Source organism: Actinomadura terrae (assembly GCF_022751215.1).
Taxonomy (GTDB): Bacteria; Actinomycetota; Actinomycetes; order Streptosporangiales; family Streptosporangiaceae; genus Spirillospora; species Spirillospora terrae.
Genome location: NZ_JAICDG010000001.1, coordinates 114,167 through 227,415 on the forward strand (window position 1 = coordinate 114,167; position 113,249 = coordinate 227,415).

A 113,249-nucleotide genomic window follows, 5' to 3' on the forward strand; every position below is an offset into this window, starting at 1 on the left:
CCTTGGTGACGCCCCAGTCGCTGATCGTCCGCAGCGGTTCGCGGGGTTCGCGGTGGTAGCGGCCGAAGAACTGGTACTGGAGCCGCGAGTGCGTGCCGGAGTTCACCGCCGCCGCGCCGCACAGGAAGTCGACGTCCAGCACCAGCTCGGCGACGACGAGCGGCGCGGGCGTGGTCAGCACCGAGTGCTGGTCGGTGGTCAGCTCGGCGCAGCGGGGGTCGGCGACGAGCTTGTCGATGCGGGCGCGGATGTCGTCGTACAGCCCGTCCGGTACCCGCCAGGGCCCGAAAGAGTACAGGTCCAGGACGGGCTCATCGGTGACGAGCAGTTCCAGATTCTCCGGCAGCCGCACCGCTTTCCCCTCTAAAACACACAACCCGGTGCGAACAGACTAGAGCGTCCACCGGGCTCGGGTGCGCCGCTTACGGAGGAGGGCATCGGCGGTGACCGTGCGCGAACGCCGCCGTGACGCGGCCGGGAGGCGGAAACCTTCGCGTGTTTTTCCTCTGGCCGTCATCTGTCACTTTGTTCACGGCTCCGGGGCTCTCGGGCGACCGCTCCCGGCCGTTCCACTGGGTGGGCAACCGTTTGGGTAGGTAACCGATGACCCGGCCGCCCGCACCCTGGGAGACCCACGTGATCACTAAGCTGCTCGTCGCCAACCGGGGCGAGATCGCCGTGCGGGCGTTCCGCGCCGCATATGAGCTCGGCATCGCCAGCGTCGCCGTCTACGCCCACGAGGACCGGCTGTCCCTGCACCGCCAGAAGGCGGACGAGGCGTACGAGATCGGGGAGCACGGCCATCCCGTCCGCGCCTACCTGGACGTGGACGGCATCGTCGCGACGGCGCTGCGGGTCGGCGCCGACGCCGTCTACCCCGGCTACGGGTTCCTGTCGGAGAGCCCGCAGCTGGCGGAGGCGTGCGAGCGGGCCGGGCTGACGTTCGTGGGCCCGCCGTCGGCCGCGCTGAGCCTGGCGGGCAACAAGATCGAGGCGGTCGCGGCGGCGCGGCGCGCGGGCCTGCCGGTGCTGCGCTCGGCGACGCCCGAGCCGGGACGCGAGCTCGCGGCGGCCGACGAGGTCGGGTTCCCGCTGTTCGTGAAGGCGGCGGCGGGCGGCGGCGGGCGCGGGCTGCGCCGCGTCGACCACCGCGACGAGCTGACCGACGCCGTCGACACCGCGCGCCGCGAGGCGCTCAGCGCGTTCGGCGACGCGACCGTGTTCCTGGAGCAGGCCGTCGACCGGCCCCGCCACATTGAGGTGCAGGTGCTCGCGGACGCCGCCGGGCACACCGTCCACCTGCGCGAACGCGACTGCTCGGTGCAGCGCCGCCACCAGAAGGTCGTGGAGATCGCCCCGGCGCCGCGGCTGGACCCGCTGGTCGCCGAGCGGCTGTGCGCGGACGCGGTGCGGTTCGCCGAGGAGATCGGCTACGTCAACGCGGGCACGGTCGAGTTCCTCGTGGACGCCCGGGGAGAGCACGTCTTCATCGAGATGAACCCGCGCATCCAGGTCGAGCACACCGTGACCGAGGAGGTCACCGGCGTCGACCTGGTGCAGAGCCAGCTCCGCATCGCGGGCGGCGAGACGCTCGCCGACCTCGGCATCGCGCAGGACGAGGTCACCGTCTCGGGCTACGCCGTGCAGTGCCGCATCACCACCGAGGACCCCGCGAACGGGTTCCGTCCCGACACCGGCAAGATCTCCGCGTACCGGTCGCCGGGCGGCGCCGGGGTCCGGCTCGACACCGGGACGACGCACGCGGGCGCCGTCGTCACGCCGCACTTCGACTCGCTGCTGGTCAAGCTGACCTGCCGGGGCCGGACGTTCGAGGACGCCGTCCGGCGCGCGCGCAGGGCGGTCGCGGAGTTCCGCATCCGGGGCGTGGCGAGCAACATCCCGTTCCTCCAGGCGCTCCTGGAGGAGGAGGACTTCCGCGCGGGCGGCGTCACCACGTCCTACATCGCCGACCACCCGGAGCTGCTCACGGCCCGGTCGAGCGGCGACCGCGCGACGCGGCTCGTCCGGTACCTGGCGGACGTGACGGTCAACAAGCCCCACGGCGAGGCGCCCACCACCCTGGACCCCGCGGAGAAGCTCCCACCGCTCGACGGGCCTTTGTCCAGCGGGACGAACTCCCACGCCCCCCGGAACGACGCCTTCCCCGAGGGCTCCCGTGACAGGCTCCTCGCGCTCGGCGCGCAGGCGTTCGCGCAGCAGCTCCGCGCGCAGGAGGCCCTGGCCGTTACAGACACCACGTTCCGGGACGCGCACCAGTCGCTTCTGGCCACCCGCGTACGGACCTACGACCTGCTCTCCGCCGCGCCCTACCTCGCGCGGATGACGCCCCAGCTCCTTTCGCTGGAGGCGTGGGGCGGCGCCACCTACGACGTCGCTCTGCGCTTCCTGGGCGAATCGCCCTGGGACCGCCTGGCCGCGATCCGCGAGGCGGCACCGAACCTGTGCATCCAAATGCTCCTGCGCGGCCGCAACACCGTCGGATACACGCCCTACCCCGATTCGGTCGCGCGGGCCTTCGTCAAGGAGGCGGCCAACACGGGCGTGGACATCTTCCGGGTGTTCGACGCCCTGAACGACATGGAGCGCATGCGCCCGGCCATCGACGCCGCGCTCCAGACCCATGCGCTCGTCGAAGGGACGCTCTGCTACACCGGCGACCTGTCGTCCCCGAACGAGCGCCTCTACACGCTCGACTACTACCTGCGCCTCGCGGAACAGCTCGTGGAGTCGGGCGTCCACATCCTGTGCATCAAGGACATGGCCGGCCTGCTCCGCGCGCCCGCCGCCCGCACGCTGGTGACCGCCCTGCGCGCACGCTTCGACCTGCCCGTCCACCTGCACACGCACGACACGGCCGGCGGGCAGCTCGGCACCTACGTCGCCGCGATCGAGGCCGGGGTGGACGCCGTGGACGGCGCCGCCGCGCCGCTGTCGGGCACCACCAGCCAGCCCCCGCTCCAGGCGATCGTCGCCGCCACCGACTTCACCGGCCGCGCCACCGGCATCGACCTGGACGCGCTCACGGCGATGGAGCCGTACTGGGAGGCCGTCCGCAGGCTGTACGCGCCGTTCGAGATGGGCCTGCCCTCGCCCACCGGACGCGTCTACCAGCACGAGATCCCCGGCGGGCAGCTCTCGAACCTGCGGCAGCAGGCCGTCGCGCTCGGTCTCGGCGACCGGTTCGAGGAGATCGAGCGGTGCTACGCGGCGGCCGACGCGATCCTCGGGCGGCTCGTGAAGGTCACCCCGTCCAGCAAGGTCGTCGGCGACCTCGCCCTGCACCTGGTCGCCGCGGGCGCCGACCCCGACGACTTCGCCGAGAACCCCGAGCGCTACGACATCCCCGACAGCGTCATCGGGTTCCTGAACGGCGAGCTGGGCGACCCGCCCGGCGGCTGGCCCGAGCCGTTCCGCACCAAGGCCCTGGCCGGACGCCAGTACACGCCCGCGCGGGCGGAGCTGGACGAGGCGGAGGAGAAGGCCCTGGCCGGGCCCGAGGTCCGCGACACGCTCGACCGGCTGCTGTTCCCCGGCCCCGCCAAGGACTACCGCGAGGCCCGCGCCGCCTACGGCGACCTGTCCGTCCTGCCGACGAGCGCGTTCCTGTACGGCCTGCGCACCGGGCACGAGGTCGCGTTCGACCTCGAACCCGGCGTGCGCGTGCTGGCCGGGCTGGAGGCCGTCGGCGGCGTCGACGAGGCGGGCTTCCGGCAGGTCATCTGCACGGTGAACGGCCAGTTGCGGACGCTGTCGGTCCGCGACAAGGCGGTGGCCTCGGACGCGCCGCCCGTCGAGCGCGCCGACCCCGCCGAGCCCGGCCACGTCGCCGCGCCGTTCGACGGGTCGGTGACGCTGCGGGTGGCCGCGGGCGCGCAGGTCGCGGCCGGGGACGTGGTCGCCACCATCGAGGCGATGAAGATGGAGGCCGCGATCACCGCGCCGATCGCGGGCCGGGTCGCGCGGCTCGCCGTCCCGGTCGCGACCCCCGTTCAGGCGGGCGACCTGCTGCTCGTCATCACCTGACCCGGGACAAGGAAGCGGGCGGCGGGTTACGCCGCGCGGACGGCGTAGCCCGCCAGGCCCGGTTCGAGCAGGTCGAAGGCGGCGCGGCCGATCTCGGTCAGCGCCGCCGCGATCTCCTCGTGGCTCCGCCCCTCGATCGTGCGCCGCAGCGTCTCCTGGAACAGGACGCGGTGGACGCCGCCGAACTGCGCCGCGGCCAGCCGGGGGAGCGGGTCGCCCGGCGCGGCGCCGGTCTCGCGGGCGAGGACGGCGGCCAGCGCGTCCTCGCGCTCCTCGTGGAACTCGCGGAGCCGCGCGACCAGCGCCGGGCTCTCGGTGATCATCCGGGCGAAGTCGGGGCCGGAGAAGCCGATGACGGCGTCGTGCCGGGCCGCCGCCGCGAGGAAGCCGCGCCGCAGCGCGGCCAGCGCCGACTCGCCCGGCGCCCGCTCAGCGACCGTCCGCGCGAGCAGCCCGACGAACACCTCGTGCAGGTCGAGGGCGAGGTCCTCCTTGCGCGGGAAGTAGTTGGTGACGGTCATCTTGGCCACCTGCGCCGCCGCCGCGACGTCCGCGATCGTCACCTGGTCGAAACCGTGCCGCAGGAACAGGCGGGTCGCCTGGTGCGAGATGTTCTGCCGTGTCTGCTGCTTCTTCAGCTCCCGGAGTCCCATCCCGCCATCATTGCATACTTCGACCTAAGTTTGTTCTTGACATATTTATAGGTCGCATCTAAGTTTAGGTCCCAAGGGTCCCGGGTACCCGAACGAGGGTGACCCGTTCCCTCCCGGCCGGACGAGCAAAGGACACCATCCTGAACGCCAGCCACGCCCCCAGCGCGTCCCCCCGCGTGCCGTCCCCCCGTGGCGCGGCCGTGACCCGCGATCTCATCGACCCGATGAAGGACTACCTGTCCCGCATCGGCCGTACCGCGCTGCTGACCGCCGAGCAGGAGGTCGACCTGGCCAAGCGCATCGAGGCGGGGCTGTTCGCGCGCGAGCGGCTGGAGACCCGCGGCCACCTGCTCGACGAGCAGGACCGCGACGACCTCGCCTGGATCGCCGCCGACGGCCGCCGCGCCAAGGAGCACATGGTCGAGGCCAACCTGCGCCTGGTCGTCTCGCTCGCCAAGCGCTACATGGGCCACGGCCTGCCGCTGAACGACCTCGTCCAGGAGGGCAACCTCGGGCTGATCCGCGCGGTCGAGAAGTTCGAGTACCGGCGCGGCCTGAAGTTCTCCACCTACGCCGTCTGGTGGATCAAGCAGGCGATCAGCCGGGCGCTCGCCGACCAGAGCCGCACGATCCGCATCCCCGTGCACGTCGTCGAGGTGCTCAACCGGATGACCCGGCTGCGCCGCACGATGGCGCAGGACCTCGGCCGCGAGCCGACCTCGGCCGAACTGGCCGTCGAGCTGGACGTCACCACCGAGAAGGTGGAGTGGCTGCGGCGCCAGTCCCGCGAGCCGCTGTCCCTGCACACTCCCCTCGGCGAGGACGGCGACGGCGAGCTCGGCGACGTCATCGAGGACCCCGACGGCGGCGACCCCGCCGACGTCGTCGCGACCTCGATGCTGCGCGGCCGCCTCGACGCCGTCCTGGAGACGCTGACCGAGCGCGAGGCCGGCGTCATCTCCATGCGGTTCGGGCTGGCCGGCGGCGAGCCGAAGACGCTGGAGGAGGTCGGCAAGGTCTACGGGGTGACGCGCGAGCGCATCCGGCAGATCGAGTCCAAGGGCATGCACAAGCTGCGCCACCCGTCCCGCCGCGAAACCCTGGCCGACCTGCTGGGCTGAGCCGCCCGGGTCCCGGCCCGCCCGGCCGGGACCGATCCAGTGCACGCGCGGCCCGGATCGCCGGCTTGGTCGCCGGCTTGATCGTCGGAATGTCACGACGACTTCAGCGGTAGGTCAATCTCCTCCCGCGGTGGGATGACAGTCTGGGTGATGTCCGACAAGACTGCTATGGGCGTTCGGCGCGAACTGGAGAGACGAGCATGACGGCGAGGCGGTCGACGGGACGGCGTGGGCGGCTCACGGCCGTCGGCTCCAAGCGCGGGATCGCGGTGGGGGTCACCGCCGCACTCGCGCTCGGCCTGCTCCAGGGGCCCGCAGCGGCGATGCTGCCCGCCCCCTCACCCGGGCCCGCCGGGATGCCGGGAGGCCCGCTGGCGGCCGCACCGCCCGCCGCCCCGCCCGTGGCCGCCCCTCCGGCCGGGCCGACCGGCGTCGATCCCGCGAACCTGCGCGCCACGCTGGACGCCGTCCACGAGGCGGGCATGTACGGGATCTTCTCCTCCGTGCGGGACGGCAACACGCGGTGGGACGGCGCGTCCGGCGTCGCCGATACCGCGACCGGGCGTCCCGCCACCGCCGACATGCGGACGCGCGCCGGGAGCATCACCAAGACGTTCGTCGCCACGGCGATCCTCCAGCAGGTGGAGAAGGGCCGCGTCGCCCTGGACGCGCCCATCGGCACCTACCTGCCCGACCTGTTCCCCGGCCAGCGCGGGCGGCAGGTCACCGTGCGGATGCTGCTCAACCACACCAGCGGCATCGGCGACTACGTCTTCTACGCGTTCCCGTCCCTGACCGACCTCTCGCCCGCCGACCTGGACAAGGAGCGCTTCAGGACGGTCCGTCCCGAACAGCTCGTCGCCTGGGGGCTGGCCGCGCCGCCCACCGGTGAGCCGGGCGAGCGCTGGTCGTACTCCAACACCAACTACGTCATCGCCGGGCTGCTCCTGGAGGAGGTCACCGGGACGAAGGCGGAGGAGTACATCACCCGCAACGTCATCAAGAAGGCGGGTCTCAAGCACACGTACTTCCCGTCGGGGCCCACCATCCACGGGCCGCACCCGCGGATGTACGAGTCGCTGTACCAGCACGTGAACCCGCCGCGCGACTACAGCGTGTTCAACATGAGCTGGGCCTGGACGGCGGGCGCGCTGGTGTCCACCATGGACGACCTCAACCGCTTCTACCGGACGCTGCTCACCGGCGGCCTCGTCAACCGGCTGTCGCTGGCGCAGATGCAGCAGACCGTCCCCGTCAAGGACCCGGACGGCAACGTGCTGATGAAGTACGGCCTCGGCATCTACTCCCTGAACCTGCCCTGCGGGACGTTCTGGGGCCACGACGGCGCGGTCTTCGGCGCCGGGACGCAGGCGCTGTCCAGCGCGGACGGCAGGCGGCAGGTCGCGTTCGGCTTCAACCTCATGAAGTACCAGCGGCTCGACGCCGACGGCGTCCCGCTGCCCGACCCGATCGACAGCGCGCTCGGCGCGCACGCGATCCAGGCGCTGTGCGGGACGCAGTCGCCGACGGGCCCCGCCGAGCCGGGCCCGCCGCTGCGTCCGCTGCCGCTGCGGTTCGCCCGCACCGGCCCCTGAGCACCTAGCCGGTCAGGTCCGACGGGTCGGTGTTGGCGCCGCACAGCACGACCACCACGCGCTCGCCCGGCGCCGGACGGTAGGCCCCGGTGCGGAGCGCGGCCACCGCCGCGGCGGTGCCGTGCTCGACGGCCAGCCGGTACTCGCGCCACAGGAGGCGGCGGGCCTCGACGATGGCGTCGTCGCTGACGAGTACCGAGCGGACGCCGGTCCGCGCGGCCACGTCGTGCGCGATGCCGCCGAGCCGGGTGGCGCCGAGGGAGTCGGCGGCGACGCCGGAGACCGCCACGTCCACGGGTTCTCCGGCGGCCAGCGCGCGGTGGAGCGTCGGGCAGTTCTCGGGTTCGACGCCGACGACGCGGGCGTGCCCGTCCAGGGCCGCCGCGACGCCCGCCATCAGCCCGCCGCCGCCCACTGCCAGCAGGACGGTGTCGACCTCGCCCCCGGCCTGCTTCAGGACCTCCAGGCCGAGCGTGCCCTGACCGGCGCAGACGTCCGGCTGGTCGTAGGCGTGGCAGGCCAGCGCCCCGGTGTCGGCGGCGCGTTTGGCGGCGGCCTCCTGCGCCTCGGCGTAGCGGGTGCCGACCTGCACGACGCTCGCGCCGAGCGCCCGCAGCCCCGCGACCTTCACCGCCGGCGCCGTCTCCGGGACGAACACCTCGGCGGGCACGCCCGCCCGCGCCGCCGCGTACGCGAACGCGAGGCCCGCGTTGCCGCCCGAGGCCGCGACGACACCGGCGGCGGGCAGCCGTCCCGCCTCCCGTGCGGCGAGGATGTGGTTGAACGCGCCCCGCGCCTTGAACGAGCCGGTGTGCTGGGTGAGCTCCAGCTTCAGCCACGCCCGACCGCCCTCCCGGTCGCTCTCCCTGCCCGCGTCCTCTCCGGGAAGGAGCGCGGCGGCCGCGACCGGCATCAGCGGCGTCCTGCGGATGCGTCCCGTGACGCGCTCCGCGGCGGCCTCGACGTCCGAACGAAAGATCACTTCGCGTCCCCTTCTCCACGTGTGCCCGGGCTCGGATTCCATCCCTACCAGCCGGGGAGGCGCGGACGGTGGGCGTGGCGCGTTCCGTGGGGCGGCCGTCACGCGTGGGAGTGCTCAGCGGCGTCCACGCCCCCCTGAGGGTCCGTCTCGGGTCCCTCCGGCCCGTTCTCGAACGGCACCTGCCGGACGAACCACGCCAGCGCGAACGCGAGCACGCCCACGCCCGTCGCGACCAGGAACCCCTGGTGGACGCCGCCCGCCACCGCGTGCTGGTAGGCGTCGCGGACCCCGGCGGGCAGCGTCCGCAGGCCCGCCGCGTCCAGCTGCGCGGAGCCCTCGGTGGCGGCGCCGTAGCCGCGCTCGGCCATGATGTCGCGGACGCGCCCGGCGAACAGCGCGCCGACGATCGAGACGCCGACCGAGCCGCCGATCGTCCGGGCGAGGGTGGCGGTGGACGAGCCGACCCCGAGGTCCGCGCGCTCGACGCTGTACAGCGAGACCATCAGCGTCGTCTGCATGAGGCAGCCGATCCCGGCGCCGACCAGCGCCATGAACGCGCCGGTGGTGAGCCGCGAGGTTTCGGTGTCCATGCTCGCGAGCAGCGCGAGCCCGGCGGTCAGCAGCGCGCCGCCCGCGACGATGAACGCCTTGTAGTGACCCGTCCGGGAGATGAAGGGCCCGGCGAACATGTTGATGACGACCATCGTGAGGAACAGCGGCATGCCGAGCAGCCCCGCGTTGGTCGCCGACGAGCCCTGCACGGCCTGCTGGAACAGCGGCAGGTACGTCATCGCGCCGAACATCGCGAAACCGAGCAGGAACCCGATGACGGTGACGATGGCGAAGTTGGCGTTGCGGAACAGCTTCAGCGGCAGGACGGGCTCGGCGGCGCGGCGCTCGACGACCACGAACGCGATCCCCGCCGCGACCGCGAGCGCGCCGAGGCCGATGATCACGCCGGACGTCCACGCGTACTCGGCGCCGCCCCAGGTGGTGACGAGGACGACCGAGGAGATCGCGGTGGCCAGCAGCGCGACGCCGAGGTAGTCGATCCGCGCCTGCGAGCGGTGCTTCGGCAGGTGCAGCACGGTCGAGATCATGAACAGCGCGAGCAGCCCGAGCGGCAGGTTGACGTAGAAGCACCAGCGCCAGCCGAGATGGTCGGTGATCGCGCCGCCGGCCAGCGGGCCCGCGATCATCGCCAGCCCCATCACGCCGGAGATCATGCCCTGGTAGCGGCCCTGCTCGCGGGGCGGGACGAGGCTGCTGATGATCGCGATCGCGCCGACCATCAGCCCGCCCGCGCCGAGCCCCTGGATCGCCCGGAAGCCGATGAGCTGCGTCATGTCCTGCGACATCCCGGCCAGCGCCGACCCGGACAGGAAGATCACGATCGCGGTGAGGAAGGCGCCCTTGCGCCCGTACATGTCGCCGAGCTTGCCCCAGACGGGCGTGGAGACCGCGGTGGCGAGCGTGTACGCGGTCACGACCCAGGACAGGTGGCCGAGCCCGCCGAGGTCGCTGACGATGCCGGGCATCGCGGTTCCGAGGATCAGGTTGTCGAGCGAGGCCAGCAGCATCGCGATCAGCACGGCGCCGATGACGACGTACAGGCTGCGGCCCTGTCCCGCCTCCTCCTGAGGGGGTGCCTGGGGGTTCATGGTCGTTCGCTCCTCGCTCTGGATACTTACTTGCCGACCGGCTAGTTAACGGTTCGAGTGTGCGCCGTTAACTAGCCGGGCGTCAAGTAAGTTGGGGCGGTATCTTGGTCCTAGGACGAGCGGAGGAGACGACCGTGACCCGGCCCCGGACGCGCCGCAAGGACACCCGCGAGCGGATCCAGCACGTCGCGCTGGAGCTGTTCCTCGAACGCGGCTACGACCAGACCTCGCTCCGCGAGATCGCCGAGCGGCTGGAGGTCACCAAGGCGGCGCTCTACTACCACTTCCGCACCAAGGAGGACATCGTCACCAGCCTCGTCGAGGACATCGGCCGCCCGGTGGACGAGCTGATCGCCTGGGGGCAGAGCCGGCCCAGGACCCGCGAGACCCGACGCGAGGTGCTGCGCCGCCTGAACGAGGCCCTCGACACCGGCGCGCCGGTGTTCCGGTTCCTCCAGGAGAACCAGGCCGCGCTGCGGTCCCGGCGGAACGCCGACGGGTTCCGCGACCGCATGCGGGCGCTCGGCGAGCTCCTCGCCGTCCCCGACGCGGACCTGGTCGAGCAGGTCCGCGCCCTCAGCGCCCTCTTCACCGTCTACTTCGGGACGTTCGCCCTCAACCACATGGACGGCGACCCCGGCGAGAAGCGCGCCGCCCTCCTCCAGGTCGCCTGGGAGCAGCTGGACGCGGCGCACGGGCACCCCGTCCAGGACGGGAAGTAGCCGCACCTCTGACGTCTGCGGTCAGCGGCGGTGCGTGGACGGTGCGCCGCCGGTCAGCGCCCTCGCCCAAGCTCCGGTTGTGCGAGCGGGAAACCGATCCCGCCCGAGACAAAACGGAGCAGACGATGCAGAACGCCGACGCCAAGACGAACAAGTCCGTGCTGATCTCCGGCGCCAGCGTCGGCGGTCCCGCGCTCGCCTACTGGCTGGACCGGTACGGGTTCGACGTCACGGTCGTCGAGCTGGCCCAGGGGCTGCGCGCGGGCGGCCAGGCGGTCGACGTGCGGGGCCCGGCGCTGGAGGTCGCCGGGCGGATGGGCGTGCTGGACGAGATCCGCGCGCGGCGCGTCCAGATGCGCGGCATGTCGATGGTGGACGCGAACGGCGACGAGCTCTTCCGCAGCGAGGAGTACACGATCACCGGCGGCGACCTCGACGGCCCCGACATCGAGATCCTCCGCGACGACCTCTCACAGATCCTCGCCGCCGCGGCGGGCGACGGGATCGAGTACCTGTTCGGCGACTCGATCGCCGCGCTCGACCAGGACGAGGACGCCGTCCGCGTGACCTTCCGCAGCGGCATCACCCGGACGTTCGACCTGGTCGTCGGCGCGGACGGCATGCACTCCAACACCAGGTCGCTGGTCTTCGGGCCCGAGTGCGACTACATCACCCACCTCGGCAAGTACCTGTCGGTGTGGACGGCCCCGAACTTCCTCGGCCTGGACCGCTGGCAGGTCTTCCACCAGATGCCGGGCAGCGCCTGGGGCGGCGGCGTCATGAGCGTGCGCGGCAACGAGGAGATCCGCGTCTACATGGGCTTCGAGCGCGACGAGCCGGTCGCCTACGACCACCGCGACACGGCGGCGCAGAAGAAGCTGATGGAGGACGCGATGGCGGGCGGCGGCTGGGTCGTCCCGCAGCTCCTCGACAGCATGTGGGATGCGCCGGACTTCCACTTCGACTCGATGGCGCAGATCCACCTGGACTCCTGGTCGCGCGGCCGGGTCGTCCTGCTGGGGGACGCCGGGTACTGCGGGTCGCCGCTGTCGGGGCAGGGCACGAGCATGGCGATGGTCGGCGCGTACGTCCTGGCGGGGGAGCTGCGGGCGGCGGGCGGCGACCACCGCGCGGCGTTCGCCGCCTACGAGTCCGCGCTGCGCGGATACGTCGCCGCCAACCAGGAGCTGGCGCTCACGAACATGGCGCGGGTGGACGCGCAGCGGAACGCGGCCATGGGCGAGGGCACCGCCGAGGACGCGGCCACGGCTCCCATCGACTTCCAGGACTTCGGCGAGATCGTAAACTCCTTCACCGTTCGCGACTACTGAGACGGGTCTCGGGAGAGGGATGCGGCGCGGTCCAGCAGCACCTTCCGTTCGGGCGCGTTGCGGGTCAGCTCCGCGGCGCGCTCGAACTCGGCTCGGGCCTCCTCCGGCCGTCCGAGCTTGGCGAGCAGGTCGCCGCGGACGCTCGGCAGCAGGTGGTAGCCGCGCAGGGACGGCTCGGCGGCGACCGCGTCCACGAGCGCGAGGCCCCGCTCCGGACCGTCGGCCATCCCGACCGCGACGGCGCGGTTCAGCTCCACGACCGGGGACGGCGCGACCCGCGCGAGCACCTCGTACAGCGCGGCGATCTGCGCCCAGTCGGTGTCCTCGGCCGTGGGGGCCTGCGCGTGGCACGCGGCGATCGCGGCCTGCACCACATACGGCCCCGGCGGCTCGCCGATCTCCTTCGCGCGCAGCAGCGCGGCGAACCCGCGGCGGATGAGCAGCCGGTCCCAGAGCGCGCGGTCCTGGTCGCGCAGCGGGACGGGTTCGCCGGACGGCCCGGTCCGCGCCCGCGTCCGGGACGCCTGGATCTCCATCAGCGCCGCGAGCCCGTGCACCTCCGGCTCGCCGGGGGCCAGCCCGGCGAGGACGCGGCCGAGGCGCAGCGCCTCCTGGCACAGGTCCGTCCGGACCCAGGCGTCGCCCGCGGTCGCCGCGTACCCCTCGTTGAAGATCAGGTAGACGACCTCCAGCACCGACGACAGCCGCGCCGCGCGCTCGGGGCCCTCCGGCACCTCGAACGGGACGCCCGCCTCCGCCAGCGTCCGCTTCGCCCGGACGATCCGCTGCGCCACCGTCGGCTCCGGGACGAGGAACGCCCGCGCGATCTCCTCCGTGGTCAGCCCGCCCAGCATCCGCAGCGTCAGCGCGACCCTGGCCTGCGTGGACAGCACCGGATGGCAGGCGGTGAACACGAGCCGGAGCACGTCGTCCTCGATGGGCTCGGCGTCCTCGACGCGGTCGAACTCGGCCGGCGCCGCGTGCGCCGCGGGCTCCAGCCCGTGCCCGATCTCGGTGAGCTTGGCCTCCAGCCGCTGGTCGCGGCGGATCCGGTCGATGGCGCGGCGCTTGCCGACGGCCATGAGCCAGGCGCCCGGGTTGTTCGGGACGCCCGACGCCGGCCACTGTTCGAGCGCGGCGACCAGCGCGTCCTGCGCGAGTTCCTCGGCGAGCCCGACATCGCGCAGCATCCGCGCGAGCCCGGCGATGATCCGCGCGGACTCCATCCGCCACACCGCGTCGACGCTCGCGTGCACGTCAGAGGCCGTCACGCCGCCGATGACAGCACCCGCGGGGCCCCGCGCGCAAGTCCGGCGGGTGGGCGGCGGGGCCGCCGCCCACCCCGTGGGTCACGCGCCGGGGCCGGTGTCCTCCGGGCCGAAGACCTGCTTGATGACGCCCTCGCCGTCCCCGACGATCCGGTAGAAGCGCCGGGACAGTTCGATCGCCTCCTCGCGGGTCCGCACCTCGATCAGCGCGAAGCCGACGACGCCCTCCTTGGACTCGGCGAACGGCCCGTCCGTCACCGTGACCTTCCCGCCCGACGAGGCGATCCGGGTGCCGTGCGGCTCCAGGCCCCCGGTCGCGAGCAGCACCCCCGACCTGGACATCTCGGCGATGAACGCGCCCATCTCGGCCTGGAGCTTCTCGTCCTGCGAGAATTCCTCGTCGCCGCCGCCGTCCGTCGTCATCAACATGAACCGCATCTGATGCCTCCTGGTTCTCGTGTCCGGTACTCCCCGGTCTTCACGGACGCGTCGAAGGGAGGGCGGCCGGATCGACATCGCGGGCGATATTTCCCGGATTTTTTCTCTGGGACGCATCGTGCCAGGTCACACCCGAAATGCTCCACCGAGCGGTGTTCTGGGCCTTGGTCGCCGCACGCGGCGGCGAGTAACTTTGCCCTGAAGGCAGGAATTTCTCGCGCCCCTGAGGAGGCGTCCCCCGTGGGAGACCCGCCATCTGGAACCGGCGTGCCCGCCGTGCCCGCCATCCCTGACGTGCCCGTCGCACAGGGACGCGAGCTGGCCGGGCCCACCGTCCTGCGCATGCTCGTCGGCGCGCAGCTGCGCCGGCTGCGCGAGCGGGCCGGCATCTCCACCGAGGCGGCCGGCTACGAGATCCGCGGCTCCCACTCCAAGATCAGTCGGATGGAGCTGGGCCGGGTCGGCTTCAAGGAGCGCGACGTCGCCGACCTGCTCACCCTCTACGGCGTGACCGACGCCGCCCGCCGCGACCCGCTGCTCCAGCTGGCCGAGCAGGCCAACGCCCCCGGCTGGTGGCAGCCCTACAGCGACGTCGTGTCGAGCTGGTTCGAGCCGTGCCTCGGGCTGGAGCAGGGCGCCGAGGTCATCCGCGCCTACGAGATCCAGGCCGTCCCCGAACTGCTCCAGACCGAGGACTACGCCCGCGCGCTGCTGCGCGCCCGCCACGTCGACGCCTCCGATAAGGAGATCGAGCGGCGCGTCGAGCTGTGCATGCTCCGCCAGCGCATCCTGACCCGCCCGTCCCCGGTGAAGTTCTGGGCGGTGCTCGACGAGGCCGTCGTCCGCCGCCTGGTCGGCGGCGCCCTGACGATGCGGCTCCAGCTCCAGCACCTGATCAAGATGTCCGCCGAGCCGAACATCACCGTCCAGGTGCTGCCGTTCTCCTCCGGCGGCCACGCCGCCGAGGGCGGCCCGGTGACGATACTGCGCTTCGCCGAACCGGAGCTGCCCGACGTCGTCTACCTGGAGCAGCTCGCCGGGGCCCTCTACCCCGACCGCAACGCCGAGGTCGTCCGCTACCGCGACGTCATGAACCGGCTGGGCGTGCAGGCCGAGCCCCCGTCCCGCACCCCCGACATCCTCCGGACGCTCCTCGACCAGTACATCTGACCGGCGGGCGGCCCGCGGGCCGCCCGCGCCGGACTACTTCTTCGCCGGGACGTAGGTCGCGACGAGCACGCCGCTCTTGAACGAGACGGTGCCCGCCAGCTCGAACGTGGCGGCGAAGTCCTTCTGGGTGAGCAGCTCGGACGGGTCGCCCGTGCCCACGATGACCGGGTGGATCCACAGCCGCAGCTCGTCGAGCAGCCCGCCCTCGATGAGCGTCCGCGTGACCGGCCCGAATCCGTATTGCAGGATGTCTTGCCCCTCGCGCTCCTTGAGCGCCCCGATCTCCGCGACCGCGTCGTCCCGCTTGACGACGGTGGTGTTGTTCCAGGTCGGCTTGTCGAGCGTGTCCGACACGACGACGTGCTCGATCGTGTTCATCCGCACGCCGAAGTCCCCGGTCGCCTCCTCCATCGCGGGCCACACCTCCGCGAAGCCGTCGTAGGTGGCCCGCCCCATCACCATGGCGTCGCAGGAGAACAGCAGCTCGCTCGCATACGCGGCGGCCTCGTCCTGGAAGTAGGCCGACGTCCAGTTCTGCGGGTTCGCGATGACCCCGTCCAGCGAGACGTACGTCGAGTTGATGATCTTGCGCATGGTCTGCTCCAGATGCCTTGTGGGGAGGGGGCCCGGTCGCCCGGCCCCGCCGTCCTGCCGATGACCCCCACAGTGCCCTGACCCTTTTACGGCTTTCTTACGGTCGGTTTTCGGGGGGAGCGGAGGTCGGGAGGGGAGACGGCCGTCTCTGGGAGGTCCGGGGAGCCAATCGGGGAGCCACATGCCTACGCGGACTTCGCGGTGCCGCTGAAGATGTCGTTCATGTGCTCGGCTCCGTCGCGGATCACGGGCCGTAGCTGGTGGCGGTAGACCGTCTCGGTGATCGTGGTGTTGGCGTGCCCCACCAGGTCGCTGATCTTCTCGATCGGTACCCCGTGGTCACTCATGATGGACACGAACGTGTGCCGCAACTCGCGCGGTGTCCACTCGCTGGCGTCCAGCCCCGCAGCGCGCAGGACCCGGCGGAACTGACGGCGGACGCGCGGCGCGTCGTACGGCGCCCCGTTCTCGTGGCAGAACACGAGATCGTGATCCTCGTACGCCTCACCGGCTTGGAGCCGCTCGGCCGCCTGCCGCTTCTTGTGCCTCTTGAGTGCGTCCACGGCGGTGTCTGCGATGCCGAGTCCCCGCCTGCTGAGCGGCGTCTTGGTGTCGCCCTTGTGACGGTCAGCGCGCCGGACATAGACCGTCGCCGTCTCCAGATCCACGTCACTCCACTTGAGGGTGCGGAGTTCCTCCGTGCGCAGTCCCGAGACGATGGCGAGGATGACGTAGGCGCCTAGCCGGTGCTTTGGCTTGGCCGCTTCCTCAAGGACGGCTTCGGCCTGCTGGAGAGTAAGCGAGCGCGACTGACGACCGGCCTTGCCCTCTGGCGTGTCCACCAGCAGGGCGACGTTCCGGCCGATCCGGTCATGGCGTGCCGCCCTGCGAATGGACCTCTTGAGCAGGCTGTGAACCATGCCCAGCGACGACGTGGTGAGGTGCGGCGCCCTGCCGTCGAGCCACTTCTCTACGTCGTCCGCTGTGAGGTCCTTGAGACGTGCATGCCCGATGAACGGGATGAGCTGGTTCTTGGCGAGCGACCGGTACACCGTGTTGGACGAGGGTGACTTGCCCGACTTGGCGTACGCCTTCAGGTAGTCGTTCACCGCGTCGCGGACGTAGTAGTTGTGCTCGGTCTTCACCCCGCGTTCCAGGTCTTTGACGGCCTCCTTGAGCTTGTCCTTGACCTCTGCCTTGGTCTTCCCCTTCCTCTTGAGCCGGTTGCGCTTGCCGTCCGGGCCCATCCCGAGTGAGAGAGCGCCGGTGAACCCGCCGTTCTCCTCGTAGATCGACCCCTCGTACTTCCCGACCAGGATCTTCGTCAACGGATCCCTCCTCGTGTTCGTTCGAGGTCGCCTCCGACGATAACCCAAGACGTCCCAAGACGTCCCCTGGTTGGAGAGGGTCAGCGGACCTCTTCCAAGGCGGCGAGGAACTCGGCGAGGTGCCGGTCGGTGATGCGGCGCGATTTGCCGATCTTGATGCTGCGGAGCTGGCCGGAGCGGATCAGGAAGTAGACCTTGTCGCGTCCGATGCTGAGGATCTCGGCCACTTGCTCGACGGTGTACGCCTGCACGGTCACCACCTCCTCTTTCCTCGGGACTCGTCCCCGAGATCGTTCGTGGTGTGGGGTTGGCGATCATCTCCTTGGCTACGGTGAGTGCTCGTCTCCGTCTCGTCTCACGGACGTCTCCACGCTCCTTACGTGCAGGCGCGCGCGAGACGAGACGTTGAGACGACTACCGGTCGTGATCGGACGCCTTGTAGCGTCCGCGCTTGACCTGAACGGCTTGGCCTGCCTTCACGAGTTCGGCGAGTCGCCGGTACAGGGTGGGGCGGCTCATGTCCGTGAGCATCAGAAGGTGAGCGATCGGGAGTCCTTCGTCCGGCGCCTCGTCCAGCACCCGCCGTAGAACGTCGTCGGTGTGGTCGTCAGGGATGGGCGTGGCGGCGACGGGGGTCGTGTGCGTCGCGTCCAATGCCCGCCACGAGACCTCATCCAGCGCAGGACGGACGTTCGCGTGCCTCTCGGCAGTCTGGGTCACGGTCGCGTCGTCGAGCAGGTAGGCGCGGGCCCGACGCGGCGTGTCGTGCTCGGGGGCGGAGAGCAGGAACTTGCCGGGCGCGTTGAGGGTGTGGGCGTGCCATCCGGCGTTGAGCATCCCTTGCCCGAGGATGAGATCGACGTCCTTCCGTTCCCGAACACGGAAGCTCACGCGAACGTCCATCTGAGACCGGACGGCACCCTTTCCCATGGCCTTCTGCGTAGGCCGTTGCGTAGCGGCGATGAGGGTCACGGCGACGGCACGTCCCCGCCGCGCGATGGAGTCCGTATCGGTGGCCGCGTCGGGGGCATCGTCGGCGAGTTCGGCGTACTCGTCCACGACGATGACGAGCGCGGGAAGGTCAGGCGTCGGATCCCACACGCGCCGCCCGTGCGCGACGAGCCAGTCGGCACGTGCCTCAAGAACCGTGACCGCGTCGCGCAGCATCGCGCGGGCCTGCTCGGGCGTGGTGGCCAGCCGATCGATGCACGACGCCCACGGCTGGAGTTCCATCCCGCGCTTGAGATCGATGGCCCAGATCACCACATCCCGGCACGCGGACAGATTGCCCATCAGGACATTGATTCCGCCGCTCTTCCCCGAACCAGCCACGCCACCAATCAGCCCATGACGGCGCAGCAGCAGAACACGCGCGCTGGTGGCGTCCTCGAACGGTCCGAGGTCGATCGGCTCGGTAATAGACGAGACGGACGGTCCGGGCCAGGGGATGGCGTCCGCGTGCGGGTCGGTGTCGAGTACTCGCAGCTCGAACCGGTTGGCCTTGTCGTCTCGTGTCGGAGAGACACGCACAGCTCCCCGGAAGGTTCCGAGCGCTGACTCGATCGCTGGCACCTTGCCGAGGACGTCTTGAAGCGTCTGGCCACGCGCCAGCGCGAACCGGGCACGCCATCCCCACACGTCCACTACTGCGGATTGAGGACGAGAGCCATTCAGCCCGACCGACCGCGCGATTTCTGGCCACGCGGCGAGCCTCCGATCGACGCGCACCTTGGCGCGTCGCCTCCGATGGGCCCACCAGGGCACCGCGAGCAACGCGCCGCCCAAGACGAGCACCAGAGGAAGCGGCGAGAACGCGATACCGAGCGCGCTCACGGCGGCAAGCCATCCACCAGCACCTATGACGACCACAGCGACGTACACCCGCTCCATTCGCTGGGCGAGCCCAACCCGCTCGCCGAACATGGCGAGTGCCCAAGCCGCCACCGTCGCGACGCCCAACACCCAAGGCCACCACCCCGGACGGGCGAAGTGCAGAACCACACCCCCGGCGAACAGAACACACACCAGGTAGACCGGCGCGAGTTCCGACCGGTAGCGCCACAACGCCCGCGCCACCAGCACCCCGGCGACGTCCGGAAAAGGCCCGTCACTGTCCACGATGACCATGGGCTGGAGCCCGTTGCGGCGCATCTTCTGCGCATGCCGCCGCATCTGACGCGTCCTGCTCATGAGCGTCCCCAAGCATCAGGGGGAAGCTGCCCTTGTGCGCGAAGCTCGTCCCGCAGGTAGTACAGCGGATCCGGCTCGGCATCGCGTTCAGCACTCAGACAGGCGCGTCCGGCCGCCACCAGGTTTGCGCGGTCATGCCGAACCCGGACGAGGACAGCCGAGAGCCGGTTGATTTCGGAGACGAGCGCGGGGACGTCGGCGAGTGCCGCATTGAGGCGGAGCCACACAGCCTCAAGGGACGGCATCGCATCGGACAGACCAGAGACGATCTCCCGCGCGACGAGGTTACGAGAACGGACCTCCAGAACATTGATTTCGACGGGACGCGGTGTGTCAGGCACTAGGGCATCCCTCCCTTCGGTAAGGAACGTCAGGGCTGAGAAGAGGACTGGACGAGAACCGCCACCAGGCGGCGAATCTCCGGCGCGACACTCGTCGCGGCGAGGAAGAATCCGAACAACAGGCACACCACGATGTGCCAGCCGCGAAGCCCCATGTACCGCCAAGCGACCCACACCGCAGCACCCAGAAGCGCCACCAGGGGAACCGACACGTTCACGCGCTCACCCCCTCACAGCCAGAGATCCGGGTGCCGCGATCCGTGCCCGCGCCGGATCCACCGAGCGCGGGCACGGCACTTGCGGCACCGCCGGTTGCCGGGTTCGACTCGCGCGCCGCACGGGCACGAGTGGCCGGTGATGATGCGCGGCATCCGCATGCTCACCGCCCCGCCGAAGACCGCTCGGGAAGGTCGTCGCACGTCTGCGTTCGCAGGACCCGCCGCGAGACAGCTCCCACCCGAGACGGCGCGGCCCCGCCCCGCACGTACCGGCGCTCCTCGGCATGGATGCCGATGACGAGCATGGCGAAGATTCCGCAGGTGGACCCAGCGAGGAAGACGGCGACGATTGATCCAAGGACGAGGATCATGGGGGATCCCTCCTCTCGTACGGGCCCGGTTCCGGCGGCGGCCGGTCCGGGCGACCGGTGGCTTACGAGAAGAGAGTGCGCGTGACTTGGGGGACGAGATCACTACATGACTGGACGTGTTCATGACGTCCTCATAGGGTTGACCGCGTCCTGGGACGTCCCGGAAGCCGGACGGGTGCATGCCGAACGAACGCCTACGCGCCACCCTGCTAGAGCAGGGCCTCACAGTCGCCACGCTCGCCGAGTCGATCGGGGTAGATCACAAGACGGTCGAACGCTGGATCACCAAAGACCGCACCCCGTACCGGCGGCACCGCTACGCAGTGGCTTCGCGCTTGGGCGTTGACGAAACCTTCCTCTGGCCCGACGCCCTCTCCAACGAACAGGTCACCGCAGCGTCCAGCAGCGAACTGGTGACGATCTACCCTCACCGCTCCACCGTCCCCAGGGACGCATGGGGACGTCTGTTCGCGACGGCCGAGGAAGAGATCGGCATCCTCGTCTACGCCGGACTCTTCCTCTCCGAGGACACCGGCATCCAACGCACCCTTACCGACAAGGCCAAGGCAGGCGTCCGCGTCCGAATTCTTCTCGGCGACCCAGACAGCCCCCAGGTGGCCGAGCGCGGCACAGACGAGGGCGTAGACGACGCCATGTCGGCGAAGATCCGCAACGCGCTTGTCCTCTACAAGAAGCTCCGCAAACAGAACGGCGTAGAGTTCCGCTTCCATCAAACGGTGCTCTACAACTCGATCTACCGCGCGGACGACCAACTCCTCGTCAACACCCACGTCTACGGCATCACAGCCGCCCTGGCTCCCGTATGGCACCTCAGGCGCATAGCTGGCGGCGACCTGGTGAACACCTACTTGGAGAGCTTCGAACGAGTCTGGGAATCCGCCACACCCATCCCGGAGGAGTAGCCATGGGCCGCAGGATCGACTACTACGACGACCCGAACGCTCCCAAAGCTAACAGCCTCGTTCCGGCCGTCAACGTTGTCGTAGAAAACGACAAAGGCGAGATCCTCATGATCCGCCGCACCGACAACGACAACTGGGCCCTCCCCGGCGGCGCCATAGACCTAGGCGAGTCCGTAACCCAAGCCGCCATCCGCGAGACCAAAGAAGAAACCGGCATAGACGTAGAGATCACCGGCCTGGTAGGCATCTACAGCGACCCGAAACACGTGATCCACTACACCAGCAACAACGAAGTCCGCCAAGAGTTTTCGCTCGTTCTCGGCGCTGTTCCAACTGGCGGGAACTTGGCGACAAGTGGTGAATCTGAAAAAGTTGAGTGGATCGCAAGCCGTCGGGTAAATGAACTGAAGATGGATCGGTCTATGGCGCTGCGCCTGAAGCATTATCTAGGAAAGAGTGGTATTCCCGAGGTGCGCTGAGTGATCGTATGACTGACGAGTCGCTCTGAGAACTAGGCTTCCGGAAGCCAATGCATTTGTTCTCTCACTCGGTCGCAGCGCCAGCCGAAGCTATTTCGACGTTGCATAATATCAGCCGTCTCTTCTTCGGTGAAATTCAAGTTCAGCAGGAAGGTTGCTTCCAGCACGTGTAGAAGCAGGTCGGTTGCAACCAGGGAGCCCATCACGACTTTTTCGCGGTCATGCGCGTCTTCTAGTCCGTGGCTAACTATGTTGCGCAAGCGTGCGACCCGAGCGGGCCACATAGAATCTGTGGTGAGTTTGGCCATCACAGAAGGCATTTCTTTTACCCGCCTCTTGAGTCTGTCCTCAAGACTTGGAGTGCCCAGAAGGCGAAGCTGTGCCTTTATTCGGCCGCGCTCTCTGTTGTTGAATCCCGCCTCTTTGAGGGTTGCCAATGCGTCATCGACTAGCTTGGCACTCTTGCTGCTCTGAACGTCAGGAATTAGCAGCCTGTCAAGCGCCTCTACTGCCTGTACTACGCTAACAAAACGTGCAACCGGCCACTTGTAATCCGGCCTCAGCAGCATCGCCCACTGTTCGATGACGTATGACCATTTGGGAATGGTTTCGAAGATGGCAGCACCTTGTCGTGTCCAATCAATATCGTGGAGGCTGAAGAGAAGATCGTGATAGTTTAGGTCCTTTCTCTTCTCGTCGGCGCGAACTTGACTGCCTACGCGAACCGTCGCCCATTTCTTGAAATCGGGAACGTTTGGTTCAAACTGCCAGTTTTTGTTTGTCAACCTCAGGGATTCAATCCCTCCAATTCTGCCGTTTGCCGCAGCGATCATAACCTCTAGTGGATGGACCCAGGATTCCATGAACTGTTTGATGTCCACGGGTTCGTCAAGAGCAATCTTGAATACGCAGCGCGTTTCAAGTTTGATGGTAGAGTTCTTCTCTGGGTGATAGACGGACCTATCTTCAATCGTAATGCTGCCGCCTTGCAATACGGCAGTTGAGTCCGGGATTTCAACGTGTCGTACCGCGCTGGGAAACCAATCCGTTTCCGGATTGTTGAACTCGGGCTTGAAGGCGGTTCGTTGGGCCCAGAGCTGCTGGTCGTGCAAGGTGATGACTGCATCGGAAACTTGAAGCTCATCCTCGGAGAGGAATAGACCTTCAAGTGCCAGCCATGGAAGATACGCTGCCGAGCGGAGCTCGCCAAGATTGCCCCGGTAGCTAGTAGAGCGACTTCTCACGAGAGTGACTGCTTTGCCAAAGCAGTCTCCATGAAGCAGGGAGATGTTGGAGTCATCCTTTGAAGGGATGATTCTTTGGCGGCCCTTCTTCAAATCCTTGAAGAGTGTAGCTTTCGCTGCGCCATTCATGAGTAGTTCGTAAGTACCGGGAACCTTCCAGGTGTCGGCCTGACCTGGAAGCCACCATTGCGCTGGGCGCCATTCTCCGAACTTCATTTCGGTCACCTCGGCACCACCTTGGTATTAGTCACCACTAGTCATCGACGTAGTATGGCACAGATTCTTTGCAGTAGGTAACGATTTTTGAGGGGGCGACTTGGAGGGCACGCGTAGGATCTTGGTGGCCTCTCTGGTCACCTTGGCGAGGTCATGGGTTCACGCTGCATGACTTCCTCGACATAGTTGATCAAGTGAGGGGAAGCCGCAGTGACCGCCCGGGTTACTGATTGGTCCTGCTTGTAGCGATCGAGAATCTCGGCTATGCGTTGCTCCACTGTCAGTAGGCGGCCATCAGGACCCGTCGTCATGTCGCAGTAGACGAGAGAGTCATTCAAAGGTGGAGGTTGCGTGCAGAACTCCTCGGTGAGCTCGTCCGCTAGGCCGCGTTCGCGGGCTTCTATCAGGGCGCAGGAGTGGTGAGCTACTAGGCGGCATAGGTGGTCGTCGGCCTGGTGGGTGTCGCGGAGGTAGCGGGCTCCGTCCAACGGGTGGAAGCCCGTGTCTACTAGGTCGGGGGCGTAGCCGATGTCGTGGAGCCATGCGGCGGCTTCTAGGAGGTCGGCCTTGTCGCCGAGGATCGGGACGAGGGTTCGGGCCTGACGGGCTACGCCTTGGGTGTGGGCCCAGCGGCGGGGGAGTGCGGTTTCAAGGTGCTTGCGCGCTAGTTCGCGGGCCCATGGGGCGGTGTTCTTGTTCATGGGTGTGACGGTAGGTCGGTGTTGGTGGACGTCCACGGGCTTGTGGGGCTCATCTGGGGACGTCTTGGCGGACGTAGCGTCCTTTGCCGTGGACGCAGGTGATGAGGTCGGCTTCCTCTAGGGAGCGAAGGGCGCGGCGGGCCGTGTAGCGCGCGACGCCGTAGCGCTTCTTGAGCTGGGCTTCGCTGGGGAGCATGTCGCCCGGCGCTAGGTGACCCGTGGTGATCTGGTGGCGGAGGTCTGCGGCGATGCTCAGGTACCGGGGGAGGGTCTGGGCGGTCGGGTCTGTGGTGGGGTCGTGGACGAAGCGGCCTACGCCGGGACGGATCTTGACGAGGTCTTCGTCTTGCAGGACGGAGAGGGCCCGCCGCACGGTGTTCCGGGAGACGCCGAACTCAGCGCAAAGGGCCGCTTCGGCGGGTATCCGGGTGCCGGGGGCGTAGGTGCCGTCCGTGACGCGCTGGCGTAGGGCGTCGGTGATCCTGCGGTAGGCGCCCCAAGCAGTGCGGCGGGCCGTGGGCATCTCAGTCGTCCGTGTGTGCGTTGCAGGTCCCCGAGATCCAGGGGGCGAGGTGAAGAGTGAGCCTCTCGGCGGCGAGTTCCACGTCGGTGGACGGGGCCAACCACTTGCCGGTGCTGGCGCGGTACCACCAGATGCAGTGGCCTCGGACGACAGAGATGCTCTCGCCGATGCACGGGGCCATCTCGCAGAACACACGTAGGAGGGGTGACGGTGACTTGGTGTGGAACCGGGTCGTCCAGTGGTAGCGGTGCAGGGAGAGGGACAGGCGGAAGAGGTGCCAGCGTGCCTGCCGTGGTCCACAGCCCAACGGCAGAGACAGGACGGTCGGCCTTACCGGGGGCACGCGCATCGGCCGCGCCGTCTCCAGCTTGCTTGTGGTCGCGTCGCGCGGTCGCCGTGGGGGCAGTTCGCTGTGCGGTTCCATCAGGGCGTCCTGCGCTTTGGTGCCCGCGCGCTTTCGGCTTCGAGCGCCTCACGCAGCTCTGCGGCGGAGGGCTGGATCACGGTCGGATCGACGCCAGCCGTCGGGTCGTGGAGGCTGGCGACCCAGTCGCCGAGACGTCCGTCCGTGCGGACCGCGCGCCAGATGCGGTGGCCGGTGAAGTCCCGGCGGAGGCGCGCGAGTTCCGTTTCCGCGTTGGTGCTCTCGTGGTGCGAGGTGTGGGGCGCGGCCTGGTAGGGCCGGTCGGTGGGCATAGTGGCTCCCTGGCTTTGGTGTGGCTGGGCTGGGGTGTTGCCGTGTGGAAAGGCTCGCGCTCGGGCGGGGGACCTCTCTATCGGCATCCAGGGACGTCTAGGGACGTCTTCTGTTAGCGTCGTGAGCGCGTCGTCCTGACTTGCGTCTGCGGAGGTCTGATGAACGACTTGTTGCGGCGTGCCCTTGCCGACGCCCACCTGACCGAGGCCGACGTTGCCGGGCGTGTGGGCGTTGACCCCAAGACCGTCCATCGGTGGGTGGCTGGACGCGTTCCCTACCGGCGGCACCGGGTGAGGGTCGCCGCCCTGCTCGGGTGCGACGAGGTGGACTTGTGGCCGCAGGTGCGGGCCGCTGCTGTTCAGATTGCGCCGCCCGTGGTGGAAGTCCTCGCGACCTACCCACATCGGTGGGCCGTGCCGCGTGAGGTGTGGCGACGGCTCTTCGAGGGGGCGCACGACGAGGTTGGGGTGCTTGCGTATGCAGGGCTCTTCCTCGCGGAGGACGCGGGGATCTTGCGAGCGTTCGCGGAGAGGGCTCGGGAGGGCGTTCGGGTGCGCATCCTGCTCGGGGATCCGGACGGGACGAGCGTCGCCGAACGCGGCACTGACGAGGGTGTGGGCGAGTCCATGGCGGCGAAGATCCGTAACGCCCTCGTCCACTACAGGGCCTTGTCACGCGTGGACGGCGTTGAGATCCGGCTCCACGACACCGTGCTCTACAACTCGATCTACCGGGCTGATGACGAGCTGCTGATCAACCCGCATGCGTACGGCATCGCCGCGTCCCATGCTCCCGTCTTGCACTTGAGGCGAGCGGAGGATGGCGACATGGCGAGCACGTATCTGGAGAGCTTTGAGCGTGTGTGGGCCGGTGCGTCGCCGGTCAGGTAGCGGGTATGCGGAAGCCCCAGCCGCGAACCGAGGTGGTTCGCGGCTGGGGCTTCGTGGTTCACGCGGAGGTCGGTTGCTCCGCGTTGGTGATGATCTCCTTGACCTTGCGCCGGTCGATGCCGTGTTTCTCGGCGAGGTAGCGCTGAGAGGCTGGGCGGCCTGGTCCGTTCAGGCTTGCCAGGTACTCGGCCAAGACTGCGTCCTCTGGCGTCTGGTCCACTTCGGTACGAGGTGGCGCGACGGTGGTTGCGGCCCTGGTGAGGGTCATCAGGAGTTCGAAGGAACCGACCAGGGCGAGCGCGGGCCATGCGCTCACGATGGCGCCTATGGGGCCGTGTGCGGCGCCGTGCGCCACGTTGGCGCCTACCGTCGCCACGATGCCCACGGCAAGGCTCCACTTGGCCAAAGATGGTGCCGCTTGCTTTCGGCGACTCGCGTCCAGGATCACCATGGACGCGGCCCAGATCAGTCCGTCCACGGTGAAGGGGACGAGGCGGGCGGTCGGGCCGGTCTCTCCGTGCGAGCGGACGAGGTCGTACGCGTGGCGGTAGGAGATGACGGCCGCCACGGCGGCGACGGCCATGACGGCGAGTGCGGTTGTGAGGCGGATGAGTCGATCAGCCATGAAGGGAACTCCCTCCTGCTTGGAGGGAGGGAGCCCGGGGAGCCATCCGGGGGGCCAACGCCTGTCGATGGAGTCCGACGCGGCGCGACCGTCCCGGACGGTCCGGCAAGCTCCCTCCCTGCGTGTTCGCAGGTGAGCGGCGCCCCGATCGACTCGTCCGGACGACACCAGATGTGACCCGACTCCACCTTTCGGACCCGCTCCGTCGGGCTTTCTTACGGTCCTGTTCTTGGAGGTGGGGGTTAGGGTGCGGCTCATGCGTTTCGGGGTGTTGGGGCCGCTGGCCGTGTGGGCCGATGACGGGGGGCTCGTCGCGGTGCCCGGGATCAAGGTGCGGGCGCTGCTGGCCGATCTGCTCGCGCATGAGGGGCGGCCCGTCCCGGCGGACCGGTTGATCGACGATCTGTGGGGGGACGCGCCGCCCGGCAATCCGGCGGGGGCGCTGTCGGCCAAGGTGTCGCAGCTGCGGCGGGTGCTGGAGGACGCGGAGCCCGGCGCGCGGGCGCTGGTGGTGTCGCGTCCGGTGGGGCACCTGCTGGACGTCGCCGAGGAGCGGGTGGACGCGCGGCGGTTCCAACGGCTCGTCGATGACGCGCGCGGTGTCGAGGATGTGCGGGGCAAGGCTCGGTTGCTGGGTGAGGCGCTGGGGTTGTGGCGGGGGGACGCCTATGCCGATTTCGCCGACGAGCCGTTCGTGCGGGCGGTCGTCGCGCGGTTGGACGAGTTGCGGTGGACGGCCCTGGAGGAGCACGCCGAGGCGCGGCTCGCGCTCGGGGAGCATGGCGCGCTGGCCGGGGAGTTGGGGGACGCCGTCGCGGCCCGGCCGTTGCGGGAGCGGTTGCGGGCGGTGCACATGCGGGCGCTGTACCGGGCGGGACGGCAGAACGAGGCGCTGGAGAGTTACGAGCGGCTGCGCGTGCTGCTCGCCGAGGAGTTGGGGCTCGATCCGGGGGCCGGGATCGCGAACCTCCAGCAGGCGATCCTCACGCAGGACCCGTCGCTGGACGTGCCGGAGGGGCCGCGGTCGAACCTGCCCGTCCCGGCCGGGGAGCTGATCGGGCGGGACGCGGCGGTCGCCGAGGTCCGCGCGCGGCTCGGCACCGACCGGCTGGTCACGTTGACCGGGCCGGGCGGGGTCGGCAAGACGCGGCTGGCGGTGGAGACGGCGTCGGGGCTCGTGGACGCGTTCGCCGACGGGGTGTGGATGGCGGAGCTGGCCGGGTTCGACGGGTCCACGGTCGCGGAGGCGGTGACGGCGATCCTGGACGTGCGGGACCGGCCGGGCGCTCCGGCGGCGGCGCTGGACCGGCTCGCGGCGGCGCTCGGGGCGCGGCGGCTGCTGCTCGTCCTGGACAACTGCGAGCACGTCGTGGAGCAGGCGGCGGAGCTGGCCGGGCGGCTGCTGCGGCGGGTGCCGGGCGTGCGCATCCTCGCGACGAGCCGGGAGCCGCTCGGGCTGCCCGGCGAGGTCGTGTGGGCCGTCCCGCCGCTGGAGGTGCCGGGGGAGGACGACGCGGCGGACGCGGCGGCGCGGGCGAGCGCGGTGCGGTTCTTCGCGGCGCGGGCGAGCGCGGCGTCGCGGGAGTTCCGGCTGGACGCGAGCACGGCCCCGGCGGTCGCGGTGCTGTGCCGGCGGCTCGACGGGATCCCGCTGGCGCTGGAGCTGGCCGCGACCCGGGTGCGGACGCTCGGCGTCGAGGGGCTCGTGACGCGGCTGGACGACCGGTTCCGGCTGCTGGCGGGCGGCCACCGCGACGTCCCGGCGCGGCAGCGGACGCTCACCGCCATGATCGGCTGGAGCTGGGACCTGCTGACCGGGCTGGAGCGGGCCGTCCTGCGGCGGCTGCCGGTGCACGCGGACGGCTGCGCGGTCGAGTCCGCCGAGGCCGTGTGCGCGGGCGGGGACGTCGCGCCCGAGGACGTGCTGGACCTGCTCGCGAGGCTGGTCGACCGGTCGCTGGTGATCATGTCGGAGCGGCCGGGCGAGGGGCCCCGGTACCGGCTGCTGGAGTCCGTCGCCGCCTACGCCGCCGACCGGCTGCGGGAGGCGGGCGAGGAGGAGCGGGTCCGGGAGCGGCACGTCCGGTACCACCTCGGGCTCGCCGAGCGGGCGGAGGCGCTGCTGCGCGGCGGCGACCAGGCGCGGTGGCTGCGCGTGCTGGACGTCGAGACCGCGAACCTGCGCGTCGCGCTCGACACCGCCGTCGCGGGCGGCGACGCCGGGGCGGCGCTGCGGCTGGCGAGCGCGCTGTCCTGGTACTGGTTCCTGCGCGGGCGGCTGACCGAGGCGCTGCGGTCGCTGGACGCGGCGCTCGCGCTGGAGGGCGGGCCGCCCGTCGCGCGGGCGCGGGCGATGACGTGGCGGGCCGGGCTCGGCACGCTCGCGGGGCCCGGCAGCGGCTGGGCGGCGCGGCGCGACGCGGCGCTGAAGGCCGCCGACGCGACCGGCGACGCCGCGCTCGGCGCGTGGGCGCGCTGGTTCCTCGCCTTCGCCGGGTTCGAGGTCGACGACGTCGCGGAGGCGGCCGGGGTGCTGGACGAGGCGCTCGCCGCGTTCCGGGCGTCCGGGGACCGGTGGGGCGAGGCGGCGGCGCTGCTGCTGCGGGCCAAGCAGGCGCACGCCCACGGCGACCCGGCCCGGCTGGAGCGCGACACCGAGCGCGCCGCCGCGATGTTCGGCGACCTCGGCGACCACTGGGGGCGGTCGCTCGCGCTGGAGTGGCTCGGCGCGACGGCGGAGCTGACCGGCGACTACGACCGCGCCGACCGGGTGCTCGGCGACGCGCAGCGGATGGCGGAGGAGCTGCACCTGTGGCCGGACGTCGCCGTCCGGCTGGCGTGGCGCGGCTGGGTCGCGCACCTGCGCGGCGAGCAGGGCGACGCGCGGCGGCTGTTCGGGCGGGCGCTGCGGATCGGGCGGGAGCAGGGGCACGCGCAGGCGGTGACGTTCGCCGAGATCGGGCTCGGGCTGGCCGCGCGCCGCGACGGGCAGCTCGACGACGCCGAGGAGCGGCTGACCCGGCTGCTGGACGCCGTCCCCGAGGACGGTTTCCCGCCGCTGTACCTGCCGCTGATCCAGACCGGGCTCGGGCACGTCGCGCAGGCCCGGGGCGACGCGGCGACGGCGCTGGCGTTCCAGCGCGACGCCCTCGCCGTCGCGATCCGGCTGGAGGCGCCTCGCGACCTGGCGTTCGCGCTCGAAGGGCTGGCGGCGGCGCGCAGCCTCGCGGGCGGGCACGGGGAGGCGGCGGAGCTGCTCGGCAAGGCGGCGGAGGTCCGCGCGGCGTCGGGGCTGCGCCCAGGACCGGCCGAGCGCGCGGACATCGACCGCGTCACCGGGCAGGCCCGCGAGGCGCTGGGCGAGGCGCGGTTCGCCGCGTCCCGCGCCGAGGGCGCCGCCCAGGAGACGGACGCGTTCCTGCGCCGGGCCGAGAGGATCGCGGGACCGTCCCGGTTCGCGCGCGGCACCGCGCGGGACGGGCATCCGGCCGGATAATCGGGACCCGTTTCCGGGGCCGTAATTCCGTGACCAACCCGAACAGTGAGGTGGTGGTCACGGAAATGGTCCGAGGAAATGTTGCAAAAAGCAAAAGAAAAAGGCTCCGGTCTTGTCGGGCCCGCGCGGGTCATTGATCATCGGCGTCTATGCGTCATCCGGGGCTGGTGATCAGGCGGATGGCCGGTGACCGGACCCTGGTCCTGGCCGCGTGCGCGACGGCGTTGTTCGCGACGACCGTCCTCGCCGCGCTGTTCGGCTACACGGGATCGGTGACGCGCGAGGGCCTGCGGCGCACGCTCGCCGACGCGACCTTCGACACGGCCGGGACGCGGATCGCCGGGCACGTCCCGGGCGGCGGGCTCGCCGCGGCGCAGAAGCAGGTGGACGCGGCGCTGCGGCAGATCTACCGCGACGTCCCGCTGACGGTGTCGGTCGGGGTGCGCAGCGATTCCTACACGCTGCCCGGCCAGGAGCAGAGCGAGCATCCGGAGCTGACCGCGTTCGCGACCTATTCCGGGATCGAAGGGCACGTGCGGCTGGCGAGCGGCCGCTGGCCGAACTCGAATTCGAGCTCCAACACGGGGCCGAATACCGAGGTGGAGGCCGTCCTGCCGGGCGCGGCGGCGCGCGCGATGCGGGTCGGGGTCGGGGACGCGCTGACGCTGCGCGGCCGCGTCGACACGGCGTCGGTGGCCCGGGTGAAGATCGTCGGGCTGTTCGAGGTCAACCGCGCGGACGACTACTTCTGGCAGGGCGACCGGCTGGTCACGACCGGGACCGAGCGGCTCGACTACACGACCTACGGGCCGTTCGTGGTGCCGCCGCCGGTGTTCGCGGCCCGCTTCACCGGCACCGGCGCGGACGCCCGCTGGACGGTCATGCCCGACCTGCGGGGCGTGGAGCCGGGGTCGCTCGGCGGCTTCGGCGACCGGGTGGAGGGCACCCGCGCCACCCTGGAGAAGGGCGGCGGCCAGTTCACGGCCGTGACGAGCCTGCCGACGCTGATCGAGCAGCTGCGCGGCGCCGTGAACGTGGCGCGCTCGACGATGCTGATCCCGGTGCTCCAGCTCGTCCTGCTCGCCGGGTACGCGTGGGTGCTGGTGGCGCGGCTGCTCGCCGAGCACCGGCGCGGCGAGGTCGCGCTGCTGCGCACGCGCGGCATCGGCATGCGCCAGCTCGCCTGGCTCGGCCTGACGGAGGGCCTGGTGATCGTCCTGCCCGCCGCCGTGCTGGGACCGCTGCTGGCGGCGCCCCTGCTGCGGCTCGCGGGCAAGGCGCCGGCCGTCCGCGCGTCCGGGCTGGAGCTGGACGCCGGGCCGCTCGCCCCGCTGTTCGGCGTGTCGGTCCTGGTGGCGCTGGCCTGCGCGGTCGCGCTGACGGTGCCGACGCTGCGCGGCGCGAACCGCACGTTCGTCGAGGTGCAGGCCGGGATCGGGCGGACGCCGCGGGGCCGGCTGCGCGGCTCGGGCATCGACCTCGCGCTGCTGCTGGTCGCCGCGCTGGCGGTCTGGCAGCTGTCCAAGTACGGGGCGGACGGCGCGGGCGGCGACGCCTCGGGCATCGACCCGGTCATCGTGTCCGGGCCCGCGCTGGCGCTGCTCGCGGGCGGCGTGCTGCTGCTGAAGCTCGTGCCGGTCGCCTCGCGGGCGGCCGAGCGCGCCACCGCCGGGGGCCGCGGCCTCGCGCCCGCGCTCGGGGCCCGGCAGGTCAGCCGCCGCCCGCTGCGCTACGCGGGCCCCGCGCTGCTGCTGGTCATGGCGATGGCGGTCGGGGTGCTGTCGGTGACGACGATCGCGACATGGCAGCGGTCGCAGACCGACCAGGCCGACTTCCAGACCGGCGCCGACCTGCGGCTGGAGCGGTCGGCGAAGCCGGGCGGCCCGTCCATCCTGGGCCAGGGCGGACGGTTCGCGTCGCTGCCCGGCGTCACGGCCTCGACGGCGGTGCTGCGCAAGGACGTCATCGTCGGCACGACCGCGTCGGTCCTGCTCGCCGCCGACACGAAGGCGCTGGGGCCGATCCTGCGCCTCCACCCCGACCTCCGGGAGGAGATGCGGCTCGGCGAGCTGGCGCGGACCCGTCCGGCGATGCCCGCGCTCACCGTCCCGGGACGTCCCGCGCGGCTGCTGTTCGACCTGCGGCTCCGCAGGCTCCCCGGCAAGCCCCCGCCGCTGGTCGACCCCGACCCGATCGTCACGGAGGCCAGGGGGACCTACGAGGTGGAGGCGACCCTTGAGGACGCGCACGGGCTGACACAGCGGATCACCATCCCCGGGCTGCGCCCCGACGGCCGTACCCGGACGGTCGCCGTGGACGCCGCCGAGCTGGCCGGTCCCGGCGGGGTGCTGACCTACCCGCTGTCGCTGCGCGGTCTGCACTACGCCTACGACCACAACGACCGTTCCGCGCCGCTCGAACTGCGCCTGGGCCTGCGCGGGGAGGGCACCGGGGACGCCACGGCGCCCCCGGGGGCCCGGTGGAACCTGCTGGACGAGTACTCGACCTTCGGGTGGCCGTCGACCGCGATGGGCCGCAACACGGGCGGGGACGCGGCGCTGACGTGGCGGATCGAGGCGAGCCCGGAGTCCCTCGCCACCAGCGAGATCCGGCACGCCATGGTCGCCGTGGCCCCGGCGGCCGAGCGCGCCCCGGTCGAGAGCCGCGTGCAGCCCGCGGTGCCGGGCGTGATCACGACCGAGGCCGCGCGGCGCGCCCGCGTCGGCGTCGGCGGCACCGTCACGCTCGAGACCGCCGACGGAGGCCAGCCGATCAAGGTGATCGGGATCGTCCGGGCGCTGCCGGGCACGCGGCCGGACCGTCCCGGCGTCCTGGTGGACCTGCCGACGCTGACCGAGTCGCGGCTCGCCGCCGTGAGCGCCGCGCCGGGCAGCACCGACCCGGGCGAGTGGTGGGCGAGCGTGCGCGGCGACCGCACCGCGCCCGCCGCGCGAACGGTGACCGACCACCCCACCTGGGGCACGGTCGCCGGCGACCGCCCCGCGCTGCGCTCCCGGCTCCGGGACGCGCCGCTCGGCGCCGCGCTCCAGGGCGCGCTCGTGCTCGGCTTCGGCGCGGCGCTGGTCTTCGCCGTCATCGCGTTCGCGGTGAACGCGGCGGTCTCGGTGCGGGAGCGGGCGCGCGAGTTCGCGGTGCTGCGGGTGCTCGGCGTCCATCCGCGGCAGATGACCGGGATGCTGGCCGTCGAGCAGGCGTTCCTGGTCGCGGTCGGGCTGGCCGGCGGGCTGGTGCTCGGGCTGGTCGTGGCGCGGCTGGTGATCCCGCACATCGTGCTCAGCGTGCAGGCGGCGCCGCCGTACCCGCCCGCCGAGTTGATCGTCCAGTGGCCCGTGGTGCTCGCGATGCTCGCCGGGGTCGCCGCCGTGTTCGGGCTCGTGCTGCCGCTGGTGATCCGGATGCTGCGGCGCCGCGATCCCGGCGCCGGGCTGCGCGCCGGGGAGGACTGATGAACCGTCCGTTGAACTCGGCATGGATCAGGCTCGCCCGCGCGCAGTGGCCGCCGCTCGCGGCGCTGGCCGTGCTGGCGCTGGTGACCGCGCTGCTCGCCGTCACCGTCCCGGCCCGGGTGGCGGGCGGCTACGACCGCGCGGCGAAGGCGACGGTGGCGGGCGCCGACGTCCGGGTCGAGGGACGGCTGGAGGCCGCCACCCTCCGCCGGTTCCTCCCGCTCTCCGATGACGTGTCCGTGCAGTCGGCGAACTGGTACGACCGCCTCCCACCGCAGTTGCGCAGCGCCGTGGGCCCGCCGGAGCCCTACGTCACCACCAACGAGAACGCCATCGGGGGCCCGTTCCTCGAACGGCGCCTGCTGACGCTCGCGTGGGACATGGGCGCGTCCAGCCGCGTCCGCTTCGTCGCCGGGACACCGCCGCAGGACATGCCGTCCGACGCCACGCCCGACCACGGACGCCTCGTCCAGATCGGCCTGTCCGAGTCCTACGCCGACAAGTTCGGCTACAAGGTCGGGACGACGCTGGGGCTCGGCGAGGGCCTCCAGGCGAAGATCTCCGGGATCTACGTGCCGGTGAACGCCGCCGATCCGTACTGGGCGACCCGCGCCGACATGCTCCGCGTCCGGACGGAGCTGCGCGGCGAGGGCATCCGCGTCCACACCGGGGACGCGCTGCTCAGCGGCGGCGGGTACTGGCGGCTGGCGCACGGCACGCCCGATCGGCGGCTGTTCGTCACCTGGCGGTTCCCGTTCAAGGCCGACGGCCTGGACTCCGCGCGCGTGTCCGGGCTGGCCGGTGACCTCGAGGCCTACCACGCGGCGGTCCAGGACCGCCGCGACCTGTTCGAGTGCGCGGTCGTCACGGAGCTGGACGAGCCGCTGAAGGCCTACGCCGGGCAGTTCCGCTCGGCCAAGGCCGTCATCGGGTTGACGCTCAGCGGCGTCGCCGCGATCGCGGCCGGTGTGCTGCTGCTCGGCGCGGGGCTGCTCGGCCGCAGGCTCCGGCCCGCGCTCGTCACGATGCGGGCGCGCGGCGCGTCCGTGCGGCAGCTCGCCGGGCCCGCGTGCGGGCTGCTCGCGCTCGCGGTGCTGCCCGCCGCCGCGCTCGGCGCCGGGCTCGGGCTGCTGCTGGACACCGGGCCGCCGCAAATGCTGTCGGCCTACGCGGCGGGCGGGCTGCTCGTGCTCGTGCTCGCGCTGCCGGTCGTCATGCTCGTCCGCGAGTTCGGCGGCGCCACCCAGATCACGGCGGGACGCGACGACCTCGTCGCCGCCCGGCCGTCGCGGCGGCGGCTCGTGCTGGAGGGCCTGCTGATCGTTCTCGCGGTGATCGGGGTCGTGCTGCTGCGCCGGCGTGGCGCGGACGCGGGCGACGACCCGCTGATCGCCGCCGTCCCCGTGCTGGTCGGCGCCGCGTGCGGGGTGGTCGTGCTGCGCCTCTACCCGTACCTGCTGTCCGCGCTCGGACGGGTGCTGCGGCGCGGCTCGGGCGCGGTCGCGTTCATCGGGGTCGCCCGCGCGTCGCGGCAGAACGTCGTCAGCGCGTTGCCGATGGTGGTGCTGCTGCTCGCCGCCGCCGTCGCCGGGTTCGCCGCGAGCGTCGAGGCGGCGCTGGACCGCGGCCACGACCGTGCCGCGTGGGCGACGGTCGGCGCCGACGCGCGGATCTCCGCCGAGCTGCTCGACCCGAAGGCCCTCGACCGCGTCCGCGCGCTGCGCGGGGTGAAGGAAGCGGTCCCCGCACGGCTCGTGCAGGGCGTCCGGCCCGCCTCCGGATCCGCCCGGGTCACGCTCATCGCCATCGACCTGGACGCCTACCAGCGGATCTCGCCAGGCCGCCTCCCCGCGCACCCGCGCGGCGCGCTGCTGTCCCCGGCCGCCGCCCGCGAGCTCGGCATGAAGCCGATGACGCTGAGCAGCCCCAACTTCCCGGAGATCCGCGTCGTGCCGTCCGGGCGGATCGAGGACTTCCCCGGCGAGCAGCACGGCGGCTCGTTCGTCGTCGTCCCGTTCCGGTCGCTGACCGGCACCGAGAAGGTGCCGAGCACGGTGTTCGTCCGCGGCGATCCCGGCGAGACCGCGCTGCGCGGCGCGCTGGAGGCGTCGCTGCCGCCCGGCATCATCGGCGGCGACCCGTACAAGAAGGTCGAGATCCAGCGGGACGTGCTGCGCGACATGACGCGGGCGCCGATGGTCCGCGTCGTGCGGGACTCCTTCCGGGACGCCGCGCTCATCGGCGGCGCCTACGGGCTCCTCGCCGTCCTGCTCGTGCTGGTCGTGGAGGCCCGCGCCCGGGGCCGGGGCCTCGCGCACCTCCATGTGCTCGGGCTGACCCGGCGGCAGAGCAGGAGGCTCGCGCTGATCGAGATCGGGCCCGTGCTGCTGTGCGCGGTCGGCGCCGGGTGGGCGCTCGGGCTTCTGCTGCCCGGCATCACCGGACCCGTCGTCGACCTGCGCCCCTACACCGGCGGCTTCGCCGTCTCCAACCACGCGGTGGACCCGGCGGCGCTGCCCGCGCTGCTGGCGGCGCTGCTGCTCGCCGCCGCGGCGGCGGTGGCCGTCGACCGCGCCTTCGACACCCGGCACGACGTCGCCGCCGTCCTGCGGACGGGCGACTGATGAGGAGGGGCACCCGATCATGAGCCCTGGAAAGGCCGCCGCGCCCGACCTCGCCGAGCTGGAGCGGCGCGCCGCCGAGCGCGGGCCCGCGTTCGGCGAGGGCGCCCACATCGTCTGCGACAACCTGGTGCGCATCTACAAGACCGACGGCGTCGAGGTCGTCGCGCTGCAAGGCCTGGACCTGCTCGTCGATCCCGGTGAGCTGGTCGCGATCGTCGGCGCGTCCGGGTCGGGCAAGTCCACGCTGCTCAACATCCTGTCGGGGCTGGACGTGCCGACCGCCGGGGTCGCCCGCGTCGCCGGGTCGGACCTGCTCACGATGGCGTCCAGGGAGCGGCTGCGGTTCCGCCGCGAGCAGGTCGGGTTCATCTGGCAGCAGACCGAGCGCAACCTGCTGCCCTACCTGACCGCCGCGCAGAACGTCGAGCTGCCGATGAAGTTCGCCGGACGGGCCCGCCGCGCCCGCGTGTCCCGCGCCTCGGAGCTGCTCGGCATGCTCGGCGTCGGCGACTGCGCCGGACGGCGTCCCGCCGAGCTGTCGGGCGGGCAGCAGCAGCGCATCGCGATCGCGGTCGCCGTGGCGAACGAGCCGCACGTCGTGCTCGCCGACGAGCCCACCGGCGAGCTGGACAGCACCACCGCCGAGGAGGTGTTCGGGGCGCTGCGCCGCGTCAACCGGGAACTCGGCACCACCGCGATCGTCGTCACCCACGACGCCCAGGTCTCCGAGCGGGTCGACCGCACGGTCGGCATCCGCGACGGCCGCACCAGCAGCGAGGTCCGCCGCCGCGACGAGGCCGACGGGACGCGGGTCAGCGAGGAGTACGCCGTCCTCGACCGCGCCGGGCGCGTCCAGCTGCCGCGCGCGTTCACGCGGGAGCTCGACATGCGCGACCGCGTCCGGCTCGCGCTGGAGAGCGACCACGTCGGCGTCTGGCCGGACCAGAGCCCGGCCCAGGGCACCGAGCGGACCGAGGAGGGCGAGTGACCGAGCCGATGGTCGTCGTCGAGGGCCTGAGCAAGACCTACCGCTCGGGGAGGAACGAGGTCCACGCGCTGCGCGGGGCGAGCTTCACCGCGTTCCCGGGCGAGCTGGTCGCGATCAAGGGACGCTCCGGCTCCGGCAAGACGACGCTGCTCAACCTGATCGGCGGCCTCGACAAGCCCGACGGCGGCACCGTCCACGTGGACGGTCAGGAGGTCGCCGCGCTCTCCGAGGACGCGCTCCTCGCGCTGCGCCGCGACGCGATCGGGTTCGTGTTCCAGTCGCACGGGCTGATCCCCGTGCTGTCGGCGGCCGAGAACGTCGAGGTCCCGCTGCGGCTGGCGCGCACGGCGCCCGCCGAGCGGGACGAGCGGGTCCGGGTGCTGCTCGGCCTCGTCGGGCTCGCCGACCACGCCCCGCAGCGCCCCTACGAGCTGTCGGGCGGGCAGCGCCAGCGCGTCGCGATCGCCCGCGCGCTCGCCAACCGGCCCCGGCTCGTCCTCGCCGACGAGCCCACCGGCCAGCTCGACTCCGAGACCGCCGCCGCGATCATGCCGCTGCTGCACGCGCTGGTCGCCAGCGAGGGCGTGACCGTGCTGGTCGCGACCCACGACCCGGCGCTGCTGTCGGAGGCCGACCGCGTCCTGAATCTGGAGGACGGCGTGATCGCCGAGGCGCCGGTCCCGACCGGCTGATCTTGGGTAGGACCCTCCCGGGCCCCGGGGCCCGGGGGTCGCCGCGAGGAGGGGGAGCCGATGCCGACGGTCGTGCTGGTGGGGACGCTCGACACGAAGGGCGCCGAGTACGGGTGGCTGCGCGACCGGCTGCGCGGCCTCGGCTGCGAGGTCGTCCTGGTCGACGCGGGCACCGGGCCGCCGGGCGTCCCCCCGGACGTGCCCGCCGAGCGGGTGGCGCGCGAGGGCGGCGCGTCCCTGGAGGCGCTGCGGGACGCGGGCGACCGCGGCGCGGCCGTCACGGCGATGGGCGAGGGCGCCGCCGCCGTGCTCGCCGGACTCCACGCCGCCGGACGGGTGGACGCCGTCCTCGCGGTCGGGGGCAGCGGCGGGTCGTCGATCGCGGCGCGCGCCGTCCGGGACCTGCCGATCGGGCTGCCCAAGCTGATCGTGTCGACGATGGCGTCCGGGGACGTCACGCCGTACGTGGGCGCCAAGGACGTGACGCTCACCTACAGCGTCGTGGACATCGCGGGCATCAACCGGGTGTCGCGCCTCATCCTCGGCAACGCCGCCGCGGCGGTGGCCGGGATGGCGCACGCTCAGGCCGAGTCGGGGGCCGACTCCGGGGAGGACGAGCGTCCGCTGGTCGCCGCGTCGATGTTCGGCGTCACGACCCCGGCCGTGGACGCGGCGCGCGAGCGCCTGGAGGAGCTCGGCTACGAGGTGCTGGTCTTCCACGCGACCGGCGCGGGCGGCCGGGCGCTGGAGGGCCTCGCCGCGAGCGGGCTGCTCGCGGGCGTCCTCGACCTGACCACGACGGAGCTGGCCGACGACCTGGTCGGCGGCGTCCTGTCGGCGGGCCCGGACCGGCTCACGGCGGCCGGGCGGCGCGGAATCCCGCAGGTCGTGGCGCCCGGCGCGCTCGACATGGTCAACTTCGGGCCGCGCGACACCGTCCCGGAGCGGTTCGCGGGCCGCGACTTCTACGTCCACAACCCGACCGTCACGCTGATGCGGACCACGCCCGACGAGATGGCGGAACTCGGCCGCCGGGTCGCCGCCAAGGTCGCCGCCGCGACCGGCCCCACCGCACTGCTGGTCCCCGAGCGCGGGGTGTCGGCGCTGGACGCGGCGGGCATGCCGTTCGAGGACGCGGCGGCCGACACGGCGTGCTTCGCCGCGCTCGGCGGCGAACGGCTCGACCTGCACATCAACGATCCCGCGTTCGGCCGGGCGGCGGCCGAGCGGCTGCACGGCATGATCGCGGGAACGGCATGACCACGGGGGGATCCTCATGAACCGCGAGAGCGTCCTGGAGCGGCTGCGCGCCGCCGTCGCCGCGGGCGAGCCGGTCGTCGGCGCGGGCGCGGGCACCGGCCTGTCGGCCAAGTGCGCCGAGTCCGGCGGCGTCGACCTGATCATCATCTACAACTCGGGCCGGTACCGGATGGCGGGGCGCGGGTCCCTCGCCGGGCTGCTGCCCTACGGCGACGCCAACCAGATCGTCGTGGACATGGCGGCGGAGGTGCTGCCGGTCGTGCGGGACACGCCCGTCCTCGCCGGTGTCTGCGGCACGGACCCGTTCCGCCTCATGCCCGTCTTCCTCGACCAGCTGAAGGCGATGGGGTTCGCGGGCGTGCAGAACTTCCCGACCGTCGGCCTCTACGACGGGGTGTTCCGGCAGAACCTCGAAGAGACCGGCATGGGCTACGACCTCGAGGTCGAGATGGTGCGGCTCGCCCACGAGCGCGGCCTCGTCACCGCCCCCTACGTGTTCGACGAGGACCAGGCGCGGGCGATGGCGGAGGCGGGCGCCGACGTCCTCGTCCCGCACGTCGGGCTGACCACCAAGGGCAGCATCGGCGCGGGCACCGCGCTCACGCTGGACGAGGCGGTCGCGCGGGTGCAGGCCATGCGGGACGCGGCGCACGCCGTCCGCCCGGACGTGCTGGTGCTGTGCCACGGCGGCCCGATCGCCGAACCCGAGGACGCCGCCTACGTCCTGGCGCGCACCGAGGGCGTCGTCGGCTTCTTCGGCGCGTCCTCGGTCGAGCGGCTGCCGACCGAACGCGCCATCACCGCGCAGGTGGCCGCCTTCAAGAACCTGCCCTCCCCGAGCAAGGAGTCCTGATGCTGCTGACGCCCGGCGACGTGGCCACGATGACCTTCGAGTGGGGGTCGATCAAATGGTTCGTCACCCCGTCCGGCGTGCCCGGCGCGGCCAGCACGTTCGGCGAGGTGATCGTCAACCCGGGGCGGGGGCACGCGCGGCACCAGCACCCGAACGCCGAGGAGATCATCTACGTGGTGTCCGGCGAGGCGACGCAGATGGTGGACGACGGGGAGCCGTTCACGATCAGGGAGGGCGACGCCGTCCACATCCCCAAGGGCGCCTGGCACTCGACCCACAACGAGACGTGGCGCCCGCTGCGGCTGATCGTCACCTACACGCCGGGCGGCGAGGAGAAGGCGCTCGAAGCCGCACCGGACTTCCGCCTGCACGACGCCGGAACGACCCCCGAATGGCGCCGCGCCTGAGCCCCCTCACCCCTGTGCCCAGTCGTCGAGGCCCTCGTCGGTGAGCAGGACGTCGAACGCGGCGTCGGCGGCGCCGGTCAGCGGGCTCAGCGGGCCGAGCGCCGAGGTCACCAGCGGCGGCGGGTCGCCGCGCCGGTGCCGCATCAGGGCCGCCGCGTAACCGTCAGCGAGCGCGTTCGGCACCGTCGCGGCGAGGTCGACGGCCAGGCCGGACAGCGTCACCATGCCCGGGTCCAGCGCGTTGACGAGGGCGCCGGCGCCGCGTCCGAGGGCGTGCGCGGCGGAGGTGACGGCGTCCCGCGCGGCCGGGTCGGTGCGCGCCGCCGCGATGATCTCGTCGGCCGCCGCGCGCGGGTCGCGCGGCTCGGGACGGCCCAGGGCGCGCGCCATCGCCCGCCCGTCGACCCCCAGGTCCCAGCAGCCGCGCGCCCCGCACGGGCACTCCAGCGCGGGGTCGCAGAACGGCATGTGGCCGAACTCGCCGCCCGCGCCGGTCGCGCCGTCCACGGGACGCCCGTCGACGACGAGCACGCCGCCCACCCCGACCTCGACCGACAGGTGCAGGACGACGGGCGCCCCCGCGCCCGCGCCGCGCCGCGCCTCGGCCAGCCCGGCGAGCGAGGCGTCGTTGCCGGCCAGCATCCGGACGCCCGCCGGGGCCAGCCGCGCGAGGTCGACGTCCCGCCACCCGAGTCCGGACGCGTGGACGACCGACGTCCCCCGGACGACGCCCGCGACCGACACCGACACCGCGCGGACCCGCCACCCGTGCCGGGCATGGACGTCCCGCACCCGGTCGGCGACCAGGTCGAGGACCCCCGCATCCCGGGTGTGCGTGCCGGAGGCGGACTCGACGACGACGCCGCCGAGTTCGACGCACGCCACCCACCACCGTTCGTGGCCGATGTCGACCGCGCACACCAGCGGCCCCTCGGGGTGCGCGCGGAGCGCGGGGGAGGGGCGGCCGCGCCCGCCGGTCCGGGCGGGGGCGTCCTCGTCCAGCAGCCGCGCCGCCTTGAGCCGCGCGGTGATCTCGGCGCTCGACCCGCTGCTCAGGCCGAGCGCGCGCGCCGCGTCCGCCCGCGTCACCGAGGGGTGGACGTGGACGTGCCGCAGCACCGCCAGCGCGCCCTGGTTCCGCAACGCGCGCGCCGAGTGGGCATGAGCGGGTGCGTGAGCCGGTGCTTGAGCAGGTCCTTGGGCAGGCCCTTGAGGGGAGTGCGAGTGGTTGGAGGGGGCATGAGGTGAGGGCGCCTCAGCAGAGGGCGCGCGGCCCGGCCGCGTCGGCTGGTCGGGGTGCGGCGCGCACGCCGGATCATCACCTCCGCGCCACGCGTCTTTGGTCTGCATAGTGACATCCTCGCTGGTCAGGGCTTATCCTCGCGGTCCGAGGATATTCTCCGACCCCGCGAGGGAGAGCCATGTGCATGGCCGTGCGTATCCGGATCGAGACCCGAGCCCAGACGCGAACTCCGGCCCGAACCGCCCGCCACGACGGACGGCCCGCGTCATGAGCCCCCGGTCATGACGCCCACCGCGACCCCCACCGCGCGGGGCACGGCGCGCTCGGCCGGGACCATCGGCCTCTACGCGGCCTTCGGCTGCCTCGGCTACCTGCTCACCGGTATAGGGGCCATCCTTCCGGAACTACGCGCCGAACGCGGGCTGCCACGCGCCGAAGCCGCGCTCTACTCCTCGGCGTTCGCCCTCGGGCTCGTCGTGGTCGGGCTGGTCGGGCACCGGCTCGCGGTCCGGCTCGGGCGGCACGCGATCCCCACCGCGCTGGCAGCGCTCATCAGCGGCGCCACGGTCATGGCGGTCAGCGGCGGACGCGCCGGGGTCGGGTTCGGCGCGCTGCTGACCGGCCTCGGCGGCGCCGGGCTCGTGCAGGTGGTGCCGTCCGCGCTGCGCGCCGTGCACGGCGGCGAGGCGACGGTGCCGATCGGCGAGGCGAACGCGGTGTCCAGCGCCGGGTCGGTGCTCGCGCCGCCGATCATCGGAATGGCCCTCGCGCACGGCCTCGGCTGGCGCGCCGCGTTCGCGATCCCGCCGCTGGCGCTCGGCGCGGCGCTGCTGCTGACCCGCTCCGTCGTGGTCCCGGCCCAGCCCGCGCCCGGGGCGCTGACCCGGGAGAAGCCCGAAGCGAAGCCGGTGGAGGAGCCGGTACCCGCGCCCGCCGACCGGGTGTCGTTCTTCGGCCGCTGGTGCGACCTCGTCCTCGCCGTCGGCGTGGAGTTCTGCATGGTCTTCTGGGCGGCGGACTTCCTGCACCACGTCAAGGGGCTCGGCTCCGGCTCCGCGACCACGCTGTCGGCGGCGTTCGTCCTCGGCATGGCCACCGGACGCGTCGCCTCCGGGCCCGTCGTCCGCTTCGTGCGGCGGCCCGACCGGATTCTCGCGTTGGCCGCGCTGGTCGCCCTCACCGGATTCACCGCGTTGTGGACCGTGCCATCGCCGTTCGCCGTCGTGGGCCTGCTGGTGATGGGGCTGGGCGTGGCGCTGCTCTACCCGGTGATCCTGTCCGAGGCGCTGGCGGCGTGGCCGACCCGACCGGTCCAGGCGGCGGGACGGTGCGCGCTGGCCTCCGGCGTCGCGATCGGTACCGCGCCGCTGTTCCTCGGCGCGCTCGCCGACGCGACCTCGCTGCGCGCCGCCGTGTTCGTCGCGCCCGCGCTGCTGCTGGTCCTGCTCTCGCGTTGCGGGCGGCGGCTCACCGCGACGGATTGATCACCGAGACGACATTCTCGTTCGCGAAATGTTCGCCTCGGCGGTGTCGGGCGGCGACCGGGAGGTCGTGCCGCGAGGAGAGCCTTCCGGCCGTGAAGGTCGCCATCGTGACCGAGTCGTTCCTGCCCCGCGTCAACGGGGTGACGGGTTCGGTCTGCCGCGTTCTCGAACACCTCGCCGCCCATGGCCACGAGGCCCTCGTGGTCGCTCCCGGTCCTGCCCCGAGCTCCTACGCGGGCGCGCGCGTCGCGCCCGTGCGGGGCATGGCCCTGCCCTGCTACCCGACGTTCGCCGTGGGGGTGCCGACCAGGCGCGTCACCGCGATCCTGCGCGACTTCGGGCCCGACGTCGTCCATCTCGCCTCGCCGCTCGTGCTCGGCGCGTCTGGGCTCGCCGCCGCGAACCGGCTCGGCGTGCCCGCCGTCGCGGTCTTCCAGACCGATGTCGCCGGGTTCGCCCGCCGGTACGGGCTGCGCGGCACCGACCCGATCATCTGGTGGTGGCTGCGCCGCCTGCACGGCCGCGCCGCGCTGACGCTCGCGCCGTCCACGCCCGTCCTCGCGGAGCTGGAACGGCGGGGCGTCCCGCGCCTCGCCCGCTGGGGACGCGGCGTGGACCGCGCCCGCTTCCACCCGTCGCACCGCTCGGCGGACGTGCGGGCCCGCCTGGCGCCCGACGGCGTCGCGCTCGTCGGCTATGTCGGACGCCTCGCCGCCGAGAAGCGTCCCGGCCTGCTCACCCGGCTCGTCGGCATCCCCGGCGCCCGGGTGGTCGTGGTCGGCGACGGCCCGGAGGAGAAACGCCTGCGCCGCCTCATGCCCGACGCCATCTTCACCGGCTTCCGCACCGGGACGGAGCTGTCGGAGCTGGTCGCCTCGCTCGACGTGTTCGTGCACACCGGCGCCGACGACACGTTCTGCCAGGCCGTCCAGGAGGGCCTGGCCTCGGGCGTGCCGGTCGTCGCTGCCGCCGCCGGTGGGCCGCTGGACCTCGTCCGGCCGGGCGTGAACGGCCTGCTGTACGCGCCGGACGACGGCGGGGAACTGCGCGCCGCCGTCGCCACCCTCGTGGACGACGTCCGGACGCGGCGGCGCATGTCCGTCCAGGCGGCGGAGTCGGTGCGGGGACGCGACTGGGAGACCGTGTGCGGGGAGCTGATGGGCCACTACCGGGCCGTCGTGCACGGCGTCATTGACCACCGGACGGAGAGTGCCGCCTGATGGGCGCGTTCCCGTTCGTCGTGTCGATCCACGACGTCGCGCCGTCCACCGCCGAACCCACCGCCCAGTGGCTCGCCGACCTGGACGAGCGCGGCGTCCCGTGCACGATGCTCGTGATCCCCGGGCCGTTCGGCGGCAGCGCCGCGCTGCCGCAGGACGGCCCGCTCGTCGCGTTCCTGCACGCCGCCGCGCTGCGCGGGCACGAGCTCGCCCTGCACGGCTACCTGCACGAGGGCGTCCCCGGCGGCCCGCTCTGGCGGCGCGGCGTCAACCAGGCCCTCGCCCGGGGCGCCGGGGAGTTCTGGTCGCTGACCGCGCACCAGGCCGCCGGACGGCTCCGCGCCGGGCGCGCCCTGCTCGCCGAGGCCGGGATCGAGGTCACCGGGTTCACGCCGCCCGGCTGGCTCGCGTCCCCCGGCACCCGGCGGGCCCTGGCGGCGCTCGGTTTCAGCTACTGGACGAGCCAGCTCGGCGTCCACCGCCTGCCGGGCGGGCCGGTGCGGCGGATGCCCGCGCTGTCGCACCGTCCGGGAGGGGCGGGCGAGCGCGCCGGGGCCCGCGTCATGACCGGCGCGGCCCGCGCCCTCTCCCGCACCCGGACCCCGTTCCGCATCGCGCTCCACCCGGCCGACCTCACCCGGCCGGGCCTGCGCCGCGCCACGCTCGCCGCCGTCGACGCGGCGGTCGCGGCGGGCGGCCGTCCCGTCACCTACGCGACGCTGGTGGGCGCGTGAGGATCGTCCAGCTCGCCAACCTCTACAGCCCCGTCTCCGGCGGCCTCCGCACGGCCGTCGACATGCTCGGCGCGGGCTACACGGCGGCCGGGCACGAGCGCGCGCTCGTCGTCCCCGGCCCCGCCTACACGCGCCGCGACACCGCGAACGGGCAGGTCATCACCGTCCCGGGGCCGTCGGTCGCGCCCGGCTACCGGTTCGTGCTCGACCCGCGTCCGGTGCTGCGCGCGCTCGGCCGCCTGCGCCCGGACGTCATCGAGGTCTCCGACAAGGCGACGCTGACGGTCGCGGCGCGCTGGGCGCGGCGGCGCGGCGTCCGGACCGTCCTGTTCTCCCACGAGCGGCTGGACGCGATCCTCGCGCCGCGCGTCCCCGGCTGGCTGCCGCTGGCCGCCGCCACCGACCGCTGGAACCGGCGGCTCGCGTCCTCCTTCGACGCGATCGTGGTGACCTCGGCGTTCGCCGCCGCCGAGTTCGCCCGGGTGGGCGCCCCGGCGCTGCACCGCGTCCCGCTGGGCGTGGACCTGACGACGTTCCGCCCCCTCCCGCACGTCTCGTCCGGGCGCTCGGTGCGGCTGGTCCATCTGGGGCGGCTGTCCTCGGAGAAGCGTCCCGACCTGGCGATCGGCGCCCTGGCGGAGCTGGTGCGGCGCGGCGTCCCGGCGCACCTCGACGTCGTCGGCGATGGACCGTGCCGATCCCGGCTGCGGGCCTGGACCCGCCGCGAGCGGCTTCCCGTCACCTTCCACGGCCATGTGGACGGCCGCGCCGCCGTCGCCCGCCTCCTCGCCGAGGCCGACGTCGCGCTCGCCACCTGCCCGATCGAGTCGTTCGGCCTGGCCGTCCTGGAGGCGATGGCGTGCGGGACGCCCGTCGTCGCCGCCGACCGGGGCGCAGCGCACGAACTGCTCGCCCCGGGCGCCGGGGCCCGCGCCGCCCCGCACGCGGCGGCGATCGCCGACGGGGTCCGGTCGGTCCTGCGCCTGGACCCCGCCCACCGCCGCGCCGCCGCGCGCGCCCGCGCCGAGCGCTACCCGTGGACGACCACCGTCGCGGGCATGCTCGACGTCCTCGCCGCCGCCCGGGAGCCGATTCCTATTCTTTTTCCTTGAACGAGCAGTCCTGCGGCAGGTCCGGCCCCTGGAACTCGCCGTCGGGCAGTTCGAGCGGCGCGTCCTTCACCGTGTATCCCTTCAGCCATTTCCCGAACGGCCCGGAACTGTTCGCGCTGTGCGGCGCGGGACCGCTGCCCATTTGCAGGCACTGCGGCAGCGTGACGCCCCACGAGAACCCCATCCGGTCGTACTTGTGGCCGAGCGGCGACTGGTAGAAGGTGAAGTTCGCGCGCCGCTGGTTCTCCGGGACGTCGTCCTGCCGGATTCCCGAGACGATCGCGATCGGCCCGGTCGCCATCAGATAGTCGACCTTGATGGTCCCGTAGTGGTGCTTGCTCGGCCCGCCGGGAACGTCGGGGGAGTAGTGGTCGTACTTCACGGTTCCGCGCGCAGCGCCGAGCACCATCTTCCCGTTGACGAACCTCCACGGCCCGCCGTGCGCGTCCACCGTGAACCGGCGGTAGGGGTACTCCTTGTCGGCGGGGAACTTCAGCCACGCGTCGCCGGTGACATGGGCCTCCTTGGCGGGCTTCGTGCCCTTGTCCTGCGCCATCGCGCTACCGGTACCGGCCAGCCCGGCGGCGGCGAGCACCGCCGCCCCGGCGACGAGAACGCGTCGTCCGTGCGCCATCTTCGGTCTCCTTGCGAACTGGGGGAGCGGGAGGTTTCCACCCGCCCCCACAACCTCGCAGCGGGCGCCCTCCGCGCTCTTCCCCCGCGTGACCGAACCGTGTGCCCCGCGCGGGGGAGCGCCGATTCTCAGCCCTCCCCGGCCCGGGTGACCTTTCCCCGGACATAGACCCAGTCGCCGTCATGCCGCACGAACCGGCTGACCTCGTGCAGTTCGCCGGTCTCGTAGCCGACCGCGTAATGGGCGCGGAACTCGACCGTCCCCCGCTCGTCGCCCGGGCCGCCGTCCTCGGTCCGGACGATCTCCAGCCGCACCCACCGCGTCCCGTCCGCGAACTCGACCCGCTCCGGCCGCGTCGCGGGATGCCAGCTCCCCAGCAGGTACGCCTCGTCCTGCCGGGCGAACGCGCTGAACCGCGACCGCATCAGCTCCTCGGCGGTCTCGGCCCGCGTCTCTCCCCGATGCAACCGCCCGCAGCACTCCCGGTACCGGACGTCCCGTCCGCAATAGCAATGAGCCACCCGACGATTCTGCCCGGCCACCGGCTAGCGGGGGACGTAGAGGCGGACGTCGTCGACGTCGGCCGTCCCCTCGTAGTAGTTCAGGTGCGGGTCGCCGATGATGAAGGAGTCGGGATAGGCCGACCCCTTCGGCCAGGAATGCTCGGTCGTGTACGTCCCGGCCGGGCCCCGGTGCACGAGCCTGCGGTCAAAGCGGCCGTCGTACTCGCCGGGGGTCTGGTTGTAGTGCCAGATCGGACGCCCGTTCTCCACGAAGTCGTGGTGGACGCGCAGCGTCGCCTGCCCGATGTGCAGGAAGGGGCCGCTCATTTCGAGGGTGTAGCCGGTGCGGTCGCGCTCCACGGCGAACCGGTAGGCGGCCTTCGGCATCAGCTGCGGCTGGATTTCGGCGCTGGTCAGATGGCCCTCGAACCGGTTCCCCGGCCCGTAGGGCTTGTCCATCGAGACGTTTCCGCAGCGGGTCTTGATGTAGTACTCGTTGCTGATGTTGTTGTTGGCCGCCTCGCGGAACAGGTCGCCGCGCGGGAACAGGGCGTTGACGCCGTTGAAGGTGCCCTCGAACGTCCGGTAGATCTGCCGCGTCTTCGGGTTGCACGTCCCGGCGTTCTTCCAGCGGGCGTCGTCGCTGTAGTAGCCGTCCATGATGACCTTGCGCCGGAAATGGATGCCGGGATTGCCGTGCGGCGCGGGCGTCGCGTAGTCGAGGATCGTCATGTAGTAGAACCCGTTCTCACGGGTGACGTCGGGGTAGTCGCAGCGCTTCTTGCCGGGCAGCGCGCCCTGGAACGTCCACGGATAACGGGTTTTGCAGGGCTCTTTGGTGTAGCCGTTGTGCCTGCCGTCGTAGTCGAAGGTGCCGTGCCGCTTCCCGCCGAATCCGAGGCCGCGCAACGTCATCTCCACGCGGTAGCGCGGCGGCAGCGGACGCGTCGGCCGGATCAGCACCCCCGCGTCCCAGCTCGGTTCGGAGATCCGCCCGACCTTCTGCCCGCCCGGCAGCCGCGCGGTCGACAGCCCCGGCCGCGAGTCGGGACGCCCGTCGCGGTCCTTGTCGACGGCGGCGACCTCGGCGGTCAGCCATCCGCCGCGTCCGAACGCGACCCGCTTGCGAAACACGTTCAGCGTCGCGAGTTGCTGGGCGAACAGCGGCCCGCTGATCTTCTTCCACGCCTCGCCGTCGTCGTCGAACGCGTCGACGTGCCACGGACTGCGCCGCCCCTGCGGGTCCAGCCGCCAGGGAACGCCGTCGATCTTCAGCGGGCGGTCGAAGTCCTCCTGGGCGACCAGGCGCCAGCCGCCGGTCGAGGCCGTCCCCGTCGCGGCGGGCCAGGCGGTCGACGCGGCCGCCGCGAGGGCCGTCCCGGCGATCGCCGACGCGGCCTTCCAAGGTTTCCTCACGACGCCCCTCCCACCCGCGCGGTCCATGCGAGGGGAAACCTACGGCCCGCACGCGTCCGACGACCCCGCCGCTGCGCCGCCTTCAGACGTTCTTGCTCTGCCCTTGCCCGTTTCCTGGGGAACGGAGGAACAGCCCGAGCGCCCAGGCGACGAGCGGTAGAAAGCACACCAGCGTGAAGACCAACTGCGTGCCGCGCGCGTCCGCCGCGAGACCGAAGGCCGGGGTCAGCAGCCCGCCGACGCTGACGCTGAGCCCGAGCGTCACCCCGGCCGCCGTCCCGGGGCGTCCCGGCAGGTAGTCCTGCCCGAGCCGGACGAGCACCGCGAACGGAACATTCAACGCGAGCCCCGCCAGAACCGCGAAGGGCAGCGCCGTGAAGACCCCGGACGCCAACCGCAGCCCGACCAGCATCGGCACCACCAGCACGGCCCCGGCCTGCACGGTTGCGACCAGCCCGACGCGGTCGGCGAGCCGTCCACCGGCGTCGTGCCCGCGACGCCGCCGCCGAGGAAGCACGCGAGCGCCGTCCCGGCCATCACCCGCGATCCGCCCAGATGCCGCATCCAGTACAGGCCGATGAACGTGGCGATCGCCGCGAACACCGCCGACCGCACCACGGAGATCATGGTGAGGACGGCGAACGCCCCCCACCGGTCACGCCCGCCGCCCGCCGTCCCGCCCCCGCTCTGGCTCCGCCGCACCGCCCTGACCAAGACGAACGCGGTCAGCGCGGCCGGAGGCAGGAACACGATGCTCCCGCCGACACCCCACGCCACGAGCACGGGCGTCGCGAGGACCGGCGCCAGGAAGAACCCCACGCTGCCGCCCGCCGCGAACACGCTCATGCCGGTCACGCTGTCCCCTGCGGCCTGCCGGGCGGCCCGTCCCGCCGCCGGATGGAAGATCGCCACCCCGAGGCCCGACAGGAACAGCAGCGTCCAGACCGCCGCGTACGCCCCGGCCAGCCCCGACAGCCCGAACCCGGCCCCCGCGAGCAGGACGCCCACGGCCGGAAGCCGGGGCATCCGCCACCGGTCGACGACGACGCCGACCAACGGCTGCGGCAGCGAACTCCCCAGCGTCGCCGCCAGCGTGAGCCCGCTCGCCGCGACATAGCTGTAATGCCGATCGAGGACGAAATAGGGCACGCTCGCGGGCACGAGCCCCTGGTAGAGGTCGTCCACGGCATGCGCGCCGGCCCACACCCACATCCGCCGGACGGGCGCCGCGACCTCCTTCTTCGTCAGCGTCTCCATGCCGTCCAGCCTGGAGGCGGCCGACGATCACCGGCTATCAGTATTCTGCTGTGTTATGTCGGAAACCCGCCAAGGCGTGCTGATCCCGCTGGTGCACCGCGAGCGCGTCGACTGGCACGACCACCCGCACCACCAGCTCGTCTACCCGAGCCACGGCGTCCTCCAGGTCTCGACGGACGCGGGCCGCTGGGTCGTCCCGCCGCACCGGGCGGTCTGGCTCCCCGCCAGGGTCGCGCACGCCCATCAGGCCCATGGCGCGACCCAGCTCCGTACCGTCAACTTCACCTCGGCGAGCGTCTTCGACCGACCGGCCGTGCTCGCGGTGTCCCCGCTGCTGCGCGAGGTCATCATCGCCCTGACCGCGCCGGACGTCCCGTCCGCCCGGCAGCGCCGCAACCTGGAGCGCGTGGCCCTCGACCAGCTCCACGAGGTCGAGGAACTGCCGCTGCACCTGCCCGTCCCCGCCGACGACCGGCTCCGCGCCATCACCACGGCCCTCGCCGACGACCCCGCCGACCCGCGCACGCTCGCCGAGTTCGGCCGCGCGGTCGGCGCGTCCGAGAGAACCCTGAGCCGCCTCTTCCGCGAGCAGACGACGATGTCGTTCCCGCAATGGCGGACACAGATACGCCTCCACCACGCCCTGATCCTGCTGGCGACCGGCGCGTCCGTGACCACCGTCGCCGCCACCTGCGGCTACGCCGGGCCGAGCGCCTTCATCGAGGCCTTCCGCCACGCCTTCGGCACGACCCCGGGCCGCTTCACCACCCGTCCCTGAGCCCGCGCCGGTGGTGCGGGATTGCTCACCGGAAGGCGCGGTTCGGCTTACCAGTCCTCCCGTGGACAAGGAGAGCCTGATACCCCTCGAACATGACCGCCGTGGGGCCCCATGTCGACAGGCCGCCCAGAGCACCGGGCGCCCACCCCCTGCTCGGACATCTCAAACCGCTGCTCATCGACCCGCTCGGCCTGCTGGCGGTACTGCCGCACCTCGGCGACGTCGTCGAGCTGCGATTCGGCCGGACGCCGACCTACGTGGTGTGCTCCCCGGAGGCGGCCCAGCACGTCCTCCGCAATTCCGACCGCGCCTTCGACAAGGGCGGCACGTTCTACGAGAACGTGCGGTCCATGGTCGGCGACGGAATGGCCACCTGCCCCCTGGCCCGGCACAAACGGCTGCGCCGCCTCGCCCAGCCCGCCTTCCGAAGCGACCGGATGACCGGCTACGCCCACACCATCCACGCCCAGGTCGACGCGGTCATCTCGTCCTGGCGCCCCGGGCAGTCGCTGGACGTCCTGCCGGAAATGCGAGCGCTCGCCGCCCGCACCACCTTCGCGACGATGTTCAGCCGCCGCGAACTCGACGCACCCGAGATCGCCGGGCTGCGGCAGGCCGTCACCGCCTTCGTCGAGCACCAGACCATCCCGCGGATGGTCGCGCCCTCCCTCAACCGCCTGCCCACCGCCCGCAACCACCGCTACCGCGAGAGCGAGGCGAGGCTGCTGCGCTTCCTGGACGGGGAGATCGCCGCCTACCGCGCCGACGGCACCGACCACGGCGACCTGATGTCCATGTTCACCACGTCCCTCGACAGCGACCGGCTGACCGACGCCGAAGTGCGCGACACGGTCGTGACCGTGCTCCTCGGCGGGATCACCACCACCGCCGTGAGCCACGCGTGGGCCCTCCACCAACTCTCCCTGGACCCCGCACTGGACGCCGCGGTCGCCGCCGAGGCCCAGGCCGCCGCCCCGCTTGACGACAGCGCCGCCGACGCGGTGGACCGGCTCCCGCTCACCCGCGGCGTCGTCGCCGAGGTCCTGCGGCACCGCGTCGCGAGCTGGATCTTCCCGCGCGTGGCCGTCACCGACACCACGATCGGCTCCCGGCGCATCCCCGCCGGAGCGCAGGTGCTGCTCAGCCCCTACGTCCTGCACCACCGCCCCGATCTGTTCGCCACCCCGGACAACTTCGACCCGCACAGATGGGACGGACGCGACCCGCACCGGACCAAGGGCTGGCTGCCCTTCGGAGCGGGGGAGTCCAAGTGCATCGGCTACGAGCTCGCCTTCATAGAGCTGACGCTGTCGCTGGCCCACATCGTCCGGACCTGGCGCCTGCTGCCCTCCCCGGCCGCCGTACGTCCGCGCCCACGGCTCCACCTGGAACCCCACGGCCTGACGCTGCGCCTGGCCGAACGCGCCCCCCACTGACCTCAAGACGGCCCCCGGGGTCCGCATGCCGTTGACGGACCCCGGAGGCCGCCCCTTGCCGTCCAGCCGGACCGCGCCCGCCACCCTCCCAAGAGCGGGGGTCGAACGGCCGGACGGCGTCCCCCGCCCAGGGGTACAGGGGCGACCACCCCTGGACGGGAGGGCTCACACGGTTCCCCAGCCAAAGATCAACCGCGTGAGCCGCCTGGCTAGCCTTCGGCGAACACCCCCGCCACCGCGTCGCCCGTCTCCTTGAGCAACCCCTTGATCGTGTCCGGCAGGAATTCGTGCCGCACCAAGAGCCGCTCCAGGATGGGCTCCACAACTCCCCAAGCGAGCACGAGAGCGGCCTTTGGAGGACGCGCGGGCGCACCGCCCAGCCGTGTTTCCGCTTCGTCCAGCGCCGGTGCCGCAATCGCGCGCAGGAGCGTCAGGGAACGCCCCTGAGTTCGCCACACCTCCTCGAACGTGGCGACCGCCACCGGCACCAGTTCCGCCGGACGGGCTGCCGAATTGTCGCTTTTCTCCATCCCCACTACCTCCCTCGCATCTCGTCGATCACCATTCGCGCGATCGTCACCGGCCGCCGGGCCGGGCCGATCCACGCGGGGCGGCCGTCGGCCTTCCGCGCCACGACCCACCATTCGCCCCGGTCGCGGTGATAGGCGCACCCCAGCGTGAGCGTGCCGCCGACCCCGTCCACGCGAGACACCGCCAGGGCCGGATACCCCTCGCACTCCACCAGGGCACACGCCAGGTCCCGCGCCTCCGAGAAAGCCAGCCGCACCGCCTTCAGGGCGGCCAGCCGCTCGGAGTGCAGGGACGCGAGGCCGTCCAGCAAAGCGCCGACAGAATGCCGTACATTCGCATCCAAGTCGGACATTGAAAGCGGTACAGGACTTTCCCGGGGCGCTGCCAGTGCAGGTTCTGTATGCAGATTTCGTTGTTTTGCATGCACGCCCATCGCCTGGTCTCACCCCGCAGTCAGGTGTTTGTTAACTGGCTATTATTGTGCGCTCGCGTGGAGTAGGTTCGCTACGTTCGCAGGCAAGAAGAACCCCCGGAAGGACGAGCCATGCCCGCACAACATGAGCTGGACCCCGACCGCTCGATGTGGCACTTCATCTCGACCCAGCTGCGGTTTCACCGCGAACAGCGAGGGTTGTCGGAGCAGCAGGTCGCCGACATGATCGACCGAACGCGTTCGGTTGTTTCGCGGTACGAATCCGGGACAATTCGCCTGCCCATCAAGATCGCGCGGATCATCGACCGGGAGTGGAAGACAAATTTCCTGTTCACCCGTCTTGTCGGATTCGCCAGCGCGGCGCACGATGGTGACTGGCTCGTGGGACTCGCGGACTGGGAGCGTCGCGCAACGCGGCTGCGGCTGTGGGAGCTGGTGCTCATCCCGGGGCTGTTCCAGACGGAGGCTTACGCGCGGGCGCTGCTGGGGGCAGGCCTGGACGGCAACCTTGAGGAATGGTTGCAGGTGAGGATGGAGCGACAGAAACTCGTGTTCGAGCGCGAGGACCCCCCGCACATCGCTGCACTCATCAACTGGGCATGCCTGGCGCAGCCCATCGGAGACAAGGAGATCATGCGTGGGCAGATCGAGCACCTCATCAAGCTCGCGGACCTCCCGCACGTCGGTATCCGGCTTGTCCAGGCGGATGCCAAAGCGCACACTGGGCTGGACGGCGCGTTCGAGTTGCTGACCGTGGACTCTCGCGATGTGGTGTACACCGACGATCCCGAGGAAGGACGACTGATCATCAGTCCCCCGGACGTACAGCGGTACGCGCTGCGGTATGACCGCATAGGCGAAGTGGCCGTTCCACGGGGCCCGTCTCGGGCCCTGCTCACAGAAGCACTGGAGGGATACTCATGACGATCAAGTGGCGTAAGTCGAGCCGGAGCAACACCAGCAAGGGCAATTGTGTCGAGCTTGCGAGCCTCCCCGGGCGGGTGGGCGTTCGCGACAGCAAGAACCCCGAAAGCCCCGCTTTCGCGTTGTCGGCGGCGTCTTTCCGGGCGCTCGTCCGCGACGTCAAAGCAGGCCACCACGACATGCCCTGAGCCACGCCCCTCGGAGGACCGCTCATGACGATCAAGTGGCGTAAGTCGAGCCGGAGCGCGACGTCAGACAATACGAACTGTGTAGAGGTTGCGGACCTCGCGCCCGCGTGGCGCAAGTCGAGCCGCAGCAATCCTGACAACGGTAACTGTGTTGAGCTTGCGGGCCTGCCTGGACGGGTGGGCGTTCGCGACAGCAAGAACCCCGACGGTCCTGCTTTTGCGTTGTCGGCGGCGTCCTTCCGGGCGCTCGTCCGCGATGTGAAGGCGGGCCACCACGACATGCCCTGATCCGAACGCGGCGGTCACGGCGCCGCACCCGTGGCTCCGTGACCGCCTGGGTCTCTTCATGGTGGCCATTAGACGAGGGCCGATACCGGTGCCTTCACCTTGCGGTCGAGGACTTCCCGCATTGAGCGCCCTGCGGCGTCGTTGAAGACCTCCTCCAGCCAGCCGGTGTCGATCGCGTCCGGGTCGACGCGGCGGAGGCGTGTGAACGCCGCGAGCAGGTCGGGCACGAAGTTCTCCGGCAGCGCGTACTCCAGCATCTCGAAGGCCGAGGGCTGGACGAGCCAGGCGCCGATCGCACGGTTCAGCAGACCGGCGAATTCGTCGTCGGTGATCAGGGCCTGAGCGATCGCCTGCCCGGACTTCTCCTCCAACAGTGCGCCAAGGGCACCGGAGAGCCGCCCCTCGACGCTCGGGCTCAGGTATTCGGCACGGAAGTGCACGAATTTGCGGAAGTGCTCCTCGGTCAGCTTTTCGTGGTCGTCGAGCGAGGCGGCGAGCATCCTCCGTATCGCGGCGCTGATCAGGCGGCGGATACCGCCGTTGCAGGCGGTGTCGATCTCGAGCGCCCTCATGACGTCGAGAATGTCGCAGGCCCAGGTGATCCCACCACTGACCTGCTCGGCGGCGAAGACGAGTCCACGGGTGGCCTGGCCCTGGGAGTCGACGACGAGTGATCCGCTGTCGCCGGGCATCGCGGGGGTCCCGTACGGGTCCGAGCGGATCGTGAACAAGGTTCCCCCGACCCCGGCCTTGTAGCGCTTACCGGCATGGTTGGTCGAGATCAACGTGAGCCCGACCGCCTCCACGGTCCCGCTCTTGACCTGGGTGCGGTATCCGCTGCGGAGGACTTGCATGTCGAGGGAGGGCGGAAGGGCGACGAAGGGGTGCTTCCCAGCGATTTCGAGGATGCTGGGCCGGGCCGTTATCCCAGGGAGAAGTCCGACGATCCCGGCGTCCACCGAGAAGTCGAAGGCATAGGGGGCGCCCAGCGGCGCGGGCGACCACGGCACGATGCGGCGGCTTGAGCCCACGTACTCCACGCCGCCCGGCTGCCACACGCCGGGCGAGCTCGGAATCTCGTAAGGGGTCTCTGGACGGGTGAGAACGTGGTTGGCGGTGAGCAGGACCGCGTCCAAGGGCCAGTGGCGGTCGTAGAACACGCCGCCGGCGGTGCCGCCGTTTCCCCTGCTCGATCGGATCATGCAGCCGCCCACGATGGGTCGCACTTTTCCATCGCGGACATCGCAGAGTTGCGGTTCAGCGGTCTCGACGACGTCGGTGACAACACTCTCGTCGCTCACGGACAGTTCCCGGGGGACGCGGTGCAGCGTCGGCAGATCGGCCGGAGCCACCTTGCGGGTGACGTAGACGACGACACCCGTGGTGTCGGTGCGGCGGCCGTCGGTGACCTTGCGGGCGACGCCGACCCCGAAGACGTTGGGCAGTCGCAGCAGGTCGTCGGTGTACGTGCGCGCTGCGGCGAGAGCTCTCTCAACAGGTTCGGGCTCATGCGGGAGAGACATCGGTGCCTCCTCGTTCCTGGATGAGGCAGCCGGGCAGATCCGAGGCGGTGGAGAAGAGGCCGACCGCCCATATTTCACTTCGTACTTCCAGCGTAGGTGTGATCCGTTCCATGGCTCCTTGGGAAGAGGTCAATTGTTCTCCCAGGTTCTGGCCGCCTGTGTGGTGCCCTGGCGGCTTCCTGGTAGGGGGCCTTGGGTTTGCTGGGAGTGGGGCGTGGAAACGCGCGTTCAGGTGGACGGCAGCCTGGAGGAAGGGCCTGGATTCCCAGTGTTCTCACAGGAGTTCCCAGGAAGCGGCAAGCCGGGTCGGCCACGATCGCGGTCATGACGAGGATCGACGTACGGGGGCTGACCAAGCGGTACGGGCCCGACACGGTGGTGGACGATCTGTCGTTCACCGTCGAGCCCGGGCAGGTGACCGGGTTCCTCGGGCCGAACGGGTCCGGCAAGTCCACGACGATGAAAATGATCATGGGGTTGGCGGAGCCCACGCGGGGGACGGCGACGATCGGGGGACGCCGTTACCGTGATCTCCGCCTGCCGCTGACGGAGGTCGGGGCGCTGCTGGACGCGGGGGCCGTCCACGGCAACAGGAAGGCGCGCGACCATCTGCTGGCGCTCGCGGCGAGCAACGGGCTCCCGCCGCGCAGGGTCGATGACGTCCTCGCCCGGACGGGCCTGGACGGCGTGGCGGGCAAGCGGCCCGGCGGGTTCTCGCTCGGCATGCGGCAGCGGCTCGGCATCTCGGCGGCGCTGATCGGCGACCCCGGAGTGCTGATCTTCGACGAGCCGGTCAACGGGCTCGACCCGGAGGGCATCCGCTGGATCCGCGACTTCATGCGGTCGCTCGCCCGTGAGGGGCGGGCGGTGCTGGTCTCCAGCCACCTCATGAGCGAGATGGCCCAGACCGCCGACCACCTGGTCGTCATCGGGCGCGGACGGCTCATCGCCGACACCGGCATGAGCGAGTTCCTGCGCGCCAACGGCGAGGGGACCGTGCTCGTCCGGACGCCGGAGCCGGGCTCGTTCGCGCTCCGGCTGACGGCGGCGGGTGCGACCGTCCGGGACGGGCCCGAGTCCGCGCTGATCGTCTCCGGCATGTCGGGCGAGGAGATCGGCAGGCTCGCCGCCTACCACGGCGTGGTGCTGAGCGAACTCAGCCCGCAGCAGCCCTCGCTGGAGGACGCCTTCATGGAGCTGACCAAGGACGCCGTCGAGTACCAGGGGGTCGCCGCGTGAGCGCCACGGTCCCGTTCACCCGCACCCTGCACGCGGAGTGGATCAAGCTGCGCAGCCTGCGTTCCACCTGGTACACGCTTGCCGCGCTGATGGCGGTCGGGCTCGGCGTCACGGGCCTCGCCATGAGCGACGCCCGGCAGAGCTACACGGAGGCGGCCGCCGGCCCCCAGGCCTGGGACCCGACCGGCAGGAGCCTGACCGCCTACATCATCGCCCAGCTGATCATCGGCGTGCTGGGCATCCTGATCGTCACGTCCGAGTACGCGACCGGGCTCATCCGGACGTCGCTCAGCGCCACACCCCGCAGGCACCGCGTCCTGGCGGCCAAGGCGATCATCGCGACCGGGGTGGCGCTGGTGGCGGGGCAGGCGCTCATGTTCGCCGCGTTCTTCCTCGGGCAGGCGATGATGGCCGCGCAGGACGTCCCGCATGCGGCGCTCGGCGACGACGGGGTGCTCGCCGCCGTGGCGGGCGGCGGGCTCTACCTGTCGGCGATCGCGCTGCTCGCGGTCGGGCTAGGGGTCATCACGCGGGCCACGGCCGGGGCGCTCGCGACGCTGGTGGCGATCGTCTTCCTGGTCCCGGCGCTCTCCGGCGCGTTCCCCTCCTGGACGCACGGGCTCATCGACATCTGGCCGACCAGGGGCGCGGCCGCCGTCCTGGCGACCGTCCCGGACCCGGAGTTCCCGCACCCGTGGCTGAACCTCGGCGGCCTGTGGCTCGCGGTCGCCGCCGTCCTGGCCGCCGGGTTCGTGCTGCTGCGGCGCCGCGACGTATGAGGCGGGCTCCGTATCCTGGACGGCGTGGAGCGCGATGACGCCCCGTGACGGCGGCGAACGGCTGCTGGTGGTGGACGACGAGGACACCGTCCGCGAACTGCTCGCCGCCACGCTGCGGTTCGCGGGGTTCCGGGTGACCTCCGTGGCGACCGGCGCCGAGGCGGTCGGCGCGGCCAGCGAGGAGCCTCCCGACCTTCTCGTCCTGGACGTGATGCTCCCCGACATGGACGGCTTCGAGGTCGTCCGGAAGCTGGACCCCCAGGTGCCCGTCCTGTTCCTCACCGCCCGCGACCGGCGGGAGGACAAGATCACCGGCCTGTCCCTGGGCGCCGACGACTACGTGACCAAGCCCTTCGCGCTGGAGGAGCTGATCGCCCGCATCCGCGCGATCCTGCGCCGCACCACGGGACGCCACGCCGACGCGCTGACGGTGGGGACGCTCAGCCTCGACGTCGAGGGGCACCAGGTGACGCGGGCGGGACGTCCGGTCCGCGTCTCGCCCACCGAGTTCCAGCTGCTGCGCTACCTGATGGAGAACGCAGGGGTCGTGGTGTCCAAGGCACAGATACTCGACAGCGTGTGGCGCTACGACTTCGGCGGCGACGCCAGCATCGTCGACACCTACATCTCCTACCTGCGCCGCAAGGTCGACACCGAGGAGCCCAAGCTGATCCACACCGTCCACGGCGTCGGCTACGTACTCCGGGGGCCGCGGCGGTGAGCCGGTTCTCCCTGCGGACCCGGCTGCTGCTGCTCACCACCGGCCTCCTCCTGGCCGGACTGACCCTGATCAGCGCGCTCGTGTCCGAGCATCTCCAGCGCTACCAGCTCGGCCGGGTCGACGGGCGGCTGCGCTCGCTCACCTCGTTGATCTCCCAGATCCCGGACGGCGACCCGCCGACATCGCAGGACCCGTCCGCGCCCGCGCTGCTCAACCCCGGCCTCGACCTGCTCGGCGCGCCCTACCTCCTGTACCTGGACGCGAACGGCCGCGTGGCGGGGACGCTCCAATCAACCCGTCTCAGCAAGGAGCCCCCGCCTCCCACCGACAAGCTGCGCGCGGTCCCGCCCGACGGCAGGCCGGTCGGCCTGCGCTCGGCGAACGGCTCGGGACGCTGGCGGGCCGTCGCGCGTCCGGGCGTCGGCTGGCGCGGGACGGTGGTCGCCGCCGCGCCGCTCGCCGAGGCCGACGCCACGATCGCCCGGCTCCGCACGAGCAGCCTCGTCACCGGTAGCGCGCTGCTCGCCCTGCTGACGGCGGTCGGCTGGTTCGCGCTCGGCCGCGGCCTGCGCCCGCTGCGCCGCATCGAGCACACGGCCGCCGCGATCGCGGGCGGCGACCTGAGCCGCCGCGTCCCCGGCATCGCCCCGCCCGGCACCGAGATCGGGCACCTCGCGACATCGCTGAACACCATGCTCGGCCAGCTCGAACGGGCCTTCGCCGACCGCGCCGCGTCCGAGGCCCGGATGCGCACGTTCCTCTCCGACGTCGGGCACGAGCTGCGCACGCCGCTGTTCGGCATCAAGGGCACGACCGAGCTGTACCGGATGGGCGCGCTGGCCTCCCCCGAGGACGTCGACGAGGCGATGCGCCGCATCGGCCACGAGGCCACCCGCCTCACCGCCCTCACCGAGGACCTGCTCCTCCTCGCCCGCCTGGACGAGGCGCCCGGCGCCCAACTCGACCCCGCCCCCATGGACCTGCGGACGCTCGCCACCGACGCCCGGCACGGGCTGCGGGCGCTCGACCCGTCCCGCCCGATCGAGCTGACCGGCCCGGGCGGCGACGGCCCGCCGGGCCCCGCGCCCGTCCACGCCGACGAGGACCGGCTGCGGCAGGTCGTCACCAACCTCGTGGGCAACGCCGCCGCGCACACACCGCCGGGCACCCCGGTCCGCATCGGCGTCGGCACAGTGGCCGGACGCGCGGTCCTGGAGGTCGCGGACGAGGGCCCGGGCATGACCCCCGCCCAGGCGTCCCGCGCCTTCGACCGCTTCTACCGCGCCGACCGCTCCCGCAACCACGCGGCCGGCGCCAACGCAGGCCTCGGCCTCGCCATCGCCCGCTCCCTGGCCCGCGCCCACAACGGCGACGTCGACCTAAACACAACCCTGGGCAAGGGCGCCCACTTCCAACTAACCCTCCCCCTCCTACCCCAAGACCCCCCAGACCAGTGAACGGCCAGCCTCATGACTCCCCGGCCCAGCGAACCACTGACCCGGCGAGCGACCGGCCCGATGAGCCGCCAGGACCGGCGAGCCACTAGGACTGGCGAGCCGCCGGGACCGGCGAGCCGCCAGGGCCAGCGAGCCGCCGGGCGGGTGAGTCGCCGCCCGGTGAGCGAGCCAGGCCCGGTGAGCCGCCGGGACCGGTGAGCCGTCGGGACCGGTGAGCCGTCGGGACCGGCGAGCCGCCAGGACTGGCGAGCCGTCGGGACCGGTGAGCCGTCGGGACCGGTGAGCCGTCGGGACCGGCGAGCCGCCAGGACTGGCGAGCCGTCGGGACCGGCGAGCCGCCAGGGCCACTGAGCAGCCGGGCCCAATGAGCCGCCGGATCAGCAAGCCGCCGGACCGGGGAGCGGCCGGGACCGGTGAGCGGCGGGGCCGGTGAGCGGTCTGGGCCAACGAGCGGCCGGACCAGCGCCTCGCCGGGGTCAGGGAGCCGCCAGACCAACGAGCCCCCGGGATCGGTGAGCCGCCAGACCGGTGAGTCGCCGGTGCCAGCGAGCAGCCGGACCGGTGAGCGGTCGGGCTGCTGAGTCGCCCGAGCGGCGCGTCGCCGGGGCCCGTGAGCGGGCGGGACCGTGAGTGGGCGGATCGGTGACTCGCCGGGGTTAGCGAGAGTCGCCAGGGCTAGCGAGCCGCATGGAGCAAAGCCTTCTGGCGGGAGGGTCAGTCCTCCAGGGTGATCGCGGCCTTGGGGCAGGCGCGGGCGGCCTCCTCGACCTGGGCCCACTGGGATTCCGGCGGGTTCTCGTTCAGCACGTAGAGGAAGTCGTCATCGCGCACTTCGAAGACCTCCGGCGCCGCGGCCATGCACAGCGCGTTGCTCTCGCAGAGGTCAAAGTTCACGGAAATCTTCATGGCCACATTATGCGCCCGGCGAGTGGCCCGGGACACATCCGCGGCCACCTGTGGATAACCGAGGAGAACCGGCCGGTCACGGGGACAGCAGCCAGCATTCCCGCAGGTCGTAGAAGACGGCGTCCTGGTCGAAGTGCGCCATCTGCTCGTCGCGCCAGGCCATGTAGTCCGGCGGCATCTTCGTGCGCTCGCCCTCGCGTGCGGCCTCCCTGGAGGTGAAGTAGGCCACGCCGGTGCAGATCCCGTCCGGGTGGACGCAGAACATCCCGCCGAGCATGTCGGGCCGCAGCCGCTCCAGCGTCCGCTGGGCCTCCTCGGGCACGAACGGGCGCACCGCCTCACGGTCGCGGACGCGCGTCTGGAGCACCTGAACGAATCCGGCGTCGTCGAATCGCCGCTCCTCCGGGGTGCCGCGTCCGAACGTCTCCACGTCGGTGCACTCCACGACGGTGACCACGCCGTCGAACAGGGCGCGGGTCTGGTCCCACCAGCGCACCTGCTCGGGGCGTCCGTCGTTGCGCCGCGCCGCCTTCTGGGACGCGAAACGCGTCAGGCCTAGGTACACGCCGTCGTCGGTCACCCCGCACGTGCTGCCCAGCCACCCCCGCGCCCCGCGAGCGACCTCCTGGTACCAGCGGTCGGTCGCCTCGCGCAGGGCCGCCGCGTCCCGCGTCCGGCCCTTGGCGACCTGGACGCACATCGCGTGCTTCGCCCTGCGCTGGCCGAACACCGTCCACCTCCCTGGTTGGACGCTACCCATCGCGCGGCAAACCGGACGTCATCTTCGGTTGAAGATCCCCCTCACTCCCTCTCGCGACGCGCGGCGTTGGCGGGCGCCGACTCCGGTAGGGCGGTGTTGGCGGGCGTGGCTTTGGCGGGTGCGGCGTTGGCGGGTGTGGTGCGGCGGACGGCCTGCGCCGCGATCGCGAGCACGGCGATGCCGAGGATGACCCACACGCCCGGCCGGTAGGACGACAGGTCGGTGGCGGGCGCGATCGTCGCGGTGACGATCGCCAGGCCGAACGCGCCGCCGATCTGGAGCGAGCTGTTGAGCAGCCCGGCGGCGACGCCCTGCTCCCCGTCCGGGACGCCGCTGGTCCCGGCGACCATCAGCGAGGCGAACGTGAGGGCGAAGCCGACGCCCCACAGCAGCGAGACGGGCATCAGGACCGTCCACAGGTCGGGCTCCTCGCCGATGCGGAGCATCAGCAGGTAGCCCGGGACGAACGACACGAGCCCCGCCATCGCGACGGTGTTGACGCCGAACCGGTCCATCATCGCGCCGAGCTTCGGGCCGAGGACGACCACCATCACGCCGGCGGGCAGCAGCACCAGCGCGAACTGCCACGGCTCCCAGCCGTTGAGCGTTTGCAGGTACTGGGTGAGCAGGAACTGGAATCCCATCGCGGCGCCGTAGAGCAGGGCGATGCTGAGGTTGGCGGCCAGCAGCGAGCGGTCGCGCAGGAGGCCGAGCCGGATCAGCGGCGCCTTCACGACGCGCTCCACCCCGACGAAACTCGCCAGCAGCGCGGCCGCCACCGCGAAACCGGCGAGCGTGGGCATCGAGGTCCACCCCGCGTCGGGGATCGAGACCACCGTGAACACCAGCAGCATCGTCCCGCCGACGAGCGTGAACGTGCCGCCCGGGTCGAGCCGCACCCGCTCGCGGCGCGGCGGGTCCTTCGGGACGACGAGGACCGCGCCGATCGCGACCAGCACCGCGATCGGGATCGGGAGGACGAACGTGGCCCGCCAGCTCACCGCCGCGACCAGCCCGCCGACCAGCAGGCCGGACGAGTAGCCGGACGCCTCGAAGACGTTGAAGATCCCGAACGCCCGGTTGCGCTGCGGCCCCTCGGGAAAGGTGGTCGTCAGCAGCGACATCGCCGCCGGGGCCGTGAAGGCGGCGGCGAGCCCCTTGAGGAACCGCGAGGCGATCAGCAGCGCGCCGTCGTCGACGACCGCGCCGAGCAGCGACAGCGCGGCGAACACGGCCATCGCGAGCACCAGTGTCCGGCGCCGTCCGAACAGGTCGGCGGAGCGGCCGCCGAGCAGCAGGAACCCGCCGAAGGTCAGGAAGTAGCCGCCCGTGAGCCACTGCGCGGTCGAGGCGCCCATGCCAAACTCGCGCTGGATCTCCGGGATCGCGACGGCGATCATGGAGTTCTCCAGCCCGTCGAGCAGGATCACGCCGCTGAACACCAGCAACGCGATCCACGACCGCGCCGACCAGCGCACCGGCTCGGGGCGGGGCGGAGGCCCCGCCTCCGTTCGTACGTCCCGCTCACCAGGAGTAACGCTGTTGGACATGGGTGTCACGGCCCCCTCGACTAGACTCGTCCCGGAACGCACTAAGCGGCGTCGCAAATAATTGCAGACGCGTCATATTGCACTAGCCGCATAGTGTCGCATGCAACGAGTTGATGGCAAGGGGTGGGGTGGCCGTGCCGGTCGATGACGAGGGCGCCGAGGCCCGCGCGCGGGGCTGGCGCACCCTGGCCGCGCTGCACGCCTGCGTCGTGGACGTGCTCGAACGGGCGCTGCAACGCGAGCACGGACTGTCGGTGAGCGAGTACAGCGTGCTCGACGTCCTGTACCGCCAGGACGATCACTGCCTGCGGATGAACCGGCTCGCCGAGGCCCTGGCGCTGAGCCGCTCGGCCACGACGCGGCTGGTGTCCCGCCTGGAGAAGCAGGCCCTGCTCGAACGGTGCCTCTCCCCGGACGACCGTCGCGGCATCTACACGGAGCTCACCGCCAAGGGCAGCGCGGCGCTGGAGGCGGCGCGTCCGGTGCACGACGCGGCCCTGGCGGAGGGCCTGCGCGTCGCGGCGGAGGAACGGAACCTGGCCCCGCTGGTCCGCGCCCTGTCCGCCGTCTCCAGGGACGCGCCTTGACGGAGCCGTCCGCCGCGCAGGCCGGACGCCCACCCGGCGCCCGCCCACCGGCACTGTCGCCGGGGCGCTCGCCGGCACTCTCGCCGGGGGCTACCAGGGGATGATCTGGTCGAGTGTGTCCGGGCCGCGGAAGGTGCCGGTCGGGCCGTCCCCGGGGAGCGTGGCCAGCAGGATCGGGACGGCGGCGCCATCGGCCACGGTGCGCTCGCCGCGCGGGAAGGGCGCGGCGGCGTTCTGGTCCGTCGGCACCATGCCGGGGCTGACGGCGTTGACCTTGATCCCGTCGGCGCGCAGGGCGTGGGCGTAGATCAGCGTCAGCGCGTTGAGCGCGGCCTTGGACGAGCTGTACCCGAGCGCCGCCCGGCCCGCGAGCGGGCTCCCCGGGTCGCTGAGCATGGTGAGCGACCCGAGCCCGCTGGAGACGTTGACGATCCGCGGCGCCTCGGACCGGCGGAGCAACGGCAGGAAAGCGGACGTGACAGTGACGACACCGAAAACGTTGACCTCGTAGGTGTCGCGCAGTTGCGCGGCGCCGACCTCGGTGGGCGGGACGTCCCACTCGGTCGTGATCCCGGCGTTGTTGACGAGCGCGTCCAGCCGTCCGGCCTCGGTCTCGACGGTCGCGGCGGCCGCCTCGACGGACCGGGGGTCGGTCACGTCGAGCTGGACGAACCGGACATCGGCCGCCGGAGTCGCCGACATCTCCTCGACCGCCCGGCGTCCGCGTTCCGGGTCGCGGGCGGCGAGGTACACGGTGTGACCCCGCTCCGCCAGACCCCGGACGATCTCTTTCCCGATGCCCTTGTTGCCGCCGGTGACCAGCGCCACGTGGTTGTCGTTCATGCCGTCCATCTCAGCCGTCCCGGCGGCGCCGAGGGAAAGACCCGTCGGGTGCGGCCCCCTACCCTGGCGGTATGCCGGAGCCGGACCTGCGCGAACTGCGCTACTTCAGCGTCGTCGCCGAGGAGCTCAACCTCACTCGCGCGGCCCGGCGGCTCGGCATCGCCCAGCCGCCGCTGTCCCGGGCCATGCGCCAGCTGGAGCGCCGCCTCGGCGTCGCCCTGTTCGACCGCACCGGACACCGGCTGGCGCTGGCCCCGGCCGGTGACGTCCTCGCGAAGGAGGCCCGCTCCGTCCTGGACGCCATGGACCTCGCCGTGCGCCGGACGCGTCGCGCCGCCCTCCCCGAGCGCGGGCTGGTGGTGACCGCGAAACCGGGGGTGGCCACGGCGTTGCTGCAACGGGTCCGCGAACGGTTTCGCGCCGAGCCGGGAACCCCCGACCTCCAGGTCCTCGTGAGCGGGTTCGGCGAGCAGGCCGCCATGGTCCGCGACGGCCGCGCGGACGTGGCGATCGCCGCCTGCTTCGACGGCCGCGACCTGGACGTCGAGCCGCTGTCGAGCGAACCGCGCGTCGCCGCGCTCGCCCCCCAACACCCGCTGGCCGGACGCGACGTCCTCAACACCGCCGATCTCGCGACGGAACCGGCTCCCCGATGGGCCGCGAGCGTCGAAACCGGCTACTGGCTGGGCCATCCGGACCGTCCGCTGAGCGGCCCGGTCGTGCGCGACACCGCGCAGCTGCTGGAGGTGATCGCGCTCGGTCAGGCGGTGGCGCTGGTGCCGTCGTCGCTGGCCGAGCGGAACGTCCGTCCGGACGTGACGTACATCCCGGTATCCGACGCGGCGCCCTACGAGACCCTCGCGCTCTGGCGCGCGGGCAGCCGCTCGCCCGCGATCGCACGTTTCGTCCAGACGGCTCTGGAGTGCTCCGCCTGACGCGCCGGACGCCTAACGCGCGTCCGTGCGACTCAAAGGGGTCTCCCGCTCAAGGTAGGACAGCTTCTCCGGGTTTCGGACGGCGTACAGGCCGGAGATGCGGCCCTTCTCGATCCGCACCGCCAGGACCGTGTCGATCTCGCCGTCCACGCGGAGGATCAGTGCGGGATAGCCGTTGACCTGTGCGGGCTCCAGGGCCGCGCCCGCGATTCCGCCGAGCACGCCACCCACCGTCTCCGCCCCCATGATGGGCGCGAGCGCGGCGCGTACGACACCGCCGCCGTCGGTCAGCAGGACGACGTCCGGTGCGAGGACGTCCAGCAGCCGGTCCAGATCGCCGGTCTCGACGGCCCGCCGGAACGCCGCCAGCGCCTCCCGGGTCTCGTCCGCGGAGACGATCTCGCGGGGTCGGCGGGCGGCGACGTGTCCCCGCGCGCGGTGGGCGATCTGCCGCACGGCCGCCTGGTTCTTCCCGACGGCCTCGGCGATCTCGTCATAGCCCAGCGCGAACACCTCGCGCAGCACGAACACCGCCCGCTCGGTCGGCGCGAGCGTCTCCAGCACCAGCAGCATCGCCATCGAGACGCTGTCGGCCAGCGCGACGTCGTCCGCCACGTCGGGCGTGGTCAGCAGCGGCTCGGGCAGCCACGGGCCGACATAGGACTCCTTGCGCCGGGAGAGCGTCCGCAGCCGCGTCAGCGCCTGCCGCGTGGTGATCCGGACGAGGTAGGCGCGGTGGTCCCGGATGGCGGCGTGGTCGACGTCCACCCACCGCAGCCAGGTCTCCTGGAGCACGTCCTCGGCGTCGGCCGCCGATCCGAGCAGCTCGTAGGCGACGGTGAACAGCAGGTTGCGATGGGCGACGAACCCTTCGGTGGCGGAGTCCATCCGCCCGCCGCCCGGTTCACCCTCTGGTCGCTCGTCCATATCCGGCTCCTATCCGGTCGCCCGCACAACACGCACAAGACGCCGGTTTTCGCCGCTTTGTGACACCCGTGGCCGGTGGCGCAGGTCACATCCCCGCGCCGTCACAGACACCGGGTCACCGGCATCTCTTGGGCGTACCGGACGCCGCGTCCGGCACCCGAACCGAAGGGACGAGACCATGGAACCCCGCATCGACCTGCTCGCCAACGAACTGGGCGCGAAGATCTCCAAGCGGATCTACAACGTCAGCCTGGCCATCCAGCAGTCGCCGCTGCCCCGGGCCACCCAGGACCTGGTGATGCTCCGGGCCAGCCAGATCAACGGCTGCGGCTTCTGCGTGGACTACCACTCCAAGGACGCCGCCGCCGCCGGGGAGAGCGCCGTCCGGCTCAACCTGGTCGCCGCCTGGCGCGAGTCCACCGTCTTCACCGACGCGGAGCGCGCCGCGCTGGCGCTGGCCGAGGAGGGCACGCGGCTGGCGGACGCGCACCTCGGCGTGTCCGACGCGACCTGGGCCCAGGTGCGCGAGCACTACGACGACGACCAGACCGTCGCCCTGGTCTCCCTGGTCGCCATGATCAACGCCGCGAACCGGCTGGGCGTGATCGTGCGCAACCCCGGAGGCTCCTACGACCCGGGCATGTTCGACTCCCTGTCGAGCTGACCACGGCGTCGGGGCCGAGTACGGGCACGGCCCGGCGGGTAGAGGGCGGGCACCAGGGCCGAGACGAGAGCGGTGGAAGTGAACCGTGTGCTGGTGACGGGGTGGCCGAGCTTCCTGCACGGTGAGGCGACGGCGGGCGACGTCCTGGCGATGGACGCCGTGCGGGGCGCGCTGACCGGGGCGGGAGTCGAGTCCCACCTCGCGCTGAGCCCCGTCCTCCGGCCGGGCGGCCTGGACCTCGACCGGGCCGATCCCGCCCGCTACTCCCATCTGGTGTTCGCGTGCGGGCCGCTGCACGGCGGGCAGATCGAGGAGCTGCACCGGCGTTACGCGCGCTGCGTCCGGGTCGCCGTGGGCGTGTCGGTCATCGACCCCGGCGACCCGGCGGTCACCGGGTTCGACGCCGTCCTGCCCCGGGACGCGCCCGGCGAGGCGCCGCGCCGCGACCTGGCGGCGCTGCCGGTCCCGCAGCGGGTGCCGGTCGCCGGGGTCGTGCTCGCGCCGGGCCAGGCCGAGTACGGCCGACGGCGCCGCCACGAGCAGGTCGAGCGGGAGCTGACGGGGTGGCTCGGCGGCCGGGAGTGCGCGCGGCTGCCGCTCGACACCCGGCTCGACCCGCGCGACTGGCGGCTGTGCACGACGGCGGCCGAGTTGGAGTCCGTGGTGCGCGGGCTGGACGTGGTCGTCACGACCCGGCTGCACGGCCTCGTCCTCGCCCTGAAGAACGGCGTGCCCGCGCTGGCGGTGGACCCGGTCGGCGGCGGCGCCAAGGTCACCGCGCAGGCGCGCGCGTGGTCGTGGCCCGCGATCGTGACCGTCCCGCAGGTCCAGGACGGCGCGGACGGCCCGGCGCTGGAGGCCGCCGAACTCGACCGCTGGTGGAACTGGTGCCTGTCCTCCGAGGGCGTCGGGCGGGCGCGTGCACGCTCGGACGCCGCGGCTGCGGCCCGGGAGCCCGCAGTAGCGGCGCTCGCCGGTGAGCTGATGGACGCCCTCCACCTGCGTTAACTGCCGGATATCCCGGGCACGCTCTCGGTTTTAGCCAGGTCAGAGCCAGGAGGGAGCGCTGACATGCGGCACGAGGAGTTCATCGGACAGGTCCAGGACCGCGCCCGCCTGCCGGGGTGGGGCGACGCCGAACGGGCGTCCCGCGCGACCCTGGAGACGCTGGGGGAGCGGGTCCCCGAGGGCCTCGCCGACCACCTCGCCGCGCAGCTGCCGCACGAGATCGGCGAGCATCTGCGCCGCACCGAGGTCTACGGCGGCCTGGGCAGCGGGGAGCGGTTCGGCAAGCACGACTTCATCGAGCGCGTCGCGCTGCGGGCGGGCACCAACGAGGCGCGCGCCGCGTTCCTCGCGCGGAGCGTCCTCGACGTGGTCGGCGACGCCACCCAGGGGTCGATCACCGCGAAGGTGCGCGACGCCCTCCCGCCCGACGTCCGCGAGCTGATGCCCGCCGGACACCACGGCCGACCACCGGCCTGACCAGCGGCCCGCCGGTCACGCGGGGCGGGCGACCAGCAGTTCGCGCGCGAACCACTCGATGGTGCCGCGCAGGCCGTCCTTGACCTGGATTCGGGGGCGCCACCCGAACTCCGCCTCGGCCAACGTGGTGTCGGGGCGCCGGACGCGCGGGTCGTCCTCGGGACGCTCGACGAAGCGGATGGACGAGGGCGACCCGGTCAGGTCGATGACCAGCCGCGCGAGGTCGGCCATGGAGATCTCGTACGGGCTGCCGATATTGACCGGCCCCGGGTGGCGGGACGTCGCGAGCGCCACGATGCCGCGGACGGTGTCGTCCACGTGGCAGATCGAGCGGGTCTGCGAGCCGTCGCCGGTGACGGTGAGGTCCTCGCCGGTGAGCGCCTGCCGCAGGAACGTCGGGATGGCGCGGCCGTCGTCGGGGCGCATCCGCGGACCGTAGGTGTTGAAGATCCGGACGATCGCGGCGTCCAGGCCCCGGGAGTGCCGGAACGCCGACGTCAGCGCCTCGCCGAACCGCTTCGCCTCGTCGTACACGCTGCGCGGCCCGACGGGGTTCACGTTGCCCCAGTAGGTCTCGGGCTGCGGGTGCACCAGCGGGTCCCCGTACACCTCGGAGGTGGAGGCGAGGACGAACCGGGCGTTCTTGGCCTCGGCGAGGTCGAGGGCGTTGCGGGTGCCCCGGCTGCCGACCTCCAGCGTCTGGATGGGGTAGCGGAGGTAGTCGACGGGGGAGGCCGCCGAGGCGAGGTGGAAGACGTAGCCGACCTTGCCGGGGACGTGCACGGGCTGGGTGAGGTCGTGTTTGAGGAAGCGGAAGTCCCGCCGCCCGGTGAGGTGCGCGATGTTGCGGGACGTGCCGGTCAGCAGGTTGTCCAGGCACACCACGGAGACGCCCTCGGCGAGCAGGGCCTCGCACAAGTGCGAGCCGAGGAATCCCGATCCTCCGGTGACGACGGCGCGTGGATGTCTCATGGTGCCCCTCTCATCGGTTATTGCGTGCTCGCCGTGTGGGCGAGCGTCTTCTCGGCGGCTTCGACGGCGACGTCGGCGGATATCTCCAGGAGGCCGGGGCAGGGCTCGCGGCCGTGCGGATCGCCGGTGCGGCCCGTCCACAGGACGCGGTGCTCGGCCCGGTCGGGCGGCGGCCCCCACCGGCTGGGCGATGTCGGGCCGAACAGCAGCACCGACGGGGTGCGGTAGGCGGTCGCGAGGTGCGCGACGCCGGTGTCGCCGCAGATCACCAGGCGGGCGCCGGCGACGAGCGCGGCCAGCTCCGGCAGGGAGGTGCGGCCGGAAAGGTCGGCGGTCTCGTCCAGCCTGGCGAGCCGGACGACGCGGCGGGCCAGGGATGTCTCGTCCGGGCCGCCGGTGACGACGACCCGCGCGGCGCCGTCCGCCAGCGCGGCCGCGACGGCCGCGAACCGCTCGGCGGGCCAACGCCGCGCCGGGAACGCGGCGCCCGGGTGCATCACGATCGCGCCCGGCGCGGGCGACGCCTCGGCCGGGACGGGCAGCGACAGGTCGGCGCGGTCGGCGGCGAACCCGTACGCGGTGACGAGGCGGCACCAGCGGTCGACCTCGTGCTCGTCCGGGTCCCAATCCGGGCCGCCGGTGTGCGGCGCGTCGGCGCAGGCGAACGCGAGCAGGCGGCCCGGCGCGAGACCGGCGAGGAGGCGGTGGCTTTCGGGCCCGCGCCCGTGCAGGTTGACGGCGACGTCCACCCGGCCCGCCGGTGGCGGGACGCCCAGGCCGTCCAGCGGGAGGACGTCGTCGACCGCGCCGGTCGCGCGGGCGAGCGGGGCGAGGACGGGCGGCGCGGCGAGCGTGATCCGCGCCCCCGGCATCCCCCGCCGCAGCGCCCGCAGAGCGGGAACGGCGGTCAACATGTCGCCGAGACCGAGCGCCCGCAGCACCGCCGCGCGCGCGGCGGTCACGGCCACGACGGCTCTTCGGAGGGGCAGACGACCATTTCCCGCACCTCGCAGCCGGGGGGCTGGGAGAGCGCGAACAGGATCGTCGCGGCCACGTCCTCGGGACGGTTGAGCTTGGCGTCCGGGCCCGGCTTGTACTGGTCGGTGCGGTCGTCGAAGAACGCGGTGTCCATGCCGCCGGGCGCGACCATCGTGACGCCGACCCGTCCGGACAGCTCCGCCGCCAGCGCCCGGGAGAACCCGACGACGCCGAACTTGGACGCGCAGTACGCCGTGGCGTCGCTCAGCGCCTTCAACCCCAGCGTGGAGGCGACCGTGACCACGCGCCCGCCCGGCCCGTGCTCCAGGTAGGGGAGCGCGGAGCGGACGACGGCGACCGTGCCGAGCAGGTTCACGCTGATCACGCGCTCCCAGTCCTCGGCGGGGACGTCGCCGAGCGTCCCGCACGCGTCGATGCCCGCGGCGGTGACGACGGCGTCGAGGCCGCCCGCGCCGCGTGCCAGCTCGTGCACGGCGCGTTCGGTGGCGGCGCGGTCGGCGAGGTCGGCTTGGACGTGCTCGAAGTCGTCCTTCGGGGGATGCAGGTCGAGGACGAGCGGCCGCCCGCCGCCGTCGGCGACCGCGCGTGCGACGGCCGCGCCGAGACCCGAGGCGCCCCCGGTGATGAGGACCTTCATGATGCGTTTCCCTTCGTGGTCGACAGGAGGCGCGTGGTGGAGCGCCCTTCCAGCAGGGGCAGCAGGACGACCTCGCCGCCGTGGGCGCGGACCGTCCGGGCCTCGGGCAGCGGCGTCCCGGCGTAGTCGGCGCCCTTGACCCAGACGTCCGGGCGCAGCCGCTCCAGCAGCGGGGCGGGGGTGTCGTCCTCGAACACGACCGCCGCGTCGACGTCGCTGAGCGCCTCCAGCACCCGGACGCGGTCGGCGGCGGGCGTCACCGGCCGCGACGGCCCCTTGCGCCGCCGGACGGAGGCGTCGGAGTTGACGCAGACGATCAGGCAGTCGCCGAGCCGCCGCGCCTGCTGGAGCAGGCTGACGTGGCCCGCGTGCAGCAGGTCGAAGCAGCCGCCGGTCGCGACGACGGTGCCGCCCGCCCGGCGGGTGCGCTCGACGATGTCCCACGCGTCCTCGCCCCGCTCGGGGACGAGCCGGGCGGTGCCGCTGTCGGCGAGCCGCGCGGCGACGGCGGTGGCGGCCCCGGCCCGGACGAACTCCGACGCGTGGTGGACGCCCTCGGTGACCGCCGTGGTCAGCGAGGCGCCGTCGGCGAGCGCGCCGACGGCCCCGGCGGCGAAGCTGTCGCCCGCGCCGCACGCGTCGCCGCGCGCGGGACGGGCGGGCGCGAGGAACGGCGTCTTCGACCCGTCGCACAGCAGCGCCCCCTCGGCGCCGAGCGTGATCGCGACGCCGTCGACGCCCCACACGCGGCCGAGGTGCCGTCCCCGGCGCCCGGCGGCCGACAGCCCGAAACCGGTGATGTCGGCGCCGTCGGCGGCGGCGAGCCGGGCGGCCTCCTCGGAGTTCGGGGTGAGCAGCCGGACGCCCGGCACCGGCGCCTCGCCGCGCGGATGCGGGTCCCACACGACCGGCACCCGCGGCGGCAGCGCCTCCAGCAGCGACCGGACGGCGCGGTGCCCGGCCACGCCGCGCCCGTAGTCGGAGACCAGCACGGCCCCGGCCGCGGAGACCGCGTCGGCGACGCGCGGGCCGACGGGCCCGTCGAGGGCGTGGCCCTCCCCGGTGTCCAGGCGCGCGATCGACTGGCCGCTGGACCAGTCCGCCGGATGGCGGCCTCCCGCGCCCGCCGGGACGGCGCGGATGCGCAGCTTGCGGGGCGTGGCGCCGTGCAGGTGGAACGCCGCGACCTCGACGTGCTCCTCCAGCATCGCGCGCAACCGCCGGCCGGGCTCGTCGTCGGCGAGCGCCGTGACGAGCACGACCTCTCGCCCGCTGGCCGCCGCCAGCAGCGCGGCGAGGCCCGCGCCGCCGGGACGGGCCCGCTCCTCGGCCTGCTCGACGACGGGCACGGGCGCGTCCGGGCAGAGCCGGCTGCTGCTGCCGACGATGTCGATGTCGAGCAGGACGTCGCCCACCACGACGAGCGGCCCGGCAATGGGCGGGGTCATGGGCGCGGTCATGGCGCCACCCCGAGCGCCTCGTCGACCACCCCGCACAGCACGTGGATCGCGGCGAGGTGGACCTCCTGGACGGTCGACGTCGCGCCCGCCCGGACCGTGACCGCGCCGTCGCACGCCCGCGCGAGCGGGTTCGGCCCCGGCCCGGTGATCGCCCAGGCGGACATCCCGAGCCGCCGGGCCCGGTGCGCCGCCGCGATCACGTTGGGGCTGCGGCCGCTGGTGGACAGGCAGATCAGCACGTCGCCGGGACGGCCGTGCGCCTGCACCTGCCGCTCGAACACCGTGACCGGGCCGTAGTCGTTGGCGATCGCGGTGACCGAGGAGGTGTCGGCGTGCAGCGCGATCGCCGACAGCGGCGGCCTTCCGGCCTCGAACCGGCCGACGAGCTCGGCGGTCAGGTGCTGGGCCTCGGCCGCGCTGCCGCCGTTGCCGCAGGCCAGCAGCCGTCCGCCGGAGCGCAGCACCTCGGCCAGCCGGTATCCCCAGGCCTCGATCGTGGGCACTTGCTCGCGAAAGCGCAGCGCGGCCTCCGCGAGCGCCTCCAGCCGCCGGTCATGCCCGGTGGACGCGTCGCCTCCCGCCTCCACGTGCGCCGTGTCCGAGCGTGGAGCGTTCGTGTGCGTCGTCATGCTGCCACCCCGCTCAGCGCGGCGGCGTGCTCGTAGGCCGTGACGGTGCCGGCGGCGACGCGCGTCCAGGAGTAGCGCTCGCGGACCCGGGCGCTGCCCGCGAACCCCAGCGCGGCGCGCTTCACCGGTTCGTCCAGCAGCGTCCGGATCGCCCGCGCCGCGTCCGCGGGGTCGCGGGGGCGGACGAGCAGGCCGGTGACGCCGTCCACGACCGTGTCGAGATGGCCGCCGACGGCGGTCGCCACGACCGGGACGCCGCAGGCCATGGCCTCCAGCGGCACCATGCCGAACGGCTCGTACCAGGGCAGGGTGACGACGAGGCTCGCCGAGCGCAGCAGCGCCGGGACCTCCGCGCGGCCGAGCCGGCCGAGGAACTCCACCCGGTCGGCGACGCCCGCCTCCCGCGCGACGTCCCGCAGCCTGGCCACCTCGGGGTCGCCGTCGAGCCCGCCGCGCGGCGGCCCGCCCGCGACGCTCAGCCGGGCGTCGGGCAGGGACGCGAGGGCGCGGATCGCGGTGTCGACGCCCTTGCGCTCGACCAGCCGGGACAGCACCACCAGCCGGTGCCGGTCGCGCCCGCCGCCGGTGTGCCCGCCGGGCGTGAGCAGGTCGAGATCGACCCCGCACGGCACCACGTGGACGTGCTCGGACGGGACGCCCATGGCGGCCAGCTCGGCGACCTCGTCGGAGCAGGTGGCGATCACGGCGTCGGCGGCGCGGCCGACCATGCGCTCCAGCCGCAGGCGCGCGGCGGGGCTCGTGTCCGCGCCGCCCTGGTGGCGGCGCTTGACGGTGCCGAGCGCGTGGAAGGTCTGCACCACCGGCACCCGCCGCGCCCCCGGCCCGCGCCCCGCCCCGGACGCCCCGGACGCCCGCGCGGCCTGGATCGCCGCGAGCCCGCTCATCCAGAAGTGGGCGTGCGCGATGTCGGGCGGGTCCGCCGCCCAGCTCCGTTCCAGGTATCTGCCGAAGTCGTGCATCCAGGGCAGCAGGTCGTCCTTGGGGACGGCTTCGGCCGGGCCCGCCGGGACGTGCTCGACGGTCGCACCGGGCGCGAACGGGACCCGGCGGGGCAGGTCCGGCGCGTCCCGCCGCGTGTAGACGGTGACGTCGTGGCCCTGCCGGCCGAGTTCGCCCGCCAGTTCCGCGACGAACACGTTCTGGCCGCCGCCGTCCGCCCCGCCCAACCCCTTCGCGGCCGCCGCGGGACCGGCGGCCAACGGGCTGGCGTGCTCGGAGACCATCGCTATCCTCATCGCGCTACCTCCTGGAGTGTTCGCTGCCAGTCGCGCAGGAATCGCGGCAGGCCGTACCGGTCGACGGCATGGGCCCGCGCCTCCTTGCCCAGCTGGCGAGCGCGCGGTGGGTCGGCGGCGAGGGCCCGCGCCGCGTCCGCCAGGGTGGCGACGCGCGTGGACAGCACCCCGGCCTCGGGCGGTACGGCCTCGACCGCCTCGGTGGTGGCGAGCGCCACCACCGGCAGGCCGAGCATCATGGCCTCGATCAGCGCGAGGCCGAGCGAGGTCCACCGGTAGGGGTGGACGTAGACGCGGCGGCGCGCGAGCTCCTCGTGCATCCGCGCCTGCGGGAGGTCCTCGAACGTCCAGAGCGACTCGGGGGCGATGCCGAGGCGCCCGGGCGCGCCCGTGACGTTCATTCCGAACAGGTCCAGGGGCAGCGCGGCGGCCAGTTCCGCGAGCAGGTCGGTGCCGCAGACGCGGCCCCGGCGCAGCGGGTCGTTGATGACCACGCCGCCGCGCGGCATGTCGCCGGTGTAGCGGTGGCCGGGGTCGGCGATCCCGTGCTCGATGACGCGGGTCGGGGCCCGCCCGCAGTTCCAGAACACCTGGTTGAAGTGGGTGACGTGGACGACGGGGATGTCGGCGCGGTCGTGCAGGAAGTGCCGGCTGTCGGGCACGACCTCCTCGGGCGCCCCCACGTCCGCCGGGGTCCGGCGGGGGGTGTCGTGCTCGACGTAGACGGCGGGGACGTCGCGTCCGGGGCGGCGTCCGAGCCATTCCTCGGCCAGCCGCAGCTCGTGCGGCCGTTGCAGCACGACCACGTCGACGTCCTCGGCGCGGAGCCGTTCCGGCGTCACCTCGATCGCGCGGTCCGGCCAGTGGAAGGTGTCGGGGCGTCCCCTGCCGTCCGGCCCCCGGCCGGGGAGGACGGGGACGAGCGTGGTGTGCGGCCCGTGCACGAACGACGTCGCCCACGACCCGTGGACATGCCACATCAGCACCCTCATCACGCGGCCACCTCCCTGGCGACGGACTCGACGGCCGCCGCGACCTCGGCGGCGCCGACGCGCGCGAGGCACGGATGCCCCTCGACGGGGCACACGCGGGCGCGGCTGTCCCGGCACGGCGCGTCCTGGTCGCCGAGCAGCGCCACCGGGACGCCGAACGGCGCCCAGCGCGCCGCCGGGACCGTCGGCGCGAACAGCGACACCACGGGGGTGCCCACGGCCGCCGCGAGGTGCGCGGGACCGGTGTTGCCCGCGACGACGGCGCGCGCGCCCGCCAGCACGGACGCCAGCTCCGGCAGCGTCGTGCGCCCGCCGAGGTCGAGGCCGTCCTCCCCGGCGACGAGCGCGGTCAGCTCCTTCTCGTCCCCGTGGCCGGTGACGACGACCCGGTGCCCCGTCGCGGCCAGCAGCCGCACCGCCTCCGCGCAGTTCTCCGGCGGCCAGGCCCGCGCCGGGACCGACGTCCCGGGATGCACGACGACGTACCCGGGGCCGCCGGTGAGGTGCTCGGTGCCCGGCAGCGGTTCGCGGACCCGCGACCGGGTGTCGGCGGGGGCCGGGAACCCGGCGTCCGCGGCGAGCGCGAGCATCCGCAGCGGCTCGGGGACGTCGGTGTCCGGACGGTGCCGCAGGTCGAGCAGCGACCCCGGGTAGTCCTCGCTGATGCCGCCGATCCAGGGCGTCCCGGCGAGCCGCAGCAGCAGCGCTAGCGGGAGCGGCGACTGGTGGAACGAGGTCAGGATCAGCGCCCGGTCGAACCCGCGCAGCTCGCGGGTGATCCGGTCGATGTCGGCCGGGTCCACGGCGACGCGGTCGGGGTCGGGGTCGATCCAGGGGGCGCACCACTCGACGACGCGGTCGACGCCCGGCAGCAGGTCGGCGGCGGCGCGCCCGCGCGGCCCGCACAGCAGCACGACCTCGTCGGCGCGGGCGGCCACCGCCCGCACGGCGGGCCCGGCGAGCAGCACGTCGCCGACGTTGTCCTGGCGTGCGACGAGAACCCTCATCGGCGCCGCCTCCCCTCGAACACCAGCCGCCTCCCGCCGAGGAGCAGGTCGACGGCGGCCTCCAGCGTCGGGGCCGTCTCGACCGCCCGCGCGATCTCCACCGGCCGGGTCCGCCCGGTCGGGACGAGGATGCCGCGCGCCCCGGCAGCGGCCGCGGCCTCGACGTCCCCGCCGATATCGCCGATGACCGCGCAGTCGGACGGCAGCGCCCCGAGCCGCTCGGCGGCGCGCTCGATCATCCCCGGGCGCGGCTTGCGGCACTCGCACGCGTCGGCGCCGTCGTGCGGGCAGAACTCCCACACGTCGACGCGGCCGAGGAGCTCCTCGACGCGGGCGTTGACGCGCCGCACGTCCCCGAGGGTGATGCGGCCCTTCGCGACCCCCGACTGGTTGGACACGACGCCGATCCGCACGCCGTGCCGCCGGAGCCGGTCGAGGGCGCGCCGCGCGCCCGGCATGGGCTCGACGCGCGCCGGGTCGCCGTTGTAGGGGACGTCCCTGATCAGCGTGTCGTCGCGGTCGAACAGCACCACGCGGGGCCCGCCCCACGCCCGGGCCCGGCGGTGCGCGGCCAACCCCCGCAGCCGGTGCCGGACCGCCACCGGCGGGATGACGGCGCTGGTGACCAGCATCTTCGCCACCTCGCCCGGCGTCCTCGGGCCCGGCCGGATCCGCTCGTAGGCGAACCGCGCGGTCAGTGCCGCCCAGGTGCCTCCGGCGGCGACGAGGATGGCCGCGCCGCGCCCGCCGCGAAGGGCCGCCACGGGCGCGGCGGCGACGGCGAGCAGCCCGGCCGCCGTGGTGGCGACATGGCGGCGGAGCAGGCCCCGCCCCTCGCCCGCCCGCTCGCGCCAGGACCGGCCGTGCACGCGCCACATCAGCACGTCGTCGGCGTTCCCGGCCTGCGCCCGCACCGACGCCCAGAACCCCGCCGGACGCACCGGGTGGGTCAGCCGCCGGTCGCCGACCACGAGGGCGTGCCCGGCGTCCAGCACGCGGAGCGCGAGGTCGGCGTCCTCGCGGTAGGCGCGGCGGAACCGCTCGTCGAAGCCGCCGAGCGCGGCGAGCACGCCGCGCCGGTAGGCCATGTCGGCGGTGATCCAGTCGGCGCCCGCGAGCGCGGCGGTGCAGCGCTCCCAGTCCGTCGGACGCCGGGCCCCGGGCAGCGGGACGGTCAGCCGCCCCTGCGAACCGGCGACCCGCGGCGGCAGGCCCGCGAGGTCGTCGGCCAGCCGGGCGGGCCACTTCGGCTCGGGCACCACGTCGTCGTCCAGGAAGGCGACCCACTCGGTGGTGGCCGCGCGCCAGCCCGCGTTGCGCGCCGCCGCGGGCCCGCGCCCCCCGGAGCGGATCACCCGGACCTCTGCCCCGGCCGAGGGCGGCAACGGCAGCGGGGCGCCCGGCTCCGGCCGGTCGTCCACCACAATGATCTCGTGCGGCGCCGGTCCGGCGCCGTCCTCCAACGCGGTGAGCAGCGTGTGCAGGGTGACGCGCAGGCTCGGCCTGCCGATCGTCGGGATCACCACTGTGCAGCTCATCGGGCGTGCACCTCCCGGCGGCGCACCACGTACGGGCCGATGGCGAGCAGGTCGACCGGCGCGGAGCCGAAGCACTCCAGCGCGTCGCGCGGGTCGTCCACCATCGGCCGCCCGGCGGTGTTCAGGCTCGTGTTGACCAGGACGGGCAGCCCCGTGCGGTCGCGGAACTCCGCCAGCAGCCGGGCCACGAGCGGCTCGTCGACGGCGTCGACCGTCTGGACGCGGGCGGTGCCGTCCACGTGCACGACGGCGGGGATCCGCTCCCGCCAACCCGGTCTCACCCGGTGCACGAACAGCATGTACGGGCTCGGCAGCGGGCCGTCGAAGACCTCGGCGGCGTGGTCGAGGGCGACCATCGGCGCGATCGGACGGAACTGCTCGCGGCCCTTCACGTCGTTGAGCCGCTCGATGTTGCCGGCGTGTCCGGGATGGGCGAGCAGCGAGCGGTGCCCCAGCGCGCGCGGGCCGAACTCCGACCGGCCCTGGAACCACGCCACGATCTCGTTGCGCGCGAGCGCGTCGGCGACCGTCGCGGCGAGGTCGCGCGGCCGCTCGTAGGGGATCTTGGCGGTGTCGAGCCGCGCGGCGATCTCGTGGTCGTCCCACCGGCGGCCGAGGTCCGCGCCCGGCATGGCCGTGGGAGTGTCGCCGCCGTCCCGGGCCACGTGGAGCGCGGCGCCCAGCGCCGTCCCGGCGTCGCCCGCCGCGGGCTGCGTCCAGATGTCGCGGTAGGGGCCCGCCTCGGCCAGCCGGGAGTTCGCGACGCAGTTCAGCGCCACGCCCCCGGCGAGCATCAGCCGCCGGGAGCCGGTGCGGCCGTGCAGCCAGGCCGCCAGGTCGAGCAGCACCTCTTCGAGACGCGTCTGGACGCTCGCGGCGAGGTCGGCGTGGTCGCGCGTCCATTCACCGTTCGGCGTGCGGGCCTTGGTGAGCGCGCCCCAGTCGATCTGGGCGACGTTGAAGCCGCCGTCCCCGGTCGCCAGGACGTGCTCGCGCAACTCGTCCAGAAAACGCGGTTCTCCATAGGACGCGAGCGCCATGACCTTGTACTCGTCGCTGGACCGCAGGAAACCGAGGTGTTCGGTGAGGTCCTCGTACATCAGGCCCAGCGAGTGGGGGAGGCGCTGCGCATGCAGCGTGGTCAGGACGCCGTTCTCATACGTCCCGGCCAGGTGCGAATGGGACTCCCCCCTGCCGTCCAGCACCAGGACGTCGCCGTACCCGGGTGCGGGCGCCGCGAGCGCGGCGGACGCGGCATGCGCGACATGGTGCGGGACGAACCGGACGATCCCCGGGTCGAGCCCGGGCAGCGCCGTCGCCAGGAAGTTCGGCGCACGGCGCGCGTACAGCGTCCGCAGCCCTTCCCACTGCGCGTCGTGGCCGCTGAGGCCGGACTCGACCAGGGACGGGTCGTAGGAGTAGGCGACGGCGTCGAGGTCGCCGGGTTCCAGCCCGGCCTCCTTCAGGCACCAGCGCGCCGCCTGCTCCGGCAGTTCCCAGCCGGAGAAGGGCACCGGCCGCTTCCCGTGCTTGCGGCGGCTGAAGCGCTCCTCCTCCGCGGCGGCGACGACGGTGCCGTCCACGGTGAGCGCAGCGGCCGGGTCATGAAATATCGCATTGATTCCGAGCACGCGCATAAGAGCCCCATCTCGGCTCGGCGTTCGGTGATGTGGGCGCTGCCCTCGTCCTGGGCACCGGCCTCCGGGCTGTCTCGCCCGCTCGCGAAATCCCCTATAGGTGATTCCGGACATAGCCGAGACGGAGGTGGCTAAACCAACAAACAGGGAAAGTCGTGTCTGATGGCCACGAAGTTCATGAACATGGACAGGAACACATGGTGCGGGCGACGATGGGTACTGGCCGGTCCATGCGGTTCACCGTGGTCGTCATCACCCGGGACCGGCGCCGATCCCTGCTCGCCGTCCTCGCCCGCGCACGGCGAATCGGCGAACGGGCAGGGGAGCGGCCGGGGGATGGGCCGCGGATCATCGTGGTCGACAACGCCTCGCGGGACGGCTCCGCCGACGCGGTCGCCGAGCGGTTCCCCGAGGTGACGCTGATCCGCTCGCCGCGCAACCTCGGCGCCGTCGCCCGCAACCTCGCCGCCGACCACGTCCGCACCCCCTATCTGGCGTTCTGGGACGACGACACCTGGTGGGACCCGGACGCGCCGGACCGCGCCGCCGACCTGCTCGACGCGCACCCCCGGCTCGCCGTGGTCACCGGGCGGATCATGGTCGAGCCCGGCGCCCGTGAGGACCCGATCGTCCCCGAACTGCGGCATTCGCCCGTCCCGGGGCCGGAGTGGCTCCCGGGCCCCGCGCTCGGATCGTTCCTCGCGGGGGCCTCCATGGTCAGGACGGAGGCGTTCCGCGAGGCCGGGGGCTTCTCCGCGCGGCTGTGGCTCGGCGGGGAGGAGGAGCTGCTCAGCGCCGACCTGATGGCGCTCGGCTGGCACCTGTGCTTCGCCGAGGACGTCGTCGTGCACCACGAGCCGTCCCCGCTCCGCGAGCCGCACCTCCGGCGCCGCCACGGCATCCGCAACACCCTGTGGTTCACGTGGCTGCGCCGCCCGCTGCCCACCGCCGTCCGCCGCACCGCCGGGCTGCTGCGCACGCTGCCGCGCGACCGCGTGAGCGCGGCGGCCCTGGCCGAGGCCGCCGCCGGGGCGCCCTGGGTCGTCCGCGAACGCCGGACGCTGCCCCGCGACGTCGAGGCCCGGCTGCGCCGCCTGGAGGCGTCCCAGCGCGCGTCCACGGCCCGCCGCTACGTGAGCTAGCGGCCGCCATGTCAGCCAGCGGAGCGTCAGCCGGCGGAGCGCGAGGCATGCCGGACGAGGCCGACGCGGACGTCACGATCGTGGTCGCCACCCGCGACCGCGCCCCCGAGCTGCGCCGCAGCCTCGACCGGCACACCGCCCCGGTGATCGTGGTGGACAACGCGTCCACCGACGACACCCCCGCCGTCGCCGAGGCCGCCGGGGCGACCGTGCTGCGCCAGCCGCGCAACCTGGGCGCCGCCGCCCGCAACGCCGGGGCCCGGCACGCCGCCACCCGCTACGTCGCCTTCGCCGACGACGACTCCTGGTGGGCGCCCGGTTCGCTGCGGCGCGCCGCGCGCATCCTCGACGCCCATCCCCGGACGGCCCTGCTCGCCGCCCGCGTCCTCGTCGGTGAGGAGGAGCGGCTGGAACCCGTCTCCGAGCAGATGGGCCGCGCGCCCCTCGGCCGGCCGGACGCGCTCCCGGGACCGGCCGTCCTCGGGTTCCTCGCCTGCTCGGCCGTCGTCCGCCGGGACGCGTTCCTCGACGCCGGGGGCTTCTCCGACATCCTGCACTTCGGCGGCGAAGAAGAACTTCTCGCGCTCGACCTCGCCGCCGCCGGGTGGGGCCTCGCCTACGTGCCGGAGCTGGTCGTCCACCACCATCCGTCGACCGTCGGCCGCGACCCGGCGGCCCGGCGCAGGCGGCAGGCCCGCAACCGGCTGCTGACCGCGTGGCTGCGGCGCCCCCTCCCGGTGGTCGCGCGCACCGCCGCGTCCGCCCTCACCAGCCGCGACGGCCGCGCGGGCCTCGCCGCAGCGGCCCGCGCCCTGCCCGCGCTCGCCCGCGCCCGGCGCCCCGTGCCGCCCACCGTCGAGGCCGCCCGCGCGCGCCTGAGCGAGTACTGAGCGGCGGCGGGGGCGTCAGGATCTCGCCTTGGCGGTCTTGCGGTTGTTGGCCTTCTCGATCGCCTTGACCAGCTCGCCCTTCGACATCGTCGACCGGCCGGAGACGCCCAGCCGCTTGGCGAGGTTGTAGAGGTGCTCCTTCGAGGCGTTCGCGTCCACGCCGCCCGCGGTCTTGCGCCGCGTGTTCCGGCCGCCCTCCGCCTGCTTGTCGGAGGGCCCCTTGGCACCGCCGGGCTTCGGTTCCCAGTGGTCGCCGACCTTCTCGTGGGTGTGCTTGAGCGCCGCGTAGGCGACGCGGTGGGCGCGCTGCCCCTCCCCGTACTCGTCGACCGCCGAGTCGTGCGCCTTGGCGAAGGTCCGCTGCGCCTTGGCGTCCGACCGCTTGATCGTGTCCGGAAGCTCGCTCTTCCTCACCCGGCGTCCGCTCGTCATCATCGGCATCGTGGCGCACCTTTCCGTTTCTGCCTGTCCGGCGCCGATACCCGCGATCGGACGGAATCCACACGCCCCGCGCGCTTTCCGGCGAGGCCGGCCTAGCCGCTGACGAGGACCTGCGGCGCCGTCACCTTGATCCGGGTGCGGAGCCATTTCCCGCGGGTCTCCGCCGCCTCATGGCATTCGCCGACGGTCTGGAGCAGGTCGCGGTCGCGGGCGGCCTGGGCCGCCTGCCCGAGAATCGTCCAGGCGATCTCCGCCTCCAGCGCGCCGAGATAAAGGTTCCGGAGGTCGCGCAGAAGCAGCATGCCGACCATTTCCGAGCGACCGGCGAGCCGCGCGGACGCGTGCCGGAGGGTGTCCAGCAGGCCGGGGGAGTCGGCGACCTCGCGGCCCGACGCCCCGTAGCGCTCGGCGAACGGCGCGAGACGCTCGACATGGTCGGCGCATTGCCGGGCGAGGGTGAGGCCGAGGTGGTGGATGTCGTGCTCGGCCGCGTGCCGCTCGCTGACGCGCCGCAGTTCCTTCGCCAGATCCGCCTCGGCGTCCTGGACCTCGGAAATGGCCTTGTCGAGTTTCATGCTGAGTCCGTGGTCTCCTCGTCTCGGACGGTTTCGGTGACGCCATGGCCGCCCGCGGTCGCCGGTCCGAGCCCGGGCGGCGATTCCGCGCCTACGGTGGTCGGGGCGGGGGAGAGCCGGCCGCCTCCGTCCGCGACCTTTTCGACCTTTACGGCGGAGGTCTTGAACACCGGCTGTTTGGACACCGGGTCCCAGTCGGTGATCGTCAGTTCGTTCGCGGCACGCGGTGGTGCGCCGGGCCGGTCGCCGTTCCCGTAATGGAACGGCACGAAGACGGCGCCCTCGCGGATTCCGGCGACGCGCGCCCTGGCCTCCAGCTGCCCACACGGGGAGACAACTCGCACCAGATCGCCTTCGGCGAGGTCGAGGCGCCGCGCGTCCGGTGGCGATATCTCCACCCACACGTCCGGCGCCGCCGCGTCCAGTTGGCGCGACCGCCCGGTCTTGGTGCGGGTATGCCACTGGTAGACCGAGCGACCGGTGTTCAGCATGAACGGATACTGCTCGCTCGGCGGTTCGTGGGGCGGCAGGTAATGCGCCGCCTTGAGGACGGCACGACCGGCCGCGCCCATGGCCGCGTGGTCCTTGTACTCGTGGGCGGCGCCGGTCATCAGGTCGTGGCCGTAGTCCTCGCAGTAATCGCTGCCGGTGTTGAAACGGTGGTCGGTGTAGAGCCGTTCGGTCCCCTCCGGGGACTCGTCGTTGCACGGCCACGGGATGCCGCTGCCGCCGCGCAGCCTGTCATGCGAAAGCCCCGAATAGTCGCAGGGACGGCCCCGGGTCATTTCCTTGAACGCCTCGAAGCACTCCTCCGGCGTGTTCCACTTCAGCAGTGGTGCGCCGTCCTTGTCGGACAGGCCCAGCCGCCGCGCGTAGTCGAGGAAGATCTCCATGTCGGAGCGCGCCTGACCGGGCGGCTCGACGGCCTTCTCCGACAGGTGCACGGTCCGGTCGTGGTTGGTGTAGGTCCCGGTCTTCTCGCCCCAGATCGCGGTGGGCAGCACCACGTCGGCCAGCTGCACCGTCTCGCTGGGGAACACGTCGTTGACCACCACGAACAGGCGTTCCTGGCGCAGGATCGAGCGGATCCGGTGCAGTTCGGGAAGGGACACGGCCGGGTTCGTTCCCGCGATCCACAGGAAGCGGATCGAGCCCTCCTCGGCGTAACGGAACATCTGCATGACGTGCGTGCGCGGCGCCCAACTCGGAATCCGAAGGTCGTCGACGTTCCAGATCCGGGCGAGTTCCTGGACGTGTTCGGGGTTCTGCCAGTTGCGCATCCCGGCCAGGTCGCCGTTCGCGCCGGTCTCCCGGGTGTTCTGCGCGGTCGGCTGCCCGTTCATCTGGAACACCGAGCGGCCGGGCTCGCCGATCATCCCGCGCAGCAGGTTGACGTTGTTGACCTGGCACGCCGACGCCGTCGCCTGGTGCGACTGGTAAACGCCCTGAAGGCAGGTGGAGACCAGCCGCTCCGCCGTTCCGATGACACGCGCCGCCTCCCGGATGTCGGCGGCGGGAACACCGCAGATCTCCGCGACCCGCTCGGGCGGATACTCCGCCACGGTCTTCTCCAGCTTGTCGAACCCGACCGTGCGGCGGTCGACGAACTTCCGGTCGATCCAGTCGTTGGCGAGCAGTTCGTGCTGGATCCCGTTCAGGAGCGCCAGATTGGTCCCCGAACGGATCGCCAGATGCACATCCGCTTCCTGGGCGACCTTCGTCCGGCGCGGATCCACCACGACCATGCGCGGCCGGTCGGGGCCGTGCAGCCGGTCCAGGACGCGCGTCCACAACACGGTGTGCGTCTCGGCGATGTTGTGCCCGACGGTGAATATCGTGTCGCACACGTCGAAGTCGGTCAGCGAGCCGGGATCGCCGTCGGTGCCGAACGTCTCCTTCAACGCGAAGTCGGCGGTGGCGGTGCACAGCCGCGTGTTCCCGTCCAGATGCGGCGTTCCGATGCCCGCCCGGGCGACCACCGCGAGCGTGTAGTAGTCCTCAAGGAACAGCTGCCCGGAATTGTAGAAACCGATGCCGAGCGGCCCCTGCTCGTCCAGCACCGCGCGGGTGCGCTCCACGACGAGATCCAGCGCCTCGTCCCAGCTCGCCGGGCGCAGTTCCCCGTCCCGCCGCACCAGCGGACGCGTCAGCCTGTCCCGCGAATTGTTGGCCTGCCACCCGAACAATCCCTTGGGGCCGAGCCTCCCGTGATTGACGCGGTCCTCGGCCCGCCCCCGCACCCCGACGACGCGCCCCTCGTGGACGCCGATGTCCATGCCGCAGCCGTTCGAGCACAGCACGCACGCCGACTGGAACCATTCGACGTCTTCTTCGGGAATCCCCGCGTCGAGATACTGGTCGACGCGGACGGGCCATCGCGAACCGGCCCCGAACGGTGTCCGCGTTCCCCAGACGTCGGCGACCCGGTCCGTCATGAATGCACCCTTCTGACGTCGGCTCTGATACCCCCCGACGCGGTCGAAACCGTGCGGCCCCATTTTGCGCGGCCGGGCCCGCACCATGCGTTCCGATCCGCCACGGAAACGCGCTTCCCGCCGCCCCGCCGCCCAAACGGAAGTACGGCCGCCCGATCAACCGAGAACCGCACCCGCCCGGGACCAGCCCGACGCGGATGCGGCCACCTTCAAAAACCGCCGGTTCTACTTTCTGGACCCGTCGCGGAGGCGCGCGACGGGATGGGGGCCCTCGGTCGCGAGACGGTACTCGTCGCCGAACTTGTCGCGGTGCTCGTCGATGACGCGCTCCTGCGGCGGCCGCTCGGCGTTGATCTTGTCCTGGTACGCCTCGAACCGGCGGTGCGCCTCCTGGACGTACCCGGTGCCGAGCGTGGTCCAGTCGATCTGCGTGCTGAGCAGGTCGCGGACGAGCTGCTTGTTCGGCTCGAACGCGAGCGGCTTCGGCAGCTCCGGCGCCAGGACCGACTCGGGGTCGCGGCCGTCGTGGCGGCGCATCAGGTCGCAGGCGATCCGCAGGTGCTCCAGCTCCATGTTCAGGTGGAGCTCCCAGATGTTCTTGACCCGCGGGTCGGGCTCGGTCTCCATGAACGAGTAGTACAGGTAGCACTCGTTGTACTCGTGGTTGACCAGGCGCTCCCACCAGGTCTCGCCCGGGTCGACCAGCGATTCGTAGTGCGTGACGTGCTCCTCCTCCACCAGCCCGATCTCCTGGTAGAGCTGCCGGGCGATCGGCTCCATGTACATCGGGCCGACGTTCATGTAGAAGTTCATCGTCTGCTGCTCGGCCGACATGATCGTCAGCGCGTGCAGCTTGGAGATCGGCGCCGCCGCTTCCCGGTCGTAGGGCTCGCGGACGTTGTCGACCGCGTCCCGGTGCTGGAGGAAGCCGGGCCGTCCCGGCATCACCTCCGTGAGCTGGTCGACGACCTTCTCGGCCTTGCGGTGCTCGATCATCTCGTACAGGTTGGCGTACCGGTACAGATGGTCGAAGTCCTCCAGCAGCCCGAACTCGTAGGCCTGCTTGAGGTAGGGGTCCGGCTCCATGCGGGCGACCCAGCCGGTCAGGTCGACGGCGACCTGCTCGTAGCTGATCGTCGTCTCCAGCACCGACGCCTGCCCCGGCAGCAGCCAGTTCACCACCTTCTGCTGCTGCGCCTCGATGTAGCGCACCTTGGCCAGTTGCTGCTTGACCTCGATGTCCGGACAGACCCGGGCGAAGTGGTGGCTGAACATGATCGCCTCCACCTCGATCCCGTTCATGGTGATGATCCGGCACTTCGTGTACGGATCGGACCTGTCGGGGTCGATGGGCGCGACGTCCAGCTGGGCCCAGTTGCGCAACTGGTCGTCCAGCGGGATTCCGCGGTGTTCGAGTGGATTGAACGCCACCGGGCTCACCTTCCTTGTGGCTGGTCGTGTCGTGTCGGCTGGCCGTGTCGGCGCAGCCGCCCTTACCCGAGCGAGCCGACATCGCACATCGCATGCCCGATCCAGGACGGCTCCTTTGCGTCCTCCCGGCATTCGGGCCGCTTAGCCGCCCGGATGCCGGGTACCCGAAGCGCCGTCGCACACTTTCGGGGCGGGCCGTCTCACGGCGACGCCGACCCATGACAGCCGGGAGACCTTATGCAGACCACACCCACCGACGCCCGGACCACCGAAGACGTGGTCGATCTGCTGCGCGCCCAGCACGGCCGGATCCGGGACCTGTTCGACGAGGTGATGAACAGCGAGGGGCAGGCCCGCAAGGACGCCTTCCAGAAGCTGGTGCGGCTGCTGGCCGTCCACGAGACGGCCGAGGAGGAGATCGTCCACCCGATGGCGCGGCGGCTCCCCGGGGGCGACGGGATCGTGGAGGACCGCCTCGCCGAGGAGCGCGCGGCGAAGGAACTGCTGTCCGAACTGGACGGCATGGACACCGACGAACCGGCCTTCCTCAAATCCATCGACCGGCTGCGCATCGACGTGCTCACCCACGCCCGCGCCGAGGAGCGCTACGAGTTCGACCGCCTCAAGGACGAGTTCAGCCCCGCACAGCTGAAGGGCTTCGCCGCCGCCGTCCGCGCCGCCGAGGCCACCGCGCCGACCCACCCCCACCCCGGCACCGAGAGCGCCACGAAGAACATGCTCGCCGGACCGATGGTCGCCGTGGTCGACCGCGTCCGCGACCTGATCCGCGACGCCCGCGACAAGGACTGACCTCACATTCCGGTGGGCCGCCTTGTCGTAGGGGCGGAGCGGTACACCGGACAGAGAGGACAGGGCAGTGACATCCACGCGACACGAGGCGCACGAAGCCGAGATCAGGCAGCGGATCGGCAGGCTCGTGGCAGGAATCCAAGCCAAGGACCACGAGGGCCTGGAGCGCCTTTACGCGACGGACGTCGTGTCCTTCGACGTTGAGCCGCCGCTGCGACATGTGGGGCTCGCGTCGAAAATGAGCAACTGGAAGACGGTGTTCACCTTCTTCCGCGAGGTGACCTACGAGGTGCGGGATCTGACCGTCACCGCACGCGACGAACTCGCGTTCGGCCATTGCTTCGGCAGGCTCAGCGGCACGCTGGAGAACGGGACGGCGACGAGCGGCATATGGGTCCGGGTCACCTTCTGCTTCCAGAAGATCGACGGCACATGGCTGATCGTGCACGACCAGGCATCGGTACCGTTCGACATCCAGACCGGCCGGGGAGTGACCGACCTCGAGCCCTGAGAGTACGCACTGAAATGTCGAACAACCTCAATAGGCCGTCCGTTTGACCCGGCCGATCTTCCGGCGTTCTTCGGCATAGGCCTTGGCTATCGCGGGGTTCGTGTGACGCTGCCCCTTGCGCCAGTACCGTTGTGCGAGTTTGCGGTTGCCGTGTTCGGCGTAGATCCGGCCGAGTTGAGCGTAGGACGCGCCGATGATCTCCGCCGGCGTGCCCGGGTCGATGATGAGTTGCCGGAGGGCGAGTTCCGCGTCGTCGGGCTGGTCCAGGTGGATCAGGCGGGCCAGCTGGAAGGCGGCGCGGGGAGCGATGTCGGGGTGCTCGGTCATCAGCGCTTGCAGGTACGCGGCGGTCGCGGCGGGCAGGTCGTCGAGATCTTCGGAGAGGTATCCGAGCAGGTACGCGGCCCGGGGCGCGTACTCGACGTGTTCGGTCGCGATCGCGCGCTGGAACGCCTGCGCGGCCGAGACGGGGCACGACACGCAGGCGTGCACGAGACCCAGGTTGAAGGCGGCGGCCGCCTGGATTTCCGGGGTGTCGCAATCGGCTGCGATCTCCCATGGTTCGATCGCCATGAGCGGGGTGTCCAGCACTTCGAAATGCATCATGCCCAAGGTGAAGGCGATGCGGCCGACCTGCGGGTCGCCCGCCTCGATGCGGCGCAGGCACGCCTCGTGGACACGGACGACCAGGCGGATCTTGTCGAGGACGTCGAGATGCCGGCTGTGCGTCACCAGCACGCCGGCGGGCACGATGGCGCCGGTGATGGTTTCCGCGGCGCCGCCCTCAAGGATCGACATCAGGGAATCCAGCGCCCGGTCGTGTTCGGCGAGATCGGCCTCGGCGAGTTTGTGCGCGGCGCGCAGGGCGTAGTCGGGGTCGGAGCCGCAGAGCGCGATCCGGTAGGCCTGTGCGGACAATCGCGTGTCGCCGGCGGACTCGGCGATACGTCCCACACCGTAGGCGGCCCATTCCCGCACCGGCGTGTCGGCCTCGACCATCAAATGGCGCAGCAGCGGCGCGAGTCCCGGGATCGAGCAGGGGCCGCTGCGCACCAGGAGTTCACCGGTGTGCAGGGCGAGTTCGCGCGCGACCTCCCGGGCCTGGGTGTTCGGATGGCCGAGGAGATCGGTGTAGATGTCCGCCGCGGTCTCGTCGTCTTCGCGGGCCAGCGAGATATGGGCCTGCATGAAACCCATCCGCGCCAGTTCCTGCGCACTGGGCGGTACTTCAGATGCCTGTGCCTTGTCGAGTAATTCCTGCGCGGCGGTGAGGTCCTCCTGAGCCAGATACACCCCGGCCAGGGCGATCTGGAGGTCCGCGCGGTGCAGGCAATCCCAGGCGAGCGCCTCGGTCAGCCGCCGCTCGGCTTCCGCGTACTCACCGCGTTCGCCGAGTATCCGCGCCAGGTCGGCCACCGCGTGTCCGGACACGAACAGGTTCTCCAGATCGATGACCTGGCGGAGCACCCGTTCGGCCGCGGTGACGTCTCCCGCCCGGACCAGCAGGGCCGCCAAGATCCGTCCATCGAAGGCCATGAGGAAGGGGGCCTGGCAGTCGAAGGCGATGCGGGCGGCGCTGACGGCCCCGGCCTCGTCCTCCTCCCGCAGATACCTGTCCCGGAGGACGCATGCGGCGGGATGCGTCACCAGCCGATGACGGCAGTCGATCGCCCGCCGCAGCAGTCCCTCGGGCGCCGGACGTCCGGCATCGCTCTCCAGGTTGGCCAGCGCGAGCATCGCCCGCGGCGCGATCGCGAAGTGCCCCTCCTCGACGATCCGCTCGAAGGCGATCCGCGCGGCGGCGTGAGCGCCCTCGTCCAGGTCGATCTCGGCGAGGCACCACCGGGCCAGTGCCGCCGCGTCGGCGTCGTCGCCGTCGATGGCGTGGACCAGCGCCGAGCGCGCGGCCGCACGGTCCCCGTCGCGGCCGGTCAGGGTCTTGGTCGCCAGGGCGACGGCCGCCAGCGGCGTCACCGGCCGGCCCGCGCCGTCCACCAGGCTCTCGTGCGGCCGCGCTATCCAGAGCAGCAGGCCGTCGGCGAGTTCGTAGCGTCCGGCCTCGTCCGGGACGAGCAGGGAGGGAGCGGCGGTCGCCCATGCGAGCCCGTCCTCGAAGCCCTTCGGCGTCAGCGGGCACCCCGGCGCGGACGCGGCCAGGCGGCGGGCGGCCTGGCGGTAGAGCAGCGGCACCGGAATCCCGACGCCCGCCGCCTGCCACCAGTCCGCGGCGGCCAGCACCACGGCCCGCGTCTCCGGCTCGGCGATCAGCGCCTCGTCGAACCGCCGAGCCCGGAGCAGGGCGTCCCGCTCGGGGCCGGGCCCCTCGAGTTCGGCGAGCACGTGCTCCGATCCGTCCCACCCGTCCCCGACCGGCCGCATCCGAAGCCCTCCGCTCGCTGACCATCCGTAGTCGACACGAAACTCTTCGGAACCAAGCTAGGTACGGCCCTGCCCCGCCGCACGGGCCAGTACAAAAAACGCATGGGTCCTTGCGGGCGTCCGGCGGCAGAGGCTCGCCGGGACGATCGCGGCTCTCCTGAAACCCCACGTCAGCGGCCTTGCGCGCATGGAATGCTGCGGGCGGGGCACAGGGGCGGCCGTAGGACGGAAGGAGTGGGCATGAGATTGCTGGAACGTCTCTGGCGACGGGGAACGAGACCGCGGGCCCGGACGCGGCCGTCGCGGGAGCCACGCCGTGTGCCGACCTTCCGGGAGATGCACGCGCGGATGCGCACCGAGCGGGCCGAGGCCACGCTCATGGCCACCGAGGCGAAGATCCACCAGGAGGCGGCGCGGTACCGCCGTGGTATCCGCCGCAGCGGGTGAGCCGCCAGGGCGACACGAGACCCGCCGTACCGGTCGGCCGGACGAAGCCGTGGACGGCGGTACCGGCTAGAGGGAGGACCCCATGGGGCTGTTCGACAAGCTGAAGAACAAGACGCAGCGGGCCAAGGGACGCGCCAAGGAGAACGCGGGGCGCGAGTCCGGCGACCCGTACCTGGAGGCGGAGGGACGCAAGGACCGCATGGCGGGCGGCGCCAAGCAGGTCGGTGAGAAGGCCAAGGACGCGGCCCGGGAGGTGCGGCGCACCACGGAGCGGTGACGCTCCCCCTTTGAATCCCGGTTATCCAGGCTGACGCCGAGCGGCAGCCTGGATAACCGGGTTGGCCATTGTGCGATGTCCTCCCTATGAGTTTTCCGCCGACGGCGGCCCACCCCCGTGCAAGCGGTCCGAATTTCATGGTCGACTCCACGCTGCTTTTCGGACGAAACCGAGCGCCACAGATTGAAAAGGCGCCTGACCTGCCGCGTTGACTTTTCGGGTCGCCAGGAAATCGTTTCCGGACAACCGTCCTTACTTTGTGCTGTGGCGATCACAGGCGTGTCCACCAACTCCGCGTGCCTCGCCGATGCTCTCGGCTGCCCTGTTTGACCTGGCTGACCTGCTTGAACTTGAGCAACACAGGCCAGAAAGGCCCCTTGGGGCCAACCCTTAACAGGGCAGTCAAGCCTTGAAAATCCAATCGCCACTGAACGGGCACGTCACACCTCCTCCGTCACCTACTATTCACCTACCCCTTTCCTTGCTTCAAGGCGCAGCCGTTAAATCTAGGTCCCTGCGGCTCAGACGTCGCAGCGAGTCCGATACGAACACGGGTTGCGAACGGACGAAGGAGTGCGATCTGTGAGGCATCGTGGCCGACAAAGGCGCGTCGTCGTCGCCGTCGGGGGGCTGTCCGCCGTTCTGGCGGCGTTATGGACGGTTAAGGCGACGCGGGACGACCCGGAGTCCGGGGCTCCGCCGATGCCGTCGCCCGACGCGTCCCGTCCGATCGGGCCGGCGACCACACCCGACCTGCCGCCCTCGCCGCCCGTCCGCATCGAAGTGCCGCGCATCGACGTCCGGACACCGCTGATGAAGCTGGCCAAGAACCCGGACCAGACCGTAGAGACCCCGCCCCAGAGCCGCGCCCACGAGGCCGGTTGGTACCGGCTCGGCGCCGCACCCGGCAGCCGCGGCGCCGCCGTGATCATCGGGCATGTGGACACGGCGCGCGGCCCGGCCGTGTTCTACCGGCTCGGTCGGCTGCGTCCCGGCGACCGGGCGAGCGTGCTGCGCGCCGACGGCCGCACCGCCGTCTTCGCGATCGACTCCGTCGAGCGCTTCGCCAAGGACCGCTTCCCCACGAACCGCGTCTACGGCGACCCCGGCTACGCGGCGATCCGCCTCATCACCTGCGGGGGACGCTTCGACCGCGCCACCGGCCACTACCTCGACAACGTCGTCGCCTTCGGCCACCTGCTGGGCTCCGGGCGGGCGCGCTGAGATGCGGCCGGCGTCCGAGCGCGGGATGACCGTCCCATCGAGGTCCGCCCGGCCGGGGGACAGCCCCCTGCGGCCGGCTGGCGGGCGCCACCGTGCGGTGCCCGGCACCTCTCCCATCATGACCATGCCCGACAGGCTCGCCCCGCTGATCGCGCCGTCCCCGGCTCCGTGGCCCCAGGACGCGCCACCGCGCCGGCACGCCCGCCCTGAGAACAAGGACGGCAAGCGGAACCTCCCGCCTGTACGCGCGGACGCGATGTGGGTCACGGTCCTGATCCCGGCGCACAACGAGGTCAAGCAGATCACCGAGACGATCGCCTCGCTCCGCCGCCAGGAACGTCCGCCGGACCAGATCGTCGTGATCGCGGACAACTGCACCGACGCCACCGCCGCGTTCGCGCAGCTCTGCGGTGTCGAGATCGTCGGCACCCGGGGCAACAGGCACAAGAAGGCGGGCGCGCTGAACCAGGTCCTCGACCGCCTCCTGTCGATCCTCGGCCCGAACGACGCGGTCATGGTGATGGACGCCGACTCGGCGCTCGACCCGGGCTTCATCCGGCACGGTGTCGACTACCTCGCCACCGGCCGGTACGCCGCCGTCGGCGGTACCTTCACCGGCAAGCCGGGCGGCGGCGCGGTCGGCATGTTCCAGCGCAACGAGTACGCCCGCTACGCCCGGGACGTCCGGCGCCTGCGGGGCAAGGCGCTCGTCCTCACCGGCACCGCGACGATCTTCCGCGCCAGCACCCTCCAGGAGGTGGTCGCCGCCCGCCGCGCCCGCCGCCTCCCCGGCCTGCCGCACGTCTACGACGTCCGCGTGCTGACCGAGGACAACGAGCTGACGCTCGCCATCCTGCACCTCGGCTTCCGCATCCTCTGCCCCAAGGAGTGCACGCTGACCACCGAGGTCATGCCGACCTGGCGCGACCTCGCCCGGCAGCGGCTCCGCTGGAAGCGCGGCGCGCTGGAGAACCTCGTCGACTACGGCTGGACGCCGATCACCCGCCCCTACTGGGGCCGCCAGCTGCTCTCCCTGATCGGCATCATCGTGATCACCGCCTACCTGGGCTCGCTCGCGTACTCGGTGTTCTGGCTCGGCGGGGTCAACCTCAGGCCCCTCTGGGCCGCCATCACCGTCATCTTCATGGTCGAGCGGGTGGTGAGCGTCCGGCAGCGCGGCGCCGCCCAGATGGCGCTCGCCTCCACCATCGTCGTCGAAATGATCTTCGACGTCTTCCTCCAGGCCGTCCAGGCGCGCGCTTTCTGGCAGGCCGCCTGGCGTAAAGAAAGGAAATGGTAGGACATGTACAACCATCCCCCCGTAGGCGGAGTGGCCGCCGGCTTCGGCGGCACCGCCGCCGCGTCCCCCTGGCTCGGCCTCCAAGCGCTCTGGTTCGGCCTGGCCGTCTTCACCCTGATCTCCGCGGGCCTGGCGGTGAAACGGACGCTCCCCGCCCGCAAGACCGACGACGGATGAAGGCCAAACCCCCGTCCGATCCGTCCCGGCGGCGACGACCGACCGCCCACTCCCTAGGGACGACAGTGCCGAGAAGCCCATCACGTCCTTGATCGGCAACCGGCACTTCGGAGCGGACGCCTAACCGATCACGCCGGACCCATCACGACCCCCGGCTCCACCGAGGCCGGGCCCCGCAGGCAAGCACAATGAATGGGAAGTCGAGCCGTCGACTCTCAGCGAGCCTCTCTTCGTGGAACTCGGTGCCCCATGGCTCGCGCGGTGCCGGCCGCGCCCGCCACCGCGCGAGCCACTCGACGCACTACACCAACGCCACCAGGCGCCACGTCCGGGGCGCCTCCGGCAGGCTTCGAACCCGCGGCACCCGCCATCGACACCGGCAACGCCTGACCCCCGAAACCGGGCGGGCCCGGCAGGGCGACTACACCGCCAGCCGGGACCCAGAAATCACGGAAGGATTCCTCCGTGCCCGGGGGAGGCGGCCGGGGAGCGCGACGGTTGCGGGCCCTGCGCGCAGCCTGGAAACGAGACTGGGCCCCGCCCCCGGGCGGTAGGGGAGCTTGGCCCGGTGCATCGCAGGATCATCCGACGCCGGGGCCGATGCTCCCGCCCTCGGCCCGACGTAGCCGCGATGCGCTGACCGACGGGAACACAAAAGATCTGCTGAGGAATCCTGGCGTCGCTGAGACTGTCCCCAGCAGCTTCAAAGAGGAATCTTGTGAACCTGTCGTGCAGTACTGAGGGATTCTGGTTGCTGCACAGCGTGTGCTGGTGGTGAGCGCTAGGACCGCGGGGTGAGGAATGAGCCCCACGTATAGGTGCCAGACGGGTTGACCACCGCAGTGCGGTCGGTTGTGGCCGCTTTCCGGCCGGGATCTTCCGGCCCCAGGGATGAGATATGGATGTAGTCATTCTTCTGGGGGATCAAGCAACTCCTCCATTGGTACCACCCGGCACCGAGGAATATGACCCGCGTGACCCACTGGCGCCCACCGATGCGCAGACCCCAGTTGTAGTTGCCGCTGTCCAGGGAGATGCGGCGGAATTTCGTGCAGGCACGTTCTCCGCCTTGGGGGTTGGACTTCAGGTACTGGGTTCGCAGGACCCAGGCCGTGTCTCCCGATGGCGCAGTCGCCGCGGCGCTGGGCGCGGCCATCACCGCCATACCCAGCGCGGTCATCAGGATGGCCAGGATTTTCCTTCGTCGTTTCATCACTTTCCCTTTCCGTTGCCAGCGCTGTCGGGCTTGCAGTGCGAAAGGCGAGACGAGTCCCAAAAATTGCGAAATCTCGTCGGACGACGATAACCGGTGTCGCGCTCCAGGAACAAGGTGGGGCAGCCAAAAATTCATTTGCTAAAGCTTGGCAAATCACACGTTTCCTGGCCAAGCCCTGAGCCGGCGCTTCTGGGCGTCCTCATCTGGTCGAGACTGACTGTCCCAATCGAGGTGGGACGAGACCTGTTCAAACCTGAATCCCGCACTAAGCGGAGAAGTGCTGATAAACCTTTCACATGGTGATTCTTCGACCGTCCGCGGATCTGTTCGATCGCCAGCTCACCCGCGCTGGCCCCAACGATGGCGATCCAGAACCGCCGGGCTGATCGCCTGCTGACCCCCTGAGTACAGGGCCCGTACCTTCGCGCGGCAGGTGCGGGCCCTGCGCGCTGCCCAGGGATCAGAACGGCCGCTCCACCCTGACCACCGACCGCGAGATCATCGTCCTGTACCTCAAGCCGGGCCTCGGCCACCTGAAGATGGTCGCCGGCTCGGCCAGGACCAGATCCGCGAGCTGTACGCCGCGATCCGGCTCATCAACCGGCCGACCGAAGGTAAACGGCCGACGGAGATGCTCCGTCGCCTGCTGGAAGCGGGGGCGAGCCTGAAGGGGCACCGCTACTCCAAGGCTGGTGGGGGAGTCCAGGATCAAGCGCGTGCACATCGTCCTGAACGCCGCGCCGAACGACGCCGTGAAGGTGTCGAAGATCCTGGATGAGAACCCGGGGGACGGGGTGATGCGGAGCAAGGGCGGCTCGGGTCGCAAGGGCACGGCCAAGCCGCTGCGTGGACGGAAGAGCGCGTCGAGCACTGGGAGCGCACGAGGTGAAGTCCGAGGACTCCGACCGGCACATCATCTTCGACCAGGCGACCGCGGACGTTCTGAAAGCGTGGCTCGAGCGCCAACTCGAAGAGCGCCTCGCGTGGTGCGAGGCGTGGACGGACTCCGGCCGCCTCGCGGCGGGCGTCGACCTCAAGGTCGTGAGCGAGATCCTCGGCCACGCCTCCGCCGCGTTCACCGCCGACGTCGCCGAGTCGCTCGCCGAGGACGCGGCGGCGAAGATTTCGGCGTTCGGGCCACGCCGGAACCGGGTGTAGGCCGATGGTGCCATCAATGTGCCATCAGGGGCCGGTAACGATCAGCCGGAACACAAAAGCGCCCCGGCTTTTGTGTCTCGGCTGGTCAGCGCGTTCAGTCTCGGCGCCTCCGGCAGGATTCGAACCTGCGGCACCCGCTTTAGGAGAGCGGTGCTCTATCCCCTGAGCTACGGAGGCATGTCGTCGCTCGCGGCTAGAGCGTAGCGGACGGCACCTACAGGGTAGGGGACGGGGAGAGTCGTACGCTCGTCCTTATCGTGACTGCGCTGACCTCTAGGCTCCGTGGGGTCGCTGTGGGTACGCTTCGGTGCCGTGACGGGTCGGCATCGTGGGCAGCCGAGTGACAAGGGTTCCGACGACGCTGAAGGCGTGCCTCGTGGGCGGCGAATCGCGACGGTCGTCGCGGCGTTCGCCGTTCCCGTCCTGCTGGCCACCGTGATCGCCTTCGCCTTGCGGGACGAGCCGGCGACCGAGCGGCCGGAGGGGGCGGCGACGTCGATGCCTTCGGCGCCGGCCGCGCCGAAGGCCGAGCCCACCTACGGGCAGTACGTGGTGCCGAAGCCGCAGCCCCAGGCGGAGACGCGCGCGCCGGACCGTCCGCCCACACCCGTGGCGACCCCGCGCAAGAAGGTGACTCCCAAACCGACGCGCACGACACGCTCGCCGCGTCCGACGCGCCTGCGACCTCCCTGTCCGAATGGATGGGGAAGTGTGCCGTGGTGGCGAGAGTGGTGTCGGCAGCACGGTTACCGCACTCGCTGACCCGGTTACAGCCTGGTCACAGGTGAACCTGTAGTAGCGTGCTGCCGCTGTTCCGTATTCGGGCATCAGGAGGAAAACCACCGTGCCTAACCCCCGGTCGGCGGCGTTGATCGCGGTCTTCCTGGTGACGGCCGTGTTCGCTCCGCGCGACGTCGGCAGGGCGGCCGACGGGCCGGATGACTCGGTCGAGGCGCTGCGCAAGCAGGCGTCCAAGGCCCGCTCCGAGTTGGAGAAGGCCACGACGGAGATGGAGGGCCGCCAGAAGGAGTTGGCGTCCTCCCAGGTGAAGCTGCGCGGCACGCTGAAGGACCTGGCGGGGGCCGAGGCCGAGCTGAACCGGATCCGGCAGCCGTTGGCAAGGCTGGCGAACTCGTCCTACCAGCAGAGCGGCGCCGTCGGGTCCATGGCGATCTTCGGCGGCGGCTCTCCCGACTCGGCGCTGCGCTCCACGGCGGACGTGACGCTGCTCGCCCGGTCACAGCAGGCCCTTGTGGACCGTGCCGACGAGCTGCAAAAGCGGCGCCGGGAACTGGCGTCCACCGCGCAGGATCTCCAATCGCGCAACGCGATCGAGCAGACCCGCGTCCAGCAGCAGATCGACGGCCTCAAGGAGAAGTCCGCGCAGCTGACCAAGCAGCTCAACACGATGCTGAAAAAGCTGAGCCCGGCGAAGCGGCTGGAACTCGGATGCGACAAGAGGCTGGCCGCCGACGCCAAGAAGTTCCCGAACGGGTTGATTCCGGCGAAGTATCTGTGCCCGCTGCCGCAGAAGGGTAAGGAACTGCGCGCGGACGCGGCCCTTGCCTTCTACAAATTGAACGCCGCATACAAGCGCCACTTCGGCCGCGACATATGCGTGACCGACTCCTACCGGAGCCTCTCCGAGCAGCACCGCGTGTACGCGGAACGTCCCGGGTTCGCCGCCATCCCCGGAACGAGCAATCACGGCAAGGGCCAGGCCGTCGATCTGTGCGGCGGGGTGCAGAACTCGGGTTCCGTCCAGTTCAACTGGATGGAGGCCAACGCCAAGACCTACGGGTGGCTGCACCCCGCGTGGGCCTACAGCAACCCGTTCGAGCCGTGGCACTGGGAGTACGGCACCGAGGACGACCAGTAGGTCAGGCCGGCAGCTCGGCGGCCGGCGCGATCTCCGAGGTGCAGTACTTGCAACGCACCGCCTTCACCGGAATGTCGCTCAGGCACTGCGGGCACTCCCGCTCGGTCGCCTCCTTCCCCCGGTCCATGCGCTCGATCAGCTTGGCCGTCGGCAGCACGACCAGGAAGTACACGATCACCGCCGTGATCACGAACGCGATCGCGGACGTGACGAAGATTCCGTACGGGAACTTGGTCCCATCGATGGTCACGGCGAGCCGCGTGTAGTCGGGCTTACCGCCGATCAACGCGATCAACGGCGTGATGAAGGAGTTCGCGAAATCCTTCACCAGCCCCGCGAACGCCGCCCCGACGACGAACGCGACCGCGAGATCGATGAGGTTGCCGCGAAACAGGAACTTCTTGAAACCGCTCATAGTGCCTCCTATAAATGGTGACCGCCTCCCGACCCTCCGGGAGCCGAATTACCAGCCGTCCGTCCGCCTGCCTGTTCGTCCACCTGCTCGCCCCGTCGCCGCACCGGCCTCGCGAGGCTCCGTCCTGCGGAGACGGCCCACAGCACCGGGCCCTCGACCACATCCCTCCGGCGGCCAGTCGCAGCCCTGTCGATTGACCGCCGCAGGTGGGCTCCGGTTGGCTTCTCCGCCCCATCGCCGAGGCCCCGGCGGAGCAGCCGCCCCGACGCGTCGCGGAGTGACCTCGCGGCCATTCCGAAGGACCGTCGACCGCCCGTGCATCGCCCACAGGACGCACCGTCCGACCGCGCCCACCCTTCCGAGGAGCGATGACCGAGCATGTCGCCGGTTTCTCTGGTTTGTTGTTGGCCTTGCGGTGTATCTGGGCCCGAGCCACCACTGGTCTCGCGGTGCTGGACGGTGAGTCTCGCGGACGCTGTCCTGGTTGCGGCTGGCTCCAGCGCTCAATGGCGTGGGAATCGGCAGGACGTAGCGCTGGTGGACCGTTGCGTCGCGACGTTGGGGCGCGCCAGAGATCGTCATATGTCGGAGTTGTGGTGGGCAACGGCATCCCGGGACCGCTGCGGTACGGGTAACGAGCGCCGCTGGGTGCGGAGCATCGCCTGATCGGACGTCGCCACCGGCGGCTGCTGGGCGGGTTTCTGCTGATCAGAAGCCACGTGGCGACACTCCTTGCCCGGGATGCGGACGAGATGAACCCGAACGGCCACGGATGGTAATGAACGGCCCTGCTGTTTGCCAAGTCGGCGTCGGCGAGGCCCGGAACCGCGGACGCGCCGGAAGGCCGTGCACCGTCCACGGCCAATGAGCTGACCACCATTCCGTCCCCAACCGAGACAGAGCCAGCCGCCCTCCGATGCTCGGCGCAGTAGCACCGTCTCGTGCCTGCAAATGGGTGCGGCCACGCTGATCCCGCTCAGCCTCGACGGTGTCGACTAGTCCCGTCCCCGCGGACACTCTCACCCCGAAAGGTCCCAGACCGGCGGTGTCAGCGGGCGACGCCTGACAGGGAGGGTGTTCTCCGGTGCCGAGCCACACACCTCAACACACGCCCCTACTCGGGGGCTCGTCACCAACCACGCGATGCGGAGATCGGAAGCTGGAGGTAGAAGACGGGGTCAGGGTGCCGAAGAGGGCTGCTGCGTGTGGTGGTCCAGCAGACGGCTGAGGGTTCGCACGAACTGGTCGCGTTCGGCGGGGAGCAGCGGGGCGAGCAACTCTTCGTGGAGGTCGTCCAGCACCTTGTCGAGGCGGCGCAGGTGTCGGCGGCCCGGCGCGGTGATCGTGATGACGTTGCGGCGGCGGTCGCCGGGATCGGGTGTCCGCTCGACGAAGCCGCGCTCCGCCAGTTCGTTGAGTACGCCGACCATGTCGCTGCGGTAGATGCCGGTGTGCCGGCTCAACATCGCCTGGCTGCCCGGGCCGTACTCCTCCAACGAGGCGAGGACGGCGTAGTGCCACTTGCGGGCGTCGACCTGGGCCAGTCCGTCGGTGATCAGCCGATCTGACCGCGTGGACAGCTGGGAGAGCAGGCGGCTGGCCCGTCGCCGCAGCCTGTCCGGCAGCTCGATCACGCTGGCGGCAGGCATGTCCGCGGCTTCGGCTCTGCTGGGCATGGCGCCGATCCTACTCCTATTGCGTTAGTGGGACTAACGATGTAACTTCGTTCGTGGCACAAACGTTAGTCAAATAAACGTTAGTCCTCTGAACAGATGGAGACGTTGTGACGACCACACCCCAGACCTTCGGTACCGCGCTCATCGGCCAGACCGAGAAGGCGCTGAACGCGATCCTGGAGCGGCAGCTCGCAGGAACCGGCATCACCGAGCCCCAGTGGGTGACCCTCACACTGACCGTGGTCGGTGGCGGGACCCTCGACCGGGCCGAGCTCACCCGCCGGGTGAGCGGCGCCATCCAGGTCGGCCGGGCGTCGGTGGAGGAACGCATCACGGAGCTGACCGCCGCAGGACTCCTACAGGCCGACAACGATGGCCGCGTCCAGGTCACCGACGAAGGACAGGCGCGTTGGACGCGGGTCCGCGCCACGATCGAACCAATCACCCAAACCCTGTGGGGCGACCTGCCGGCCGAGGACCTGGCCGCCGCGGGCCGCGTCCTGAGCATCGTCCTGGACAGGGCGAAAGCGGTGCTCGCCACCCCCTGAGCCCCTGCCCTTCAAGGCTCGGCACCTGACACGAAGACTCACCTCCGCACGAAGGACGGCATCATGCCCGCAGACACTCGGATCGCCGACCGCATCGAGATCGCCGACCTGGTCACACGCTTCGCGCTCCTGCTGGACGAGAAGCGGTGGGAGGACGCGGCCACGGTCTTCGCAGAAGATGTGACGGTGCACTCCCCGCGCGGGGGCGAACTCCGCGGCATCGACCAGGTCATCGACTTCATGCGGCGGGGCGAGGTCGAGGGGGAGCGCACCCAGCACACGACCACTGACCTCCTGGTGGACGTAGGGGGCGACCAGGCGTCCGCCTCGGCGAACTCGACCGTGTACTACTACCACGACGGCGAGGCACCCCACTTCACCGGCGGCCTGCGACAGCACCTCACCGCAACCCGAACGCCAGACGGCTGGCGCCTCCGCGAGGTGAGCATCAAGCCCGCCTGGACCCGCGAAAACTAACCCCCGCCCAAGAGCACGCCATCCCCCAGGCGCCGCAGACGACCGTCCAGCCAACCCTCGAATAGAGCGGCCCGCGCCCCACCGCCAAACATGACCAAGTACCAAACGGCGCCCAGGCGCACGAGCGGCCAGTGGCGCGCTGTCGTTCGAGTGCGACCGGGCGGTGTGGTTCGCGGTGCGTTGCGGGCCGAGGTTGCCCTGCGGTCGGCGGCGCGCTGCGGTCGACGGTGTCCCGCAGTTCGCGGCGTGGTGTATTGCGGCGTGTTGCGGTCCATGGTGCGGCGCGACCTGGGTGGGTGCAGCCTGTGGTTTGCGGTGGGGGTGCGGTCGCGGTGCGGTGCGTCCGCAGTGGGATCAGGCCGCGCTGTGGTTCGCGGCGGTGGCGCGCCGCGTTCGCAGAGTGGTGTGGTTCGCAGGCGGTCTGGTTCGCGGTGCCCTGCGGTTCGCAGTGCAGTGCGGTCCGCGGCGGGGGTGCGGTGCGTTCACGTGGCGGTGCGGTCGGTGGCGCCCTGCGGTCGGCGGTATGGTTCGGGACGCATTGCGCTCCCTGACGCGCTGCGGTCTTAACGCAGTTGGTCTGCGAGCCGCGATCCTGACGCCTGCCTGGCGTCGCTTTTCGCTCTGTTGACGGCTCAGGTGGGTGGTGTCGGGGGGCGCCTGTGGTGCCCGATGGCCGGGGGCGGATCCGGCCGCGTCCCGGACGGGCGGTCGGGTGTTCGACGCGGGTTCCAACCAAGCTGAGGCTTCCCTCTGTCCTATCGACTGTGGGTGCGCCTCGGGTGCTGGCCCGGTGGTTGCGCTTGTGGGTCCCGAGCTGGAAGCCGCCGACTGCGACGTGGTGCGGAGGTTTGCGGCGTGGTGTGTCGCGGCGCGCTGCGGTCCATGGTGCGGCGCAGTGTGACCTGCGGTGCGCAGGGGCACAGCCTGTGGTTGTGTGTGGTTTGCGATGAGGTGGGGGGGCGGTTCGCCGTGCGGTGCGTCCGCCGCGCGCTCAGCGCCACGCTGCGGTTCGCGGCAGTGGCGCACTGCGTTCGCGGAGTGGTGCGGTTCGCAGGCGGTGTGCTCGCAGTGCCATGCGGTTGTGGGTGTCCTGCGGTTGGTGGCGTGCTGTGGTCGATGGTGCCCTGCGGTTCGCGTGTGGTGTGGTTCGTGGCGCGGTGCGGTGCGGTTCGCAGTGCGGTGGGGGTGCGGTGCGTCCACGTTGCGGTGCGGTCGGTGGGGCCCTGCGGGCGGCGGTGCGGTTCGCGGCGCATAGCGCTCCCCGGCACGTACGGGTCTAACGCAGTTGGTCTGCGAGCCGCGATCCTGACGCCTGCCTGGCGTCGCTTTTCGCTCTGCTGACGGTTCGGGTGGGGGGTGGGGCCGACTGCGGTTCGCAGCGCGCCGTGGTTCGCGGTGCCTTGCTGTTGGCGGCGCGCTGCGGTCGATGGTCCTACGGTTCGCGGCCTGGGGCGGTTCGTGGCGTGCCGCGGTGCGGCGTGGTGTGTCGCGGTGCGGTCCGCGGTGGGGTGCGGGTGCGTCCATGTGGCGGTGTGGTCGGTGGGCGGTTCGCGGTGTGGTTCGCGACGCATAGCGCTGCCGCGCAGCGGTCCTAACGCAGTCGGTCTGCGAGCTGCGATTCCGATGCCCGCCTGGCATCGCAGCTCGCTCTGCTGACAGCTCAGGGGGGTGGTGTCGGGGTCGGTCGTGGTTCCTGCTGGCCGGGGGCGGGTCCGGTCGCGTCCCGGACGGGCGGTCGGGTGTTCGACGCGGTTCCAACCAAGCTGAGGCTTCCCTCTGTCCTTTCGACTGTGGGTGCGTCCTCGGGTGCTGGCCCGTGGTTGCGCTTGTGGGTCCCGAGTTGGAAGTCGCCGACTGCGACGTGGTGCGGAGGTTTGCGGCGCACAGTGATTCGGCGCGTCGGTCTGCGGTGCAGTCTGGTCTAGCGCTGTGGTCCGTAGGGCTGTGGTCGCTAGCGCGGTGTGGTTCGCAGTACGGGGCCGGGGCATCGCTGAGTGCGATCTCCAGCATCCAGAGGACGAAGCCCGGTACGTCCAGCACGGCGAGCTGGCTATCAAGGTACTGATCGACGCGGGGTACAGGAGTTGGGCCAGTTGTCGTCGTCCACATGTTCTGACGCTTCTGGCGGGTGTGGTTACCTGCGCGGCCCGCTTGTGGGAGTTCGACCTGCGCACCGGCGCGAGCTTCAACCCCGAGGGTTGTGGGGTGTACGCCTCCGGCGGGGTTACGGCCTGCGTCTCGGCGCCCTGCTCGCCGCCCGTTGGACCGGCGCTCATGGAGTACGCGGCCCCTGCCGGGGGAGCGGGCCCCGGGGTGGCGCGCTTGGCGTATTGCGCGTCCGTTGGCGGATGCAGTTCGTGCAGCAGATGTAGGACGCGAGGGCGGCCCTGGAATCGCTTGGGGCCTGGGGAGGGAGGCGGAGCGAGCCTAAGCCTTTTACCTGCATGAACGGCGGGGGTGAGGTTTGGGTTTGTCGCGGATTGGTTGATGCCGTTCTGTCTGCGTCGCTTGCTGACTCGGATTCCGCCGTTCCCCGCGAGGTCTCTCGAACGGGTGCGCTGGTGGGTGTCGCTGGCTTGGGTGGGGGGTTGGTTCTGGTTGGCCTCCTTGCTACTGGCCTCCAGTGATCGTTATGGAGAGCGGGCCTCCGGCTCCCGCCAGGGCTGCTGCTTGGGTGCGGTCGGTCGCGACGACTATGAGTGCTCCTTCTTGACCTCCTTCCTTGTCCGGCGGGGGGACAGCCACCACCGGGACGTCCGACACCACGAGGCGGGCGTCTCCCCAGCCGCTTGGACCGCCTGTGAGGAGAGAGGCTGTTGGACTGGCAGGAAGGACGTGGCCGGGGAAGCTTTTGGCCTCCGATGGTGGTAGCGCTGCGGTCTGTGTTGGTGAGCTTTTTGTCTGGTGGCTGGTCGTGAGGTGTGTGGAGGCGCGGGCGGTGGAGGCTTGGGGTGCGGGTGGGAGGGGGTGGTGGGTCGGCGGGTGGTCGCTGGGGCCTGTGAGGGCGTTGGAGATTTGGTGTGTGGTGGCGGGGTGGTTTTGGGTGGTGGGGGTGAGGGTGGGGTTGTTGTCGGTGTGGGGGTGGCGGTGGTGGGTGGTTCGTGGGGTTGTTGGGTCGGGGGGTGGGGTGGTTTGAAGGGTCAGGATGTCGATGCGGGTGCCTGGGTGGAGTAGGTGGACGGACGCGGCGTCGGCGATGCGGACGGGGGTCGCGACCGTGCCGGGGGCGTGGCCTTCGAGGAGGGAGGCGCCGATCAGGCGGGCGTCGGTGAGGGGCTCGCCGCGGCGCATGGGGGCGGCCAGGACGCGGCCGGTGGCGCCCGTGTGGAGGGCGCCGGACGGGACGGCGGCGGGCGGCAGGGCCAAGGCGCGGAGGTCGGACGGGCGCAGGGTGGTTCCGGACGGGAGGTCGCGGGCCGCTCCCAGGACGTGGACGGACGGTGGTGGGCCCGGGCGGAGGGCCATGAGGGCGGTGCCGGCGGCGGCTGCGGCGAGCAGTGCCGCCAGGGGCCGCCGCAGGCGGGTTAAGCGGGTGTTCACGGCAGTTCCAGAGGGAGCTTCATGCCGTCCAGGGCGTTGGGGCAGGGGCAGCCGCGTTCGGTGGGCAGGGCCTTGACCACGTCCGCCACGAGGGTGCGGAGGCGGTCGATGTTCTCGCCGAAGACGCGGAGGACCTCCTCCATCGTGACGCCGTCGCCCTCCTCGATTCCGGCGTCGAGGTCGGTGACGAGGCAGAGGGGGGTGTAGCAGAGCGCCAGCTCGCGGGCGAGGACGGCCTCCGGGTGGCCGGTCATGCCGACCAGCGTCCAGCCCTGGGCGGCGAACCACTGGGACTCGGCGCGGGTGGAGAAGCGGGGGCCCTCGATGACGACCAGCGTGCCGCCCTCGACCGGGCGCCAGCCTGCGGCCTTCGCGGAGTCGGCGGCGGCGCGGCGGCCCGCCGGGCAGTACGGGTCGGAGAACGACACGTGGACCGCGCCGCCCTCGTCGTAGAAGGTCTGGGGGCGGCCATGGGTGCGGTCGGCGAGCTGGTCGGGGACGGCCAGCGTGCCGGGGCCGTACTCGGGGGTGAGTGAGCCGACGGCGCTCGGCGCGAGGACCTGGCGGACGCCCAGGGAGCGCAGCGCCCACAGGTTGGCGCGGTAGGGGATCTTGTGCGGTGGATAGCGGTGGTCGCGGCCGTGGCGGGGGACGAAGGCGACGCGCCGGCCGGCGAGGTCACCGATCGCGATCGGGTCGCTCGGCGCGCCGTAGGGGGTCTCGACCTGCACCTCCTCGATGTCGTCGAGGAAGGAGTAGAAACCGGACCCGCCGATGACCCCGATGTCGGCGGCGGACTCTGCGTCTTCTCGCGAAATGGACATGACGCGACACTAACCAGCCGCCTTCACCGCCCGACAGCCCCGCCGCCGATTGTGGATAACTCTCGTCCGGCGGCGCGGCCGGTGCCCGAGATCGCGGAGGGGCCCAGCCATGCGGCTGGGCCCCTCCGGTCTGGTTTTCCGTCGTCAGCCGACCGGGTCCAGAACCTTCGACTCCTCGTGGGACGGGTTCTGCTTGGCGAGGCGGCCCGGGGTCCAGATGCGCCGTCCGATGTCGTAAGACAGGGCGGGCAGCAGCAGGGACCGGACGATCAGCGTGTCGAGCAGCACGCCGAACGCGACCACGAAGCCCATCTCGGCCATGGACACCAGCGGCAGCGTGGCCAGGGCGGCGAACGTCGCGGCCAGGACCAGCCCGGCGGAGGTGATGACGCCGCCGGTGACGGCGAGCCCGCGCTGGATGCCGCGGCGCGTCCCGAGCGTCTCGGTCTCCTCACGGACGCGGTGCATGAGGAAGATGTTGTAGTCGACCCCCAGCGCGACCAGGAAGATGAAGGCCAGCAGGGGGAAGCCGCTGTCGGTGCCCTCGTAGCCGAAGCCGTGCTGGAAGATCAGGGCGCAGGCGCCGAGCGAGGCGAGGAACGACAGGACGACGGTCGCCATCATCAGCAGCGGCGCGACCAGGGCGCGCAGCAGGAGGATGAGGATCAGGAACACCACGGACAGGACGATCGGGATGATGACCTTGTTGTCGCGGGTGGAGGCGCGGTTGATATCGAGGGTGGTGGCGGTCATGCCGCCCACCTTCGCGTCCGCGGACGGGACGGAGTGCACCGTGTCCCGCAGCCGGTCGATCGTGTCCTTCGCGGCCTTGCTGTCGGCGGAGTAGCGCATGGTCGCCTCGTACTGGACGAGACCGTTCGCGGTGACGGGACGTCCCAGTTCGGCGATTCCCTGTGTCTTCTCTATGGCGGCGCCGAGCGGAGCCGCCGCGGACGCCTTGCCGATGACGACGGCCGGTGCGCCGGAGCCTGCGGGGTAGTGACGCGAGACGACCTCGGCGCCGACGATGGAGTCGGGGCGTCCGGTGAACTGGCCCGCGTCCGAGAGCCCGTTCGCCTTGAGCGAGCCCAGGCCGAAGGTGAGCGCGAACAGGCCGACGGCGGTGACGGCCCAGAGCGCGCGCGGGTGCTTGCCGACCAGGCCCGCGACCCGGCTCCAGATGCCGTGCTCCGACTCGTAGGACTCGGGCTGGAGGTACTTCGCGTCGTACCGGGGGACGAGGGGCCAGAACAGCCAGCGTCCGAAGATGACCAGGAGGGCGGGCAGGAGGGTCACCATGGCGGCGAGTGCGGTGAGGACGCCGGCGGCGGCGACCGGGCCCATGCCCGCGGTGGAGTTCATGTCGGCGAGCAGGAGGCACAGCAGCCCGACCGCGACGGTCGCGGCGGAGGCGATGATGGCGGGCGCGGCGCGGTGCAGCGCGAAGGCCATGGCCTCGTGCCGGTCCTCGTGGCGGTGCAGTTCCTCGCGGTAGCGGGCGACGAGCAGGAGCGCGTAGTCGGTGGCGACGCCGAAGACGAGGACGGTGAGGACGCCCGCGCTCTGGCCGTTCACGGTCAGGCCCGCGTTCTTGGCCAGCAGGTAGACGACCGACTGGGCGAGTCCCAGGGCGAACACCGCGCTCAGCACGGGGACGAACCACAGCATCGGGCTGCGGTAGATGATCAGCAGCAGGACGATCACGACGATCCCGGCGGCCATCAGCAGGAAGCCGTCCAGCTCCTTGAAGACCTCGAACATGTCGGCGCCGCTGCCCGCGGGGCCGGTGACGTGCGCCTCCAGCCCGGGCGGCCCCCGCTTGGCGATGTCGCGCGCGCCGTCGATGGCGCCCGTCAAGTCCTCGTCGGTGAAGGGCACGAGGGTCTGGAGGGCCTTGCCGTCCTTGGACGGGAACGGTCCCTGCGCCTTCTGCGCTCCCGGGAGGTGCTCAAGCCCGGGCAGGTCGGCGGCGGCCTTCGCCTTGTCCGCGGCGGTGATGCCCCCGGGACGCTCGTAGACGACGACCGCGAGGATCGTCTCGTCCTTACGGAACTGCTCCTGTAGTTCGATGACCTGGGTGGACTCCGCCCCACCGGGCAGCCAGGACGCCGCGTCGTTCTCCTGGACGTCGGCCAGTTTGCCTGCGAGCGGTCCAAGGGCCGCCAGCAGGACGACCCAGATGGCCAGCACGACCCACTTGCTGCGCCGTCCGGCGACCAACCCGACCAGGCGATGGCCCAGGGATCTGGGGGGAGCCGGGCTCTGTGCGCTCATGATCCTTCTCACTTTCGTCCGGGGGGAACGAGATATATCGCGTCTCACGGCGAACAATGTCTCGATTGAAGAGAGATGTCAAGTAGTGTCGTGAGTGGCCGAGAGGCGAGTTTCTCGTGAACAGAGTCTCTCGAAAATAGAGCTTTGTCAAGTCGTGACGGAGTCGCGGCTCCCGGGGCCTGGGCCGGCGCCGAAGATGCCGCGCTGGTCATCGCGAGGATGTGCCGCCTGCCGCGCCGTCCGGTGATCCATGCCGCCCGCCCCCCGAGTCTGTTCCATCTTTCGCATCAATGTTCGATGCAAGGGTTACGGGCGCGCGTCCGGCAGAAGGCTGGAACCGCTCTACCTCGCCTGGGGCAAGGGAGACAGGTGGATCTACCCCTGGAGATGTATGTGGCCCGGAGGGCACATGCCCGCCCGGAGGAGGAGCGCTCCATCGGCTCTCGTCCTTGGGGACGGGCCGCGACCTGCTGGGCGGCCTGGAACCCGCTGGGCGGGCGCGGAAGCGCGCACAGGCCGCCGAATCGGCCGCCGCGGGGGTCCGGAGTCGCCGGACGCGTTCGGGAGGCGTTGAGGGCCCCTCCGGGCCGCCGGTGGCGTACGTCCCCGCGACGGGACGTCCGCATGCCGTTAAGCCGCGCCGCCGATAGCTGGGCGGCGCGGCTGATGTCCTGCGGCCTGGCGGGTCAGGCGACTTGGCGGGTCAGGCGACCTTTTCCGACGAGGCGGACTTCGTGCCCGACTTCGACGACGAGCCCGAGCCCGACGACGAGGCGTCGCCCGAGGACTTCGACGACGAGTCGGACTTGCCCGAGCCGCCGGAGTCACCCGATCCGTTCGAGGCGCCGTTCGAGGAGGATCCGTTGGACGAGGCGCCCGCGGTGGCGGTCTTGCCGGAGCCGCGACTGTCCGTCCGGTAGAAGCCCGAACCCTTGAAGATGATCCCCGCGGCGGAGAAGACCTTGCGCAGCTTGCCGTTGCAGGCCGGGCATTCGGTCAGCGCGTCGTCGCTGAACTTCTGCACGACCTCGAGAGGCTCGCCGCACTCGGTGCAAACGTACTGATACGTCGGCACGGTTCCTCCTCGCTGACTCAGCCCGGTCGAGGGCCGGACTGGCACTCACTTTGAACGACTGCTAATGGTACCCATGCATGGAACGGGATTCGCCCCCGGCCTGTTCCCGTGTCCCGGCCGGAGGCATGCTCGCGCGCGTCCCGCATTGAGTGCCGCATACCGAGCGGGAGCCCCTGCGTCAGACTCCCGTCTCGCCGAACCAGCCCGCCAACCTGCCCTTGCGGCTGACCGCGCGCAGGCGGCGTTCCGTTGTGTCACGGACGGTGTCGGTGGTCACGACCAGGAGCGTGTCTCCCGCTTCCAGGCGCGTGGTGGGTTCGGGCACGAAACTTGTCCCGTTCCGGACGACCAGGGTGACGGACGCCCCGGTCGGTAGCCGGAGCTCGAATATCTCCACGCCGCCCAACTGGGAGTCGAGGGGAATCCGGACTTCCAGCAGGTCCGCGTGGAGTTCCTCCAGGGGCGCCGCTTCCACGTCCAGCTCACGTGTCTGTTCGTCGCTCTTCAGGCCGCACCAGCGCGCGACCAGCGGCAGTGTCGGGCCCTGGAGGAGCGTGAACACGACGACGATGGTGAAGACGATGGAGAAGATCCGGTCGGCGTCGGGAACGTCCTGCACCATGGGGATCGTGGCCAGGACGATCGGCACCGCGCCCCGGAGCCCCGCCCAGGACGCGAAGACCTTCTCTCCCCACGAGAGCCGGAACCCGATCGTCGACAGGAAGACCGAAACCGGCCGCGCGATGAGCAGCAGAACGAACCCGACGACGAGTGCCGGCGCGATCTGGCCCGGGAGGTCGCTGGGGGAGGCGAGCAGGCCGAGCATGACGAAAAGGCCGATCTGCGAGAGCCAACCGATGCCTTCCGCGAAGCCGCGTGTAGCGGGACGGTGCGGAAGCCTCGCGTTCCCTAGGACGAGCGCACTCACGTACACCGCCAGGAATCCGCTGGCGTGCAGAAGTGTGGCCGCGCCATAGCTGCCCACCGAAAGCGACAGGACGGCGATGGGGTAGAGGCCGGACGCGGGTAGCGCGATGCGGCGGAGCGCCTGGGCGCCGAGCCAGCCGATGATGAGGCCGAGCACTCCGCCGGCGATCAGCTCGTACACCATCACGGCGAGCAGTTCGGCCAGGTTCGGGACGCTCGCGTGCGCGCTGAGCGTGACCACGATGATGACGACGGGCGCGTCGTTGAAGCCGGACTCGGCCTCCAGCAGCCCGCTCAGCCGGGCCGGCAGCGGGAGGCGGCGCAGCACCGAGAACACGGCGGCCGCGTCGGTCGGGGCGAGCACGGCGGCCAGCAGGAACGCGGGCCGCCAGTCGAGGCCGACCAGCCACATGGCGGCGAGCGCGACGACGAGGATGCTGATCAGCGTGCCGATCGTCGACACGCTGAGCGCGGCGGGCACCGAGGGCCGGACGTGCCGCCAGTTCGTGGTGACGCCGCCTTCGGCCAGGATCAGGACGAGGGCGGCGAGGCCGAGCGTCTCGGCGAGCTCGGCGTTGTCGAAGTTGATGTGGAGGGGACCGGACTCGCCAACGAGCAGTCCGAGGCCCATGTACGCCAGGAGGGTGGGAAGCCCCGCCTGGTGCGACAGCCTGACCGCGACGATTGCGCTGAGTACGAGCACGGCCCCGAGGAGTAGCCAGATGTCGAGGTGCACATCCCACCCTTCGGGGTCGTCAAAGTTGAACGTTTAGGAATTCTACATATTTGTCCGCCGATCGCACACTTGTGGTTGAGGGACGGGATGTCCCAAGCGTCCCGCTACCGTCGTCTGACCTGCGGGTTTACCCCGTTCACAATATTCTGCACCTCACGTCCCTGAACGGCCGCCGTGACGTTGTCCTTCACCATCACCACAAGGTTGAGCTGCGACTGCGCGGACGCTCCCGCCACATGCGGGGACAGCAGGACGCTCTCGTGGGAGCGCAGCGGATGCTCCACCTGGAGGGGCTCCTCGTCGAACACGTCCAGCGCCGCGCCGGCGAGCCGTCCGGATTCCAGCGCGGCGAGCACCGCGTCGTCGGGCGCGATGCCCCCGCGCGCCACGTTCACCAGCAGCGCGCCGTCCGGTAGCAGCGCGAGACGTTCCGGGCCGATCAGCCCTCGCGTCTCGTCGGTCAGCGGCAGGGCGAGCACGACGATGTCGGACGTCGCCATCAGATCGTCGAGTTCCCTGTACGTGGCGGACGCGTCAGGGCGCGGACGCCGCGTCCAGTACGAGACGGCGCAGCCGAGTGCGGTGAAAAGACGTGCCGCCTCTGAGCCGATCGCGCCGAAACCCACGATCCCGACGCGCTGCGCATGCAGTTCGCGGGGTTGCCGTCCGGCCAGTTCCATCTGCGGCCACTCGCCAGCGCGTACGTGCCGATCGCCCCAGACGAGCTGACGGCACAGGGCGAAAGCCGCACCGACGGCCCACTCGGCTACGCCGCGCGCGTTGGAACCCGCCGTGTTTGCCGCAGGAACGTTCCTGGCCGTGAGGGCCGCGACGTCGATGCTGTCCGTCCCGACGGACGGCATCTGGACGAACGCCAACCGCGTCGCGGCGGCGATCGCGTCGGCGTCCAGGACCAGCTCTCCGGTGAAGTCGCCGATCACCACCTCGGCCCCGTCCGCGAGGGCCGAACGCAGGCTGTCCTGGTCTCTGCTTGAGGGAAACGTCACCTCGACGGCGTCGCCCAGGGGAGCGAACAGGCCGCGCACGAGGTCCTCTCCGAGCGGGGGCAGGGACAGGATCCGCCACGGGTCCGTCATCTCGAACCTCCCAGGTCCGCGTTGCCGGAGGACGCGCTTCCCCGCCACCGGAGGCGCGCCTCCTCCCGGTTTCGATCTTGACGTCCCACACCCTAGGCGGCGCCCCCGGACGGGCCGGATCCGCGGTGCCGCGCCAAGCCCGGCATCAACCACCACACGACAACAAATGGCCCATTGCGGCCAAAATCACCACCCCTGCGTCCCGGCTGGCCGGGACGCCTGCCTGTCAGGCCAGGCACGGCTGCCTGCCGGGCCCGGTGCACCTGCCCGTCAGGCCAGGCGGTGCAGCCCGCCGGACGGGGTCGCGACCGCGCGCACCCGCCGGTCGTGGGGCTCGGCGGGCACCTCCGCCAGCAGCTCCCCGTCATAGAGCAGCGCCACCGTCAGGATCGCCGGGCCGACGCGGGCCAGCGCGCGGTCGTAGGAACCGCCGCCGCGTCCGAGGCGCATCCCCTTGCGGTCGACGGCCACCGCCGGTGTCAGCACCACGTCCGCGCTGGCCACGGCCCCGGGGCCACGTGGAGGCTCGGTCGGTTCGAGGATCCCATGGGGGCCGGGTGCGAGGGACTCCGGCCCCTCGTAGGAGGCCCAGTCCAGGTCGCCGTCCGGCAGCAGCTTGGGCAGCAGGACGTACGCGCCCCGCTTCCACAACGCGAACAGCAGGCCGCGCGTGTCGGGTTCGGAGCCGAGCGACGCGTACGCCGCGACGGTTCCGGCCATCTCGACCTCGGGGTCCGACAGCAGCGCGTCCCGGATGGAGCGTGCCGCGTTGGAGCGCACGTCAGACGACATGGTCGCACGCTTTCCCAGTAGTTCCGCGCGCAGGCGGGTCTTCGTCACTATGTCGTGCACGCTGTGGTCCTCACGCATGACTAGGGTCTCTACATGGCCGACATTGCACCTGTGCTCAAGGCGGTCGTCCCGGCGGCCGGTCTCGGTACCCGATTCTTGCCCGCCACCAAGGCGACGCCAAAGGAAATGCTGCCGATCGTCGACAAACCGGCGATCCAGTACGTCGTCGAGGAGGCGGTCGATGCCGGCCTCAACGATGTGCTGATGATCACCGGACGCAGCAAACGCTCCATCGAGGACCACTTCGACCGCGCGTACGAGCTGGAGGAGGCCCTGCGCGCGAAGGGCGACGACGAGCGGCTCGGCGCCGTCCGGGAGTCCAGCGAACTGGCGATCATGCACTACGTCCGGCAGGGCGAGCCGCGCGGACTCGGGCACGCCGTGCACTGCGCGCGCCAGCACGTCGGCCACGAGCCGTTCGCGGTGCTGCTCGGCGACGACATGATCGACGCCCGGGACCAGCTGCTCAAGCGCATGATCGAGGTGCGCGGGCAGTACGGCGGCAGCGTCGTGGCGCTCATGGAGGTCGAGCCCGACCAGGTCTCGGCCTACGGCTGCGCCGCGATCGAGGCCACCGACGAGGACGACGTCGTCCGCATCAGCGACCTCGTCGAGAAGCCCGCCGCCGAGGAGGCGCCGAGCAACTGGATCATCATCGGCCGGTACGTCTGCGACCCGGCGGTCTTCGACGTCCTGGAGAAGACCCCGCCGGGGCGCGGC

The 113,249-nt window shown here is 71.8% G+C and carries 105 protein-coding genes, 1 tRNA gene and 1 pseudogene (2 of these 107 running past the window's edge); 49 read left to right on the plus strand and 58 right to left on the minus strand.

Going from position 1 to position 113,249, the window contains the following annotated elements:
- Window positions 1–352, minus strand: the 5' end (the start) of a protein-coding gene (locus K2F47_RS00505; RefSeq protein ID WP_242900650.1) for an AAA family ATPase. The gene continues 3,122 nt to the left of window position 1, outside the view; the window shows 352 of its 3,474 coding nt (coding positions 1–352); its start codon is at window positions 350–352; its stop codon lies beyond the left edge, outside the window.
- A 284-nt stretch (window positions 353–636) separates the two neighbouring features.
- Between K2F47_RS00505 and K2F47_RS00510 the strand changes: the two genes are divergently transcribed.
- Window positions 637–4,044: a pyruvate carboxylase gene (locus K2F47_RS00510; RefSeq protein WP_242900651.1), complete on the plus strand. Its 3,408-nt coding sequence runs from the start codon at window positions 637–639 to the stop codon at window positions 4,042–4,044.
- Window positions 4,045–4,070: 26 nt separating this feature from the next.
- Here the strand turns inward: K2F47_RS00510 and K2F47_RS00515 are convergent, their stop codons facing one another.
- Complete coding sequence (locus K2F47_RS00515) at window positions 4,071–4,697, minus strand: TetR family transcriptional regulator (RefSeq protein WP_242900652.1); 627 nt, start codon at window positions 4,695–4,697, stop codon at window positions 4,071–4,073.
- A 218-nt stretch (window positions 4,698–4,915) separates the two neighbouring features.
- Between K2F47_RS00515 and K2F47_RS00520 the strand changes: the two are divergent.
- Window positions 4,916–5,818 (plus strand): annotated as a pseudogene (locus tag K2F47_RS00520) (RNA polymerase sigma factor); the annotation flags it as partial.
- A 200-nt stretch (window positions 5,819–6,018) separates the two neighbouring features.
- Complete coding sequence (locus tag K2F47_RS00525; protein WP_242900654.1) at window positions 6,019–7,413, plus strand: serine hydrolase domain-containing protein; 1,395 nt, start codon at window positions 6,019–6,021, stop codon at window positions 7,411–7,413.
- Between the two features lie 4 nt (window positions 7,414–7,417).
- On the opposite strand, the gene K2F47_RS00530 is transcribed toward K2F47_RS00525, so the two are convergent.
- Window positions 7,418–8,395 (minus strand): threonine/serine dehydratase, encoded by a 978-nt coding sequence (locus K2F47_RS00530; protein ID WP_308198347.1) that lies wholly within the window; start codon window positions 8,393–8,395, stop codon window positions 7,418–7,420.
- Between the two features lie 98 nt (window positions 8,396–8,493).
- On the minus strand, window positions 8,494–10,056 hold the full coding sequence (locus K2F47_RS00535; RefSeq protein WP_242900655.1) for an MDR family MFS transporter: 1,563 nt from the start codon (window positions 10,054–10,056) through the stop codon (window positions 8,494–8,496).
- Between the two features lie 134 nt (window positions 10,057–10,190).
- On the opposite strand from K2F47_RS00535, the gene K2F47_RS00540 reads away from it, so the two are divergent.
- Window positions 10,191–10,778 carry a TetR/AcrR family transcriptional regulator gene (locus K2F47_RS00540; protein WP_242900656.1) on the plus strand — a complete coding sequence of 196 codons (588 nt, stop codon included), beginning with the start codon at window positions 10,191–10,193 and terminating at the stop codon, window positions 10,776–10,778.
- Window positions 10,779–10,903: 125 nt separating this feature from the next.
- Entirely contained in the window at window positions 10,904–12,109 is a 1,206-nt protein-coding gene (locus K2F47_RS00545; protein WP_242900657.1) for an FAD-dependent monooxygenase, read from the plus strand.
- Here K2F47_RS00545 and K2F47_RS00550 read toward each other — a convergent pair.
- Together K2F47_RS00550 and K2F47_RS00555 are read right to left on the minus strand one after the other, a co-directional pair.
- On the minus strand, window positions 12,103–13,335 hold the full coding sequence (locus K2F47_RS00550) for an RNA polymerase sigma factor (protein ID WP_272496496.1): 1,233 nt from the start codon (window positions 13,333–13,335) through the stop codon (window positions 12,103–12,105). The genes K2F47_RS00545 and K2F47_RS00550 overlap by 7 nt on opposite strands.
- A gap of 123 nt (window positions 13,336–13,458) precedes the next feature.
- Window positions 13,459–13,815 carry a YciI family protein gene (locus K2F47_RS00555; protein ID WP_242900659.1) on the minus strand — a complete coding sequence of 119 codons (357 nt, stop codon included), beginning with the start codon at window positions 13,813–13,815 and terminating at the stop codon, window positions 13,459–13,461.
- Window positions 13,816–14,109: 294 nt separating this feature from the next.
- Here K2F47_RS00555 and K2F47_RS00560 point away from each other — a divergent pair, with 294 nt between their 5' ends.
- On the plus strand, window positions 14,110–14,985 hold the full coding sequence (locus K2F47_RS00560; protein ID WP_372490800.1) for a Sco1979 family transcriptional regulator: 876 nt from the start codon (window positions 14,110–14,112) through the stop codon (window positions 14,983–14,985).
- Between the two features lie 33 nt (window positions 14,986–15,018).
- Here K2F47_RS00560 and K2F47_RS00565 read toward each other — a convergent pair whose 3' ends face one another.
- The 6 genes from K2F47_RS00565 to K2F47_RS00590 all read right to left on the minus strand — a co-directional run bounded on the left by K2F47_RS00565 (window position 15,019) and on the right by K2F47_RS00590 (window position 19,656).
- Entirely contained in the window at window positions 15,019–15,579 is a 561-nt protein-coding gene (locus tag K2F47_RS00565) for a dihydrofolate reductase family protein (protein ID WP_242900660.1), read from the minus strand.
- A 185-nt stretch (window positions 15,580–15,764) separates the two neighbouring features.
- Window positions 15,765–16,907, minus strand: coding sequence for a tyrosine-type recombinase/integrase (locus K2F47_RS00570; RefSeq protein ID WP_242900661.1), 1,143 nt, complete (start codon window positions 16,905–16,907; stop codon window positions 15,765–15,767).
- 80 nt (window positions 16,908–16,987) lie between these two features.
- Complete coding sequence (locus tag K2F47_RS00575; protein WP_242900662.1) at window positions 16,988–17,164, minus strand: helix-turn-helix domain-containing protein; 177 nt, start codon at window positions 17,162–17,164, stop codon at window positions 16,988–16,990.
- Window positions 17,165–17,321: 157 nt separating this feature from the next.
- Window positions 17,322–19,097 (minus strand): FtsK/SpoIIIE domain-containing protein, encoded by a 1,776-nt coding sequence (locus tag K2F47_RS00580; RefSeq protein WP_242900663.1) that lies wholly within the window; start codon window positions 19,095–19,097, stop codon window positions 17,322–17,324.
- Window positions 19,094–19,438, minus strand: a complete 345-nt coding sequence (locus K2F47_RS00585; RefSeq protein WP_242900664.1) for a hypothetical protein — start codon at window positions 19,436–19,438, stop codon at window positions 19,094–19,096. Before K2F47_RS00585 ends, K2F47_RS00580 begins: the two co-directional genes overlap by 4 nt.
- A gap of 29 nt (window positions 19,439–19,467) precedes the next feature.
- Entirely contained in the window at window positions 19,468–19,656 is a 189-nt protein-coding gene (locus tag K2F47_RS00590; RefSeq protein WP_242900665.1) for a hypothetical protein, read from the minus strand.
- Between the two features lie 550 nt (window positions 19,657–20,206).
- On the opposite strand from K2F47_RS00590, the gene K2F47_RS00595 reads away from it, so the two are divergent.
- Together K2F47_RS00595 and K2F47_RS00600 are read left to right on the plus strand one after the other, a co-directional pair.
- On the plus strand, window positions 20,207–20,950 hold the full coding sequence (locus tag K2F47_RS00595) for an XRE family transcriptional regulator (protein ID WP_242900666.1): 744 nt from the start codon (window positions 20,207–20,209) through the stop codon (window positions 20,948–20,950).
- Window positions 20,951–20,952: 2 nt separating this feature from the next.
- Entirely contained in the window at window positions 20,953–21,429 is a 477-nt protein-coding gene (locus tag K2F47_RS00600) for an NUDIX hydrolase (protein ID WP_242900667.1), read from the plus strand.
- Between the two features lie 32 nt (window positions 21,430–21,461).
- Here the strand turns inward: K2F47_RS00600 and K2F47_RS00605 are convergent, their stop codons facing one another.
- From K2F47_RS00605 to K2F47_RS00620, 4 genes are all read right to left on the minus strand, one after another.
- Window positions 21,462–22,889 carry an ApeA N-terminal domain 1-containing protein gene (locus K2F47_RS00605; RefSeq protein ID WP_242902520.1) on the minus strand — a complete coding sequence of 476 codons (1,428 nt, stop codon included), beginning with the start codon at window positions 22,887–22,889 and terminating at the stop codon, window positions 21,462–21,464.
- Between the two features lie 137 nt (window positions 22,890–23,026).
- A complete protein-coding gene (locus tag K2F47_RS00610) occupies window positions 23,027–23,590 on the minus strand; it encodes an HD domain-containing protein (protein ID WP_242900668.1) in 564 nt (187 codons plus the stop codon).
- Window positions 23,591–23,639: 49 nt separating this feature from the next.
- Window positions 23,640–24,113, minus strand: coding sequence for a GntR family transcriptional regulator (locus K2F47_RS00615; RefSeq protein WP_242900669.1), 474 nt, complete (start codon window positions 24,111–24,113; stop codon window positions 23,640–23,642).
- A 423-nt stretch (window positions 24,114–24,536) separates the two neighbouring features.
- Window positions 24,537–24,809 carry a hypothetical protein gene (locus K2F47_RS00620; RefSeq protein WP_242900670.1) on the minus strand — a complete coding sequence of 91 codons (273 nt, stop codon included), beginning with the start codon at window positions 24,807–24,809 and terminating at the stop codon, window positions 24,537–24,539.
- A 159-nt stretch (window positions 24,810–24,968) separates the two neighbouring features.
- Here K2F47_RS00620 and K2F47_RS00625 point away from each other — a divergent pair, with 159 nt between their 5' ends.
- Entirely contained in the window at window positions 24,969–25,700 is a 732-nt protein-coding gene (locus K2F47_RS00625; RefSeq protein ID WP_242900671.1) for a helix-turn-helix transcriptional regulator, read from the plus strand.
- A gap of 58 nt (window positions 25,701–25,758) precedes the next feature.
- Here K2F47_RS00625 and K2F47_RS00630 read toward each other — a convergent pair whose 3' ends face one another.
- Entirely contained in the window at window positions 25,759–26,325 is a 567-nt protein-coding gene (locus K2F47_RS00630) for a DUF2637 domain-containing protein (RefSeq protein WP_242900672.1), read from the minus strand.
- Between the two features lie 256 nt (window positions 26,326–26,581).
- Here K2F47_RS00630 and K2F47_RS00635 point away from each other — a divergent pair, with 256 nt between their 5' ends.
- From K2F47_RS00635 to K2F47_RS00670, 8 genes are all read left to right on the plus strand, one after another.
- Window positions 26,582–29,821, plus strand: coding sequence for an AfsR/SARP family transcriptional regulator (locus tag K2F47_RS00635; RefSeq protein ID WP_242900673.1), 3,240 nt, complete (start codon window positions 26,582–26,584; stop codon window positions 29,819–29,821).
- A gap of 149 nt (window positions 29,822–29,970) precedes the next feature.
- Window positions 29,971–33,288, plus strand: coding sequence for an ABC transporter permease (locus K2F47_RS00640; protein WP_242900674.1), 3,318 nt, complete (start codon window positions 29,971–29,973; stop codon window positions 33,286–33,288).
- Window positions 33,288–35,912, plus strand: a complete 2,625-nt coding sequence (locus K2F47_RS00645) for an ABC transporter permease family protein (RefSeq protein WP_242900675.1) — start codon at window positions 33,288–33,290, stop codon at window positions 35,910–35,912. The genes K2F47_RS00640 and K2F47_RS00645 overlap by 1 nt, the downstream gene beginning before the upstream one ends.
- 19 nt (window positions 35,913–35,931) lie before the next feature.
- Window positions 35,932–36,900, plus strand: coding sequence for an ABC transporter ATP-binding protein (locus tag K2F47_RS00650; protein ID WP_242900676.1), 969 nt, complete (start codon window positions 35,932–35,934; stop codon window positions 36,898–36,900).
- Window positions 36,897–37,592 (plus strand): ABC transporter ATP-binding protein, encoded by a 696-nt coding sequence (locus tag K2F47_RS00655; protein WP_242900677.1) that lies wholly within the window; start codon window positions 36,897–36,899, stop codon window positions 37,590–37,592. Before K2F47_RS00650 ends, K2F47_RS00655 begins: the two co-directional genes overlap by 4 nt.
- Before the next feature lie 60 nt (window positions 37,593–37,652).
- Complete coding sequence (locus K2F47_RS00660; RefSeq protein WP_242900678.1) at window positions 37,653–38,852, plus strand: Tm-1-like ATP-binding domain-containing protein; 1,200 nt, start codon at window positions 37,653–37,655, stop codon at window positions 38,850–38,852.
- Between the two features lie 16 nt (window positions 38,853–38,868).
- The gene (locus K2F47_RS00665) at window positions 38,869–39,705 is read left to right on the plus strand and encodes a phosphoenolpyruvate hydrolase family protein (RefSeq protein ID WP_242900679.1); all 837 of its coding nucleotides are present in this window, start codon (window positions 38,869–38,871) and stop codon (window positions 39,703–39,705) included.
- Entirely contained in the window at window positions 39,705–40,112 is a 408-nt protein-coding gene (locus tag K2F47_RS00670; protein ID WP_242900680.1) for a cupin domain-containing protein, read from the plus strand. The genes K2F47_RS00665 and K2F47_RS00670 overlap by 1 nt, the downstream gene beginning before the upstream one ends.
- A 6-nt stretch (window positions 40,113–40,118) precedes the next feature.
- Here the strand turns inward: K2F47_RS00670 and K2F47_RS00675 are convergent, their stop codons facing one another.
- Entirely contained in the window at window positions 40,119–41,255 is a 1,137-nt protein-coding gene (locus K2F47_RS00675) for an ROK family protein (RefSeq protein WP_242900681.1), read from the minus strand.
- Window positions 41,256–41,636: 381 nt separating this feature from the next.
- Here K2F47_RS00675 and K2F47_RS00680 point away from each other — a divergent pair, with 381 nt between their 5' ends.
- From K2F47_RS00680 to K2F47_RS41185, 4 genes are all read left to right on the plus strand, one after another.
- On the plus strand, window positions 41,637–42,839 hold the full coding sequence (locus tag K2F47_RS00680) for an MFS transporter (protein ID WP_242900682.1): 1,203 nt from the start codon (window positions 41,637–41,639) through the stop codon (window positions 42,837–42,839).
- Between the two features lie 92 nt (window positions 42,840–42,931).
- Window positions 42,932–44,059: a glycosyltransferase family 4 protein gene (locus K2F47_RS00685; RefSeq protein WP_242900683.1), complete on the plus strand. Its 1,128-nt coding sequence runs from the start codon at window positions 42,932–42,934 to the stop codon at window positions 44,057–44,059.
- Window positions 44,059–44,793, plus strand: a complete 735-nt coding sequence (locus tag K2F47_RS00690) for a DUF2334 domain-containing protein (protein ID WP_242900684.1) — start codon at window positions 44,059–44,061, stop codon at window positions 44,791–44,793. The genes K2F47_RS00685 and K2F47_RS00690 overlap by 1 nt, the downstream gene beginning before the upstream one ends.
- Window positions 44,790–45,905 (plus strand): glycosyltransferase, encoded by a 1,116-nt coding sequence (locus tag K2F47_RS41185; protein WP_308198348.1) that lies wholly within the window; start codon window positions 44,790–44,792, stop codon window positions 45,903–45,905. Before K2F47_RS00690 ends, K2F47_RS41185 begins: the two co-directional genes overlap by 4 nt.
- Here K2F47_RS41185 and K2F47_RS00705 read toward each other — a convergent pair.
- The 5 genes from K2F47_RS00705 to K2F47_RS00725 all read right to left on the minus strand — a co-directional run bounded on the left by K2F47_RS00705 (window position 45,889) and on the right by K2F47_RS00725 (window position 49,715).
- Window positions 45,889–46,539, minus strand: coding sequence for a hypothetical protein (locus tag K2F47_RS00705; protein WP_242900685.1), 651 nt, complete (start codon window positions 46,537–46,539; stop codon window positions 45,889–45,891). The genes K2F47_RS41185 and K2F47_RS00705 overlap by 17 nt on opposite strands.
- 128 nt (window positions 46,540–46,667) lie before the next feature.
- Complete coding sequence (locus tag K2F47_RS00710) at window positions 46,668–47,060, minus strand: YchJ family protein (RefSeq protein ID WP_242900686.1); 393 nt, start codon at window positions 47,058–47,060, stop codon at window positions 46,668–46,670.
- 24 nt (window positions 47,061–47,084) lie between these two features.
- Window positions 47,085–48,458, minus strand: coding sequence for a hypothetical protein (locus tag K2F47_RS00715; protein WP_242900687.1), 1,374 nt, complete (start codon window positions 48,456–48,458; stop codon window positions 47,085–47,087).
- Between the two features lie 82 nt (window positions 48,459–48,540).
- Window positions 48,541–48,798, minus strand: coding sequence for a hypothetical protein (locus K2F47_RS00720; RefSeq protein ID WP_242900688.1), 258 nt, complete (start codon window positions 48,796–48,798; stop codon window positions 48,541–48,543).
- Window positions 48,795–49,715 carry an MFS transporter gene (locus K2F47_RS00725; protein ID WP_242900689.1) on the minus strand — a complete coding sequence of 307 codons (921 nt, stop codon included), beginning with the start codon at window positions 49,713–49,715 and terminating at the stop codon, window positions 48,795–48,797. Before K2F47_RS00725 ends, K2F47_RS00720 begins: the two co-directional genes overlap by 4 nt.
- A gap of 55 nt (window positions 49,716–49,770) precedes the next feature.
- Here K2F47_RS00725 and K2F47_RS00730 point away from each other — a divergent pair, with 55 nt between their 5' ends.
- Both K2F47_RS00730 and K2F47_RS00735 read left to right on the plus strand, forming a co-directional pair.
- Window positions 49,771–50,493: an AraC family transcriptional regulator gene (locus K2F47_RS00730; RefSeq protein ID WP_242900690.1), complete on the plus strand. Its 723-nt coding sequence runs from the start codon at window positions 49,771–49,773 to the stop codon at window positions 50,491–50,493.
- A gap of 92 nt (window positions 50,494–50,585) precedes the next feature.
- On the plus strand, window positions 50,586–51,929 hold the full coding sequence (locus tag K2F47_RS00735; protein WP_242900691.1) for a cytochrome P450: 1,344 nt from the start codon (window positions 50,586–50,588) through the stop codon (window positions 51,927–51,929).
- A 209-nt stretch (window positions 51,930–52,138) separates the two neighbouring features.
- Here K2F47_RS00735 and K2F47_RS00740 read toward each other — a convergent pair whose 3' ends face one another.
- Together K2F47_RS00740 and K2F47_RS00745 are read right to left on the minus strand one after the other, a co-directional pair.
- Window positions 52,139–52,459, minus strand: a complete 321-nt coding sequence (locus K2F47_RS00740; RefSeq protein ID WP_242900692.1) for a hypothetical protein — start codon at window positions 52,457–52,459, stop codon at window positions 52,139–52,141.
- A 5-nt stretch (window positions 52,460–52,464) separates the two neighbouring features.
- Window positions 52,465–52,803, minus strand: coding sequence for a hypothetical protein (locus K2F47_RS00745; protein ID WP_242900693.1), 339 nt, complete (start codon window positions 52,801–52,803; stop codon window positions 52,465–52,467).
- Between the two features lie 201 nt (window positions 52,804–53,004).
- On the opposite strand from K2F47_RS00745, the gene K2F47_RS00750 reads away from it, so the two are divergent.
- Genes K2F47_RS00750 through K2F47_RS00760 form a run of 3 tightly spaced genes read left to right on the plus strand, consistent with a single transcriptional unit; the run spans window position 53,005 to window position 54,293 of the window.
- Window positions 53,005–53,817: a helix-turn-helix domain-containing protein gene (locus K2F47_RS00750; RefSeq protein WP_242900694.1), complete on the plus strand. Its 813-nt coding sequence runs from the start codon at window positions 53,005–53,007 to the stop codon at window positions 53,815–53,817.
- Window positions 53,814–54,005 carry a DUF397 domain-containing protein gene (locus tag K2F47_RS00755; protein ID WP_242900695.1) on the plus strand — a complete coding sequence of 64 codons (192 nt, stop codon included), beginning with the start codon at window positions 53,814–53,816 and terminating at the stop codon, window positions 54,003–54,005. The genes K2F47_RS00750 and K2F47_RS00755 overlap by 4 nt, the downstream gene beginning before the upstream one ends.
- Before the next feature lie 24 nt (window positions 54,006–54,029).
- Complete coding sequence (locus tag K2F47_RS00760) at window positions 54,030–54,293, plus strand: DUF397 domain-containing protein (protein WP_242900696.1); 264 nt, start codon at window positions 54,030–54,032, stop codon at window positions 54,291–54,293.
- A gap of 68 nt (window positions 54,294–54,361) precedes the next feature.
- Here the strand turns inward: K2F47_RS00760 and K2F47_RS00765 are convergent, their stop codons facing one another.
- Window positions 54,362–55,894, minus strand: a complete 1,533-nt coding sequence (locus K2F47_RS00765; protein ID WP_242900697.1) for a chymotrypsin family serine protease — start codon at window positions 55,892–55,894, stop codon at window positions 54,362–54,364.
- A 246-nt stretch (window positions 55,895–56,140) separates the two neighbouring features.
- On the opposite strand from K2F47_RS00765, the gene K2F47_RS00770 reads away from it, so the two are divergent.
- Genes K2F47_RS00770 through K2F47_RS00785 form a run of 4 tightly spaced genes read left to right on the plus strand, consistent with a single transcriptional unit; the run spans window position 56,141 to window position 60,012 of the window.
- Entirely contained in the window at window positions 56,141–57,055 is a 915-nt protein-coding gene (locus tag K2F47_RS00770; RefSeq protein WP_242900698.1) for an ABC transporter ATP-binding protein, read from the plus strand.
- Entirely contained in the window at window positions 57,052–57,834 is a 783-nt protein-coding gene (locus K2F47_RS00775) for an ABC transporter permease (protein WP_242900699.1), read from the plus strand. The genes K2F47_RS00770 and K2F47_RS00775 overlap by 4 nt, the downstream gene beginning before the upstream one ends.
- A gap of 34 nt (window positions 57,835–57,868) precedes the next feature.
- Window positions 57,869–58,555, plus strand: a complete 687-nt coding sequence (locus K2F47_RS00780; protein ID WP_242900700.1) for a response regulator transcription factor — start codon at window positions 57,869–57,871, stop codon at window positions 58,553–58,555.
- Window positions 58,552–60,012: a sensor histidine kinase gene (locus K2F47_RS00785; RefSeq protein ID WP_242900701.1), complete on the plus strand. Its 1,461-nt coding sequence runs from the start codon at window positions 58,552–58,554 to the stop codon at window positions 60,010–60,012. Before K2F47_RS00780 ends, K2F47_RS00785 begins: the two co-directional genes overlap by 4 nt.
- 714 nt (window positions 60,013–60,726) lie before the next feature.
- Here K2F47_RS00785 and K2F47_RS00790 read toward each other — a convergent pair.
- The 3 genes from K2F47_RS00790 to K2F47_RS00800 form a co-directional block, all read right to left on the minus strand.
- A complete protein-coding gene (locus K2F47_RS00790) occupies window positions 60,727–60,918 on the minus strand; it encodes a ferredoxin (RefSeq protein WP_242900702.1) in 192 nt (63 codons plus the stop codon).
- A 76-nt stretch (window positions 60,919–60,994) separates the two neighbouring features.
- A complete protein-coding gene (locus tag K2F47_RS00795) occupies window positions 60,995–61,648 on the minus strand; it encodes a hypothetical protein (RefSeq protein WP_242900703.1) in 654 nt (217 codons plus the stop codon).
- Window positions 61,649–61,719: 71 nt separating this feature from the next.
- Complete coding sequence (locus K2F47_RS00800; protein ID WP_242900704.1) at window positions 61,720–63,228, minus strand: MFS transporter; 1,509 nt, start codon at window positions 63,226–63,228, stop codon at window positions 61,720–61,722.
- A 134-nt stretch (window positions 63,229–63,362) separates the two neighbouring features.
- On the opposite strand from K2F47_RS00800, the gene K2F47_RS00805 reads away from it, so the two are divergent.
- Window positions 63,363–63,815, plus strand: a complete 453-nt coding sequence (locus tag K2F47_RS00805) for a MarR family winged helix-turn-helix transcriptional regulator (protein WP_242900705.1) — start codon at window positions 63,363–63,365, stop codon at window positions 63,813–63,815.
- A gap of 90 nt (window positions 63,816–63,905) precedes the next feature.
- Here the strand turns inward: K2F47_RS00805 and K2F47_RS00810 are convergent, their stop codons facing one another.
- Complete coding sequence (locus K2F47_RS00810; protein ID WP_242900706.1) at window positions 63,906–64,658, minus strand: SDR family oxidoreductase; 753 nt, start codon at window positions 64,656–64,658, stop codon at window positions 63,906–63,908.
- Window positions 64,659–64,729: 71 nt separating this feature from the next.
- Between K2F47_RS00810 and K2F47_RS00815 the strand changes: the two genes are divergently transcribed.
- Complete coding sequence (locus K2F47_RS00815) at window positions 64,730–65,593, plus strand: LysR family transcriptional regulator (protein ID WP_242900707.1); 864 nt, start codon at window positions 64,730–64,732, stop codon at window positions 65,591–65,593.
- Window positions 65,594–65,605: 12 nt separating this feature from the next.
- On the opposite strand, the gene K2F47_RS00820 is transcribed toward K2F47_RS00815, so the two are convergent.
- On the minus strand, window positions 65,606–66,520 hold the full coding sequence (locus tag K2F47_RS00820; RefSeq protein ID WP_242900708.1) for an RNA polymerase sigma-70 factor: 915 nt from the start codon (window positions 66,518–66,520) through the stop codon (window positions 65,606–65,608).
- A gap of 178 nt (window positions 66,521–66,698) precedes the next feature.
- On the opposite strand from K2F47_RS00820, the gene K2F47_RS00825 reads away from it, so the two are divergent.
- The 3 genes from K2F47_RS00825 to K2F47_RS00835 all read left to right on the plus strand — a co-directional run bounded on the left by K2F47_RS00825 (window position 66,699) and on the right by K2F47_RS00835 (window position 68,669).
- The gene (locus K2F47_RS00825) at window positions 66,699–67,184 is read left to right on the plus strand and encodes a carboxymuconolactone decarboxylase family protein (RefSeq protein ID WP_242900709.1); all 486 of its coding nucleotides are present in this window, start codon (window positions 66,699–66,701) and stop codon (window positions 67,182–67,184) included.
- A gap of 72 nt (window positions 67,185–67,256) precedes the next feature.
- The gene (locus K2F47_RS00830; protein ID WP_242900710.1) at window positions 67,257–68,192 is read left to right on the plus strand and encodes a polysaccharide pyruvyl transferase family protein; all 936 of its coding nucleotides are present in this window, start codon (window positions 67,257–67,259) and stop codon (window positions 68,190–68,192) included.
- A gap of 63 nt (window positions 68,193–68,255) precedes the next feature.
- Window positions 68,256–68,669, plus strand: coding sequence for a DUF2267 domain-containing protein (locus tag K2F47_RS00835; protein ID WP_242900711.1), 414 nt, complete (start codon window positions 68,256–68,258; stop codon window positions 68,667–68,669).
- 15 nt (window positions 68,670–68,684) lie between these two features.
- Here the strand turns inward: K2F47_RS00835 and K2F47_RS00840 are convergent, their stop codons facing one another.
- The 10 genes from K2F47_RS00840 to K2F47_RS00885 are packed head-to-tail and all read right to left on the minus strand — an operon-like array spanning window position 68,685 to window position 79,796.
- Complete coding sequence (locus K2F47_RS00840; RefSeq protein ID WP_242900712.1) at window positions 68,685–69,641, minus strand: UDP-glucuronic acid decarboxylase family protein; 957 nt, start codon at window positions 69,639–69,641, stop codon at window positions 68,685–68,687.
- A 17-nt stretch (window positions 69,642–69,658) separates the two neighbouring features.
- Window positions 69,659–70,609, minus strand: a complete 951-nt coding sequence (locus tag K2F47_RS00845; RefSeq protein WP_242900713.1) for a glycosyltransferase family 9 protein — start codon at window positions 70,607–70,609, stop codon at window positions 69,659–69,661.
- Complete coding sequence (locus K2F47_RS00850; protein ID WP_242900714.1) at window positions 70,600–71,277, minus strand: SDR family oxidoreductase; 678 nt, start codon at window positions 71,275–71,277, stop codon at window positions 70,600–70,602. The genes K2F47_RS00845 and K2F47_RS00850 overlap by 10 nt, the downstream gene beginning before the upstream one ends.
- Window positions 71,274–72,737 (minus strand): D-glycero-beta-D-manno-heptose 1-phosphate adenylyltransferase, encoded by a 1,464-nt coding sequence (gene rfaE2 / locus K2F47_RS00855; RefSeq protein WP_242900715.1) that lies wholly within the window; start codon window positions 72,735–72,737, stop codon window positions 71,274–71,276. Before rfaE2 ends, K2F47_RS00850 begins: the two co-directional genes overlap by 4 nt.
- A complete protein-coding gene (locus K2F47_RS00860) occupies window positions 72,734–73,366 on the minus strand; it encodes a D-sedoheptulose-7-phosphate isomerase (protein WP_242900716.1) in 633 nt (210 codons plus the stop codon). Before K2F47_RS00860 ends, rfaE2 begins: the two co-directional genes overlap by 4 nt.
- Window positions 73,363–74,622 carry a glycosyltransferase gene (locus K2F47_RS00865; RefSeq protein ID WP_242900717.1) on the minus strand — a complete coding sequence of 420 codons (1,260 nt, stop codon included), beginning with the start codon at window positions 74,620–74,622 and terminating at the stop codon, window positions 73,363–73,365. Before K2F47_RS00865 ends, K2F47_RS00860 begins: the two co-directional genes overlap by 4 nt.
- Window positions 74,619–75,614, minus strand: coding sequence for a glycosyltransferase (locus K2F47_RS00870; protein ID WP_242900718.1), 996 nt, complete (start codon window positions 75,612–75,614; stop codon window positions 74,619–74,621). Before K2F47_RS00870 ends, K2F47_RS00865 begins: the two co-directional genes overlap by 4 nt.
- On the minus strand, window positions 75,614–76,621 hold the full coding sequence (locus K2F47_RS00875) for a glycosyltransferase family 9 protein (protein WP_242900719.1): 1,008 nt from the start codon (window positions 76,619–76,621) through the stop codon (window positions 75,614–75,616). Before K2F47_RS00875 ends, K2F47_RS00870 begins: the two co-directional genes overlap by 1 nt.
- Window positions 76,618–78,159 (minus strand): HAD-IIIA family hydrolase, encoded by a 1,542-nt coding sequence (locus tag K2F47_RS00880; protein WP_242900720.1) that lies wholly within the window; start codon window positions 78,157–78,159, stop codon window positions 76,618–76,620. Before K2F47_RS00880 ends, K2F47_RS00875 begins: the two co-directional genes overlap by 4 nt.
- Window positions 78,156–79,796, minus strand: a complete 1,641-nt coding sequence (locus K2F47_RS00885) for a carbamoyltransferase family protein (protein ID WP_242900721.1) — start codon at window positions 79,794–79,796, stop codon at window positions 78,156–78,158. The genes K2F47_RS00880 and K2F47_RS00885 overlap by 4 nt, the downstream gene beginning before the upstream one ends.
- 212 nt (window positions 79,797–80,008) lie before the next feature.
- Between K2F47_RS00885 and K2F47_RS00890 the strand changes: the two genes are divergently transcribed.
- Entirely contained in the window at window positions 80,009–80,938 is a 930-nt protein-coding gene (locus K2F47_RS00890; RefSeq protein WP_242900722.1) for a glycosyltransferase family 2 protein, read from the plus strand.
- 47 nt (window positions 80,939–80,985) lie between these two features.
- On the plus strand, window positions 80,986–81,828 hold the full coding sequence (locus tag K2F47_RS00895) for a glycosyltransferase family 2 protein (protein ID WP_242900723.1): 843 nt from the start codon (window positions 80,986–80,988) through the stop codon (window positions 81,826–81,828).
- 15 nt (window positions 81,829–81,843) lie between these two features.
- Here K2F47_RS00895 and K2F47_RS00900 read toward each other — a convergent pair whose 3' ends face one another.
- The 4 genes from K2F47_RS00900 to K2F47_RS00915 form a co-directional block, all read right to left on the minus strand.
- Complete coding sequence (locus K2F47_RS00900) at window positions 81,844–82,269, minus strand: ChaB family protein (RefSeq protein ID WP_242900724.1); 426 nt, start codon at window positions 82,267–82,269, stop codon at window positions 81,844–81,846.
- A 92-nt stretch (window positions 82,270–82,361) separates the two neighbouring features.
- Complete coding sequence (locus tag K2F47_RS00905; RefSeq protein WP_242900725.1) at window positions 82,362–82,844, minus strand: hypothetical protein; 483 nt, start codon at window positions 82,842–82,844, stop codon at window positions 82,362–82,364.
- Window positions 82,841–85,279: a molybdopterin oxidoreductase family protein gene (locus K2F47_RS00910; RefSeq protein ID WP_242900726.1), complete on the minus strand. Its 2,439-nt coding sequence runs from the start codon at window positions 85,277–85,279 to the stop codon at window positions 82,841–82,843. Before K2F47_RS00910 ends, K2F47_RS00905 begins: the two co-directional genes overlap by 4 nt.
- Window positions 85,280–85,504: 225 nt before the next feature.
- Window positions 85,505–86,710: a hypothetical protein gene (locus tag K2F47_RS00915; protein WP_242900727.1), complete on the minus strand. Its 1,206-nt coding sequence runs from the start codon at window positions 86,708–86,710 to the stop codon at window positions 85,505–85,507.
- 237 nt (window positions 86,711–86,947) lie between these two features.
- Between K2F47_RS00915 and K2F47_RS00920 the strand changes: the two genes are divergently transcribed.
- Entirely contained in the window at window positions 86,948–87,520 is a 573-nt protein-coding gene (locus tag K2F47_RS00920; protein WP_242900728.1) for a hemerythrin domain-containing protein, read from the plus strand.
- A 67-nt stretch (window positions 87,521–87,587) separates the two neighbouring features.
- The gene (locus tag K2F47_RS00925) at window positions 87,588–88,031 is read left to right on the plus strand and encodes a YybH family protein (protein ID WP_242900729.1); all 444 of its coding nucleotides are present in this window, start codon (window positions 87,588–87,590) and stop codon (window positions 88,029–88,031) included.
- 27 nt (window positions 88,032–88,058) lie between these two features.
- On the opposite strand, the gene K2F47_RS00930 is transcribed toward K2F47_RS00925, so the two are convergent.
- The gene (locus K2F47_RS00930; protein ID WP_242900730.1) at window positions 88,059–90,410 is read right to left on the minus strand and encodes a tetratricopeptide repeat protein; all 2,352 of its coding nucleotides are present in this window, start codon (window positions 90,408–90,410) and stop codon (window positions 88,059–88,061) included.
- Window positions 90,411–90,728: 318 nt separating this feature from the next.
- Between K2F47_RS00930 and K2F47_RS40335 the strand changes: the two genes are divergently transcribed.
- From K2F47_RS40335 to K2F47_RS00950, 5 genes are all read left to right on the plus strand, one after another.
- Window positions 90,729–90,857: a hypothetical protein gene (locus tag K2F47_RS40335; protein WP_272496396.1), complete on the plus strand. Its 129-nt coding sequence runs from the start codon at window positions 90,729–90,731 to the stop codon at window positions 90,855–90,857.
- Window positions 90,858–90,939: 82 nt separating this feature from the next.
- On the plus strand, window positions 90,940–91,134 hold the full coding sequence (locus K2F47_RS00935; protein ID WP_242891470.1) for a CsbD family protein: 195 nt from the start codon (window positions 90,940–90,942) through the stop codon (window positions 91,132–91,134).
- Between the two features lie 582 nt (window positions 91,135–91,716).
- Window positions 91,717–92,358: a class F sortase gene (locus tag K2F47_RS00940; protein ID WP_242900731.1), complete on the plus strand. Its 642-nt coding sequence runs from the start codon at window positions 91,717–91,719 to the stop codon at window positions 92,356–92,358.
- A 124-nt stretch (window positions 92,359–92,482) separates the two neighbouring features.
- Window positions 92,483–93,658 (plus strand): glycosyltransferase family 2 protein, encoded by a 1,176-nt coding sequence (locus tag K2F47_RS00945; RefSeq protein ID WP_242900732.1) that lies wholly within the window; start codon window positions 92,483–92,485, stop codon window positions 93,656–93,658.
- A gap of 3 nt (window positions 93,659–93,661) precedes the next feature.
- Window positions 93,662–93,835 carry a hypothetical protein gene (locus K2F47_RS00950; RefSeq protein WP_242900733.1) on the plus strand — a complete coding sequence of 58 codons (174 nt, stop codon included), beginning with the start codon at window positions 93,662–93,664 and terminating at the stop codon, window positions 93,833–93,835.
- Between the two features lie 781 nt (window positions 93,836–94,616).
- On the opposite strand, the gene K2F47_RS00955 is transcribed toward K2F47_RS00950, so the two are convergent.
- Both K2F47_RS00955 and K2F47_RS00960 read right to left on the minus strand, forming a co-directional pair.
- Entirely contained in the window at window positions 94,617–95,186 is a 570-nt protein-coding gene (locus K2F47_RS00955; RefSeq protein WP_242900734.1) for a hypothetical protein, read from the minus strand.
- A gap of 325 nt (window positions 95,187–95,511) precedes the next feature.
- On the minus strand, window positions 95,512–95,859 hold the full coding sequence (locus K2F47_RS00960; RefSeq protein ID WP_242900735.1) for a hypothetical protein: 348 nt from the start codon (window positions 95,857–95,859) through the stop codon (window positions 95,512–95,514).
- A gap of 77 nt (window positions 95,860–95,936) precedes the next feature.
- Between K2F47_RS00960 and K2F47_RS00965 the strand changes: the two genes are divergently transcribed.
- Complete coding sequence (locus tag K2F47_RS00965) at window positions 95,937–96,209, plus strand: site-specific integrase (RefSeq protein ID WP_242900736.1); 273 nt, start codon at window positions 95,937–95,939, stop codon at window positions 96,207–96,209.
- Window positions 96,210–96,313: 104 nt separating this feature from the next.
- Here K2F47_RS00965 and K2F47_RS00970 read toward each other — a convergent pair.
- Window positions 96,314–96,386 (minus strand) — tRNA-Arg (locus K2F47_RS00970).
- Window positions 96,387–97,053: 667 nt separating this feature from the next.
- Between K2F47_RS00970 and K2F47_RS40340 the strand changes: the two genes are divergently transcribed.
- Window positions 97,054–98,088 (plus strand): D-alanyl-D-alanine carboxypeptidase family protein, encoded by a 1,035-nt coding sequence (locus tag K2F47_RS40340; protein ID WP_308198349.1) that lies wholly within the window; start codon window positions 97,054–97,056, stop codon window positions 98,086–98,088.
- A gap of 1 nt (window position 98,089) precedes the next feature.
- On the opposite strand, the gene K2F47_RS00980 is transcribed toward K2F47_RS40340, so the two are convergent.
- Window positions 98,090–98,503 carry an MscL family protein gene (locus K2F47_RS00980; RefSeq protein ID WP_242900737.1) on the minus strand — a complete coding sequence of 138 codons (414 nt, stop codon included), beginning with the start codon at window positions 98,501–98,503 and terminating at the stop codon, window positions 98,090–98,092.
- A gap of 1,178 nt (window positions 98,504–99,681) precedes the next feature.
- Complete coding sequence (locus K2F47_RS00985) at window positions 99,682–100,179, minus strand: MarR family winged helix-turn-helix transcriptional regulator (RefSeq protein WP_242900738.1); 498 nt, start codon at window positions 100,177–100,179, stop codon at window positions 99,682–99,684.
- Window positions 100,180–100,286: 107 nt separating this feature from the next.
- Between K2F47_RS00985 and K2F47_RS00990 the strand changes: the two genes are divergently transcribed.
- Together K2F47_RS00990 and K2F47_RS00995 are read left to right on the plus strand one after the other, a co-directional pair.
- Window positions 100,287–100,727, plus strand: a complete 441-nt coding sequence (locus K2F47_RS00990) for a MarR family winged helix-turn-helix transcriptional regulator (RefSeq protein WP_242900739.1) — start codon at window positions 100,287–100,289, stop codon at window positions 100,725–100,727.
- Between the two features lie 63 nt (window positions 100,728–100,790).
- Entirely contained in the window at window positions 100,791–101,204 is a 414-nt protein-coding gene (locus K2F47_RS00995) for a nuclear transport factor 2 family protein (protein ID WP_242900740.1), read from the plus strand.
- Window positions 101,205–103,814: 2,610 nt separating this feature from the next.
- On the opposite strand, the gene K2F47_RS41640 is transcribed toward K2F47_RS00995, so the two are convergent.
- From K2F47_RS41640 to K2F47_RS01030, 7 genes are all read right to left on the minus strand, one after another.
- Window positions 103,815–104,669: an SAF domain-containing protein gene (locus K2F47_RS41640; protein WP_372490829.1), complete on the minus strand. Its 855-nt coding sequence runs from the start codon at window positions 104,667–104,669 to the stop codon at window positions 103,815–103,817.
- Between the two features lie 71 nt (window positions 104,670–104,740).
- Window positions 104,741–105,568, minus strand: a complete 828-nt coding sequence (locus tag K2F47_RS01005) for an S-methyl-5'-thioadenosine phosphorylase (RefSeq protein ID WP_242900742.1) — start codon at window positions 105,566–105,568, stop codon at window positions 104,741–104,743.
- Between the two features lie 144 nt (window positions 105,569–105,712).
- The gene (locus K2F47_RS01010) at window positions 105,713–107,842 is read right to left on the minus strand and encodes an MMPL family transporter (protein ID WP_242900743.1); all 2,130 of its coding nucleotides are present in this window, start codon (window positions 107,840–107,842) and stop codon (window positions 105,713–105,715) included.
- Between the two features lie 703 nt (window positions 107,843–108,545).
- A complete protein-coding gene (locus K2F47_RS01015; protein WP_242900744.1) occupies window positions 108,546–108,917 on the minus strand; it encodes an FmdB family zinc ribbon protein in 372 nt (123 codons plus the stop codon).
- Window positions 108,918–109,095: 178 nt separating this feature from the next.
- Window positions 109,096–110,580, minus strand: coding sequence for a potassium/proton antiporter (locus tag K2F47_RS01020; RefSeq protein WP_242900745.1), 1,485 nt, complete (start codon window positions 110,578–110,580; stop codon window positions 109,096–109,098).
- A gap of 104 nt (window positions 110,581–110,684) precedes the next feature.
- Window positions 110,685–111,626 (minus strand): 2-hydroxyacid dehydrogenase, encoded by a 942-nt coding sequence (locus tag K2F47_RS01025; protein ID WP_242900746.1) that lies wholly within the window; start codon window positions 111,624–111,626, stop codon window positions 110,685–110,687.
- Window positions 111,627–111,947: 321 nt separating this feature from the next.
- Window positions 111,948–112,547 (minus strand): 5-formyltetrahydrofolate cyclo-ligase, encoded by a 600-nt coding sequence (locus K2F47_RS01030; protein ID WP_272496398.1) that lies wholly within the window; start codon window positions 112,545–112,547, stop codon window positions 111,948–111,950.
- A gap of 15 nt (window positions 112,548–112,562) precedes the next feature.
- Between K2F47_RS01030 and galU the strand changes: the two genes are divergently transcribed.
- Window positions 112,563–113,249, plus strand: the 5' portion of a protein-coding gene (gene galU, locus K2F47_RS01035; RefSeq protein WP_242900748.1) for a UTP--glucose-1-phosphate uridylyltransferase GalU. It continues 219 nt past the right edge of the window; 687 of the gene's 906 nt are visible here — the first part of the coding sequence; its start codon is at window positions 112,563–112,565; its stop codon lies beyond the right edge, outside the window.

Coding starts and splice junctions, on each gene's coding strand:
- K2F47_RS00950 (WP_242900733.1), top strand. CDS start 93,662: ATGTACAACCATCCCCCCGTAGGCGGAGTGGCCGCCGGCTTCGGCGGC.
- K2F47_RS00610 (WP_242900668.1), bottom strand. CDS start 23,590: ATGAACAAGAACACCGCCCCATGGGCCCGCGAACTAGCGCGCAAGCAC.
- K2F47_RS00645 (WP_242900675.1), top strand. CDS start 33,288: ATGAACCGTCCGTTGAACTCGGCATGGATCAGGCTCGCCCGCGCGCAG.
- K2F47_RS00895 (WP_242900723.1), top strand. CDS start 80,986: ATGCCGGACGAGGCCGACGCGGACGTCACGATCGTGGTCGCCACCCGC.
- K2F47_RS00625 (WP_242900671.1), top strand. CDS start 24,969: ATGAACGACTTGTTGCGGCGTGCCCTTGCCGACGCCCACCTGACCGAG.
- K2F47_RS00935 (WP_242891470.1), top strand. CDS start 90,940: ATGGGGCTGTTCGACAAGCTGAAGAACAAGACGCAGCGGGCCAAGGGA.
- K2F47_RS00580 (WP_242900663.1), bottom strand. CDS start 19,097: ATGAGCAGGACGCGTCAGATGCGGCGGCATGCGCAGAAGATGCGCCGC.
- K2F47_RS00730 (WP_242900690.1), top strand. CDS start 49,771: ATGTCGGAAACCCGCCAAGGCGTGCTGATCCCGCTGGTGCACCGCGAG.
- K2F47_RS00910 (WP_242900726.1), bottom strand. CDS start 85,279: ATGACGGACCGGGTCGCCGACGTCTGGGGAACGCGGACACCGTTCGGG.
- K2F47_RS00790 (WP_242900702.1), bottom strand. CDS start 60,918: ATGAAGATTTCCGTGAACTTTGACCTCTGCGAGAGCAACGCGCTGTGC.
- K2F47_RS01030 (WP_272496398.1), bottom strand. CDS start 112,547: ATGCGTGAGGACCACAGCGTGCACGACATAGTGACGAAGACCCGCCTG.
- K2F47_RS00810 (WP_242900706.1), bottom strand. CDS start 64,658: ATGAACGACAACCACGTGGCGCTGGTCACCGGCGGCAACAAGGGCATC.
- K2F47_RS00680 (WP_242900682.1), top strand. CDS start 41,637: ATGACGCCCACCGCGACCCCCACCGCGCGGGGCACGGCGCGCTCGGCC.
- K2F47_RS00955 (WP_242900734.1), bottom strand. CDS start 95,186: ATGAATTTTTGGCTGCCCCACCTTGTTCCTGGAGCGCGACACCGGTTA.
- K2F47_RS01010 (WP_242900743.1), bottom strand. CDS start 107,842: ATGAGCGCACAGAGCCCGGCTCCCCCCAGATCCCTGGGCCATCGCCTG.
- K2F47_RS00900 (WP_242900724.1), bottom strand. CDS start 82,269: ATGCCGATGATGACGAGCGGACGCCGGGTGAGGAAGAGCGAGCTTCCG.
- K2F47_RS00735 (WP_242900691.1), top strand. CDS start 50,586: ATGACCGCCGTGGGGCCCCATGTCGACAGGCCGCCCAGAGCACCGGGC.
- K2F47_RS00555 (WP_242900659.1), bottom strand. CDS start 13,815: ATGCGGTTCATGTTGATGACGACGGACGGCGGCGGCGACGAGGAATTC.
- K2F47_RS00635 (WP_242900673.1), top strand. CDS start 26,582: ATGCGTTTCGGGGTGTTGGGGCCGCTGGCCGTGTGGGCCGATGACGGG.
- K2F47_RS00690 (WP_242900684.1), top strand. CDS start 44,059: ATGGGCGCGTTCCCGTTCGTCGTGTCGATCCACGACGTCGCGCCGTCC.
- K2F47_RS00815 (WP_242900707.1), top strand. CDS start 64,730: ATGCCGGAGCCGGACCTGCGCGAACTGCGCTACTTCAGCGTCGTCGCC.
- K2F47_RS00800 (WP_242900704.1), bottom strand. CDS start 63,228: ATGTCCAACAGCGTTACTCCTGGTGAGCGGGACGTACGAACGGAGGCG.
- K2F47_RS00515 (WP_242900652.1), bottom strand. CDS start 4,697: ATGGGACTCCGGGAGCTGAAGAAGCAGCAGACACGGCAGAACATCTCG.
- K2F47_RS00780 (WP_242900700.1), top strand. CDS start 57,869: ATGACGCCCCGTGACGGCGGCGAACGGCTGCTGGTGGTGGACGACGAG.
- K2F47_RS00995 (WP_242900740.1), top strand. CDS start 100,791: ATGCCCGCAGACACTCGGATCGCCGACCGCATCGAGATCGCCGACCTG.
- K2F47_RS00615 (WP_242900669.1), bottom strand. CDS start 24,113: ATGCCCACGGCCCGCCGCACTGCTTGGGGCGCCTACCGCAGGATCACC.
- K2F47_RS00535 (WP_242900655.1), bottom strand. CDS start 10,056: ATGAACCCCCAGGCACCCCCTCAGGAGGAGGCGGGACAGGGCCGCAGC.
- K2F47_RS00760 (WP_242900696.1), top strand. CDS start 54,030: ATGACGATCAAGTGGCGTAAGTCGAGCCGGAGCGCGACGTCAGACAAT.
- K2F47_RS00980 (WP_242900737.1), bottom strand. CDS start 98,503: ATGAGCGGTTTCAAGAAGTTCCTGTTTCGCGGCAACCTCATCGATCTC.
- K2F47_RS00835 (WP_242900711.1), top strand. CDS start 68,256: ATGCGGCACGAGGAGTTCATCGGACAGGTCCAGGACCGCGCCCGCCTG.
- K2F47_RS00880 (WP_242900720.1), bottom strand. CDS start 78,159: ATGAGCTGCACAGTGGTGATCCCGACGATCGGCAGGCCGAGCCTGCGC.
- K2F47_RS00875 (WP_242900719.1), bottom strand. CDS start 76,621: ATGAGGGTTCTCGTCGCACGCCAGGACAACGTCGGCGACGTGCTGCTC.
- K2F47_RS00850 (WP_242900714.1), bottom strand. CDS start 71,277: ATGAAGGTCCTCATCACCGGGGGCGCCTCGGGTCTCGGCGCGGCCGTC.
- K2F47_RS00725 (WP_242900689.1), bottom strand. CDS start 49,715: ATGGAGACGCTGACGAAGAAGGAGGTCGCGGCGCCCGTCCGGCGGATG.
- K2F47_RS00650 (WP_242900676.1), top strand. CDS start 35,932: ATGAGCCCTGGAAAGGCCGCCGCGCCCGACCTCGCCGAGCTGGAGCGG.
- K2F47_RS00630 (WP_242900672.1), bottom strand. CDS start 26,325: ATGGCTGATCGACTCATCCGCCTCACAACCGCACTCGCCGTCATGGCC.
- K2F47_RS00600 (WP_242900667.1), top strand. CDS start 20,953: ATGGGCCGCAGGATCGACTACTACGACGACCCGAACGCTCCCAAAGCT.
- K2F47_RS00620 (WP_242900670.1), bottom strand. CDS start 24,809: ATGCCCACCGACCGGCCCTACCAGGCCGCGCCCCACACCTCGCACCAC.
- K2F47_RS00985 (WP_242900738.1), bottom strand. CDS start 100,179: ATGCCCAGCAGAGCCGAAGCCGCGGACATGCCTGCCGCCAGCGTGATC.
- K2F47_RS00640 (WP_242900674.1), top strand. CDS start 29,971: ATGCGTCATCCGGGGCTGGTGATCAGGCGGATGGCCGGTGACCGGACC.
- K2F47_RS00705 (WP_242900685.1), bottom strand. CDS start 46,539: ATGGCGCACGGACGACGCGTTCTCGTCGCCGGGGCGGCGGTGCTCGCC.
- K2F47_RS00750 (WP_242900694.1), top strand. CDS start 53,005: ATGCCCGCACAACATGAGCTGGACCCCGACCGCTCGATGTGGCACTTC.
- K2F47_RS00860 (WP_242900716.1), bottom strand. CDS start 73,366: ATGACGACGCACACGAACGCTCCACGCTCGGACACGGCGCACGTGGAG.
- K2F47_RS00755 (WP_242900695.1), top strand. CDS start 53,814: ATGACGATCAAGTGGCGTAAGTCGAGCCGGAGCAACACCAGCAAGGGC.
- K2F47_RS00840 (WP_242900712.1), bottom strand. CDS start 69,641: ATGAGACATCCACGCGCCGTCGTCACCGGAGGATCGGGATTCCTCGGC.
- K2F47_RS00885 (WP_242900721.1), bottom strand. CDS start 79,796: ATGCGCGTGCTCGGAATCAATGCGATATTTCATGACCCGGCCGCTGCG.
- K2F47_RS00905 (WP_242900725.1), bottom strand. CDS start 82,844: ATGAAACTCGACAAGGCCATTTCCGAGGTCCAGGACGCCGAGGCGGAT.
- K2F47_RS00660 (WP_242900678.1), top strand. CDS start 37,653: ATGCCGACGGTCGTGCTGGTGGGGACGCTCGACACGAAGGGCGCCGAG.
- K2F47_RS00820 (WP_242900708.1), bottom strand. CDS start 66,520: ATGGACGAGCGACCAGAGGGTGAACCGGGCGGCGGGCGGATGGACTCC.
- K2F47_RS00545 (WP_242900657.1), top strand. CDS start 10,904: ATGCAGAACGCCGACGCCAAGACGAACAAGTCCGTGCTGATCTCCGGC.
- K2F47_RS00665 (WP_242900679.1), top strand. CDS start 38,869: ATGAACCGCGAGAGCGTCCTGGAGCGGCTGCGCGCCGCCGTCGCCGCG.
- K2F47_RS01005 (WP_242900742.1), bottom strand. CDS start 105,568: ATGTCCATTTCGCGAGAAGACGCAGAGTCCGCCGCCGACATCGGGGTC.
- K2F47_RS00605 (WP_242902520.1), bottom strand. CDS start 22,889: ATGAAGTTCGGAGAATGGCGCCCAGCGCAATGGTGGCTTCCAGGTCAG.
- K2F47_RS00550 (WP_272496496.1), bottom strand. CDS start 13,335: ATGGAGTCCGCGCGGATCATCGCCGGGCTCGCGCGGATGCTGCGCGAT.
- K2F47_RS41640 (WP_372490829.1), bottom strand. CDS start 104,669: ATGGCCCTCCGCCCGGGCCCACCACCGTCCGTCCACGTCCTGGGAGCG.
- K2F47_RS00670 (WP_242900680.1), top strand. CDS start 39,705: ATGCTGCTGACGCCCGGCGACGTGGCCACGATGACCTTCGAGTGGGGG.
- K2F47_RS00740 (WP_242900692.1), bottom strand. CDS start 52,459: ATGGAGAAAAGCGACAATTCGGCAGCCCGTCCGGCGGAACTGGTGCCG.
- K2F47_RS00565 (WP_242900660.1), bottom strand. CDS start 15,579: ATGCGCAAGATCATCAACTCGACGTACGTCTCGCTGGACGGGGTCATC.
- K2F47_RS00865 (WP_242900717.1), bottom strand. CDS start 74,622: ATGAGGATAGCGATGGTCTCCGAGCACGCCAGCCCGTTGGCCGCCGGT.
- K2F47_RS00825 (WP_242900709.1), top strand. CDS start 66,699: ATGGAACCCCGCATCGACCTGCTCGCCAACGAACTGGGCGCGAAGATC.
- K2F47_RS00920 (WP_242900728.1), top strand. CDS start 86,948: ATGCAGACCACACCCACCGACGCCCGGACCACCGAAGACGTGGTCGAT.
- K2F47_RS00945 (WP_242900732.1), top strand. CDS start 92,483: ATGCCCGACAGGCTCGCCCCGCTGATCGCGCCGTCCCCGGCTCCGTGG.
- K2F47_RS00595 (WP_242900666.1), top strand. CDS start 20,207: ATGCCGAACGAACGCCTACGCGCCACCCTGCTAGAGCAGGGCCTCACA.
- K2F47_RS00870 (WP_242900718.1), bottom strand. CDS start 75,614: ATGAGGGTGCTGATGTGGCATGTCCACGGGTCGTGGGCGACGTCGTTC.
- K2F47_RS00525 (WP_242900654.1), top strand. CDS start 6,019: ATGACGGCGAGGCGGTCGACGGGACGGCGTGGGCGGCTCACGGCCGTC.
- K2F47_RS00770 (WP_242900698.1), top strand. CDS start 56,141: ATGACGAGGATCGACGTACGGGGGCTGACCAAGCGGTACGGGCCCGAC.
- rfaE2 (WP_242900715.1), bottom strand. CDS start 72,737: ATGACCGCGCCCATGACCCCGCCCATTGCCGGGCCGCTCGTCGTGGTG.
- K2F47_RS00930 (WP_242900730.1), bottom strand. CDS start 90,410: ATGCGGCCGGTCGGGGACGGGTGGGACGGATCGGAGCACGTGCTCGCC.
- K2F47_RS00890 (WP_242900722.1), top strand. CDS start 80,009: ATGGGTACTGGCCGGTCCATGCGGTTCACCGTGGTCGTCATCACCCGG.